This is a genomic window from Pseudomonas sp. S150 (assembly GCF_004526365.1).
In the GTDB taxonomy this organism is placed as follows: Bacteria; Pseudomonadota; Gammaproteobacteria; order Pseudomonadales; family Pseudomonadaceae; genus Aquipseudomonas; species Aquipseudomonas putida_A.
The window spans coordinates 5,090,271-5,203,747 of record NZ_CP038207.1 but is presented as its reverse complement, the minus strand read 5'-3'; the positions used below and the strand labels follow the sequence as shown (position 1 = coordinate 5,203,747).

General features: G+C 59.9%; 97 protein-coding genes, 11 tRNA genes, 5 pseudogenes and 1 riboswitch (2 of these 114 cut by a window edge). Of the genes and pseudogenes, 67 read left to right on the top strand and 46 right to left on the bottom strand.

Going from position 1 to position 113,477, the window contains the following annotated elements:
* On the top strand, positions 1 to 254 hold the 3' end of the coding sequence (astE, locus tag E3Z29_RS24125; RefSeq protein ID WP_027612642.1) for a succinylglutamate desuccinylase. It extends 757 nt beyond the left edge of the window; only the last 254 of its 1,011 coding nucleotides appear in the window; its start codon lies beyond the left edge, outside the window; the stop codon is at positions 252 to 254.
* 67 nt (positions 255 to 321) lie between these two features.
* Here astE and E3Z29_RS24120 read toward each other — a convergent pair whose 3' ends face one another.
* Positions 322 to 831 carry a 6,7-dimethyl-8-ribityllumazine synthase gene (locus tag E3Z29_RS24120; protein ID WP_047295837.1) on the bottom strand — a complete coding sequence of 170 codons (510 nt, stop codon included), beginning with the start codon at positions 829 to 831 and terminating at the stop codon, positions 322 to 324.
* A 101-nt stretch (positions 832 to 932) separates the two neighbouring features.
* Positions 933 to 1,104, bottom strand: a riboswitch (FMN riboswitch).
* 290 nt (positions 1,105 to 1,394) lie between these two features.
* On the opposite strand from E3Z29_RS24120, the gene ltaE reads away from it, so the two are divergent.
* From ltaE to E3Z29_RS24080, 8 genes are all read left to right on the top strand, one after another.
* Positions 1,395 to 2,399, top strand: coding sequence for a low-specificity L-threonine aldolase (gene ltaE / locus E3Z29_RS24115; protein WP_134787123.1), 1,005 nt, complete (start codon positions 1,395 to 1,397; stop codon positions 2,397 to 2,399).
* Between the two features lie 146 nt (positions 2,400 to 2,545).
* Entirely contained in the window at positions 2,546 to 5,164 is a 2,619-nt protein-coding gene (alaS, locus tag E3Z29_RS24110) for an alanine--tRNA ligase (RefSeq protein WP_134787122.1), read from the top strand.
* Between the two features lie 90 nt (positions 5,165 to 5,254).
* Positions 5,255 to 6,496 (top strand): aspartate kinase, encoded by a 1,242-nt coding sequence (locus tag E3Z29_RS24105; protein WP_025112914.1) that lies wholly within the window; start codon positions 5,255 to 5,257, stop codon positions 6,494 to 6,496.
* A gap of 188 nt (positions 6,497 to 6,684) precedes the next feature.
* Positions 6,685 to 6,873 carry a carbon storage regulator CsrA gene (gene csrA / locus E3Z29_RS24100; RefSeq protein ID WP_002554426.1) on the top strand — a complete coding sequence of 63 codons (189 nt, stop codon included), beginning with the start codon at positions 6,685 to 6,687 and terminating at the stop codon, positions 6,871 to 6,873.
* 62 nt (positions 6,874 to 6,935) lie between these two features.
* Positions 6,936 to 7,026, top strand: a tRNA-Ser gene (locus E3Z29_RS24095).
* Positions 7,027 to 7,133: 107 nt separating this feature from the next.
* Positions 7,134 to 7,210, top strand: a tRNA-Arg gene (locus E3Z29_RS24090).
* 71 nt (positions 7,211 to 7,281) lie between these two features.
* Positions 7,282 to 7,358 (top strand) — tRNA-Arg (locus E3Z29_RS24085).
* Between the two features lie 72 nt (positions 7,359 to 7,430).
* Positions 7,431 to 7,507, top strand: a tRNA-Arg gene (locus tag E3Z29_RS24080).
* An 18-nt stretch (positions 7,508 to 7,525) separates the two neighbouring features.
* Here E3Z29_RS24080 and E3Z29_RS24075 read toward each other — a convergent pair.
* On the bottom strand, positions 7,526 to 8,044 hold the full coding sequence (locus E3Z29_RS24075; RefSeq protein ID WP_134787121.1) for a cell envelope protein SmpA: 519 nt from the start codon (positions 8,042 to 8,044) through the stop codon (positions 7,526 to 7,528).
* Positions 8,045 to 8,365: 321 nt separating this feature from the next.
* On the opposite strand from E3Z29_RS24075, the gene mgtE reads away from it, so the two are divergent.
* Positions 8,366 to 9,808 (top strand): magnesium transporter, encoded by a 1,443-nt coding sequence (gene mgtE / locus E3Z29_RS24070; protein WP_027612263.1) that lies wholly within the window; start codon positions 8,366 to 8,368, stop codon positions 9,806 to 9,808.
* 232 nt (positions 9,809 to 10,040) lie between these two features.
* Here the strand turns inward: mgtE and E3Z29_RS24065 are convergent, their stop codons facing one another.
* Positions 10,041 to 10,367, bottom strand: a complete 327-nt coding sequence (locus E3Z29_RS24065; RefSeq protein WP_003178899.1) for an Arc family DNA-binding protein — start codon at positions 10,365 to 10,367, stop codon at positions 10,041 to 10,043.
* Positions 10,368 to 10,755: 388 nt separating this feature from the next.
* Between E3Z29_RS24065 and phnN the strand changes: the two genes are divergently transcribed.
* The gene (phnN, locus tag E3Z29_RS24060; RefSeq protein ID WP_098965153.1) at positions 10,756 to 11,325 is read left to right on the top strand and encodes a phosphonate metabolism protein/1,5-bisphosphokinase (PRPP-forming) PhnN; all 570 of its coding nucleotides are present in this window, start codon (positions 10,756 to 10,758) and stop codon (positions 11,323 to 11,325) included.
* Here the strand turns inward: phnN and E3Z29_RS24055 are convergent.
* Positions 11,300 to 11,479, bottom strand: coding sequence for a PA3371 family protein (locus E3Z29_RS24055; protein ID WP_027612267.1), 180 nt, complete (start codon positions 11,477 to 11,479; stop codon positions 11,300 to 11,302). The two genes, phnN and E3Z29_RS24055, sit on opposite strands and share 26 nt — an antisense overlap.
* Positions 11,480 to 11,499: 20 nt before the next feature.
* Positions 11,500 to 11,730: a hypothetical protein gene (locus E3Z29_RS24050; protein ID WP_027612268.1), complete on the bottom strand. Its 231-nt coding sequence runs from the start codon at positions 11,728 to 11,730 to the stop codon at positions 11,500 to 11,502.
* Between the two features lie 294 nt (positions 11,731 to 12,024).
* Here E3Z29_RS24050 and E3Z29_RS24040 point away from each other — a divergent pair.
* A tRNA-Arg gene (locus tag E3Z29_RS24040) sits at positions 12,025 to 12,101 on the top strand.
* A gap of 238 nt (positions 12,102 to 12,339) precedes the next feature.
* Complete coding sequence (locus E3Z29_RS24035; RefSeq protein WP_134787119.1) at positions 12,340 to 12,819, top strand: hypothetical protein; 480 nt, start codon at positions 12,340 to 12,342, stop codon at positions 12,817 to 12,819.
* 519 nt (positions 12,820 to 13,338) lie between these two features.
* Here the strand turns inward: E3Z29_RS24035 and E3Z29_RS24030 are convergent.
* From E3Z29_RS24030 to E3Z29_RS24015, 4 genes and pseudogenes are all read right to left on the bottom strand, one after another.
* Positions 13,339 to 15,102, bottom strand: a complete 1,764-nt coding sequence (locus E3Z29_RS24030; protein ID WP_134787118.1) for a tetratricopeptide repeat protein — start codon at positions 15,100 to 15,102, stop codon at positions 13,339 to 13,341.
* Between the two features lie 345 nt (positions 15,103 to 15,447).
* Positions 15,448 to 16,110, bottom strand: a complete 663-nt coding sequence (locus E3Z29_RS24025; protein WP_134787117.1) for a DUF4145 domain-containing protein — start codon at positions 16,108 to 16,110, stop codon at positions 15,448 to 15,450.
* A 178-nt stretch (positions 16,111 to 16,288) separates the two neighbouring features.
* A pseudogene (locus tag E3Z29_RS24020) lies at positions 16,289 to 17,026 on the bottom strand (integrase arm-type DNA-binding domain-containing protein); the annotation flags it as partial.
* A gap of 254 nt (positions 17,027 to 17,280) precedes the next feature.
* Complete coding sequence (locus E3Z29_RS24015) at positions 17,281 to 18,648, bottom strand: lysozyme inhibitor LprI family protein (RefSeq protein WP_134787115.1); 1,368 nt, start codon at positions 18,646 to 18,648, stop codon at positions 17,281 to 17,283.
* 212 nt (positions 18,649 to 18,860) lie between these two features.
* Between E3Z29_RS24015 and E3Z29_RS24010 the strand changes: the two genes are divergently transcribed.
* From E3Z29_RS24010 to E3Z29_RS23995, 4 genes are all read left to right on the top strand, one after another.
* Positions 18,861 to 20,465, top strand: coding sequence for a tetratricopeptide repeat-containing response regulator (locus E3Z29_RS24010; RefSeq protein ID WP_047295822.1), 1,605 nt, complete (start codon positions 18,861 to 18,863; stop codon positions 20,463 to 20,465).
* Positions 20,462 to 21,154, top strand: a complete 693-nt coding sequence (locus E3Z29_RS24005) for a sensor histidine kinase KdpD (protein ID WP_134787114.1) — start codon at positions 20,462 to 20,464, stop codon at positions 21,152 to 21,154. Before E3Z29_RS24010 ends, E3Z29_RS24005 begins: the two co-directional genes overlap by 4 nt.
* 200 nt (positions 21,155 to 21,354) lie before the next feature.
* On the top strand, positions 21,355 to 22,596 hold the full coding sequence (locus E3Z29_RS24000; protein ID WP_177416214.1) for a glutamine synthetase family protein: 1,242 nt from the start codon (positions 21,355 to 21,357) through the stop codon (positions 22,594 to 22,596).
* A gap of 69 nt (positions 22,597 to 22,665) precedes the next feature.
* A complete protein-coding gene (locus E3Z29_RS23995) occupies positions 22,666 to 24,042 on the top strand; it encodes an MFS transporter (protein ID WP_134787112.1) in 1,377 nt (458 codons plus the stop codon).
* Positions 24,043 to 24,299: 257 nt separating this feature from the next.
* On the opposite strand, the gene E3Z29_RS23990 is transcribed toward E3Z29_RS23995, so the two are convergent.
* From E3Z29_RS23990 to flgA, 4 genes are all read right to left on the bottom strand, one after another.
* Positions 24,300 to 25,046, bottom strand: coding sequence for a flagellar brake protein (locus tag E3Z29_RS23990; RefSeq protein ID WP_134787111.1), 747 nt, complete (start codon positions 25,044 to 25,046; stop codon positions 24,300 to 24,302).
* Between the two features lie 92 nt (positions 25,047 to 25,138).
* Positions 25,139 to 25,606: a flagella synthesis protein FlgN gene (locus E3Z29_RS23985; RefSeq protein ID WP_007963060.1), complete on the bottom strand. Its 468-nt coding sequence runs from the start codon at positions 25,604 to 25,606 to the stop codon at positions 25,139 to 25,141.
* A gap of 48 nt (positions 25,607 to 25,654) precedes the next feature.
* The gene (gene flgM / locus E3Z29_RS23980) at positions 25,655 to 25,981 is read right to left on the bottom strand and encodes a flagellar biosynthesis anti-sigma factor FlgM (protein WP_007917589.1); all 327 of its coding nucleotides are present in this window, start codon (positions 25,979 to 25,981) and stop codon (positions 25,655 to 25,657) included.
* 160 nt (positions 25,982 to 26,141) lie between these two features.
* Entirely contained in the window at positions 26,142 to 26,903 is a 762-nt protein-coding gene (gene flgA / locus E3Z29_RS23975; protein WP_027612276.1) for a flagellar basal body P-ring formation chaperone FlgA, read from the bottom strand.
* Positions 26,904 to 26,985: 82 nt separating this feature from the next.
* Between flgA and E3Z29_RS23970 the strand changes: the two genes are divergently transcribed.
* The 6 genes from E3Z29_RS23970 (at position 26,986) to flgE (ending at position 32,103) form a co-directional block, all read left to right on the top strand.
* Positions 26,986 to 27,918 carry a chemotaxis protein CheV gene (locus E3Z29_RS23970; RefSeq protein WP_095137138.1) on the top strand — a complete coding sequence of 311 codons (933 nt, stop codon included), beginning with the start codon at positions 26,986 to 26,988 and terminating at the stop codon, positions 27,916 to 27,918.
* 46 nt (positions 27,919 to 27,964) lie between these two features.
* A complete protein-coding gene (gene cheR, locus E3Z29_RS23965) occupies positions 27,965 to 28,792 on the top strand; it encodes a protein-glutamate O-methyltransferase CheR (protein WP_007963053.1) in 828 nt (275 codons plus the stop codon).
* Positions 28,793 to 29,157: 365 nt separating this feature from the next.
* A complete protein-coding gene (flgB, locus tag E3Z29_RS23960) occupies positions 29,158 to 29,565 on the top strand; it encodes a flagellar basal body rod protein FlgB (RefSeq protein ID WP_007917581.1) in 408 nt (135 codons plus the stop codon).
* Between the two features lie 3 nt (positions 29,566 to 29,568).
* Positions 29,569 to 30,012, top strand: a complete 444-nt coding sequence (gene flgC / locus E3Z29_RS23955) for a flagellar basal body rod protein FlgC (RefSeq protein ID WP_007963049.1) — start codon at positions 29,569 to 29,571, stop codon at positions 30,010 to 30,012.
* 15 nt (positions 30,013 to 30,027) lie between these two features.
* Positions 30,028 to 30,756 carry a flagellar hook assembly protein FlgD gene (gene flgD / locus E3Z29_RS23950; protein ID WP_097085799.1) on the top strand — a complete coding sequence of 243 codons (729 nt, stop codon included), beginning with the start codon at positions 30,028 to 30,030 and terminating at the stop codon, positions 30,754 to 30,756.
* Positions 30,757 to 30,786: 30 nt separating this feature from the next.
* Entirely contained in the window at positions 30,787 to 32,103 is a 1,317-nt protein-coding gene (gene flgE, locus E3Z29_RS23945; protein ID WP_098965102.1) for a flagellar hook protein FlgE, read from the top strand.
* Positions 32,104 to 32,865: 762 nt separating this feature from the next.
* On the opposite strand, the gene E3Z29_RS23940 is transcribed toward flgE, so the two are convergent.
* Positions 32,866 to 35,760 (bottom strand): ribonucleoside-diphosphate reductase subunit alpha, encoded by a 2,895-nt coding sequence (locus tag E3Z29_RS23940; RefSeq protein WP_096796807.1) that lies wholly within the window; start codon positions 35,758 to 35,760, stop codon positions 32,866 to 32,868.
* Positions 35,761 to 36,610: 850 nt separating this feature from the next.
* Here E3Z29_RS23940 and E3Z29_RS23935 point away from each other — a divergent pair.
* Positions 36,611 to 37,333, top strand: a complete 723-nt coding sequence (locus E3Z29_RS23935; RefSeq protein ID WP_027612283.1) for a response regulator — start codon at positions 36,611 to 36,613, stop codon at positions 37,331 to 37,333.
* Entirely contained in the window at positions 37,330 to 38,940 is a 1,611-nt protein-coding gene (locus E3Z29_RS23930; RefSeq protein ID WP_096796805.1) for an ATP-binding protein, read from the top strand. The genes E3Z29_RS23935 and E3Z29_RS23930 overlap by 4 nt, the downstream gene beginning before the upstream one ends.
* A gap of 117 nt (positions 38,941 to 39,057) precedes the next feature.
* Here E3Z29_RS23930 and E3Z29_RS23925 read toward each other — a convergent pair whose 3' ends face one another.
* Positions 39,058 to 39,783 (bottom strand): 4'-phosphopantetheinyl transferase, encoded by a 726-nt coding sequence (locus E3Z29_RS23925; protein WP_134787110.1) that lies wholly within the window; start codon positions 39,781 to 39,783, stop codon positions 39,058 to 39,060.
* A 139-nt stretch (positions 39,784 to 39,922) separates the two neighbouring features.
* Positions 39,923 to 40,714, bottom strand: coding sequence for a dienelactone hydrolase family protein (locus tag E3Z29_RS23920; RefSeq protein ID WP_134787109.1), 792 nt, complete (start codon positions 40,712 to 40,714; stop codon positions 39,923 to 39,925).
* Between the two features lie 221 nt (positions 40,715 to 40,935).
* Between E3Z29_RS23920 and E3Z29_RS23915 the strand changes: the two genes are divergently transcribed.
* Both E3Z29_RS23915 and E3Z29_RS23910 read left to right on the top strand, forming a co-directional pair.
* The gene (locus E3Z29_RS23915; protein WP_134787108.1) at positions 40,936 to 41,613 is read left to right on the top strand and encodes a response regulator transcription factor; all 678 of its coding nucleotides are present in this window, start codon (positions 40,936 to 40,938) and stop codon (positions 41,611 to 41,613) included.
* Positions 41,610 to 42,956: an ATP-binding protein gene (locus tag E3Z29_RS23910; RefSeq protein WP_098965094.1), complete on the top strand. Its 1,347-nt coding sequence runs from the start codon at positions 41,610 to 41,612 to the stop codon at positions 42,954 to 42,956. Before E3Z29_RS23915 ends, E3Z29_RS23910 begins: the two co-directional genes overlap by 4 nt.
* Positions 42,957 to 43,161: 205 nt before the next feature.
* On the opposite strand, the gene E3Z29_RS23905 is transcribed toward E3Z29_RS23910, so the two are convergent.
* Complete coding sequence (locus tag E3Z29_RS23905; protein WP_134787107.1) at positions 43,162 to 44,160, bottom strand: AraC family transcriptional regulator; 999 nt, start codon at positions 44,158 to 44,160, stop codon at positions 43,162 to 43,164.
* 350 nt (positions 44,161 to 44,510) lie between these two features.
* On the opposite strand from E3Z29_RS23905, the gene E3Z29_RS23900 reads away from it, so the two are divergent.
* Positions 44,511 to 45,845 carry a dicarboxylate/amino acid:cation symporter gene (locus tag E3Z29_RS23900; protein ID WP_024164441.1) on the top strand — a complete coding sequence of 445 codons (1,335 nt, stop codon included), beginning with the start codon at positions 44,511 to 44,513 and terminating at the stop codon, positions 45,843 to 45,845.
* A gap of 256 nt (positions 45,846 to 46,101) precedes the next feature.
* Positions 46,102 to 47,283 carry a CaiB/BaiF CoA-transferase family protein gene (locus E3Z29_RS23895; RefSeq protein WP_134787106.1) on the top strand — a complete coding sequence of 394 codons (1,182 nt, stop codon included), beginning with the start codon at positions 46,102 to 46,104 and terminating at the stop codon, positions 47,281 to 47,283.
* A gap of 110 nt (positions 47,284 to 47,393) precedes the next feature.
* Here E3Z29_RS23895 and E3Z29_RS23890 read toward each other — a convergent pair whose 3' ends face one another.
* Positions 47,394 to 47,888 (bottom strand): SprT family zinc-dependent metalloprotease, encoded by a 495-nt coding sequence (locus E3Z29_RS23890; protein ID WP_003227192.1) that lies wholly within the window; start codon positions 47,886 to 47,888, stop codon positions 47,394 to 47,396.
* A gap of 148 nt (positions 47,889 to 48,036) precedes the next feature.
* On the bottom strand, positions 48,037 to 48,639 hold the full coding sequence (locus E3Z29_RS23885; protein ID WP_007917515.1) for a Yip1 family protein: 603 nt from the start codon (positions 48,637 to 48,639) through the stop codon (positions 48,037 to 48,039).
* A 444-nt stretch (positions 48,640 to 49,083) separates the two neighbouring features.
* On the opposite strand from E3Z29_RS23885, the gene ttcA reads away from it, so the two are divergent.
* Together ttcA and E3Z29_RS23875 are read left to right on the top strand one after the other, a co-directional pair.
* Positions 49,084 to 49,908 carry a tRNA 2-thiocytidine(32) synthetase TtcA gene (ttcA, locus tag E3Z29_RS23880; protein WP_041067551.1) on the top strand — a complete coding sequence of 275 codons (825 nt, stop codon included), beginning with the start codon at positions 49,084 to 49,086 and terminating at the stop codon, positions 49,906 to 49,908.
* 132 nt (positions 49,909 to 50,040) lie between these two features.
* Entirely contained in the window at positions 50,041 to 50,715 is a 675-nt protein-coding gene (locus E3Z29_RS23875) for a DNA-3-methyladenine glycosylase I (RefSeq protein ID WP_098965089.1), read from the top strand.
* Between the two features lie 113 nt (positions 50,716 to 50,828).
* Here E3Z29_RS23875 and E3Z29_RS23870 read toward each other — a convergent pair whose 3' ends face one another.
* Genes E3Z29_RS23870 through arsC form a run of 3 tightly spaced genes read right to left on the bottom strand, consistent with a single transcriptional unit; the run spans position 50,829 to position 52,203 of the window.
* Complete coding sequence (locus tag E3Z29_RS23870) at positions 50,829 to 51,254, bottom strand: DUF2069 domain-containing protein (RefSeq protein ID WP_098965087.1); 426 nt, start codon at positions 51,252 to 51,254, stop codon at positions 50,829 to 50,831.
* Between the two features lie 2 nt (positions 51,255 to 51,256).
* Positions 51,257 to 51,853 carry an NAD(P)H:quinone oxidoreductase gene (wrbA, locus tag E3Z29_RS23865; protein ID WP_134787105.1) on the bottom strand — a complete coding sequence of 199 codons (597 nt, stop codon included), beginning with the start codon at positions 51,851 to 51,853 and terminating at the stop codon, positions 51,257 to 51,259.
* On the bottom strand, positions 51,850 to 52,203 hold the full coding sequence (gene arsC, locus E3Z29_RS23860) for an arsenate reductase (glutaredoxin) (protein WP_134787104.1): 354 nt from the start codon (positions 52,201 to 52,203) through the stop codon (positions 51,850 to 51,852). The genes wrbA and arsC overlap by 4 nt, the downstream gene beginning before the upstream one ends.
* Before the next feature lie 114 nt (positions 52,204 to 52,317).
* Between arsC and E3Z29_RS23855 the strand changes: the two genes are divergently transcribed.
* Entirely contained in the window at positions 52,318 to 52,785 is a 468-nt protein-coding gene (locus E3Z29_RS23855) for a TlpA disulfide reductase family protein (RefSeq protein ID WP_096796797.1), read from the top strand.
* A gap of 210 nt (positions 52,786 to 52,995) precedes the next feature.
* Here the strand turns inward: E3Z29_RS23855 and E3Z29_RS23850 are convergent, their stop codons facing one another.
* A complete protein-coding gene (locus E3Z29_RS23850) occupies positions 52,996 to 53,400 on the bottom strand; it encodes an META domain-containing protein (protein ID WP_098965082.1) in 405 nt (134 codons plus the stop codon).
* Complete coding sequence (locus tag E3Z29_RS23845; RefSeq protein WP_025112952.1) at positions 53,400 to 53,834, bottom strand: hypothetical protein; 435 nt, start codon at positions 53,832 to 53,834, stop codon at positions 53,400 to 53,402. The genes E3Z29_RS23850 and E3Z29_RS23845 overlap by 1 nt, the downstream gene beginning before the upstream one ends.
* Positions 53,835 to 53,967: 133 nt before the next feature.
* Here E3Z29_RS23845 and E3Z29_RS23840 point away from each other — a divergent pair, with 133 nt between their 5' ends.
* Complete coding sequence (locus E3Z29_RS23840; protein ID WP_098965080.1) at positions 53,968 to 54,408, top strand: hypothetical protein; 441 nt, start codon at positions 53,968 to 53,970, stop codon at positions 54,406 to 54,408.
* Positions 54,409 to 54,420: 12 nt separating this feature from the next.
* Here E3Z29_RS23840 and E3Z29_RS23835 read toward each other — a convergent pair whose 3' ends face one another.
* Complete coding sequence (locus E3Z29_RS23835; protein ID WP_134787103.1) at positions 54,421 to 55,410, bottom strand: 2-hydroxyacid dehydrogenase; 990 nt, start codon at positions 55,408 to 55,410, stop codon at positions 54,421 to 54,423.
* A gap of 83 nt (positions 55,411 to 55,493) precedes the next feature.
* A complete protein-coding gene (locus tag E3Z29_RS23830) occupies positions 55,494 to 58,247 on the bottom strand; it encodes a response regulator (protein WP_098968440.1) in 2,754 nt (917 codons plus the stop codon).
* 217 nt (positions 58,248 to 58,464) lie between these two features.
* Here E3Z29_RS23830 and E3Z29_RS23825 point away from each other — a divergent pair, with 217 nt between their 5' ends.
* The 7 genes and pseudogenes from E3Z29_RS23825 to E3Z29_RS23795 all read left to right on the top strand — a co-directional run bounded on the left by E3Z29_RS23825 (position 58,465) and on the right by E3Z29_RS23795 (position 66,960).
* Positions 58,465 to 59,187: a response regulator transcription factor gene (locus tag E3Z29_RS23825; protein ID WP_134787102.1), complete on the top strand. Its 723-nt coding sequence runs from the start codon at positions 58,465 to 58,467 to the stop codon at positions 59,185 to 59,187.
* Positions 59,174 to 60,598: a sensor histidine kinase gene (locus E3Z29_RS23820; protein ID WP_134787101.1), complete on the top strand. Its 1,425-nt coding sequence runs from the start codon at positions 59,174 to 59,176 to the stop codon at positions 60,596 to 60,598. The genes E3Z29_RS23825 and E3Z29_RS23820 overlap by 14 nt, the downstream gene beginning before the upstream one ends.
* Before the next feature lie 202 nt (positions 60,599 to 60,800).
* Entirely contained in the window at positions 60,801 to 61,703 is a 903-nt protein-coding gene (cysM, locus tag E3Z29_RS23815; RefSeq protein WP_045122014.1) for a cysteine synthase CysM, read from the top strand.
* The gene (rlmD, locus tag E3Z29_RS23810) at positions 61,703 to 63,079 is read left to right on the top strand and encodes a 23S rRNA (uracil(1939)-C(5))-methyltransferase RlmD (RefSeq protein ID WP_134787100.1); all 1,377 of its coding nucleotides are present in this window, start codon (positions 61,703 to 61,705) and stop codon (positions 63,077 to 63,079) included. Before cysM ends, rlmD begins: the two co-directional genes overlap by 1 nt.
* Before the next feature lie 101 nt (positions 63,080 to 63,180).
* Positions 63,181 to 65,425: pseudogene (gene relA, locus E3Z29_RS23805) on the top strand (GTP diphosphokinase).
* Positions 65,426 to 65,557: 132 nt separating this feature from the next.
* Complete coding sequence (mazG, locus tag E3Z29_RS23800) at positions 65,558 to 66,391, top strand: nucleoside triphosphate pyrophosphohydrolase (protein WP_134787099.1); 834 nt, start codon at positions 65,558 to 65,560, stop codon at positions 66,389 to 66,391.
* 26 nt (positions 66,392 to 66,417) lie between these two features.
* Positions 66,418 to 66,960 carry a DUF2058 domain-containing protein gene (locus tag E3Z29_RS23795; RefSeq protein ID WP_007968960.1) on the top strand — a complete coding sequence of 181 codons (543 nt, stop codon included), beginning with the start codon at positions 66,418 to 66,420 and terminating at the stop codon, positions 66,958 to 66,960.
* Between the two features lie 146 nt (positions 66,961 to 67,106).
* On the opposite strand, the gene E3Z29_RS23790 is transcribed toward E3Z29_RS23795, so the two are convergent.
* From E3Z29_RS23790 to E3Z29_RS23765, 6 genes are all read right to left on the bottom strand, one after another.
* Positions 67,107 to 67,295, bottom strand: coding sequence for a hypothetical protein (locus E3Z29_RS23790; protein WP_003227153.1), 189 nt, complete (start codon positions 67,293 to 67,295; stop codon positions 67,107 to 67,109).
* 392 nt (positions 67,296 to 67,687) lie between these two features.
* Positions 67,688 to 68,908: a beta-ketoacyl-ACP synthase I gene (fabB, locus tag E3Z29_RS23785; protein ID WP_007968959.1), complete on the bottom strand. Its 1,221-nt coding sequence runs from the start codon at positions 68,906 to 68,908 to the stop codon at positions 67,688 to 67,690.
* 11 nt (positions 68,909 to 68,919) lie between these two features.
* A complete protein-coding gene (gene fabA / locus E3Z29_RS23780; RefSeq protein WP_003227150.1) occupies positions 68,920 to 69,435 on the bottom strand; it encodes a 3-hydroxyacyl-[acyl-carrier-protein] dehydratase FabA in 516 nt (171 codons plus the stop codon).
* Between the two features lie 247 nt (positions 69,436 to 69,682).
* Positions 69,683 to 71,587, bottom strand: coding sequence for a response regulator (locus E3Z29_RS23775; RefSeq protein WP_134787098.1), 1,905 nt, complete (start codon positions 71,585 to 71,587; stop codon positions 69,683 to 69,685).
* Positions 71,584 to 72,516, bottom strand: coding sequence for an ABC transporter substrate-binding protein (locus E3Z29_RS23770; RefSeq protein WP_134787097.1), 933 nt, complete (start codon positions 72,514 to 72,516; stop codon positions 71,584 to 71,586). The genes E3Z29_RS23775 and E3Z29_RS23770 overlap by 4 nt, the downstream gene beginning before the upstream one ends.
* 1 nt (position 72,517) lies before the next feature.
* A complete protein-coding gene (locus E3Z29_RS23765; RefSeq protein ID WP_134787096.1) occupies positions 72,518 to 74,641 on the bottom strand; it encodes a TonB-dependent siderophore receptor in 2,124 nt (707 codons plus the stop codon).
* A gap of 196 nt (positions 74,642 to 74,837) precedes the next feature.
* Here E3Z29_RS23765 and E3Z29_RS23760 point away from each other — a divergent pair, with 196 nt between their 5' ends.
* From E3Z29_RS23760 to E3Z29_RS23720, 9 genes are all read left to right on the top strand, one after another.
* Complete coding sequence (locus E3Z29_RS23760) at positions 74,838 to 75,863, top strand: NAD(P)H-dependent glycerol-3-phosphate dehydrogenase (RefSeq protein WP_027612311.1); 1,026 nt, start codon at positions 74,838 to 74,840, stop codon at positions 75,861 to 75,863.
* A gap of 18 nt (positions 75,864 to 75,881) precedes the next feature.
* Entirely contained in the window at positions 75,882 to 76,229 is a 348-nt protein-coding gene (locus E3Z29_RS23755; protein WP_007968953.1) for a DUF4389 domain-containing protein, read from the top strand.
* A complete protein-coding gene (gene sixA / locus E3Z29_RS23750) occupies positions 76,226 to 76,678 on the top strand; it encodes a phosphohistidine phosphatase SixA (protein WP_134787095.1) in 453 nt (150 codons plus the stop codon). The genes E3Z29_RS23755 and sixA overlap by 4 nt, the downstream gene beginning before the upstream one ends.
* 202 nt (positions 76,679 to 76,880) lie before the next feature.
* A complete protein-coding gene (locus E3Z29_RS23745; RefSeq protein WP_134787094.1) occupies positions 76,881 to 78,536 on the top strand; it encodes an AMP-binding protein in 1,656 nt (551 codons plus the stop codon).
* Positions 78,537 to 78,567: 31 nt separating this feature from the next.
* On the top strand, positions 78,568 to 79,011 hold the full coding sequence (locus tag E3Z29_RS23740) for a hotdog fold thioesterase (RefSeq protein ID WP_134787093.1): 444 nt from the start codon (positions 78,568 to 78,570) through the stop codon (positions 79,009 to 79,011).
* Between the two features lie 275 nt (positions 79,012 to 79,286).
* Positions 79,287 to 80,093 (top strand): alpha/beta fold hydrolase, encoded by an 807-nt coding sequence (locus E3Z29_RS23735; RefSeq protein ID WP_134787092.1) that lies wholly within the window; start codon positions 79,287 to 79,289, stop codon positions 80,091 to 80,093.
* The gene (locus E3Z29_RS23730) at positions 80,090 to 80,944 is read left to right on the top strand and encodes an alpha/beta hydrolase (protein WP_134787091.1); all 855 of its coding nucleotides are present in this window, start codon (positions 80,090 to 80,092) and stop codon (positions 80,942 to 80,944) included. Before E3Z29_RS23735 ends, E3Z29_RS23730 begins: the two co-directional genes overlap by 4 nt.
* Before the next feature lie 115 nt (positions 80,945 to 81,059).
* On the top strand, positions 81,060 to 81,866 hold the full coding sequence (locus tag E3Z29_RS23725; protein ID WP_103368735.1) for a DUF4892 domain-containing protein: 807 nt from the start codon (positions 81,060 to 81,062) through the stop codon (positions 81,864 to 81,866).
* 69 nt (positions 81,867 to 81,935) lie between these two features.
* Positions 81,936 to 82,976, top strand: coding sequence for an AI-2E family transporter (locus E3Z29_RS23720; RefSeq protein WP_027612318.1), 1,041 nt, complete (start codon positions 81,936 to 81,938; stop codon positions 82,974 to 82,976).
* Positions 82,977 to 83,195: 219 nt separating this feature from the next.
* Here E3Z29_RS23720 and E3Z29_RS23715 read toward each other — a convergent pair whose 3' ends face one another.
* From E3Z29_RS23715 to E3Z29_RS23695, 4 genes are all read right to left on the bottom strand, one after another.
* Positions 83,196 to 84,452, bottom strand: a complete 1,257-nt coding sequence (locus E3Z29_RS23715; protein WP_256662045.1) for an IS256 family transposase — start codon at positions 84,450 to 84,452, stop codon at positions 83,196 to 83,198.
* A 545-nt stretch (positions 84,453 to 84,997) separates the two neighbouring features.
* Positions 84,998 to 85,843 carry an EF-hand domain-containing protein gene (xopAW, locus tag E3Z29_RS23710; RefSeq protein ID WP_134787090.1) on the bottom strand — a complete coding sequence of 282 codons (846 nt, stop codon included), beginning with the start codon at positions 85,841 to 85,843 and terminating at the stop codon, positions 84,998 to 85,000.
* Positions 85,844 to 86,078: 235 nt separating this feature from the next.
* Positions 86,079 to 87,128, bottom strand: coding sequence for a HAMP domain-containing sensor histidine kinase (locus E3Z29_RS23700; protein WP_134787089.1), 1,050 nt, complete (start codon positions 87,126 to 87,128; stop codon positions 86,079 to 86,081).
* Positions 87,128 to 87,889, bottom strand: a complete 762-nt coding sequence (locus tag E3Z29_RS23695) for a response regulator (RefSeq protein ID WP_371260451.1) — start codon at positions 87,887 to 87,889, stop codon at positions 87,128 to 87,130. Before E3Z29_RS23695 ends, E3Z29_RS23700 begins: the two co-directional genes overlap by 1 nt.
* A 247-nt stretch (positions 87,890 to 88,136) precedes the next feature.
* Here E3Z29_RS23695 and pyrF point away from each other — a divergent pair.
* Positions 88,137 to 88,875, top strand: a pseudogene (gene pyrF / locus E3Z29_RS23690) (orotidine-5'-phosphate decarboxylase).
* A 141-nt stretch (positions 88,876 to 89,016) separates the two neighbouring features.
* Here pyrF and E3Z29_RS23680 read toward each other — a convergent pair.
* Positions 89,017 to 90,022: pseudogene (locus tag E3Z29_RS23680) on the bottom strand (NADP-dependent oxidoreductase).
* A 239-nt stretch (positions 90,023 to 90,261) separates the two neighbouring features.
* Here E3Z29_RS23680 and E3Z29_RS23675 point away from each other — a divergent pair.
* The 4 genes and pseudogenes from E3Z29_RS23675 to E3Z29_RS29990 all read left to right on the top strand — a co-directional run bounded on the left by E3Z29_RS23675 (position 90,262) and on the right by E3Z29_RS29990 (position 94,643).
* Positions 90,262 to 91,023 (top strand): SDR family oxidoreductase, encoded by a 762-nt coding sequence (locus tag E3Z29_RS23675; protein WP_027612323.1) that lies wholly within the window; start codon positions 90,262 to 90,264, stop codon positions 91,021 to 91,023.
* Positions 91,024 to 91,214: 191 nt separating this feature from the next.
* Entirely contained in the window at positions 91,215 to 92,567 is a 1,353-nt protein-coding gene (locus E3Z29_RS23670) for a PLP-dependent aminotransferase family protein (RefSeq protein WP_027612324.1), read from the top strand.
* A 108-nt stretch (positions 92,568 to 92,675) separates the two neighbouring features.
* A pseudogene (locus E3Z29_RS29995) lies at positions 92,676 to 93,734 on the top strand (HAMP domain-containing protein); the annotation flags it as partial.
* Between the two features lie 27 nt (positions 93,735 to 93,761).
* Positions 93,762 to 94,643 (top strand): methyl-accepting chemotaxis protein, encoded by an 882-nt coding sequence (locus E3Z29_RS29990; protein ID WP_371917821.1) that lies wholly within the window; start codon positions 93,762 to 93,764, stop codon positions 94,641 to 94,643.
* 80 nt (positions 94,644 to 94,723) lie between these two features.
* On the opposite strand, the gene E3Z29_RS23660 is transcribed toward E3Z29_RS29990, so the two are convergent.
* Together E3Z29_RS23660 and E3Z29_RS23655 are read right to left on the bottom strand one after the other, a co-directional pair.
* Positions 94,724 to 95,983, bottom strand: coding sequence for an IS256 family transposase (locus tag E3Z29_RS23660; RefSeq protein ID WP_134785609.1), 1,260 nt, complete (start codon positions 95,981 to 95,983; stop codon positions 94,724 to 94,726).
* A gap of 704 nt (positions 95,984 to 96,687) precedes the next feature.
* Positions 96,688 to 97,446 carry a hypothetical protein gene (locus tag E3Z29_RS23655; protein ID WP_171061878.1) on the bottom strand — a complete coding sequence of 253 codons (759 nt, stop codon included), beginning with the start codon at positions 97,444 to 97,446 and terminating at the stop codon, positions 96,688 to 96,690.
* 384 nt (positions 97,447 to 97,830) lie between these two features.
* Between E3Z29_RS23655 and E3Z29_RS23650 the strand changes: the two genes are divergently transcribed.
* The 6 genes from E3Z29_RS23650 (at position 97,831) to E3Z29_RS23625 (ending at position 98,452) form a co-directional block, all read left to right on the top strand.
* Positions 97,831 to 97,906: transfer RNA gene (locus tag E3Z29_RS23650), tRNA-Glu, on the top strand.
* Between the two features lie 2 nt (positions 97,907 to 97,908).
* Positions 97,909 to 97,984: transfer RNA gene (locus E3Z29_RS23645), tRNA-Gly, on the top strand.
* Between the two features lie 104 nt (positions 97,985 to 98,088).
* Positions 98,089 to 98,164: transfer RNA gene (locus tag E3Z29_RS23640), tRNA-Glu, on the top strand.
* Between the two features lie 3 nt (positions 98,165 to 98,167).
* A tRNA-Gly gene (locus E3Z29_RS23635) sits at positions 98,168 to 98,243 on the top strand.
* A gap of 55 nt (positions 98,244 to 98,298) precedes the next feature.
* Positions 98,299 to 98,374, top strand: a tRNA-Glu gene (locus E3Z29_RS23630).
* 2 nt (positions 98,375 to 98,376) lie between these two features.
* Positions 98,377 to 98,452, top strand: a tRNA-Gly gene (locus tag E3Z29_RS23625).
* Between the two features lie 130 nt (positions 98,453 to 98,582).
* Here the strand turns inward: E3Z29_RS23625 and E3Z29_RS23620 are convergent.
* The 4 genes from E3Z29_RS23620 to E3Z29_RS23605 form a co-directional block, all read right to left on the bottom strand.
* Positions 98,583 to 100,322 carry a dipeptidase gene (locus E3Z29_RS23620; protein ID WP_098965053.1) on the bottom strand — a complete coding sequence of 580 codons (1,740 nt, stop codon included), beginning with the start codon at positions 100,320 to 100,322 and terminating at the stop codon, positions 98,583 to 98,585.
* A 199-nt stretch (positions 100,323 to 100,521) separates the two neighbouring features.
* Positions 100,522 to 101,160, bottom strand: a complete 639-nt coding sequence (locus E3Z29_RS23615) for a LysE family translocator (protein WP_096797798.1) — start codon at positions 101,158 to 101,160, stop codon at positions 100,522 to 100,524.
* A 1-nt stretch (position 101,161) separates the two neighbouring features.
* Entirely contained in the window at positions 101,162 to 101,932 is a 771-nt protein-coding gene (locus tag E3Z29_RS23610; protein WP_047600411.1) for a 2OG-Fe(II) oxygenase, read from the bottom strand.
* 90 nt (positions 101,933 to 102,022) lie between these two features.
* The gene (locus tag E3Z29_RS23605) at positions 102,023 to 102,649 is read right to left on the bottom strand and encodes a hypothetical protein (protein WP_098965050.1); all 627 of its coding nucleotides are present in this window, start codon (positions 102,647 to 102,649) and stop codon (positions 102,023 to 102,025) included.
* A gap of 90 nt (positions 102,650 to 102,739) precedes the next feature.
* Between E3Z29_RS23605 and E3Z29_RS23600 the strand changes: the two genes are divergently transcribed.
* A complete protein-coding gene (locus E3Z29_RS23600; protein WP_025112989.1) occupies positions 102,740 to 103,738 on the top strand; it encodes a LysR family transcriptional regulator in 999 nt (332 codons plus the stop codon).
* A 64-nt stretch (positions 103,739 to 103,802) separates the two neighbouring features.
* Here the strand turns inward: E3Z29_RS23600 and E3Z29_RS23595 are convergent, their stop codons facing one another.
* Both E3Z29_RS23595 and E3Z29_RS23590 read right to left on the bottom strand, forming a co-directional pair.
* The gene (locus tag E3Z29_RS23595; protein ID WP_007967565.1) at positions 103,803 to 104,210 is read right to left on the bottom strand and encodes a PA2817 family protein; all 408 of its coding nucleotides are present in this window, start codon (positions 104,208 to 104,210) and stop codon (positions 103,803 to 103,805) included.
* Between the two features lie 89 nt (positions 104,211 to 104,299).
* Positions 104,300 to 106,747: an acyl-CoA dehydrogenase gene (locus E3Z29_RS23590; protein WP_134787087.1), complete on the bottom strand. Its 2,448-nt coding sequence runs from the start codon at positions 106,745 to 106,747 to the stop codon at positions 104,300 to 104,302.
* A 248-nt stretch (positions 106,748 to 106,995) separates the two neighbouring features.
* Between E3Z29_RS23590 and E3Z29_RS23585 the strand changes: the two genes are divergently transcribed.
* The 4 genes from E3Z29_RS23585 (at position 106,996) to E3Z29_RS23570 (ending at position 110,164) form a co-directional block, all read left to right on the top strand.
* Positions 106,996 to 107,655: a transglutaminase family protein gene (locus E3Z29_RS23585; RefSeq protein WP_134787086.1), complete on the top strand. Its 660-nt coding sequence runs from the start codon at positions 106,996 to 106,998 to the stop codon at positions 107,653 to 107,655.
* Between the two features lie 43 nt (positions 107,656 to 107,698).
* Positions 107,699 to 108,322: a glutathione S-transferase family protein gene (locus tag E3Z29_RS23580; RefSeq protein WP_134787085.1), complete on the top strand. Its 624-nt coding sequence runs from the start codon at positions 107,699 to 107,701 to the stop codon at positions 108,320 to 108,322.
* Positions 108,323 to 108,455: 133 nt separating this feature from the next.
* Entirely contained in the window at positions 108,456 to 109,388 is a 933-nt protein-coding gene (locus tag E3Z29_RS23575; protein WP_027612335.1) for an ABC transporter ATP-binding protein, read from the top strand.
* Positions 109,385 to 110,164 (top strand): ABC transporter permease, encoded by a 780-nt coding sequence (locus E3Z29_RS23570; RefSeq protein WP_098965044.1) that lies wholly within the window; start codon positions 109,385 to 109,387, stop codon positions 110,162 to 110,164. Before E3Z29_RS23575 ends, E3Z29_RS23570 begins: the two co-directional genes overlap by 4 nt.
* 141 nt (positions 110,165 to 110,305) lie before the next feature.
* Here the strand turns inward: E3Z29_RS23570 and E3Z29_RS23565 are convergent, their stop codons facing one another.
* Complete coding sequence (locus E3Z29_RS23565) at positions 110,306 to 110,824, bottom strand: DUF2062 domain-containing protein (protein WP_098965042.1); 519 nt, start codon at positions 110,822 to 110,824, stop codon at positions 110,306 to 110,308.
* 136 nt (positions 110,825 to 110,960) lie between these two features.
* Between E3Z29_RS23565 and E3Z29_RS23560 the strand changes: the two genes are divergently transcribed.
* Both E3Z29_RS23560 and E3Z29_RS23555 read left to right on the top strand, forming a co-directional pair.
* The gene (locus tag E3Z29_RS23560) at positions 110,961 to 113,174 is read left to right on the top strand and encodes a DNA internalization-related competence protein ComEC/Rec2 (protein WP_134787084.1); all 2,214 of its coding nucleotides are present in this window, start codon (positions 110,961 to 110,963) and stop codon (positions 113,172 to 113,174) included.
* A gap of 111 nt (positions 113,175 to 113,285) precedes the next feature.
* Positions 113,286 to 113,477 carry the beginning of a MotA/TolQ/ExbB proton channel family protein gene (locus E3Z29_RS23555; protein WP_003227083.1) on the top strand. It continues 444 nt past the right edge of the window, so only the first 192 of its 636 coding nucleotides appear in the window; the start codon lies at positions 113,286 to 113,288; its stop codon lies off the right edge, out of view.

The window sequence follows — 113,477 nt, the reverse complement described above, 5'->3', positions numbered from 1 at the left end:
TGGATGGTTTGCAGCTGTTCAGCGTCGCCCGGGAAATCATCAAGCACAGCGATGCGTTCCGCCTGAACCTGCCAGCGGACATCGAGAACTTTTCTGAATTGGATGTGGGTTATGTACTGGCCGAAGATCTGGCCAATACCCGCTGGGTCATCGAGGAAGAGGGCGCGCGAATCATCTTCCCTAATCCCAAGGTCAAGAACGGCTTGCGTGCGGGCATCCTGATCGTGCCGGCCACCGACGAACATCTCGCCTGACGCAATTTTCGGTCTGATATATAACCCTGTGGGAGCGAGTGAGACCAAAAGCCTCACTCATGGTCTATCAGACGGCGACCGCACGCGGCTCACTGCGACGCAACGCACGAACCTTCTGCAGCGTATCCGCGCAAGTCCGCGCCGCTTCCTGACCCTTGTGTACAAAGTGCTCGAAGAAGAATTTCTGATGTTCTTCACCGGCATGGAAGTGGTGCGGGGTCAGGGACACCGAGAACACCGGTACTTCGGTTTCCAGTTGCACCTGCATCAGGCCGCTGACCACTGACTGGGCAACGAACTCGTGACGGTAGATGCCGCCGTCCACGACCAGAGCCGCCGCGACGATGCCGGCATAACGACCGGTCTTGGCCAGCAACTTGGCGTGCAGGGGCATTTCAAAGGCGCCGCCGACTTCGAAGAAGTCGATGTCCGATTCCTGATAACCCTGAGCCAGCATTTCGGCGACGAAGCCCTTACGGCTTTGGTCGACGATTTCCTTGTGCCAGCAGGCCTGGATGAACGCAACGCGCTCGCCGTGAGGGTGTTTGCTTTTGCTGTCGATAGCGGTGGGTTGCATGTTCTGACTCCTGTTTGTGTGAAAAACAGGGCGTTATGAATTGAAAGGGATTCAAGGGTACGCACGAGCACACAAGCGCGCGGGCGGCCCTTTGGTGTCAATCCCGTTCTCTCTTCATCCGGACTATGACCGTCGGCCCCGGAATCACACCGGGTCTGCTGACCTTGCCGCCGATCACAGCAAAAGCCGTGTTCGTCGCCAAGCGCTCGCGGGCTATGCGCATTGCGCGCAATTACCGCCGGTGGGGAATTGCACCCCGCCCTGAGAACGTTTTTGCCGCCCTTTCTCGGGCGGCGCAGCGTTTTTATCACATATTTTCCAGCCGTGCACAGAACCTGTGGGAGCGGGCTTGCTCCGGGCGGCGTTCCGACGAAGGCGGTGTGTCAGTCAGCAAATTGATTGGTTGACACACCGCTTTCGCGAGCAAGCCCGCTCCCACATTGGGTTGCGTCCTTTCAATAAGTAATGTGCTTTTTCTCACTCAAGGGTTGATTAATCGGCGCCATGACCGCAGTAATTCACCTTCGAAAAGGGATTTCCCCTGCTGACCAGAGGCCAGGTTCATGAGCGTTATCGATCTTCGCAGCGACACCGTCACCCAACCGACTCCTGCCATGCTCGACGCGATGACGGCGGCGGCCACGGGTGACGATGTGTACGGCGAAGATCCGACGGTCAATCGTCTGGAGGCGGAACTGGCAAAACGCCTGGGGTTCGCCGCCGCGCTGTTCGTGCCGACCGGCACCATGAGCAATCTGCTGGGCCTGATGGCGCATTGCGAACGTGGCGACGAATACGTCGTCGGCCAGCAGGCGCACACCTATAAGTACGAGGGCGGTGGCGCGGCGGTGCTCGGTTCGATCCAGCCACAGCCGCTGGAAGTGCAGGCCGACGGTTCGCTGGATCTGGCTCACGTAGCGGCAGCGATCAAGCCGGATGACTTCCATTTCGCCCGTACCCGGCTGCTGGCGCTGGAAAACACCATGCAGGGCAAAGTGTTACCGCTGGAGTATCTGGCCCGCGCGCGCCAATTCACGCGGGAGCATGGTCTGGCCCTGCATCTGGACGGCGCGCGGCTGTACAACGCGGCGGTCAAGCTTGGGGTGGATGCCCGCGAGATCACGCAACATTTCGATTCGGTGTCGGTGTGCCTGTCCAAAGGCCTCGGCGCGCCGGTCGGTTCGGTGCTGTGTGGCACTGAGCAGCTGATCGGCAAGGCCCGCCGCCTGCGCAAAATGGTCGGCGGCGGCATGCGTCAGGCCGGGTTGCTGGCAGCGGCGGGGCTGTATGCGCTGGATCACCACGTTGAGCGCCTGGCGGATGACCATGCCAACGCCCGGCTTTTGGCCGAAGGCCTGCGCGCGGCCGGGTTCAGCGTCGAGCCGGTGCAGACCAACATGGTCTACGTGCAAATGGGCGATCAGGCCGAAGCGCTCAAGGTGTTTGCCGCCGAACGCGGGATCAAGTTGAGCGCCGCGGCGCGCTTGCGCATGGTCACGCACATGGACGTCAATCGCTCGCAAATCGAGCAAGTGATCGCGACATTCGTCGAGTTTTCGCGCAAGTGACAGCGTTAGCCGTCCAATTGACCGTTACTATCGTATAAACACGCTGTACCCCGCGCGAAGGGCCGATATAATGCGGCCCTTTGCCGTCGTTTCGTCTGTTGACGTTTCGTACAGGCCTTTGGCCGCAGCCTCCGTGGAAGAACCTAATGAAAAGCGCAGAAATCCGTGAAGCCTTCCTTCGCTTCTTCGAAGAGCAAGGCCACACCCGTGTAGCCTCCAGCTCTTTGATTCCGGGCAACGACCCAACCCTGCTGTTCACCAACGCGGGGATGAACCAGTTCAAGGACTGCTTCCTGGGCCAGGAAAAGCGCGCGTACACCCGCGCAACCAGCAGCCAGAAGTGCGTGCGTGCCGGTGGCAAGAACAGCGACCTGGAAAACGTCGGTTATACCGCTCGTCACCACACCTTCTTCGAAATGCTCGGTAACTTCAGCTTCGGTGATTATTTCAAGCACGACGCGATTACCTTCGCCTGGACCTTCCTGACCGGCGTCCTGAAACTGCCGAAGGAAAAACTCTGGGTCACCGTCTACGCCTCCGATGACGAAGCGTATGACATCTGGACCAAGCAGATCGGCGTGCCGGTCGAGCGCATGATCCGCATCGGCGACAACAAAGGCGCGCCTTACGCCTCCGACAACTTCTGGACCATGGGCGATACCGGCCCGTGCGGCCCATGCACCGAGATTTTCTACGATCACGGCGACCACATCTGGGGCGGCCCACCGGGTTCGCCGGAAGAAGACGGCGACCGTTACATCGAGATCTGGAACAACGTGTTCATGCAGTTCAACCGCACCGCCGATGGTGTGTTGCATCCGTTGCCAGCGCCGTCGGTCGACACCGGCATGGGCCTGGAGCGGATCAGTGCGGTGATGCAGCACGTCAATTCCAACTACGACATCGACCTGTTCAAGAACCTGCTGAAGGCCTCGGCTGAAGCCATCGGCTGCGAAAATGGCGATCAGTCGTCGCTGAAAGTGGTGTCCGACCACATTCGTTCGTGCGGTTTCCTGATCGCCGACGGCGTGCTGCCGTCCAACGAAGGCCGCGGCTACGTGCTGCGCCGGATCATTCGTCGCGCCTGCCGTCACGGCAACAAGCTGGGCGCCACCGGCAGCTTCTTCTACAAGATCGTCGCTGCACTGGTCGCCGAGATGGGCGAAGCCTTCCCGGAACTGAAGAAGCAGCAGAGCAACATCGAGCGCGTACTCAAGGCTGAAGAAGAGCAGTTCTCCAAGACCCTGGAGCACGGCTTGAAGATTCTCGAACAGGATCTGCTGGAACTCAAAGGCACCGTGGTGCCAGGCGACGTGGTGTTCAAACTCTACGACACCTACGGTTTCCCGATGGACCTGACGGCCGACATCGCTCGCGAGCGCGGCCTGACCGTCGACGAAGTCGGCTTCGAGCGTGAAATGGAAGCCCAGCGTGTTCGTGCGCGTTCCGCCAGCTCGTTCGGTCTGGACTACAACACCCTGGTCAAGGTTGATGTGGCCACCGAGTTCACCGGTTACAAAGACACCAGCGGTTCGGCAAAAATCGTCGCTATCTATAAAGATGGTCAGTCGGTCGACGTCTTGAGTGAAGGCGAAGAGGCGGTGATCGTGCTGAACCAGACGCCGTTCTACGCTGAGTCCGGCGGCCAGATTGGCGACTGCGGTTTCCTCCAGGCCGGTAACGCACGTTTCGACGTCCGTGACACCACCAAGACCGGCGGCGCCTTCCTGCACCACGGTGTTCTGGATTCCGGCAGTCTGACCATCGGCGCGCCAGTGGAAACCCATGTCGATGCCGAGGTGCGTCACGCGACTTCGCTAAATCACTCGGCCACCCACTTGCTGCACGCTGCGCTGCGTCAGGTACTGGGCGAGCACGTTCAGCAGAAGGGTTCGTTGGTGGATAGCCAGCGTCTGCGCTTCGACTTCAGCCACTTTGAAGCGATCAAGCCGGAGCAGATCAAAGCGCTGGAAGATATCGTCAACGCCGAGATCCGCAAGAACTCTGCAGTTGAAACCGAAGAAACCGACATCGAAACCGCCAAGCAGAAAGGCGCGATGGCGCTGTTTGGCGAGAAGTACGGCGACAACGTGCGCGTGCTGAGCATGGGCGGCGATTTCTCCGTCGAGCTGTGTGGCGGTATCCACGCCAACCGCACCGGCGACATCGGCCTGCTGAAGATCATCAGCGAAGGCGGTGTGGCATCGGGTGTGCGTCGTATCGAGGCAGTCACCGGTGCTGCGGCACTGGCCTACTTGAACGCTGCAGAAGAACAACTCAAGGAAGCGGCCAACCTGGTCAAGGGCAGCCGCGACAATCTGATCGACAAGCTGTCGGCCGTGCTGGAGCGCAACCGCGTGCTGGAAAAGCAACTCGAGCAGTTGCAGGCCAAGGCTGCCAGCGCCGCGGGCGACGATCTGTCGAACTCGGCAGTCGACGTCAAAGGCGTGAAGGTTCTGGCTGCACGTCTGGATGGTCAGGATGGCAAGGCGCTGCTGGCGCTGGTCGATCAGCTGAAAAACAAACTCGGCCGCGCAGTGATCCTGCTCGGCAGTGTCCATGAGGAAAAGGTCGTACTGGTTGCAGGCGTAACCAAGGACCTGACTGGCCAACTCAAAGCCGGTGATTTGATGAAACAGGCTGCTGCGGCAGTGGGCGGGAAGGGCGGTGGTCGTCCGGACATGGCGCAGGGCGGCGGTGTTGACGCCGGCGCACTGGATGGCGCGCTGGCGCTGACCGTTCCATTCGTCGAGCAGGGTTTATAAGACGGCCCGTCGGGCCCGCAGTCTAGTGGCGGGCCCGGCGGCTGTTCGAGTGATTATTGGGCGCCCTTCATGGGCAGAGGCGGCTTTGAAATGGCTTTGATCGTACAGAAATTTGGAGGCACCTCGGTCGGCACTGTCGAGAGAATCGAGCAGGTCGCCGACAAGGTTAAGAAATTCCGCGATGCCGGCGATGACCTGGTGGTTGTGCTGTCTGCAATGAGCGGCGAAACCAACCGTCTGATCGATCTGGCCAAGCAAATCAGTGGCGACGTGCAACCGGTTCCGCGTGAACTGGACGTGATCGTTTCCACCGGTGAGCAGGTGACGATTGCCCTGTTGGCCATGGCGCTGATCAAGCGCGGTGTGCCGGCGGTGTCGTACACCGGTAATCAGGTGCGGATCCTGACGGACAGTGCGCACAATAAAGCGCGTATCTTGCAGATTGATGACCAGAAGATTCGCGGTGATCTGAAAGCAGGTCGCGTGGTGGTTGTCGCCGGTTTCCAGGGCGTCGACGAGCACGGCAACATTACCACCCTCGGCCGTGGCGGTTCCGACACCACAGGCGTGGCACTGGCGGCTGCCTTGAAGGCTGACGAGTGCCAGATCTACACCGACGTCGATGGTGTCTACACCACTGACCCGCGTGTGGTGCCGGTCGCTCAGCGTCTGGACAAGATCACCTTCGAAGAGATGCTGGAAATGGCCAGCCTCGGTTCCAAGGTGCTGCAGATCCGTGCGGTGGAATTCGCCGGCAAGTACAACGTTCCGCTGCGCGTACTGCACAGCTTCAAGGAGGGTCCGGGCACCCTCATTACTATTGATGAAGAGGAAACCATGGAACAGCCGATCATTTCCGGCATCGCTTTCAACCGCGATGAAGCCAAGCTGACCATCCGTGGCGTGCCAGACACCCCGGGCGTGGCGTTCAAGATTCTCGGCCCGATCAGTGCCGCGAACATCGAAGTCGACATGATCGTGCAGAACGTTGCGCACGATAACACCACTGACTTCACCTTCACCGTGCACCGCAACGACTACCAGGCCGCACAGACCGTGCTGGAAAACACCGCTCGCGAGATCGGTGCCCGGGAAGTGGTGGGCGACACCAAGATTGCCAAGGTCTCGATCGTCGGTGTCGGCATGCGTTCCCACGCAGGCGTGGCCAGCCGCATGTTCGAATCCCTGGCCAAGGAAAGCATCAACATCCAGATGATCTCGACGTCGGAAATCAAGGTTTCCGTGGTGATCGAAGAGAAGTATCTGGAGCTGGCCGTGCGCGCCCTGCACACGGCTTTCGAACTGGATGCGCCGGCCCGTCAGGGCGAGTAAATCCGGTCACCTGAAGGGCGCGGTCTGACCGCGCCCTTTATTTTTTGAATGGCGCGAGCCCTGAACTGTTCTTTTGCTCGCGCTGGTCAATACTCAGGCATGTAGGGCTACGATCGCTCCGGTTGTAGGTCGGGTGCCTTTTTTTTGCAGACTGTTGTCCCTGAAATGAAATGCGTGAGGAGAAAGGTATGCTGATTCTGACTCGTCGGTGCGCAGAAAGCCTGATTATCGGTGATGGCGAAATCACCGTGACCGTGCTCGGCGTCAAAGGAAATCAAGTGCGCATCGGCGTCAACGCCCCGAAAGAGGTTGCCGTGCACCGTGAGGAAATTTACCTGCGTATAAAGAAAGAGAAGGACGAAGAACCAAGCCATTAATTTTTATCGATTTTTATGTTTGCAAACGGGGAAGAAGGTGGTTAATATACGCCCCGTGTTGCGGAGAGCTGGCCGAGTGGCCGAAGGCGCTCCCCTGCTAAGGGAGTACACCTCAAAAGGGTGTCGGGGGTTCGAATCCCCCGTTCTCCGCCATTATTTGCTTAGTACGTTGTAATCTGGCTTTTTCTGTAAGTTCTTGAATTTATTAGAAAAAGTGGTTGGAATAGAGATTAGACGGGCTATAATGCGGCGCAACAAATGCACTCGTAGCTCAGCTGGATAGAGTACTCGGCTACGAACCGAGCGGTCACAGGTTCGAATCCTGTCGAGTGCACCATTTAAGAGTTGTTTATAGCAATATAAAGAACTCGGCTTCAGCCAGTTGTGGTCTGGTTTAAAAACACAAATGCACTCGTAGCTCAGCTGGATAGAGTACTCGGCTACGAACCGAGCGGTCACAGGTTCGAATCCTGTCGAGTGCACCATTTAAGAGTCGTTTGTAGCAATACAGGCAACTCGGCTTCAACCAGTTGTGATCTGGTCTAAAAACACAAAATGCACTCGTAGCTCAGCTGGATAGAGTACTCGGCTACGAACCGAGCGGTCACAGGTTCGAATCCTGTCGAGTGCACCATATTCAAGAAGCCCGCGTTTAACGCGGGCTTTTTGTTGCCTGCGATTTGGCTTTTCCTTTCACGCATCCCTTCTCGTCAAAATCGACTTGAGCACTTCGGCCTTTTTTCAGGTCATAGCGATAGCTCGTCGTCGACGTTCGAATATTCACCTTGTCCGGTTTGCCGAGCGCGCTCTCGACATCCTGTTGGCTCATGCCGGCAATCACTCGTTGATTGATGATTGCTGCGCGGCGCTGCCTGGCATCGATCAGGTTGCCGCATTTGTCCTCCAGGCGGCCAACGATGCCCGGTTCACGTCCCCTGATTGTCATACCGGATATTTCCTCATGGTTGTGTTCCGGCATGATCGGTACGACGGATCCGGGCGAGTAAGGGTGAACCTGTTGCTCTGAAAGCTGCTCGCCGCTCGCACAGCTCAGGGTCGTGAAGGTGATGCCGCCGTCGGCAGCCTCGCAGCGGTGAAGGGTGGTGGCGGCTCCGGCGGGTGGCAGGCAGAGCAGGCTGGCGACTACAAAAAGGGATGTTCTGGATAGCATTCGACGTCCTCCATGACGGTCTACGCTCAAGGGTAGTCGCTACATTTTTCAACGCCGGTGTGTTTTCTTTTCAAGATGAGTCGTCGCATCTGCACGGGTCAGGACAGCGCTCAACTTTGTCGCGCAAGCACTTGTTTCGACCGCGATTTTTTAACGTTTAAAACCGTCAGGCGGTGTATCATTGCGCCCGTCAGCCCCGCCGGGGCTTATGGAAAACCTCCATGGACTTACCCAGTAGTTACTCAGTAGCCCGTTTCACCAATCATGAATTGACTGATTGATCCTTCCGGCGTGCCCCGCTGCTGGGAGTGGAGTTCGCCTATGTCCGAAATCGAAGTAAAGAAAACCCAGGAAAGCCTGCAGGATCGCCTGGCTCAGGTCGTTGAGCTGCTGCAGCGCCAGAAGGTCGTCGAAGACCTGACTCATCGCCAGGAAGGCGCGCACCACGACCGGGTCGAGAACCTGGTTCACCGGCAGAACCTCGTCGAGCTGCAACGCAAACTCGATGATCTGCACTCCGCCGACGTTGCCTACATCCTTGAAGCCTTGCCGCTGGACGACCGTCTGACGCTCTGGCAACTGGTCAAGGCTGATCGCGACGGCGACATTCTTCTCGAAGTATCCGATTCCGTTCGGGAAACGCTGATCGCCGACATGGACGATCACGAGCTCCTGGCTGCGGCCAAGGACATGGACGCCGACGAACTTGCTGACCTGGCCTCCGAGCTGCCGCGAGACGTCGTCCATGAGCTGATGGAGACGCTCGACCAGCAACAACGCGAGCGCGTGCGTTCGGCCCTGTCCTATGACGAGGAGCAGGTCGGTGCGCTGATGGACTTCGAGATGGTGACCATCCGTGAGGATGTCAGTCTCGAAGTGGTTCTGCGTTACCTGCGCCGTCTCAAGGAGCTGCCGGGGCACACCGACAAACTGTTCGTCGTCGATTACGACGGTGTGCTCAAGGGTGTGCTGCCGATCAAGCGTCTGCTGGTCAACGATCCGGAGAAACAGGTTTCTGAAGTCATGGCCAGCGATCCGGTGAGTTTTCATCCGGACGAAGACGCCTATGACGCGGCTCAGGCGTTCGAGCGTTACGACTTGATCTCGGCCCCGGTGGTCGACAAGAACGGCAAGCTGATCGGCCGTCTGACCATCGACGAAATGGTCGACCTGATTCGTGAAGAGAGTGAAAGCGAAGTCCTCAACATGGCGGGTCTGCGCGAAGAGGAAGACATCTTCGCCTCCGTCTGGAAATCCCTGCGTAACCGTTGGGCGTGGCTGGCGATCAACCTCATCACTGCCTTTGTCGCGTCGCGGGTGATCGGTCTGTTCGAAGGTTCGATCGAGAAGCTGGTGGCGCTGGCGGCGCTGATGCCGATCGTGGCGGGTATCGGCGGTAACTCCGGTAACCAGACGATCACCATGATCGTGCGTGCCATGGCGCTCGACCAGGTCAGCACCGGCAACACCTCGCGTCTGATGCGCAAGGAGCTGGCGGTGGCGTTGATCAATGGTCTGGTCTGGGGTGGGGTGATCGGTGTGGTCGCCTACCTGCTTTACGGCAGCTGGTCGCTGGGTGTGGTGATGACGGCGGCGATGACTCTCAACCTGCTGCTCGCGGCGCTGATGGGGGTGTTGATCCCGATGACGCTGGCCAAGATGGGCCGAGACCCGGCGATGGGCGCCAGCGTGATGATCACGGCCATGACCGACAGCGGTGGCTTCTTCATCTTTCTGGGGTTGGCGACGATCTTCCTGCTCTGATTCGCTGCCATACAAAAGCCCGCCGAAATGGCGGGCTTTTTTGTGCCTGTGTAGTTATCTGTAGTGAGGGGATTTATCCCCGATGGGTTGCGCAGCGACCCCGGAAGAGGGCCTGCTGCGCAGTCCGTCGGGGATAAATCCCCTCACCACAAAGTCTGCCTTGGATTGTCGTGATTAAAATCCGGGTAAAAAAAAGCCAGCACTTAGGCTGGCTTGAGATGTTCGGCGCAACTCAGGACGCGTCTGCGGCCATCTCGGCGTCGTGAGCGATCAGCGACACCAGTGCGTTCTGTTGACGGTGCGACAGCTGACGGAAGCGTTGCAGCAGCTCACGCTCATGCAGCGAAAGCTCCGGGCTGTCCAGGCGCATGCTCAACTCTTCGCCCAGTGCACCTTCCTGAATAAGACTCTGCTCAAGGCGCGCAATGATTTCGGAGTTCATGCTGCGATGATGATTGCGAGCCACCTCGGCAATGCGTTCACGCATCCCGTCTGGCAGACGTACGACGAACTTGTCAGCCGTACGGCTGGAATAAATTGCCTGTTTCAATGGGCGCATATATTTAACCGGTTAGTTCAGGGGAGCGGTTCTCGGGATTGGCCGCAGGATGTGTGGTAGGACAAGCATCCGCGCCAAATGGTTCAACCTGAATTGTTAAGAGGCCCGCATCATGCCTCAAAATTGCCAGATCATTGGCGTCAATTCTGTGACAAATATTGAGCTGGGTAAAGGCGTAATGCCAGCACCAATTATCAGAAATGCGGACTGGTTTGAAAACTTTGCCTTGGTCCGCATCAATGACCGCTTCCGGGTGCACATCTGTTGATGTCCGAAGACGTCAGAACGTGCATGCTATGCGGCTTTCAATCCTTGTTCCTTACCTGTACAGGATAGTGGCAATTTGCCGATTTACTAGGGCAAACACCCGTTGGAGGGCGTTTTCAGGATGGATGGCAGGCTTATTTATCTGATGGGACCCTCCGGTTCAGGCAAGGACAGCCTGATCGAGGCCGCGCGTGAGCCTTTGCGTGAGTTGAAATGCGAAATCATCCGCAGAGTGATTACCCGATCAGCGGAATCGGTGGGTGAGGATGCCATCGGCGTGACGCCCGAAGAGTTCGAGCGACGCCAGCAAGCCGGGGATTTCTCGCTGTCCTGGCAGGCCAATGGGCTGGCTTATGGTATCCCGGCAGAAATCGACGAATGGTTGCGCGCTGGACGATCTGTGCTGGTGAACGGCTCACGCGCCAACCTGCGTCAGGCGCTTGAGCGCTATCCGACGCTGCTGCCGGTGCTGCTGACGGTCAAGGATGAGGTCTTGCGTGAACGCCTGCTCAGACGAGGGCGGGAGACGCCTGAGCAGATCGATGCGAGGCTGGCGCGCAATGCGCTGTTCAAGGACAGAAGGGCAACTGACTTGCCCGTGCATCTGATCGACAACTCGGGCGACCTGGCGGACGCCGTCAAGCAACTGCTGGGCTTGATCCGTCTTAACGCAGCACCGGATCAAACTTGATCCTGCGCCCGGCCACCAGGGCCAGCACAAACAACACCGCAAACACGCCGCAGCCAATCAGGGGCAGGGTGACTGAGGTTTCCTCGAACAGCGAAAAATGCACAACGCCACTCAATAAGGCGAGGATCAGAAATCCTGCGGCTGATCTGGACATGCTGTACTCCTGAAGATATTTCAAAAAACCAGACGTTCGGTGTCGCGCGTCGGCATTGCTTGCTCAGGCTCATTGACTGCCTGCGCCGCGTAGTCGCTCTGATCGCTCAGCACCGCCAACTGCGGCGCTTTCTGCACCTGCAAATAATGCGGCATACGCTGAGCCACCGGTTCAGCACTCTCTGGAACAAAATGAAAGCCAACCAAAACCGCCAGTGCGATAGCGTTTGCGAGCAGGAGAGTGCTGTTCATGGGGCGGACTCCGTTTGTGCTGTTATGAGAACAGAGAAAGCAGCCGTCGTGCCAACAGTCTAACCGCTGTGAAGTCCTTTAAAAACAAGGATTTGCAAGGGTTTTTCATAGAGAGAGGGTTGCAATCTGCAATGATGGCTTTTTGAGGTAGTGCAAATTGCACGGTAAATGTTCCCGCAGTATTGCAAGGCGCCTGCCTACACTTAAAAAGCCCACGGACGACATGACAAATCAGGGGCTGGCCGTTAACATGCACGCCGTCCGTCGCGCCGAGTCCGGCCGCGACAACTCAGTGTCTCAGTAGCTCAATTGGATAGAGCATCCCCCTCCTAAGGGGAAGGTTGGCAGTTCGAACCTGCCCTGGGACACCATATAATTCGGGCTTCTCACGCCATTCTCCTGACAGATCGATTACTTCGTGACAGCAGGGTGGCAGCAGTAGGCGAAAAAAAGCCCCGCCGGGTAATGCTCGGACGGGGTTTTTTTGTGTCGATCGCTGTGCGTTTGGAGGGTCAGATTTCAATTAGCCCCGCTCCACTTGAAAAGATGTCACTCAGCCACCATACCTGTGAGGTGTACCTACTTCGGCGTGATAAAAAAATGAGTGAAATGAGCAAGCTGGTAGAGCTGGCACGGCAGAAGCAAGAGAGCGATGTGCGCAGTGGCGAGACTGTTGATCGAGTTATTCAGATTTGGCAGGAGGAACTCCTTGCTCTGGCCAGCACTATTGAGCAATGGGTAGAGCCTCTCCGGCAGGAAGGGATGATCGAGATTACTCGATCCGATATTTCTGTGCGGGAGGAGCCAAATACCGAAATTTCCAGAACTTATGCAGCGCGACAATTGACTCTTAGGATCGCCAATAAAGTGATCGATGTGATTCCGATTGCCCGTTTCTGCATGGGGTCCCACGGGAGAGTAGATCTTGAGGGCTTCAAGGACTGGGAGCGGGTTTATTTGACCAGAACTGCCGAAACGGGTGACGCAAAATGGCAGCTCGTTAAAAAGGAATATCAGGCTATCAAAGGCCCGGAAAGAGAAAACTTCAACGAAGACAGCTTTGCAAAGCTACTCCAATCGCTTTTTTGACCAGTTCGCTCCTTTCATACGTTGCCTACTTCTCTATGAGGTAGGCAGCAAATCAACCTGGTCGCGACTCCGGGCGACGATCTTGTAACAGTGAGCGTGACGTGCTGTTGCACAAGTACCGAAACCTGTACGAACAATTTTCGAATGCGTTCAGGGGATCACGCATTCGTACCCCTAGGATGAAGGTGGTCCAATCGTCACTCTATGTCTTCAATTCCACCGATTGCGCCAACCTGACCTCCCATTTCGGGATGGGAGGTGTCGCGACACGTTTTGCGAATTATGAAAACGTGTCGCGTACTCGATGCGCTCAGTTTTTAGCACATCTTCCCCCAGCGGGGTAATACCCCGGATATGAGGGGGGGCGAACTACCGAGAGCTTCGAGGGGGGCGCGACCAGGAAAGTGAGTAAATCCCACTTTTGTCTGGAAGGCTCTAAGGTGAGTCAGGATCACCATTAGGTGCGCCTGCTCTAACCTGCTGTCAGGAGGGCAGTGAGTTGTTTTTTATACCAAGAATCTATTTTTGGTTTTCATTTTTTGAGGTTGGCTTAGCTGTTCGCTTGATTGGAGGGTGTGCTTTCTTTTTTGTATCTAGAAATAGTCTGTAGTTTTGCTTCGTGGTCAGGTCGTCAGGGTCTGCTTCCAAGGCTTTTTGAAAGAAGATTTTAGCCTCATCTAATCTCTTGACCTGGAAGGCTAGAAAATTAGCGTAGTTGCCTAAGGTAGTGGGGTCGCTGGGAGCTAGTTCAAGAGACTTTTTGTAATACTCATCCGCGAGGTCGTATTTTTGGCGGTGATCGGAAAGGTAATCAGCATACTCGGCTAAGGTGTCGTGATTTTCAGGGTTTAGCTTTAGTGCTTTCCGGAAATAGTTGTCGGCTTCAATTAGGTTGCCTTGTTCGGCTGCAATTGAAGCAAGCATGCAAATGGCATTGATGTTGTTTGGGTCTAAGTTTATTATCTTTAACGCTAGCTCCTTGGCTGCGTTGTGATCTTTTTTATGGTGTTTTAACATCTCTGCGTAGCCATAGATTATATCGGTATCGTATGGCGCAAGTGCTAGTGCTTTTTTGTATGTCTCTTCAGCGCTAGGAATATCGCCTTTAAAGTTTGAGAGGAAGAGTGCGTAATTGTAAAGTAGTTCAGGGCTATCGGGGAATTGCATTAAGCCTTTCTGATATATCTCATTTTGCTTTTCAGGGTCGTTCTGAGCCGAGGCTTCCAGTTCCCAAGCCCACCAGCTTTTTCTAGGGGGAACGGATTGAGCCATAACTTTACGCGTGTTTCTCTGTTCCTTAGTGCCTTGCGCTAAAGCTTTCATTAGTTGATCAGCTTGCTTGCGATAGCGGTCGGCACTTTTTTTACCAAGCTCCTCAGTTCTTTCGGCAATTCTATTTAAGTCAAAGTCTGGTACCAGCTTGGCTGCTAGTTGCAGCATAAATTCATCGAATCCAGGGATTTTAACTTTAATACCATCGTGTTTTATTAAAACTTCTTGTGCTAATGGTGGCGGTGGGGAGCCCTCTCTGTAGCACCAAATTATGCGTCCTGCGATATCGCCTAGGTCAAGGCTGTTAAGTAGTCCCATCAAGCTTCCATCATTACCTCCGTAGCCGACAACTATTGGGGTAAAGTATTGGAATAATTTCTTTAAAGCGTTTTTCCATCCTTCTTCAAGGTTCGAAACGCCGTCTTGGTCATTGATTGGATTGAAGTATAGGTCGCGATGGATTTTAGCAACTAATGGTCGGCGTAATTGGGGGCGTACAAAACCAACGAGGGATTCATGGGCAACTACGAGGGGAGATTGATGAGCGTGCATCGAAAGGGCGTCTGCTACTAAGTTATCAAAGTTAGTAGTGACTACAACCTTATGGCGTGTTTCTTGTATTATTTCAGCAAGAAGCGTGTACCCAAGGCTAGGGCTTTTGCCGTCCATGTGCTTTTCCAGCTCTGCGTATCCAGACTCACGGTCTCCCCGAAATCGACGCTCAAAAATTTGAGGGTAGAACTCTGCTGCAGTCTCATATGTTAAATTTCCACTAACAATGCCACTGCTTTTTACCCAGTCTTCTAGATTCTCATCGCTCCTGCACTCCCGAAGGTGAAGGTCGGTGAGCCAGCGTTGTGCAAGATCTTTTCCGGTAGGAATGTTTGAAGAGAACGAGGCACCTGAGCCGAGGATAAAGGCAAAATGCCTGTCATGCATTGAGCTATCGAGGCGCGCTAATTCATCCAAGACGCCTTCAAGTGTCCATTCTTGCACTTCATTGCTTGACATTATTCATCCATGGGGAGACGGGGACAGAGTGGCATCATAATGCCATTTATGACGTGTTTCCATGGGTAGTAAACGCACTCACCTGCGTCGATCCGCGCCAGGTCATCCGACAGATGCGGCTGTAATCTCCTCAGTGTTGAGGGGATCACACCGGTGGTGGAAACCTCGATGCGCCACCTATGGTGGAACACCCAGACTTCCACCGGCGGTGGAAGTCTCCACGCCTTTTACGACTTTCTCGTAAAAGTGTCGGCGAACCCGGCAGATAGCGGCGAAGCGGGAATTCCCATTTTCAGATCTGTAATCCAGATGTGAGCAAAGGTCCGCGCATCTCTTCAGGGAGTCTCATTGCAAGGTCGAAGCGAGAAAGCGCTCTACGTCATCAATCATGCCTTTGACATCCCCTGCATTGAATTTCTCTGTGTCTCCATGTGCCGCCGCGTTCCGAATGCCTGCCATCGCGGTGATGCGCTTCTGCTGGATGGAGTTGTAAACGCTCGCTTTCGCCAGATCAGCGTTCATTTTATCGAGCTTCCCATGATCAAGGCCGTGATCGGTGCAGAGGTTGCGAACAGTGGTCTCAAGCACAACCCCAGCGATCACCGCGGCTGCCGATGCATATCCTGCTAGAAGCAACTCGCTAGCTTGCTCGAGTTCGCTTCCGAATACTTCCGCCTGGACTAGATTGCGGACTGTGTTGAGGTAGCCGCCCTCAAAATCTTCTTTGGCTGCCAGAAAAACGGCTTTCAACCGTTTGAGCGCGTTGTACTCTGCGCCATAGATCCCAACCTCACCCGCTTCTAAGAAGGCAACCATATGCGGCGACGCCTCACCGCAAGCCTTGCGCATCAACTCTCTTGCCTTCACTTTCCAGTTCAATAGCAAGTTGGAGTCGACTTCCATTACCGATGAGCCGGATAAGGGGAGAGCTTCTAGCCTCTTAGTAGCTTCAATATCCGCCAGCTGAGCTTCAAGTTCACCGAACCGCTTCGCGAACAGTTTCGTCATTCCGAATTCCTTTTTTTATCGTTTGGCTTGGCTTGGCTTGGGAGCAGTGGAAGCGGGCCGCCGATAGACGGCGGCCTATCGTGCCACATTAACCTATAGCGTCGCGCCCTGGCTCATCCTCCGCGACCCTGAAGCGCCAGTAACGATCAGGCTTAACCCACACCACGTTATCTGGTGTCAGCTTTCGAAAGGCCGCCAGCAACCCTTTACCGCGATCCGCTCGCCACTTGTTGGCACTCTCGCGTTCCCTCCTCGCTTCGTCTTGGCGGGCGTCCAGCGCTTCCCGGAGCCGTTTTGTCTCTTCAGCATCCAAGTAGCGGACCAGCCCCATCGAGTGGACTTTTAAGGCTTTGAGCCTGTCCATCGGGTGGGTATCGATGTACTGCCACTCAACGGCTCTACTGAATACGCCGCTGATAGAGCCCATCTTCCGGTTGACCGTCGACGGCTTGTTGCCCGACTGCATCCAGCCGGTGCGGATTTGATTCAGGTCGCGGCCCGTGATGTCGCCTAGGCGCCGTGGCATGATCGCGTCGAAGTTGTTGTTAAGCGTGTGCAGGGTTTTCTCATGCCCTTTGTGGTGCGTCTTGAACCAGGACATATAGGTGTCGTCGATGAACTGGCGCAAGGAGGGCAGTGCAATCCCCTTTCGGCCCTGAGCGACTTCCAGTGGCTCGCCGTGGGCGTGCGCGTCGGCCAGGTACTGAGCGGCCTCGGTTCTGGCTTGATCGAGCGTGAGGACACCAACGCGCCCCAGGGTGGCGTTTTTGTTACGCCCCCATGTGACCATATAGGACTTGTGACCGCTGGGCAGAACGCGGATAAAGAAACCCGGTTGCACGGTGTCATGCACGCGGTATGCTTTCGCCTCGGCGGCCAGGCTGCCAATGAGCTTTTGGGTGATTTTGATTTTCAAGGATCCGACCGTGACAGCAGGGTGGCAGCAAAAAGCACTATGCCGGTCTGTTTCATGGACTCAATGGGACGAATAAGCCCAGTAATATGGGGCTTCTGCCCGATCCTGCTGGATCTGATTTGTCCCTCCTAAGGGGAAGGTTGGCAGTTCGAACCTGCCCTGGGACACCATCATTCAGAGCCTTGCAACGGTTCGAATAAAAAGCCCCGCACAGGATGATCTGGCGGGGCTTTTTCATGCTCGTGATAAGTGGCTCAGTTCAGTGCTCCGCCGTCGGCCTTGCCAATTGAGGTGCTGACTTCGATCACATGCCGGCGCCCGTTGACTTCGTAACTGCGCCCATCTGCATCAACGTCCGGCTTTCGCAGTGACAGTTGTGCAAACAAGCCATGTTTTTCGTCGTAGCTGCCAAACCAGTCAACCAGTTTTCCGATGTAGCAGTCGTTACCGATAATCACCGGCAGGTCGAAAACATCTTCCACCGAGTAATGCACCGGGCCGTAGCTGTAGTAATCGCTCTCGCCTGCACCTGTTGCAGGAATCGGGCAAAGAGGCGTGCGCTGAGTGTCCGGTTTACGGGGGCGTGCTTCGTTCGCCTTGGTGATTGCCTGATTGAGCGTAAGCCGCAGATCAGGTTCCAACTCAAAGGTGCTGGTGCCGTCATCCTTGTGTTGGGTGGTAGGCACGTTCAAGTAGTAGCCATATCGCACCGTTACGGTGGGCACTTCACGGTTGATCTTCAACGGATTGAGCAAGTAGATGTGATCAACGCCGTAGGCACCGTTGCGGTAGGCGAGGTAAATATTACCCCGAGCCTTGATCCAGTACGCCGACTGGTTGGCTCCGCGATCATTGGTATAGAACAGCGCGCTTTCAGGCTCAGGAGACCTTTTGACAAAATGGTCACCGTCTCGGCGCCAGGTTTCCACGTAGGTAAACATGCCGGTGCCACCGGCGTAAGTCTGGACGATCAGGTCTCGTTGCCCGTCGCCGTCCATGTCCAGCAACGAGTAGGAGGTTTGACCGGTTTCTGCTGCTGCATCGATTTCGGTGGCGGTCAATGCCTTCCATTCATCCGGTGTAACGCCTTTGGGGATCGAAGCTGGAAAGTGCGTTTGCTCGCTGGGGTTTTCTTTGTCGGAGTCGCCTGAAAACGATGTCTCTTCAGAGTTGAAAGCCAGTGAAGCGAGCACTCGTTCAACCGCCACCTCGCGATTGCCGCCCTCGCTGGCCGCTTGAATGCTGCGTTGCAGATCTTCCAGAACCTGTTTGTCGATGCCGGTCGGTCTGTGCGCAACGGCATCCATCTGCTGCGCCTGTAATAACTTCAGCCGGTCACGATAACTTTGTTCAAGGCAAGCAATATCCGCTTCGCACTGATTACGTGTCTTGAGCCACAACCGTTGTGTGCGCTTGAGTTCAGATTGCTTATCACCGGAGATCTTCATCAGCTCCCGATAAGCAGCACCCATCTGCGCATCCAGCGCATACAATCCTTTATCCGCACAAACAGCCTTCTCCACGGCACTCGCCGCTTTTGCGCAATCCATTCCGCCCGCCATCGCCTGCTGGAAAAACAGCAGCGCACAGGCGGACACGATGCAACGTCCTTTGATGTACACGAGATAAACCTTGTAGGGGGGAAAGGTGAGTCGGTGCGCAGGTTAATCGCTGCGCCAGGAATCTTGAAGTGTCCGCTTCAGAGAACGTCACTTGTGGCCGATAACCCACTCGGTGACTTAAAAGTCGCGTGAAATCGCTTGATAGCATTTGGCCGGCAGCTATCATCTGCGCGCCTGAAATTGCCCTCACTTCAATTGCCTGGAAATCCTCGATGCTGTCGTATCACCAAAAGAGTTTTCTGATCGTCGATGATTTCTCGGATTTCCGCAGTTCCGTCCGCTCGATGCTGCGCGAACTGGGGGTCAAGGATGTGGATACCGCCGATACCGGCGAGCAGGCGCTGAAGATGTGTGCGCAGAAGTCCTACGATTTCATCCTGCAGGATTTCCATCTCGGCGACGGCAAGAAGAACGGCCAGCAGGTGCTGGAAGATCTGATGTCGGAAAAGCTCATCAGCCATGAAGCGGTATTTGTCATGGTCACGGCCGAGACCAGTCAGGCGATGGTGCTCAGTGCGCTGGAGCATGAGCCGGATGCTTACCTGACCAAGCCGTTCAACCGCTCCGGCCTGGCGCAGCGCCTGGAGCGTCTGGAGCAGCGCAAGACGTTGCTCAAACCGATTCTGCAAGCCCTTGATCGCGGTAAACCGGTCGAGGTGCTCAATGCCTGTATTGCGCTGTGCAAGCAGGACATCCGTTATTCGCCGCTGTGCCTGCGTTATCGCGCCGATGCGCTGCGCGACATGAATCAGAACGAAGCACTTGAACGCCTTTACGACAGCATCATCGCTGACCGGCCGTTGCCGTGGGCGTTCGCCGGGCTGGGCAAGTTGCTGTTCAAGCGTGGGCAAGTGGCGCAGGCCAAAGATGTTTACGAAAAGGCGCTGAAAGTGTTCCCGATGATGCCGGCGCTGTACGACGGCATGGCCGATGTGCTGGTCGCCGAGGGCGATACCAAAGGCGCGCAGCGGGTGCTGGAGGAGGCGATTCGTTTGTCGCCGCTGGCGGTGCGCCGGCAGGCGTTGCTCGGCAAACTGGCGATGGCCAACGAAGACTTCGACACCGCGTCCCGGGCCTATCGTCAGGCGGTGGCGCAGGGTGCGCAGTCGCGTTTCAAGGACCCGGAAAGCAACCTCGGTCTGGCCCATGCCTTGATCAGCAAGGGCAGTGAGCGCGGGCTCGACACGCGCACGCGGCTGGAGATCAACACCACGCTCAGCGCCGTCGCCAAAGAGAACCCGTCTGACCCCGGCCTGCAGATTCGTGCGCGGCTGATGAAGGCCACCAGTCTGCTGCTCAACGATGCCGAGACCGCCGACAAACTCACCGAACAAGCACTGATGCGCCTCGATGGCATGGAACAGTTCATGAGCCCTGAAGCGGCGCTGCTGGTCGCCAAGCAATTGCAGATGCTCGGTCAGGCCGAGGCGGGCACTTCGATGCTCAAGAGCTGTGCGGAGATCTACGGTGACGATCCGGCGGTGATGAAAGACATCGCCAAGCTCACCGACGACCCGACTATTCTCAGTTCGAGCAACGCCGCCGCCGACCTCAACCGTCAGGGCGTGCGCGTGTACAAGACCGGCAATCTGGTGGAGGCCCGCGAGGTGTTCCGCAAGGCGCTGAAGATGCAACCGAAGAACATCAGTATCGCGCTGAACATGGCCCAGTCGCTGCTGCATGGCACCGACACCAGTGTGCCGTCGGCGGAGCTGGAAGAATGTCGGGCCTGCCTGAAAATGGTCGGCCTGATGCCCGACACCGACGCGCGTTATGCGCGTTATCAGAAGCTGAAAAGCAAGGCGTTTGGCGAATGAACCAAGACGAGCAGGTGCTGGATTTCTCCACGGTGATCGCCTCCACCGTTCACGACATGAAGAACTCGCTGGCGATGCTGATGCAAGCCCACAGCCAGTGGCTGGCGCGCTTGCCCGAAGCGCAACGCGGTGGGGCGGAGCAGGGGGTGATCGACTTCGAGTTCGCCCACCTCAACGGCATGCTGGTGCAACTGCTTGGACTGTACAAGCTCGGCGTCAACCAGTTGCCGCTGCAACCGGCGTATCACGAGCTGGATGATTTCATTGAGGCGCAACTGGCCGCGCATCAAGAGGTGTTCGCCAGTCGCGGGATCATTGCTACCTACGAAGTTGATCCGCTGAGCCCGCTGGGTTTCTTCGATCGCGAATTGGTTGCCTCGGTATTGGGCAACTGCATCAACAACGCGATTCGTTATGCCCGCGAGTCGCTGCTGATTACCGTCAGCGACGAGGCTGGGCAACTGGTGTTGAGCATCAACGATGACGGCGACGGTTACCCGGCAGCGATGCTCGAGCGTCAGGCTGATTACGTGCAGGGCATCAATCACGGCAGCGGCAGCACCGGGTTGGGTCTGTATTTCGCCAACCGGATTGCTGCGTTGCATCAGCGCAATGGCGTGGTCGGGCACACCGAGATTCGCAATGGCGGACCGTTGGGTGGCGGGGTGTTCAGCCTTTATCTGCCGTAACCCGGTTTTTTGTTTGACGCTGCTTGATATTCCGAACAGCCGGAGCCTATTTTGTACGGGTCGCCGCTTGCGGCTCGCACAATAACAAGGATTGCGTCATGACAACCGATGGCCAGCGTTCACTCGCGCAGCGACTGACCGGCATTGATGAGATTGAATGTGTCACGCCGGATTTGAACGGCGTGCCGCGCGGCAAGGTGATGACCGCCGAGGGTTTCCTCGAAGGGCGGCGTTTGCAGATGGCGCGGGGAGTGCTGCTGCAATGCATCATGGGCGGTTATCCGCCGGCGCGGTTTTACGGCAGCGATGACGGCGACCTCGCGCTGGTCGCCGAGCCGAGCATGATCCATCCCCTGCCATGGAGCGACGAGCCACGTGCCCTGGCCATCTGCGATGCCGACGAACTGAGCGGCGAAAGCTCCAACCTGTCGACCCGCGGTCAACTCAAGAAAGTCATCGCCCGTTACGCCGCACGCGGTCTGGCGCCGGTAGTGGCGACCGAGCTGGAATTCTTCGTCTTCGCGCCGAACACCGATCCGACTCAGCCGTTCCGTCCGCCAGTCGGCCTCGACGGGCGTCGCGAGGATGGGCAGTCGGCGTTCAGTGTCAGCTCCAACAATGGCCTGCGGCCATTCTTCAGCGAAGTCTATAAATGCATGGCGGCCCTCGGTCTGCCACGCGATACCTTCATGCATGAAATGGGCGTCAGCCAGTTCGAGATCAACTTGCTGCACGGTGATCCGCTGTTGCTGGCCGACCAGACTTTCCTGTTCAAACACCTGCTCAAGGAAGTCGCGCTCAAGCATGGTCTGAGCGTGGTGTGCATGGCCAAACCGCTGGCGCACACACCGGGCAGTTCGATGCACATTCACCAGAGCCTGGTCGAGATCGCCACTGGCAACAACGTGTTCAGCGACGAGAACGGCCAGCCGACCGCAATGTTCCGCCATTTCATCGGCGGGCAGCAGGCGGGCATGGCTGATTTCACAGCGCTGTTTGCGCCGAACGTAAACTCCTATCAGCGTCTGTGTCACCCGTATGCGTCGCCGAACAATGCCTGCTGGTCCCATGACAACCGCGCTGCAGGGCTGCGGATTCCGGCCAGTTCGCCGGTGGCTCGACGCGTGGAAAACCGTTTGCCTGGCGCCGATGCCAACCCGTATCTGGCGATTGCCGCGAGCCTGGCCGCCGGCTTGCATGGGATCGAGCATGCGCTGGAGCCGAGTGCGGCGATTCAGGGCGAATTCGAAGTGCCGGACAATCTTTCGTTGCCGTGTACCTTGCATGCCGCGCTCGAGCGTCTGAAACGTAGCCAATTGGCCAGGGAACTGTTCGGACAGGAGTTCATCGAAGGCTACATCGCTTCGAAGACCATGGAGTTGACCAGCTTCTTTGATGAAATCACTCCCTGGGAACGGCGTGTTCTAGCAGCCCAGGCCTGACTAACTGTCGCCGTCGGGCTATCGTCTTGATAGTCCGATACTCACTGCAAGGAGCCGCTCGGAACGCCGATGCGCCAAATCTGGAAATCCTTTCGAGCGCTGTATTTCGCCTCGCTGATGATGTTGATCGGCTCGGGCCTTCTATCTACTTATCTGGCATTGCGCCTGGCTGCTGACCATGTCGACGGACTGTGGGTCGGTGCGCTGATGGCGGCCAACTATTTCGGCCTGGTACTGGGCGGCAAGATCGGTCACCGCTTGATTGCCCGGGTCGGCCACATTCGCGCTTATTCGGCGTGTGCCGGGATCGTCGGCGCGGCGGTGCTCGGGCATGGCCTGGTCGACTGGCTGCCGGCGTGGCTGGTGCTGCGGACCATCGTCGGTCTGGGCATGATGTGCCAATACATGGTGATCGAGAGCTGGCTCAACGAGCAGGCCGACGCCAACCAGCGCGGGCTGGTGTTCAGCGGCTACATGATCGCTTCGTATCTGGGGCTGGTGCTCGGTCAGTTGATTCTGGTCATGCATCCGGGCCTCGGCCTGGAGCTGCTGATGCTGGTCGCGCTGTGTTTTGCCCTGTGTCTGGTGCCGGTGGCGCTGACCCGGCGAATTCACCCGGCGCCACTGCATCCGGCACCGATGGAGCCGCGCTTCTTTATCAAGCGCGTGCCGCAGTCGTTGAGCACGGTGCTGGGGGCCGGTCTGATCATCGGCTCGTTCTACGGTCTGGCACCGCTGTATGCCTCGCAGCAGGGGCTGTCGACCGAGCAGGTCGGTCTGTTCATGGGTAGCTGCATTTTTGCCGGGCTGCTGGTGCAGTGGCCGTTGGGCTGGTTGTCCGACCGTTATGACCGGGCGCTGCTGATTCGCTGTTTTGCCGGGTTCCTGGCGGTGGCGGCGTTGCCGTTGGCGATCCTGCCGCAGGTGCCGCTGGAAGTTCTGTTTGTCGTCGGGTTCATGTGTTCGCTGGTGCAGTTCTGCCTGTACCCGCTGGCGGTGGCGTTTTCCAACGACCACGTCGAGGGCGATCGCCGGGTGTCGCTGACGGCGATGCTGCTGGTGACCTACGGTGTCGGTGCGAGCATCGGCCCGCTGCTGGCAGGTGTGCTGATGAAGCTGTTTGGCAGTCAGAGCCTGTACGCGTTTTTCAGTTTCTTCGCGCTGGTGCTGGTGTGGCGCATTCGCCCGAAAGCGGTGACCAATCTTCATCAGGTCGACGACGCACCGCTGCATCACGTTGCGATGCCGGACAGCATGTCCAGCTCGCCGTTGGTGGCAGCACTCGATCCGCGAGTGGATGAGCAGGTGGTGCAGGAGCAGATGCAGACCACGGTTACGCCAGAACCGGAGCCGGAACCCGAAGTGCAGCCTGAAGCGGCGGTGGAAGCTGATCCGGCTGATGAGGGCGATAAACCGACGCCGGACATCAGTGGGGCCAGACCCTGAATCGGGTGAGGGTAAGGCTGTTCAAAGAATGATGCTTTAACTGTGGTGAGGGGATTTATCCCCGACCGGCTGCGAAGCAGTCGCAAAATCAACGCATGCGAAGTATCTGATACTGCGCATCGGCAGGTTTTGGGGGCGCTACGCGACCCATCGGGGATAAATCCCCTCGCCACAGGGATCTCCAGGCCAGGACTGGACAATGGAAATAGAAAAGGGCAGTCCCGCGAGGGGCTGCCCTTTCTATTTGCCTGTACGAATCACAGATCGTCTTTATCGAACCGACGTGCTTCACGCTGCAACTGATAGACGAAGCGTTCGACGTTGCGCGCCGCCTGGCCGCTGATGTTGTGGAAACGCAGACCAGCGAAGGTGATGTTGAGCTTTTCTTCGAAGTGCAGATAGCGCAGTTCGACCGAGATGGGTTGATTGCCAAACAGCGGGGTGGCGATCATGCGGTCATAGACCTGGCCCAGTTGCAGGCGGTCGGTGATGTCGCCTTCAAAGCGCAGCTTGCAACCGGTGGCGGAAATATCCAGCAGTTTGCCGTTGATTGGCGCCTTGAGCTTTTCGCCGCCGAGTTCGACGCTGACCAGATCGGTCAGCTTGAGGGCTGCGCGAAAGGCGTTGCGGCGCTGGTGGTAAACGACTTCGGTCGGCAGTTCGCCGGTATAGAAGCGATCGCCCTCGGACTCTTCAATGTTCAGCTTACCGGTGCATTCCCAGGCGATGCGCACGCCCTCGTGGAAGCCTTCGACCTTGAACGGTTCGCCCGCCAGCAGAAAACGCTCGCCATCGCGCGGGATCATTTCGTCCAGGGCAATCGTTGCGGTTTCGCGGTCGACCTTGATCAGGTAGCTCTGGAAACGCTGGCTGCGCTCGTGGAACGTGATGATCAGTGGATCGTGGCTTTCTTGCAGCTGGCGCAGGTTGCTGGAGATTTCCAGGGGCGTGGTCAGCACCTTTGGTGGCTGCGGACTATCATCCGCGCTTAGGGCGTTTGGCACGTTTTCTCAATCTCCAGACAAAATTTGACTACGACTAGCCAGCATTTTGCCAGCATGTTTCGCGGGTTGATAGTGCAGGCACATCGAATGGCTCACGCCTGGCTGAGCGTACGCGGCTTGGTGGGTTTGGCGAAAGTGCCCGAGGCGTCATACAACGCTGGCGGCTCGCCCCCGGTGAGGATTTTCAGCTGATTGGCCGTGGCGGCCTGCTGAATCTGGATCGACTGGCCGTTCTTGACGTTGGCCGCCTGGCACTGGGCAATCAGGTCGGTCAACACGTCGCTCTGGGCCAGCAACTGGTCGCCAATGCTCGAGTGGCTGGCCAGTTGCTCCAGGCCCTGACGGTCGAGCGGCAGGTTGAGGCTGGCGAGGATTTCGCTGCGCTTGCGGCCATGCTGTTCAAGCAAAATGATCAATGCCTGTTTGCGCGCCAGAATGTCTTCGAGCAAAGGCATGTCACGACCGTGCAAAGCGAGGGACTCGGTTTGCAGTAACTCCAGCAATTGTTGAGCTGGAGCAAAGTCGTCGGTGATCAGTTGCAATAAATTAGTGTCGTGCATGGCTGGCCTTGGGTTTTAAGCGTCCAAAAGCCTGGCGCCGGCAAAAGCCTAGCGCTGGGCTTCGAAGTTGAGCAGTTTGCTGGCTACACGGTTGCTGTCGACTTTATAGCTGCCATCGGCAATCGCTGCTTTCAACTCGGCCACCCGGGCTTTGTCGACGGCAGGCTGATCGCGCAGCTTGTCAGTGACCTTCTGCAACTGTTGAGCCTCATTGCTGAGGTGTACCGATTCCCCGCTTTTTGCGGTACTGGCCGTTTCGGCCTGGGTATTCAGCGGCGCGGAGGTGCCGGATTCGGCGGTTTCCTTGGCGTTGCTGGTACGTGTACTGCCCGTAAGTGACGAGGAGCTGTTCAAACGGCTGAAATCGATGACCATGTTAAAAACCTCTGGGAATTTGGACGCTTGCCATGTTCTCGGCCATTCCCTGGAAAACTTTAGGCTCACTTTGCAATGAGCTGCATGTGCCGAAGCGTGTTCTGCTGCGGCACAGTTTAGGGAAGCATCGAGGCCGGCGCCAGTTTTCTGCCTGAGCGTTTTACATGGCCACTTCCACCTGACCCGGCGCGATGACCTGCGCCTTGATCACCCGGTTGGAATTGAGGTTTTTCACCCGGATCTGTTCTTTCAAACCGCCATTGGCCAGGGCTTCGCCGGGCATGCGCACAGCGAGCGTACCGCTGCGGGCGATGATGACCACCTGATCACCCTTGCGCACCACTTCAGCCTGTTCCAGATGCACCAGGGTAATCACCTGATCGGCGACCGTTGGTCGGGTCAATTTCTGCCCGATGGCTTCATCCACCGACGTCAGGAAACCCTGATTGATCTGGCTGATGTCGCGTTCACGCAAGGTCACATCCTGCGGCTCGATAATTCCGGCGCGTTTCAGCGGGCGGGTGGTGGTGACAATCTCGCGAAACAGGCGGACTTGAGCGGGCACGAACACCGTCCACGGCGAGCTTCCCTCGCACCGGACCTTGACCGTTACCCGGCCCAGCGGACGGGCCGGACTCTCCAGCGACGCTGTCAATTCCTTGTCGCACATAGGCATGCGCATACGCGGGTCGAGCTGGTTGACCTCGATTTCGTAGCGGCCTTCCGTTTGACTGGTAGCCAGATAGTCTTCTACGGTGAACTCAAGAAAGCCTTGGGTGACGCCGATAAGCATGTCAGGCAAGGTAACCGTATCAGCACCGGCAGGGCTGCCAGCGAAGAAGAAGCAGACGGCAGACACCGCGCACAGCGCTTTGCGGGTGCGGGAGGTCAGGCGTCGGAAAAATGTCGTTTGAGCGTTCATACGAGTTAAAAAGCAAGCGCCGTGCCGTTTAGCAATGAATGTGCGTCGCAACAACACTTGGCGTTGGTGTAGGAGTCTGGGCATGGCTGGTGTAATGGATTCGGTGAACCAGCGCACGCAACTGGTAGGGCAGAATCGCCTGGAGCTGTTGTTGTTCCGTCTTGACGGTCAGCAGCTCTACGGCATCAACGTGTTCAAGGTGCGGGAAGTGCTGCAATGCCCGTCGCTGACGTTGATGCCCAAGTCCAGTCCTGTCGTGTGCGGGGTGGCGAATATCCGGGGGGCGACCATTCCGATCCTTGATCTGGCAATGGCGACCGGTTCCGGGGCGTTGAAAGACAAGAACAGTCCGTTCGTGATCATCACGGAGTACAACACCAAGACCCAGGGTTTCCTGGTTCGCTCGGTGGAGCGCATCGTCAACATGAACTGGGAAGAGATCCATCCGCCGCCCAAGGGCACGGGGCGCGATCACTACCTGACGGCTGTGACTCGGGTCGACAATCAGTTAGTCGAAATCATCGATGTCGAGAAGGTGCTGGCGGAAGTGGCGCCGACGCCCGAGGCGATTTCGGTCGGTGTGGTCGATGTTGAGACCCAGAGCAAGGCGTTGTCGCTGCGGGTGCTGACGGTCGATGACTCGTCGGTGGCGCGCAAGCAGGTCACGCGTTGCCTGCAGACGATCGGGGTTGAAGTGGTGGCGCTGAACGACGGCAAGCAGGCGCTGGATTACCTGCGCAAGCTGGTCGAAGAGGGCAAGAAGCCGGAAGAAGAGTTCCTGATGATGATTTCCGACATCGAGATGCCGGAGATGGACGGGTACACCCTGACGGCGGAGATCCGCAGCGACCCGCGCATGCAAAAGCTTCATATCATCCTGCATACTTCGTTGTCGGGGGTATTCAATCAGGCGATGGTCAAGAAAGTCGGTGCCGATGACTTCCTGGCCAAATTCCGTCCTGATGACCTGGCATCCCGGGTAGTCGACCGGATCAAAGCAGCAGATATCAGCTAGGGACCTTTTGTCCCTGGCGGTCAACACGATTTAAGAGGCGGCATCATTGTCTACGGGTAATTTGGATTTCGAACAATTCCGGGTCTTCCTGGAAAAAGCCTGTGGCATTTTGCTCGGTGAAAACAAGCAGTACCTGGTCTCGAGCCGTCTCAACAAACTGATGGAGCAGCAAGGCATCAAGTCCCTGGGTGAGCTGGTACAGCGCATCCAGACCCAGCCGCGCAGCGGTTTGCGCGAGCAGGTGGTCGATGCCATGACGACCAACGAAACCCTGTGGTTTCGGGACACCTATCCGTTTGAAGTCTTGAAGAACAAGGTGCTGCCCGAGGCAATCAAGGCCAGTCCCAACCAGCGTCTGCGGATCTGGTCGGCGGCGTGCTCGTCGGGTCAGGAACCGTATTCGCTGTCGATGTCGATCGACGAGTTCGAGCGCAGCAACCTCGGTCAGTTGAAGATGGGCGTGCAGATCGTTGCCACGGACTTGTCCGGCAGCATGCTGACCAACTGCAAGACCGGCGAGTACGACAGCCTGGCGATCGGTCGCGGTTTGTCCGCCGATCGTCTGCAGCGCTACTTCGACCCGAAAGGGCCGGGGCGCTGGGTGATCAAGGCGCCGATCAAGAACCGGGTGGAATTCCGTTCGTTCAACCTGCTCGACAGCTACGCCAGTCTGGGCAAGTTCGACATCGTGTTTTGCCGCAACGTGCTGATCTACTTCTCCGCCGAGGTGAAGAAAGACATCCTGTTGCGCATTCACAGCACGCTGAAGCCGGGCGGCTATCTGTTCCTTGGCGCTTCCGAAGCGCTGAACGGTCTGCCGGATCATTACCAGATGGTCCAGTGCAGCCCGGGGATCATTTACCAGGCGAAGTGATTGCATCGGCAACACGAGAAACGGGAGTCCTTGGGGGCTCCCGTTTTTTTGTGCCTGAATTATCTCCTTCACACACCACAAAATCCCCTGTGGGAGCGGGCTTGCTCGCGAAGGCGGTGTGTCAGGAAAACAAATACTGACTTAGATGACGCTTTCGCGAGCAAGCCCGCTCCCACAGTTGTCCGGTGTTGGCGAGAGCACGCAAGCGGCAGAAAAGCGGCAGCCAGCGGAAACCGGTTGCCGCTTTTCTGGCATTGCCGCTTTGCCGACTCCTCGCAAAGCCCCGGTTTACGGGGGTTGTTCTGTTTGGCACGGCGCTTGCTAAAGCTCAGGTACGAAAAACCGGTCACCCGAAGGTTCCCGACATGAGCATCAGCTTCGATAAAGCGCTCGGCATTCACGAAAAGGCACTGGGCTTCCGCGCCCAGCGTGCCGAAGTCCTGGCCAACAACATCGCCAACGCCGATACCCCGAACTACAAGGCTCGGGATCTGGACTTCTCCAAAGTGCTTGAAGCACAGACCCAGAAGAACGCCAACGGCACCATCGCCCTGAACATGACCAACAGCCGTCACATCGAAGCTGAAGGCCTGGGCAATGGCGACGAGTCGCTGATGTATCGCACGCCGATGCAGCCTTCGATCGACCAGAACACCGTGGACGCTCAGCTCGAGCAGTCGAATTACGCGGAAAACGCGGTCGGCTTCCAGGCCAGCTTCACCCTGCTCAACAGCAAATTCAAAGGGCTGGTGTCAGCCCTGCGCGGAGAGTAATCCATGTCCCTGTCCAGCGTTTTCAACATTGCCGGCAGCGGCATGAGCGCACAAACCACGCGTCTGAACACCGTGGCTTCGAACATCGCCAACGCCGAAACCGTTTCGTCGAGCATCGATCAGACCTACCGCGCCCGTCACCCGGTGTTCGCCACCATGTTCCAGGGCGGCCAGAACACTGGCAGCAACTCGCTGTTCCAGAGCCAGGACGCCGCAGGGCAGGGCGTGCAGGTACTCGGCGTGGTCGAAGACCAGAGCAACCTCGAAGCGCGCTACGAGCCGAACCATCCGGCCGCTGACGCCAAGGGCTACGTCTACTACCCGAACGTCAACGTGGTGGAAGAAATGGCTGACATGATTTCCGCGAGCCGTTCGTTCCAGACCAACGCCGAAATGATGAACACCGCCAAAACCATGATGCAGAAGGTACTGACCCTCGGTCAGTAATAAGGGGCGACGGCCATGAGTGTTTCCGATACCACCAGCAGCCTGAGCATGAATGACATCCTGGCGAACTCCTCGAAGAAAACGAGCAGTTCGACCACCGGTGGCATTGCTTCGGCCACCAACAGCGCCACTGGCGGCAAAGCCCTGGGCAAGGATGCGTTCCTGCAACTGCTGGTCACCCAGCTGAAAAACCAGAACCCGCTTGATCCGCAGGACAACAGCGCTTTCGTAGCGCAGTTGGCGCAGTTCAGCAGCCTTGAGGGCATCACCACCCTCAACAGCACCGTCAGTTCGCTGGCCGGCAACTACAGCTCCTCGCAAGCCCTGCAGGCGTCGTCGCTGGTTGGCCGTAACGTGATCGTGCAGACCAACACCGTGCAATTGGACGACCCAAGCAAAGGCATGACCGGTTCGGTCACCGTGCCGTCGTCGATTGCCGGTGGCACCGTCAGCATTACCGACAGCAGCGGCACGGTGGTTCGCACCATCGATCTGGGCAGTCGCGCCGCAGGCAGCGCGAGCTTCACCTGGGACGGCAAGGACAAGGACGGCAATCTGGTGAAGACCGGTACCTATACCGTCAAAGCCAACGCCTCGATCAATGGCACCGCGACCGATATGGCGACCTACCTGCCAGCCACGGTCAACAGCGTGACCATCAGCCAGACCGGTGGCGAGCTGATGCTCAACCTGTCCGGCAAGGGCACCGTCGCCCTGTCCAAAGTACAAACCATTGGTATATAGAGCCGACTAACCGGCACAAAGGAGTGGAATATGTCTTTCAATATCGGCCTTAGCGGTCTCTATGCAGCCAACAAACAACTGGACGTGACCGGCAACAACATCGCCAACGTCGCGACCGCCGGTTTCAAATCGTCCCGTGCAGAATTCGAAGACGTTTACTCGTCGACCCGTCTGGGCAGTGGCAGCAAGGTCATCGGTAACGGTGTACGCCTGGCCAACGTTTCTCAGCAGTTCACCCAGGGTGACATCAACAACACCGGTAACGTGCTGGACATGGGTATCAACGGTTCCGGTTTCTTCACCATGAGCAACAACGGTTCGGTTTCCTATACCCGTGCCGGTACCTTCAAGGTCGACAACGCTGGTTACATCACCAACACCGACTACACCTCGCGCCTGCAGGGTTACGGTGTGGATGCCAACGGCAAGATCATCAATGGTGTGCTGACTGACCTGAAGATCGACACTTCCAACCTGGCGCCGAAGTCCACCTCGCTGGTGACCTCGACCATCAACCTGGACTCGACCGCTCCAGTAATCGACGACACAGTGCCCGCCGGCAAGTTCGATCCGAACAACCTCGCGACCTACACCAAATCGTTCAGCACGCCGATCTATGACAGTCAGGGCAACATGCACCCGATGGATCAGTACGTGGTCAAGACCGGTGCCAACACCTGGAAGGTCTACACCCTGGTAGACGGTCGTAATCCGGACGCTACCGGTAGCGATCCGAAGGTCACCGCGCCGACACCTTCGACCATGACGTTTGACTCCGCTGGCAAGCTGACTCAGGTCAGCACTCTGCCGGGTCCGGTGATCAGCAGTGACCTCAAGCTCAGTGGCTGGGTCCCGGGTAATGTGATCAACGGTACATTCAAGCCTAATGGTGCAGCCGCGAACCCGGCAGGCATCACCATTTCGATGGCTCAGACCACCCAGTACAACGCCGATACCGCCCGTTCGATCCCGACTCAGGATGGTTACGCCACTGGCCAGATCACCAACCTGACCATTGATGGCACCGGTACCCTGTTCGCCAACTTCAGCAACAACCAGAGCAAGGCCATCGGCCAGGTTGCGCTGGCCAGCTTCACCAACGAACAGGGCCTGCAGGCTATCGGTGGTACCAGCTGGAAAGAGACCTTCGCTTCCGGTATTCCGGGCTACGACGCGCCGAAAACCGGGACCTTGGGTGAGGTGGTATCCAACTCGCTGGAAGAGTCGAACGTTAACCTGACCAACGAGCTGGTGGACCTGATCAAGGGCCAGAGCAACTATCAGGCGAACGCCAAGACCATTTCGACCCAGAGCACCATCATGCAAACCATCATTCAGATGACCTGATTGCGGTTTCTGGTTGTGCAAGGGAGCCCCTCTTTTTGAGGGGCTTTTTTGTGGGCTATTGTTTTGTGGGCTTATCCGTTGCTGCGGTAACGGCTACTTAGGGTTTCGCCCTTACGGCGAGTCACTTTTGCAGACGCCCAAAAGTAACCAAAACGCTTCAGCCCCAACGTTCGGCCCTCGCCGTGGCTCGGGTTCCTTCGCTCCGGGATCGATCCGGGCGCATCGCCTCCGGTTTGCTTCGCTGCACCTCCTCTCGATGTGTTTGGCTTCGCCAAACGGTCGCTACGCTCCCGCCCCCCGGATCAATCCCTCCACTCAGCCTGCCGACGGGCTTTGAAGATCAAAAGCTGCAGCCGAGCTTGCGCTCATCCTGTTGAGTGGGGCGGCTTTGCCGCATGGGCTGTACGCTTTCTGAATTGTAGGAGCCAGCCTGCGGGCGATCGCGGCCTGACAGCCGACCAATCTCTTGCCGGTGTACTCAATCCCTGTGGGAGCGGGCTTGCTCGCGAAGGCGGTCTGACAGCCGACCAATCTCTTGCCGGTGTACTCAATCCCTGTGGGAGCGGGCTTGCCAGCGATAGCGGCCTGTGAGCCGACCAATCTCCGCCAGATTCACATAATCACTTCAGCAGTCTCGTTTCACTCGACAGCTCCTGCACATAAATGGCAGACAAAAGAAAACCCCCGACAAACCAGAAGTCTGTCGGGGGTTTCTTTTGTCTGGAAGAATCAGGCGTCTCGCGACGCCTGACCCGGCTCAGCTTATTGGCAAGCTTCGCAATCCGGCTCGTCGATCGCGCAAGCCTTTGGCACTGGCGCTGGGCCGGCCGGAGCTGCCAGAACCGAATCGTCGCCGTGGTTGCCGCCGCTGGAAACAGCGTTCAGCTTGCCGGTGTTGATGGTCGACTTCTCGGTGCTGGTCGCAGCCAGGGCACGGAGGTAGTAAGTGGTTTTCAGACCACGGTACCAGGCCATGCGGTAGGTCACGTCGAGCTTCTTGCCCGAGGCACCGGCGATGTACAGGTTCAGCGACTGGGCCTGGTCGATCCACTTCTGACGACGGCTTGCCGCGTCAACGATCCACTTGGTGTCCACTTCGAACGCGGTCGCGTAGAGCTCTTTGAGTTCTTGCGGGATGCGCTCGATCTGCTGAACCGAACCGTCGTAGTACTTCAGGTCGTTGATCATGACCGAGTCCCACAGACCGCGAGCCTTGAGGTCGCGAACCAGGTACGGGTTGATCACGGTGAATTCGCCCGACAGGTTCGATTTCACATACAGGTTCTGGTAGGTCGGTTCGATCGACTGCGATACGCCGGTGATGTTGGCGATGGTTGCGGTCGGTGCGATGGCCATGATGTTGGAGTTACGAATGCCTTTCTGTACACGGGCGCGAACCGGTGCCCAGTCCAGGGTTTCGTTCAGGTCAACGTCGATGTACTTCTGGCCACGTTGCTCGATCAGGATCTGTTGCGAATCCAGTGGCAGGATGCCTTTGGACCACAGCGAACCGTTGAAGGTCTCGTAAGCACCACGCTCGTCGGCCAGGTCGCAGGACGCCTGGATCGCGTAGTAGCTGACCGCTTCCATCGACTTGTCGGCGAACTCGACGGCAGCGTCGGAACCGTAAGGGATGTGCTGCAGGTACAGCGCGTCCTGGAAGCCCATGATGCCCAGACCGACCGGACGGTGGCGGAAGTTGGAGTTCTTCGCTTGCGGCACCGAGTAGTAGTTGATGTCGATCACGTTGTCGAGCATGCGCACGGCGGTGTTCACGGTGCGTTGCAGCTTGGCGGTGTCCAGCTTGCCGTCGACGATGTGGTTCGGCAGGTTGATCGAGCCCAGGTTGCAAACGGCGATCTCGTCCTTGTTGGTGTTCAAGGTGATCTCGGTGCACAGGTTCGAGCTGTGAACCACGCCGACGTGCTGCTGCGGGCTACGCAGGTTGCACGGATCCTTGAAAGTCAGCCATGGGTGGCCGGTTTCGAACAGCATGGAGAGCATTTTGCGCCACAGGTCTTTGGCCTGGATGGTCTTGAACAGCTTGACCTTGCCCGGGTACTCGGTCAGGGCTTCGTAGTACTCGTAGCGCTCTTCGAAGGCTTTGCCGGTCAGGTCGTGCAGGTCCGGTACTTCGGATGGCGAGAACAGGGTCCACTTGCCGTCATCGAAGACACGCTTCATGAACAGGTCAGGGATCCAGTTGGCGGTGTTCATGTCGTGGGTACGACGACGATCATCACCGGTGTTCTTGCGCAGTTCGATGAACTCTTCGATGTCCATGTGCCAGGTTTCCAGGTAGGCACACACAGCGCCTTTGCGCTTGCCACCCTGGTTAACGGCTACGGCGGTGTCGTTCACTACTTTCAGGAACGGAACCACGCCTTGCGACTTGCCGTTGGTGCCTTTGATGTACGAACCCAGTGCACGCACAGGGGTCCAGTCGTTGCCCAGGCCGCCAGCGAATTTCGACAACATGGCGTTGTCGTGAATCGCGTGGTAGATGCCCGACAGGTCGTCCGGAACGGTGGTCAGGTAGCAGCTCGACAGCTGTGGACGCAGGGTACCGGCGTTGAACAGGGTCGGAGTCGAAGCCATGTAGTCAAAGGACGACAGCAGGTTGTAGAACTCGATCGCACGGTCTTCTTTCTGCTTCTCTTCGATTGCCAGGCCCATGGCCACGCGCATGAAGAAGATCTGCGGCAGTTCGAAACGCACGCCATCCTTGTGGATGAAGTAACGGTCGTACAGGGTCTGCAGGCCCAGGTAGGTGAATTGCTGATCGCGCTCGTGGTTGATCGCCTTGCCCAGTTTTTCCAGGTCGAAGGTGGCCAGCACAGGGTTCAGCAGTTCGAACTCGATACCTTTGGCGATGTAAGCCGGCAGTGCCTTGGCGTACAGGTCGGCCATCTCGTGGTGAGTGGCGCTTTCGGCCACTTCGAGGAAGCCCAGGCCTTCGGCACGCAGGGTGTCCATCAGCAGGCGGGCGGTGACGAACGAGTAGTTCGGCTCGCGCTCGACCAGGGTACGCGCGGTCATTACCAGTGCGGTGTTGACGTCGTTCAGGGCCACGCCGTCGTACAGGTTCTTCAGGGTTTCGCGCTGGATCAGGTCGCCGTCGACTTCAGCCAGGCCTTCGCAGGCTTCGGTGACGATGGTGTTCAGGCGGCCCATGTCCAGCGGCGCGAGGCTGCCATCGGCACGGGTGATGCGGATCGACGGGTGCGCGTCGACCGCAGCTTCTACCGGCGCATGGGCTGCGCGTTCTTTCGAGCGGCCGTCACGGTAGATCACGTAGTCACGAGCGACTTTCTGCTCGCCGGCACGCATCAGGGCCAGTTCGACCTGGTCCTGGATCTCTTCGATGTGGATGGTGCCGCCCGACGGCATGCGACGCTTGAAGGTCGCGGTGACCTGTTCGGTCAGGCGCGCAACGGTGTCGTGGATTCGCGACGAAGCGGCAGCGGTGCCGCCCTCAACTGCGAGAAACGCTTTGGTGATAGCGACGGTGATCTTGTCATCGGTGTAAGGAACGACAGTGCCATTGCGCTTGATCACGCGCAGTTGACCAGGCGCGGTGGCGGCCAGATCCGAATTCGAATCGGCGGCCTGCGGCAAGGTGCCCTGCGGGTTCTCGCGAGTTGTGTCGGTTTGCATGGGTGTCTCCACGTTCTCTATGTTTGTTTGGGCACCATCAAGGTGCCCACCGTTCCGTCCTGAAGCACTACAACCGGCACGCGCCGGGCATAACGACTTCGGGACAGTTCAGGAAGGGGGCCTTGTGAGCGCCGCTTCCATGCCGAAGTCTTCGGTTCGCGCGATACGCGTGAGACCGCATTCCTTTCGGGGAGCAGATTCGTCACTGCAACACCCGTACCGTTATCGTCGTGGTCGACTGAAAAACGGTAGCCATCCGCAGGCGCGGTTTGGGCTTTCGAAAATACGTTTGGTTCAACCCGACAATGGCAATAAAAAGCCTTGAATTCACTGTCCGGTTTGTGTTTGGTTTTTTGCGAAAAACCCTACATGTAGGGTTTTTTTACGCACGGGCTACAAGATAATGCGTTTTGGGGGAGTATTGCAACGTATAGCCTGTGGATAAACCTGTGCGTAAATTGTGTGCGAAAGGGCTGATTCCCGTGTAGGCCGCGAACCTGCTGAGTTAGACCGTTTGTCACTGTTTTTCACCCGGGAAAAACGCTTCAGCGGATTTTTAAGGGCGCGAACCCTATCACAAAAAACCGCCTTGTCCGAACGCATTTGCCGACTTGTGTTCTGGCTGTACGCCGTTTATACAATCGAGCGGTGTTTACCCATTCTTATCCTCCCGAAAGATGACAAAAAGACGGGAAAAATGTGGGAGCGGGCTTGCTCGCGAAAGCGGTGGGTCAGGCAATTTCCATGTTGACCATGCCGCCGTCTTCGCGAGCAAGCCCGCTCCCACAGGGGAATTGAGTCAGGCCGAGCATTCTTCCTTATTAATAACAACAGCAAGCAGAGGTCACCGGTGGAGCAAGAAGCCTGGCAGGTATTGATAGTTGAGGATGACCAGCGTCTGGCCGAACTCACCCGCGAATACCTGCAAGCCAATGGATTGCGCGTGGAGATCGAAGGCAACGGCGCGCTGGCGGCGGCGCGGATCATCAAGGAGCAGCCGGACCTGGTGATCCTCGACCTGATGCTGCCCGGTGAAGACGGCCTGAGCATTTGCCGCAAGGTGCGCGATCGTTACGACGGGCCGATCCTGATGCTCACCGCACGCACCGACGATGCTGACCAGATTCAGGGTCTCGACCTCGGCGCTGATGATTACGTATGCAAACCGGTGCGCCCACGGCTGTTGCTCGCGCGCATTCAGGCTTTGCTGCGACGCAGCGACACAGCCGAGCCAATCGTGGAAAAAAGCCGTCGCCTGCAATTCGGCCCCCTGGTGGTGGACAACGCCTTGCGCGAAGCCTGGCTCAGCGACAGCGGCATCGAACTGACCAGTGCCGAATTCGACCTGCTCTGGCTGTTGGTGTCGAACGCCGGGCGAATCCTCTCTCGCGAAGAAATCTTCACTGCGTTGCGCGGCATCGGCTATGACGGTCAGGACCGCTCGATCGATGTGCGCATCTCGCGCATTCGCCCGAAGATTGGCGATGACCCCGACCATCCGCGCCTGATCAAGACCATCCGTAGCAAAGGCTACCTGTTCGTCCCTGAAGCCTGTGTGGATCTGGCGCTGTGAACTCGATCTTCCTGCGCATCTATGGCGGCATGTGCGCGGCGCTGATTCTGGTGGCGGTGCTTGGTGTGCTGGCGCTGCACCTGCTCAATCAGGTGCGCAGCGAGCAATACCGCGAGCGCCTGGCCCACGGCACGTTCTCGCTGATGGCCGACAACCTGCAACCGATGAACGAAACCGAGCGCCACCGGGCGTTGTTGGTCTGGGAGCGTCTGCTGGGGATTCCGCTGGCGCTGAAGAAGTTTTCCGAGACCGATCTGGATCTCTCTCAGCGCGCCCGGGTGCAGCGCGGTCAGGCCTTGGTAGAGCAGACCGGCCCGCATGCGGCGCGGGTCTATCGACTGGTCAGCGACAAGGAACAGCTGCTGCTGACCGGTGACGTACAACAGATCAGCGAGCAATTGGCCCGCGCGACTATTTATCTGTTGGCCGATGAACTGGTACGGGTGCCGGTCGGCGAACAGCCCAAACGACTGGCGCAGTTAAAGGAAGAGAAAGGCTTCGGTTTTGATCTGCGACTGGTCACGGTCAACGAGGCCGACATGGACGAAGACCAGAGCCGCCGAGTGTCCGAGGGCGATACGGTGATGGCGCTGGGCAAGGGCGGGGATTCGATCCGGGTGTTTGCCGGCATGGTCGGTACGCCGTGGGTGCTGGAGATCGGCCCGCTGTATCAGATGAATCCGTATCCGCCGCAATGGCTGGTGCTGATTGCGGCCCTCGGCCTGAGCCTGATCGGTCTGATCGTGTATCTGCTGGTGCGTCAGCTCGAACGACGTCTGCGCGGACTTGAAGCCGCGGCCACGCGCATCGCCAAGGGCAGCCTGGAAACCCGCGTGCCGGCCCGCGGAGCTGACTCGGTCGGGCGACTGGCAGCAGCGTTCAACGGCATGGCCGAGCACTTGCAGCAGTTGCTGGCGATCCAGCGCGAGCTGGTGCGTGCGGTGTCCCACGAACTGCGCACACCGGTGGCGCGCCTGCGTTTCGGGCTGGAGATGATCGGCTCGGCCACCACTCCGCAAGCGCTGGAAAAATACCGCGAGGGCATGGATCACGACATCGAGGATCTCGATAAGCTGGTCGACGAAATGCTCACTTACGCGCGGCTGGAGCAGGGTTCGCCGGCACTGACCTTTCAGCGCATTGACCTCGATGCGCTGGTCAATCAGGTGATCGCAGAACTGGCGCCGTTGCGTGCCGAGGTCACGGTGCAGCGCGGGTTGTGCCTGTCAGCGGCGGACAACGATGGCGCCTGGGTCGAAGCCGAGCCGCGCTTCCTGCATCGGGCGTTGCAGAATCTGGTGAGCAACGCGATGCGCCATGCGCGCTCGAATGTCACGGTGAGTTATCAGGTCGGGCAGTTGCGCTGCCGGGTCGATGTCGAGGATGACGGGCCGGGTGTGCCGGAGTCGGCGTGGGAACGGATCTTCACGCCGTTCCTGCGTCTGGATGACAGCCGCACCCGGGCCTCTGGTGGGCATGGGCTGGGGCTGTCGATTGTGCGGCGGATCATTCACTGGCATGACGGTCGGGCGCTGATCAACAAGAGCAAGAGTCTGGGTGGGGCTTGTTTCAGTCTGAGTTGGCCGAGGAATCAGGAGCGCCGCTGAGTTTTGCGTTAGCAGAAATGGCGCCTTCGCGAGCAAGCCCGCTCCCACAGGGGAATGTATTTCAAGGGTGGGAGCGGGCTTGCTCGCGAAGGCGGTGCAACAGTCGCCGAAAAATCCTCAGGCCGGAATGCTGACCAGACTCAACAACTGCCCATCCTGCACACCAAATTGCGCTTCCAGCTCGGTGCCATGACGCCATTCGCCAGACAAGTCAGTCAGCAAACGCAACCGGACCTGACCCTGCTCCGTCCACTCCAGCACCTCGGCGTGCTCGAAGTAGAAACGCTTCTGCACAATCGGGTACAGCGCCTTGAACAGGCTCTCTTTCACCGAAAACGTCAGGGTCACGCACAACGGCAGTTGTTCCCGCGCACCGGCGGCCATGCGTTGCAGCTCCGGCGGCGTCAGAATCTCCCCGGCCAGGCGTTCGGCGCGCTCGGTCTCGAGCAGGTTTTCCAGATCCATGCCCAAGCCGCGCCAGTGCTGCTTGTTGGCGACTATTGCCGCCGCGTGTCCGGTGCTGTGAGTGATCGAGCCGCAGATGTGCGCCGGCCACACCGGTGCGCGGTCTTCGCCAATCGCCGGAATCACGCTTGAGCCTTCCAGTTGCTGCAGCGCGGCCCGGGCGCAAATTCGCCCGGCAAGAAACTCTGCCTGGCGCTTGGCAACCGAACGCTGAATGCTCGGCGGCGGCTCGATGGCGCTGCGCTGGAAGTCATCGCCGAGCAGTTGCTTCGGGTCGAAACGGGTACTGAGCAGCACGGTCTCGGGCAGCACGCTGGGCAACGGCCAATGGGCGTCGAGCGGGGTGCAGCAGGCGGGGAGGGGCGGGCTGGAATTCATGGCGGGCATTTTGCCGATTCGCAGGGGCAAGGTCGAGCTCGGCGGTGCGGCTTTCGCGAGCAGGCTCGCTCCCACATTTGGAACGCATTCCCATGTGGGAGCGAGCCTGCTCGCGAAGGCCGCGCTGCAATCTATCTGATCAGCCAAAGATTTTCTGGAAGAACGCCTTCATGTCCGCCCAGGATTTTTCATCAGCCGCCTTGTTGTAACCGATATCCGGGCCACCGTGTTCACCGTGGCTCAAACGATCGGCATCCGGATTGGTGAAGCCATGCTTGGCGCCGTCGAGGCTGACGAATGTGTAGTCGGCGCCGGCCTTGTCCATCTCGGATTTGAATGCGGTGACGTTGTCTGGAGTGACCATGCTGTCCAGCGCACCGTGCTCGACCAGAATCTTCGCCTTCACACTGCCGGGCGTCGCCGGGGTGGTGGTCGCCAGCGCACCGTGGAAACTCACCACGCCCGCCAGCGGCTCGCCCTGACGCGCGGCGTTGAGCACCACGCCACCGCCGAAGCAGTAACCGATGGCGGCGATTTTATTGACGTCGGTCTGCGGCTGCTTTTTCAGCAGGTTCAACCCGGCCTCGAAACGTTTGCTGGAGGCCGCAGCATCCTGGGTCGCGGCCTGCATGAACGCCATCGCATCTTTCGGGTGCTCAGTGTTCTTGCCTTCGCCGTACATGTCGATCGCCAGCGCGCTGTAGCCCAGTTCGGCGAGATCGTGGGCGCGACGTTTAGCGTAATCGTTAAGGCCCCACCATTCATGCACCACGACGACTCCAGGGCGTTTGCCCTTGATCGCGTCGTCGTAGGCGTAGTAGCCGATCAGTTTGGTGCCGTCGGCACTCTGGTAGGGAATCTCCTGGGTCTTGATCGCGGCGTTGGCCAGACTGCTGGCAGCGAGCAAGGCGAGGGCGAGGAACAGGCGCATGGTCGGTCTCCTTATCGAAAGTGGTCAGGACAGCCTAGTCGATTTGATTCAGTGCAGGTTCACCGAGTGTTCAGGGCAGGTACAGGGGCGGCTTGCTAACCTTGCAGCCTATCGAACAGCAATGAGAAAGTTGTCGCCTGTGCCGTCGCCTTCGCGAGCAGACTCGCCCTCACAAGTATGCTGTTGACGTTGGAGCTTTTTGATTTGCCCGGGAGAGCGTTATGAAACTGTTGGTCGTCGAAGATGAAGCGCTGTTGCGCCATCACCTGCAAACCCGCCTGACGGAGAGCGGTCACGTGGTCGAGTCCGTGGCCAATGCCGAAGAGGCGCTGTACCAGACCGGACAGTTCAACTTCGATCTGGCGGTCATCGACCTCGGGCTGCCAGGCATGGGCGGTCTGGACTTGATCCGGCAGTTGCGCTCGACCGGCAAGACCTTTCCGATCCTGATCCTCACCGCGCGCGGCAACTGGCAAGACAAGGTCGAAGGCCTGGCGGCCGGTGCCGACGACTACGTGGTCAAGCCGTTCCAGTTCGAAGAACTCGAGGCGCGACTCAACGCCTTGCTGCGTCGCTCCAGCGGCTTCACCCAGTCCACCATCGTCGCCGGACCGCTGTTGCTGGACCTCAATCGCAAGCAGGCATCGCTGGATGCAGAGCCGCTGGCGCTGACTGCCTACGAATACCGCATCCTCGAATACCTCATGCGCCACCACCAGCAAGTGGTGCCCAAGGATCGCCTGATGGAGCAGCTCTATCCGGATGACGACGAGCGTGATCCGAACGTGATCGAAGTGCTGGTCGGCCGTCTGCGCCGCAAGCTCGAAGGACCGGGCGGGTTCAAGCCGATCGACACCGTGCGCGGTCTTGGCTACCTGTTCAATGAGCGCTGCACTTGATTCGTTCTCTACGCGTTCGCTTGATGCTCGCCGCCACCACGTTGGCGGTGTTGTTCATGCTTGGCTTGCTGCCGGCCATGCAAGGCGCGTTCAGCCTGGCATTGCAGGACTCGATCGAGCAGCGCCTGGCCTCGGATGTGACCACGCTGATTTCGGCGGCACGTATCGAGAACGGTCGCCTGCAGATGCCGGCGCAGTTGCCTGACGAGCGATTCAACCTTACTGACGGGCGTCTGCTGGGCTACATCTATGATCGCGAGGGGCATCTGGTCTGGCGCTCCAAGGGCACAGAAGAAGGGCAGATCAACTACAAGCCGCGTTACGACGGCATGGGCAATGAGTTCGCGCGGATTCGCCAGGCCAGCGGTCAGGAATTTTTTGTCTACGACGTCGAAGTCAAGTTGCTCGGGGGCAAGAGTGCGGCATTCAGCTTTGTGACCCTGCAACCGGTGCACGAGTACGAATCGACGCTCGAAGGCCTGCGCGACAACCTTTATCTGGGCTTTGGTGCTGCACTGTTTGTCTTGCTTGCGCTGTTGTGGATTGGCCTGACCTGGAGTTTGAAAGCCTTGCGCCGGTTGAGTCAGGAGCTCGACGAAATCGAAAGCGGCACTCGCGAAAGCCTCAGCGAACAACACCCGCGCGAACTGCTGCGCCTGACCGGCTCGCTCAACCGTTTGCTGCACAGTGAGCGCCAGCAGCGCAGCCGCTACCGTGACTCCCTCGATGATCTGGCGCACAGCCTGAAAACCCCGTTGGCGGTACTGCAAGGCGTCAGTGAAGACATGGCCCAACGCCCGGAAGATCGCGATCAAGCCTGGGTGCTGCAAACCCAGATCGAGCGCATGAGTCAGCAGATCAGCTATCAACTGCAACGCGCCAGCTTGCGCAAAAGTGGTCTGGTGCGCCATCAAGTGCGACTGCAACCGGTACTCAAAAGCCTGTGCGACACGCTGGACAAGGTCTACCGCGACAAACACGTGCGGGTGGCGTTTGATCTGCCGGAGCACTGTTACGTGCCGATCGAGCAGGGCGCGCTGCTGGAGATGATGGGCAACCTGCTGGAAAACGCCTATCGCCTGTGCCTGGGTGAAGTGCGCATCAGCGTGCGCGAGAGCCTCACCGGCATCGAGCTGTGCATTGAGGACGACGGCCCCGGTGTGCCGCCGAATCAGCGCGCGCGGATCCTCGAGCGTGGTGAGCGTCTGGATCGTCAGCATCCGGGGCAGGGCATCGGGCTGGCGGTGGTCAAGGACATCATCGAAAGCTACAACGCCAAGCTGATGCTCGGGGATTCGCCGATGGGCGGGGCGGCGTTCAGGATTCAGTTTCCTGCGGTTTAATTGGAAGTTGCCCTCACCCTAGCCCTCTCCCAGAGGTAGAGGGAACTGACCTAAGTGTCTCCAGAAAATGATCGACCTGAGTGATTTGCCTCGAATATGGATTCAGCAGAGAGCTTTCAGGTCGGCGTATTTATCGAGCTTCCCCCATCCAGTCCCCTCTCCCTCCGGGAGAGGGTTAGGGTGAGGGGCTTTTGACGTTAAAGCCTCACTGCTCCTGCGCCCGATAAGCCCCCGGTGTCAGCCCGGTCCATTTCTTGAACGCCCGGTGAAACGCCGACGGTTCGGAAAACCCCAACTGCTCGGCAATCTGTTGCAACGACAGATCCGCCCGTCCCAGATGATAGATCGCGATGTCCCGGCGCAACTGATCCTTCAATTCCTGAAAACTGCTGCCTTCCTCACGCAAATGCCGACGCAGGGTTTGCGGGCTGATGTGCAGCTGCGCGGCCACCGCTTCGAGGTCCGGCCACTGCGCACTGTCGCGGCTGAGCAAGCGGCGCAGGCGACTGCTGAGGCTGTCGCCGTCGTCCGGGCGCGATAGCAGGTCGGCGGGTGAGCGTTCGAGAAAGTGCTTGAGGGTGCGTTCGTCCTGCAACAGCGGCATCGACAGATAGCGACTGTGGAACAACAGGCTGCTTTGCTGGGCGCAAAACACCAGCGGGCAAGGGAACAGCAGGTCGTACTCGGCAGCGTGCGCCGGTTTCGGATAACTGAAGGTGGCCTGCTCCAGACGAATCCGCTGGCCGATCAGCCAACTGCCGAGGCGATGCCAGATCACCAGCAGGCTCTCGCTGAGAAAGTGATCCGGGTCCCATAACTGCGAGTCATCAAGGCTCAGGCGCACCCATTCGTCTTCGCGGCTCAGGCTCAGGCGCGGAGCCTCGGGGAATAGGCTATAAAACAATAAACCGCGTTGCAGTGCCTTCTCCAGATTGCGGCAGTGGATCAGCGCGTGGCACATCATCGCGAAGCTGCCGGGTTTGCTTGGCGCGTTGCCAAAGCCCAGGTATTCGTCATCCAGCGCCAGCCACAGACTCTGGATCAACTGGGTGAATTGCTCCGGGGCGATGCGCGCCCGAGGTTCATCGAGCAACTCGGGGCTGATGCCCAGTTGCTGCAGCAGCGGCGAATAGTCGAAGCCCGAACGGCGTGCGCCACCGAGGGCGGCACGGGCGAAATGACTGTCGATGGTGCGTTCGCGCATAAGCGGCAGATCCTTCCTCAAGCGCCGGATGGTAGCCGGGGCATGCGCAGGGCAACAAGGCGGATTTCCGCCAAATTGTAGGACGAGATCCGCTGACTTGGCGGAAATCCGCCACACTGGCGTCACCGGGCAGTGACAAAAAATACTCTGCATCCCCTGATATCAAAAGGCTTGCAGCGAATTGCACCAAAGTGGCACGGCGTTTGCGATAAGAGCGACAGAAGTGTGCGTCTATTCCGCGGGAATAGCGCCGCTCGAACAACAAATCCCTCCAGTGCAGGAGGGTTCGCAATTCAGGTTCTGCGCCCAACAGATGGATGTTGCCCGCGGGACGCTTGAGGACACTTGCAATGACGACTCGTCAGCCACTGTACAAATCCCTGTATTTCCAGGTGATCGTCGCGATCATCATCGGTATTGCCCTTGGTCACTACTACCCGCAGTTCGGTGTGGCGGTAAAGCCACTGGGTGACGGGTTCATCAAGCTGATCAAAATGATCATCGCCCCGATCATCTTCTGCACCGTGGTCAGCGGCATCGCTGGCATGCAAAGCATGAAGTCGGTCGGCAAGACCGGCGGTTATGCACTCCTGTACTTCGAAATCGTTTCGACCATCGCCCTGCTGGTCGGCCTGATCGTGGTCAACATCGTGCAGCCGGGCAACGGCATGCACATCGACGTCAGCACCCTGGACGCCTCGAAAGTCGCGACCTACGTGCAGCAAGGTGCAGACCAGAGCGTAGTCGGCTTCCTGCTCAACGTGATCCCGACCACCATCGTCGGCGCGTTCGCCACTGGTGACATCCTGCAAGTGCTGATGTTCTCGGTGATCTTCGGTTTCGCCCTGCATCGCCTGGGTGACTATGGCCGTCCGATCCTCGACTTCATCGATCGCTTCGCCCACGTGATGTTCAACATCATCAACATGATCATGAAGCTCGCGCCAATCGGTGCCTTCGGCGCGATGGCGTTCACCATCGGTGCTTACGGTGTCGGCTCGCTGGTGCAGTTGGGTCAACTGATGGCCTGCTTCTACATCACCTGCCTGGCCTTCATCCTGATCGTGCTGGGTGCCATCGCCCGCATGCACGGCTTCAGCGTGCTGAAGATGATTCGCTACATCCGTGAAGAGCTGCTGATCGTACTCGGTACTTCGTCTTCGGAATCGGTACTGCCACGCATGCTGATCAAGATGGAGCGTCTGGGCGCGAAGAAATCCGTCGTGGGTCTGGTGATCCCGACCGGTTACTCGTTCAACCTCGACGGTACCGCGATCTACCTGACCATGGCTGCAGTGTTCATTGCTCAGGCCACCGACACGCACATGGACATCACCCATCAGATCACCCTGCTGGTGGTGTTGCTGCTGTCCTCCAAAGGCGCCGCCGGTGTGACCGGTTCGGGCTTCATCGTGCTGGCCGCCACCCTGTCGGCAGTCGGTCACTTGCCGGTGGCCGGTCTGGCGCTGATCCTCGGTATCGACCGCTTCATGTCCGAAGCCCGCGCCCTGACCAACCTGGTCGGCAACGCCGTGGCGACCATCGTGGTTGCCAAGTGGGTGAAAGAGCTGGACACCGACGTGCTGCAATCCGAGCTGGCTTCGGGCGGTCGCGGTATCGTTGATACTCGTCCGGAAGATGACCTGGGTGTGGCTGAAGGTGCTACTCCGAGCAACGTCAAGTAATCTGAATTGGCTCCAGTGTAATGCTGGAGTCTGAGAGCCCTTGTGGTGAGGGGATTCATCCCCGATGGGTCGCGAAGCGGCCCCTTCTTAGATAGAAGGGGACTGCTGCGCAGTCCATCGGGGATGAATCCCCTCGCTACAGGGGTTTTTTATTGCCTGCGATTTGAGCATTACGGTCACTGCCGCTGATGCATCCGGTGATTGCCGTGCGCGGCATCGCTGCCTAGGCTGGGTGCATCGCCCAAGGAGTTCGCCCATGTCCGCGCCGCTGGCCTCACTGAAGATTCTGGATTTCTCGACCCTGCTGCCAGGGCCATTCGCCTCGCTGTTGCTAGCGGACATGGGCGCCGAAGTGCTGCGCATCGAGTCGCCGACGCGCATGGACCTGCTGCGGGTGTTGCCGCCGCATGATCAAGGTGTGTCCGCCAGCCACGCTTACCTCAACCGCAACAAGCGCAGTCTGGCGCTGGATCTCAAACAGCCTGAGGCGCTGGAGGTGGTCAGGCAGTTGCTGGCCGACTACGACATTGTCCTCGAGCAGTTCCGCCCCGGTGTAATGGAGCGTCTGGGTCTGGGTTATGAGGCGCTGAAGGCGATCAACCCGAAGCTGATTTACGTGTCGATCACCGGCTACGGCCAGACCGGGCCGTACAAGGATCGCGCCGGACATGACATCAACTACCTCGCCCTGGCCGGTCTGTCCAGTTACACCGGCCGCGCCGACAGCGGGCCGTTGCCGCTGGGCGTGCAGGTGGCGGATATCGCGGGTGGTTCGCTGCATGGGGTGATCGGCCTGCTGGCGGCGGTCATCGCCCGGCAGCAGACCGGGCAGGGCACGCATCTGGACGTGAGCATGACCGATTGCGCCTTCAGCCTGAACGCCATGGCCGGTGCCGGCTATCTGGCCTGTGGCGACGAACCGCATTGGGAAGAGCAGATGCTCAATGGCGGCAGCTTCTACGACTACTACCGCTCGCGCGACGGGCGCTGGCTGTCGGTGGGCAGTCTGGAACCGGGGTTCATGCAGCAGCTGTGTACGGCGTTGGGCCGGCCGGAGCTGGCGGCGCAGGGCTTGTCGCCGAAACCCGAGCAGCAACGGTTATTGAAGGATGCGTTGAAAGTCGAATTCGAGAAGCACGACTTTGCCGAGCTGCGCGCGTTGTTTGCCGAGGTCGATGCCTGTGTCGAACCGGTCTTGAACCTGAGCGAGGCGGTGCAGCATCCGCAGTTGCAGGCGCGTGAACTGGTGACCCAGGTGCCGCGTGGCGATGGCACGACCCAGGCGCAGATCGCCTGTCCGCTGAAGTTCTCCGAAGCGCTGCCGGCGCCGCGGCATGTCGGCGCAGGGTTGGGACAGCATACTGAGCAGGTGTTGGGGGAGTTGGGGTTTGATGCTGAGCAGATTGCCCAGTTGCGGCGTGCCAAGGTGATTCTCTAGCGTCTGTGCCGGCCCTTTCGCGAGCAAGCCCGCTCCCACAGGGGAATGCATTTCAAAATGTGGGAGCGGGCTTGCTCGCGAAGGCGTCGGCGGCGACAACACCAAACCGGCTATTCCACCCGCATCTCACCACTGAACACCAAAGTGTTGCGGCATCTACGGCATAAATACCGTCGCCCTTGGCGCACCAGACTATGACGCTGCGCCGAAAACGGAAAATCACTGTCGGCGCACGGGCATTTGTAGATGTAGCGGGTCACGCTGCGGCGTTTGATTGCGTAGGTGTGGCAGCGATCCGGCGGCAGTTCGTAAACCCCGCGCATGATCAGTTGCCACTCCTCGCCGTGCGGCTGGATGCGGTCGCCGAACAGTTGATGGGCGATCAGGTGCGCGACTTCGTGGGCCACGGTCTGCTTGAGGAAGTGTTCGGTGTTTTCCCGGTACAGCTGCGGGTTGAAGCGCAGCAGGTTCTCGTGCAGATGCGCGACACCGGCTTTTTGCCCGCGCAGCTTGAGGCTGACGACCGGGCGTTGGAAATGACGTTTGAAAAAGGCTTCAGCGAGTTGGTAACAGTCTTCGACGCGGGTATTGAGTTGCTCGGGCATGCTTGATGGATCTCCAGAGGCGTCGAGTATGCCGCAACGTTCCTGACTTGCGAATCGCTGACCTGCCGAATGGTCATCCGCTAAACGAGAAGGCCGCCTTGCGGCGGCCTGTATTGGCAGATCTTGTTGTTCTCGGGGGTAAAACCTGTCAGTTGGTGTACACCGGCCCCACGCCGAGGCCCCAGACAATCACGGTGAACGCCATGATGGCCACCAGCACCACCAGACCCACCGCCAGCACTGAGCTGGAAAACAGGAAGCCTTCATCCGATGGAATGTTCATGAACGTCGGCAGCCCCACGTACAGCAGATACACCGTGTAGCAGATGGCCGCCGTGCCGACGATCATTCCCAGCCACATGTGTGGATACAGCGCCGCCAGCCCGCCGACGAACAACGGTGTCGCGGTGTAGGTGGCGAATGCCACGCAACGGGCCAGACTCGGGTTGGCGTCATAGGTGCGGGCCATCCAGTGCACGAACGCGCCCATCACCGCGACCCCGCCGAGCATCGCCAGGTACGACATCACGGTCATCCAGATCGCACTTTCCACGGTGAGCATCACCGGTGCGCGATTGCCGATCACCCAGCCGACCTGAGTGGTGCCGATAAACGCCGAAACCGCCGGAATCGCCGCCAGGATCAGCGTGTGCGTCAGGTACATGTGGCTGATGCTTTCCTCTTGGTCGCCACGGATTTCCTTCCATTCCTGATCGGGGTGGGTAAAAAGTCCCACTACGTGATGGATCATGCCAGTCACTCCTCTTGTTATTGCCATCGCCCCCCAGCGGAGCGCCTACGGGCCAAAGGTGGCCGAGCAAATTCAGGTCTTCAGATGTGTGCGACCTTATGTCGCAGTATAGAAAGGACTTAACCGCACAGGGACTAGGGGCTTAGAGCAAATCGCGCTGTAAACCGGCGGGGTAATCGCGGCAGGGTCTTGCACATTTGAGGCCGGATCGACTCTGTGGCGAGGGAGCTTGCTCCCGCTCGGCTGCGCAGCAGTCGCCAATCCTTGCGGTTCGGTGAGTCAGGAAAATAACGGCTGCAGGTTTGGGGGCGCTTCGCACCCCAGCGGGAGCAAGCTCCCTCACCACAGGGGATCGGTTGAAAGTGACAGACCCACGGCCCTTCGTGCTCCCCGGGTTTTTGCGTAAAATGCCCGCCTTTCGTCACACCTCACGGATTTCGCGTCATGGGCACTCTTACGGTCAACCAGAACAAACTGCAAAAGCGCCTGCGCCGCCTGGCCGGCGAAGCGGTCGCCGATTTCAACATGATCGAAGACGGCGACAAGGTCATGGTCTGCCTGTCCGGGGGCAAGGACAGCTACACCATGCTCGACGTGCTGCTGCACCTGCAGAAGGTTGCACCGATCAAGTTCGAGATCGTCGCAGTGAACATGGACCAGAAGCAGCCGGGTTTCCCCGAGCACGTACTGCCGGCCTACCTGAAAGAGCTGGGCGTCGAGTACCACATCGTCGAGAAGGACACCTACTCGGTGGTCAAGGAACTGATCCCGGAAGGCAAGACCACTTGCTCGCTGTGCTCGCGCCTGCGTCGCGGCACGCTGTACACCTTTGCTGACGAAATCGGCGCGACCAAAATGGCCCTCGGTCACCACCGCGATGACATCGTCGAGACGTTCTTCCTCAACATGTTCTTCAACGGCACCCTCAAGGCGATGCCGCCCAAGCTGCGCGCCGACGACGGGCGCAACGTGGTGATCCGTCCGCTGGCCTACTGCAACGAGAAAGACATCCAGGCCTACTCGGACTTCAAGGAATTCCCGATCATCCCGTGCAACCTCTGCGGTTCGCAGGAAAACCTGCAGCGTCAGGTGGTCAAGGAAATGCTTCAGGACTGGGAGCGCAAGACTCCGGGCCGAACTGAAAGCATCTTCCGCAGTCTGCAGAACGTGGTGCCGTCGCAACTGGCCGACCGCAACCTGTTCGACTTCACCAGCCTGAAGATCGACGAAACGGCGGCTTCGCGCTTCGTCAACGTGGTCAATCTGTAAACACTGTCCCTGTGGGAGCGGGCTTGCTCGCGAAGGCGGTGTATCAGTCGCTATATGCGCCGACTGACACTCAGTCTTCGCGAGCAAGCCCGCTCCCACATTGGTTTTTTGTTTCATTCAATAGGAGAGGGCATGCGCGATTACAAGTGGCTGCACGAATACTGTCTGAACCGCTTCGGTTCGGCGGCTGAACTGGAAGCCCATCTGCCCGTTCCCAAGACTCCCGCGCAATTGCGCAAGATCAGCGACGATCGTTACCTCTCGACCATGGCCCTGCGCGTGTTTCGCGCTGGTCTGAAGCACAGCCTGGTGGACGCCAAGTGGCCGGCCTTCGAAGAAGTGTTCTTCAGGTTCGACCCGGAAAAAGTCGTGCTGATGAGCGCCGAACACCTCGAACGCCTGATGCAGGACGCGCGAATCATTCGCCACCTGGGCAAGCTCAAGAGCGTGCCGCGCAATGCCCAGTTCATCCTCGATGTGGAAAAGGACAAGGGCAGTTTCGGCGCGCTGATCGCCGACTGGCCGGTGACCGATATCGTCGGTCTGTGGACCTACCTGAAAAAGCACGGGAGTCAGTTGGGCGGGCTGTCGGCGCCGCGCTTCCTGCGCATGGTCGGCAAGGACACGTTCGTGCCGAGCTACGACGTGGTCGCGGCGCTGAATGCACAGAAGATCGTCGACAAGGCGCCGACCAGTCTGCGCGATCTGGCGATTGTGCAGAACGCGTTCAATCAGTGGCATGAACAGAGTGGCGGGCGGCCGATGAGCCAGATTTCGATGATGCTGGCGTACACCGTCAACCATTAAGACCGCATCGCCCCATTCGCGAGCAAGCCCGCTCCCACAGGATTCTTGTTGAAACACAATATTGTGATCGACACAAAAACTGTGGGAGCGAGCTTGCTCGCGAAGGCGTCAGCTCAGGCGGCGGAAATCTCGCCCTCGCCAGCCAGCTTGCGATTCAACTGATACCGCCACCGCACATACAGCAGCGCCGAGCAGAACAGCGCCAGGCTCGCGGCCATCTCCAGCACGCCAAACAGTTGCCGGTTCGGGTCATACGCTGCCAGTGCGCCCTTGATGAAATACAGATTCACCACAAAGCACATCCACGAGTGCGCACGCGCGTTGCCCATCAGCATCCCCGGCGCAAGGATCAGCCACGGGATCAGCTCGACCAGCAGGATCACCCACGGTCGGGCGCCGTGCAGGTCGGCGAACACCAGGTAGTAAGCGGCAAGCAGCCCGGCGAGGCCGAAGAAGCACAACAGGCTGACGATCCGCATCGCCTTGACGCGGGGTTCGAGCCACTCGACGGAGGGCAGGACTTTCGGCTTCTTCGCCACCCTTAGCCCTCCAGTTTTTGCGCGGTCTTGGCCAGGCGTGCGCCGAGTGCGCGACACAGCGCCATCTCGTGCTGATCGAGACCTTTTTTGCCATCGGCCCCGGCGTGATGACTGGCGCCATACGGCGTACCGCCGCCCTGGGTTTCCAGCAGCGCCGACTCGCTATACGGCAGGCCGGTGATCAGCATGCCGTGGTGCAACAGCGGCAGCATCATCGACAGCAGGGTGGTTTCCTGGCCGCCGTGCAGGCTGGCGGTGGAGGTGAAGACGCCGGCCGGTTTACCGACCAGTGCACCGGTCAGCCACAGGTTACTGGTGCCGTCGAGGAAGTACTTGAGCGGCGCGGCCATGTTGCCAAAGCGCGTTGGGCTGCCGAGAGCCAGACCCGCGCAATTCTTCAGGTCATCGAGCGTGGCATACAGCGCGCCTTCGTCGGGAATGTCAGCGGCCACCGCTTCGCACTCGGTGGAAATTGCCGGCACGGTACGCAGGCGCGCTTCGAGACCGGCCTGTTCGACACCGCGGGCGATCTGCCGGGCCATCTCGTTGGTCGAGCCGTTGCGGCTGTAATACAGAACCAGAATGTACGGCGCGCTCACGGCAGCAGCTCCAGCACATTTTCCGGCGGACGACCGATCACAGCCTTGTCGCCGACTTCGAGAATCGGTCGTTCCATCAGTTTTGGATGCTGGGCGATGGCGTCGATCAATTGCGCTTCGCTGAGGCTTTCGTCAGCCAGCTGAAGCATTTTGTATTCATCTTCTCCGTTGCGCAGCAACTGACGCGCGCTGATCCCGAGCTTGCCGAGCAGTGCCTTGATTTGCACCGCATTCAGCGGGGTTTCGAGGTAACGCACCACGTTCGGGGTCAGGCCACGGGCCTCGAGAAGTTCCAGCGCGCCGCGGGATTTCGAGCAGCGCGGATTGTGATAAAGCGTCAGATCGGTCATGGCGGGTCGCTTCTGGCGTAAAGTGGCGGCTATTCTAACTGTGCAGCGCGCAATCCAGAACCTTCAGAGGCGATGGGTCGCAGGCGCATTCAATTTTTGACCAGGGAACATGACATGACACGGCGATTGGCAGCGGCATTGACGATAATCGGGGCGTTGATGCTGGGGGGCTGCGGCAATGACTACGGCATTGACCAGAATGGTCAGAAGGTTGCGTCCGAGCGTCTGGACAAACAATGGGTAGTCATCAATTACTGGGCCGAATGGTGTGGCCCGTGCCGCACGGAAATTCCTGAGCTCAATCATTTGGCTGACGAACTCAAGAGCAAGAACATCGGCGTGTTCGGGGTCAACTTCGACAACGTCCAGGGTGAAGACCTGAAGAGCGCCAGCGAGAAGCTGGGCATCAAGTTCACCGTGCTGGCGCAGGATCCGGCGGACCTGTTCGACCTGCCGCGCAGTGAGGCCTTGCCGGTGACCTACATCATCGACAACAAGGGCAAGGTGCGTGAGCAGTTGATGGGCGAGCAGACGGCGGCGGGGGTGATGGCCAAGCTGGAGGCGTTGCAGGCGACAAAGTGAGCTGCCTCTAAAGAGCAACCCTCACCCCAGCCCTCTCCCAGAAGGAGAGGGAGCTGACCGAGGTGTCTGGCGCTTCCATCGACCTGGAAGATCGTGTCGATTATGGATTCAGCGAAGATCCTTCAAGTCGGCGCACACTTTCAGAACCCCCCAATCAGTTCCCTCTCCCTTTGGGAGAGGGTTAGGGTGAGGGTTTGGCGTTCTTGAGGGTTAACCCTCTTCCAGCCACCAACGCAACGGCTTGCCTTCGGCCGGCCAGAAGCGCATCTGCTCGATCGGCGAGATATCCCAGCGCTCAACGCCTTGCAGCGCCTGCAGGAAGCGTTGTTCCTGCTCCATCAGCGCCGGGGCGCAGAGTTTGCGGGTCTTGCCGATCGGGCCGAAGCTCAGCTTGTCACCCTCGAGGGTGTACGGTGCGAACCAGTGGTTGCAGCCGCCATTGCCATACGCGCGGCCATCGTCACCGAGGGTCACGGTCAGATGGCTGTAATCCATCAATGGCCGCTCGCCGATCCACTCCAGAATGTAGCTGCGATTTTGCTGCAATTGCACAGGCTCTGCGGCGCAGCCCACCAGAGCGGCACCGACCAGCAGCGGCAGGGCAAGGCGTTTCATCACGCAGGCTCCTGGCATTTCGGGCACAGGTGCTTGTCGCCGACGGCTTTCCAGCCCAGCTCGGCGATGCGCGCCGTGGCGGCCGGTTTCTCGGCGGTCTTGCCCAGCTTGGCGTCCACCGCGAACTCGAAGTTCAGCTCTTTGGCGCAGCTGTCGCAGTTGACCTGCCAGGTGTGGATCGCCAGTTCGCCGAATACCGGGCCGGTGGTCATCGCGGTCCATTGGCCCGGCGGATTGATCAGGTGGCGCACGGTGTCGACGGTCAGGCGCATGGACAAGTCCTTGCTGCCTTTGAGGGTGACCAACAGGACGTCACCGTTGCGGATCGAGCCACCGTTGCCGGTGACCTGATAGCGGCCCGGTACGAGGGCGCGGCATTCGGTGAGGGTGTGTTGCGGGTTCATCAGGGTGTAGCGGAAATCGTGTTCGACCATGGGTCCTCCAAATCTGCGCGACATGCTAGCACGGGCTGGATTGCAGGATGGCGTACACGTGCGACCTTCGATCCGGTTCAAATCGTCCGGCGCTCATGGCAAACTGCCGCCCTTCACTCTGAGGGAACGGAACATGGCGCTGATCGAATGTTATGAATGCAAGCGGAGCATCAGCTCGGAAGCAAAGGCGTGCATTCATTGTGGTGCTCCGATGGCGCAGCAGCATGAGCACACACCGGCGCAAGCCGCCGCCGCGACGATTTCATTTGGCAGCCTGCCGCGCAATAAATCCGTGCCCGAGGCGTTTATCCCGCCACCAGCCCCTGAGCCCGCGCCGCGCGTTTCACCGGCGGCGGTCGGTCGCCGCCGCCGGCAACCGGAACCCGCACCTCAACTTCAGCCCAACGCCGACGGTTCGCGTCCGGTGGAAGGCTGGTTGAAGATCATGGTGTTCCTGCTGCCGATGGTCTTTGTCTGGTTCCTGCTGCGTAACGGTCATTCGATGAAGCAGCGCTTTTTCGGTTTTGGCTGGCTGGCGTTGCTGATCCTGGCCTCGTCGCTGTCGCCGAAGTAAACCGGCAAGCCTTCAACCCTCGACCTGGTTCTGCGGTGCACCTGCAGCCCAGGTCGCGATGTTGTGCAGGGTGGTCGCGGCAATCGCGCCCAGCGCTTCATGGGTCAGAAACGCCTGATGCGCGGTGATGATCACGTTCGGGAAGGTCAGCAGCCGCGCCAATACGTCGTCCTGCAACGGCAAGTCGCTGCGATCCTCGAAAAACAGCTGCGCCTCTTCTTCATACACATCCAGTCCCAGATAGCCCAATTGACCGTCCTTCAGGGCGTCGATCAGCGCCGGCGTGTCGACCAGGCCGCCGCGTCCGGTGTTGATCAACATCGCCCCCGGTTGCAGGTGTGCCAGTGACTCGCGGTTGATCAAGTGTTTGCTCTGGGCGTTGAGCGGGCAGTGCAGGCTGATGATCCGCGACCGCGCGAGCAGCTCCGGCAGACTCAGGTAACGGGCGCCCAGCGCCACGATCTCAGGGTTTGGGTACGGGTCGTAGGCCAGCAATTGGCAACCGAAACCGTGCATGATTTTCGCGAACGTCGCGCCGATCTGCCCGGTGCCGACGATGCCCACGGTCTTGCCCACCAGATCGAAACCCGTCAGGCCGTGCAGCGTGAAATCGCCTTCGCGGGTGCGGTTGTAGGCGCGGTGCAGGCGTCGGTTGAGTGCCAGAATCAGCGCCACCGCGTGTTCGGCCACCGCATGTGGCGAGTAGGCCGGTACCCGCACCACGGCCAGCCCGAGGCGTTTTGCCGCGAGCAGATCAACATGGTTGTAGCCCGCCGAGCGCAGGGCGATCAGCCGTGTGCCACCGGCGGCGAGGCGCTCCAGCACCGGCGCACTGAGGTCGTCATTGATGAAGGCGCAGACCACCTCGTGCTGCTCGGCCAGGGCGGCGGTGTCGAGATTGAGCCGGGCCGGTTGAAAGTGCAGTTCTATCCCGGTCGGGCATTCGGCGCCGAGGAAGCTGTCGCGGTCATAGGTCTGGCTGCTGAAAACGAGCGTGCGCATGAATTCCTCCTGGAACGGGGTGGCGAGTCAGCGTTGACGGCCACCACTTTAACGGCGGATGCCGCTGCCGGCATTGCCGTGGATCAGGCGCTGATCCTGGCCTGGGTCGCGAGTCGATTGATCGCCCGCTCCAGTTCTTCCAGCGCCACCACTGCCTTCGGATCGCCCTGTTTGAGCAGGGTTTCACTGCGCTGACAGGCCGCGCGTAACTGCGGCACGCCACAATATCGGGTCGCACCGTGCAGGCGATGCACGCGCTCGATCAGTGCATTCTGATCGCGGGCTTCACTGGCGGCACGAATGGCTTCGCGGTCAGCCTCCAGTGAGGCAAGCAGCATCGCCAGCATGTCGGCTGCCAGATCGGCCTTGCCGGCGGCCAGACGCAAGCCTTCTTCGTGGTCGAGCACCGGCAACTCACTGCCACCCGCCGCGCTGTCGCTGGCCCGTTCCGTTCCTTGATTGCGCAAGGCCAGACCGGTCCACTTCAGCACCACTTGCGCCAGTTGCCGCTCGCTGATCGGCTTGGTCAGATAGTCATCCATGCCGCTTTGCAGCAAGGCGCGTTTTTCGTTGGCCATGGCGTGGGCGGTGAGGGCGACGATCGGCAGCGGTGTGCTATGCCGTTCGCTTTCCCACTGGCGAATGGTTTCGGTGGTCTGGCGTCCGTCCATGCCCGGCATCTGTACGTCCATCAGCACCAGATCGAAGGATTCGCTCTGCACCGCTTTGACTGCTGCGTAGCCGCTTTCCACGGCCAGAACCTTGGCGCCCATGTCTTCGAGCAGAGTCTGCACCAGCAACAGGTTGGCCGGGTTGTCGTCGACGCACAGCACTTTCGGTGCACGGCTCGACAGCGGTTCACCCGGCTCGTTGCGCGGCTGGCGTGGATTGGCCAGATCGGCCAACGCCCGACGCAGTTTGCGCGTGCAGGCCGGTTTCGCCTGGAGCTGGCTGTGCGGGTTGGGCACCGAGAGATGGAACAGCGTCTGTTCGGTGGTCGGGCACAGCACCAACACTTTGCAACCGAGGTGTTCGAGATCCCAGATGTGCTGGTTCAGGCGCTCCGGGAGCATGTCGTTGCTGGTGATGCCGAGCACCGCAAGGTCGATCGCCTGATCGGTCTGATGCGCGCCAGTGACGCCGTTGGTCAGGCTCTCCAGCGTATTGAACGGCGTGACGTCGAGGCCGCAGTCTTCCAGTTGATGCTGCAGCGCCTGACGTGCCAGTTCGTGATTTTCCAGCACCGCCACGCGACGCCCGAGCAGCGGCGGGCCCGGCAGGTCTTCGCTGTCGTCGCGGGTTTTCGGCAGGCTCAGGCTGATCCAGAATTCCGAGCCTTCGCCCGGGGTGCTGTCGACGCCGATTTCGCCACCCATCTGTTCGATCAGACGCTTGGAGATCACCAGACCCAGACCGGTACCGCCGGGTTGGCGCGACAGCGAGTTGTCGGCCTGACTGAACGCTTGGAACAACGCGCGCACGTCCTGACTCGACAGGCCGATGCCGGTGTCCTGAATGCTGATGCGCAACTGCACGCTGTCTTCGTGTTCTTCTTCAAGCATGGCGCGGGCGACGATGGTGCCTTCGCGGGTGAATTTGATCGCGTTGCTGACCAGGTTGGTGAGGATCTGCTTGAGGCGCAGCGGGTCGCCGACCAGTGACAGCGGCGTGTCGCGATAGACCAGACTCACCAGCTCCAACTGCTTTGCGTGGGCGGCCGGGGCCAGGATGGTCAGGGTGTCCTGCAGCAGATCGCGCAGGTTGAACGGGATGTGGTCGAGCACCAGTTTGCCGGCCTCGATCTTCGAGAAATCGAGAATCTCGTTGATGATCCCCAGCAGGCTGTCGGCGGACTTTTCGATGGTGCCCAGATAGTCGAGCTGGCGCGGCGTCAGTTCGCTTTTCTGCAACAGATGCGTGAAACCGAGAATGCCGTTGAGCGGCGTGCGGATCTCATGGCTCATGTTGGCGAGGAACTCGGATTTGATCCGGCTCGCCTCCAGCGCCTCTTTGCGTGCCAGATCCAGTTCGATGTTCTGGATCTCGATGGTTTCCAGATTCTGCCGCACGTCTTCGGTGGCCTGATCGACGCTGTGCTGCAGTTCTTCGCGAGCGTTCTGCAGGGTGCCGGCCATGCGGTTGATGCCCGAGGCGAGCTCGTCCAGTTCCTGACTGCCGAGCGGTGGCAGGCGGGTTTCCAGATGACCGTCCTTGAGCTGGGCAACTGCCTGTTTGATCTGGCTCAGCGGGCGGTTGATGGTGCGGCCCATGCGCAACGCGAGCAGGGCCGCGCCCGCCAGACCGGCGGCAATCAGCAGCAGGCTGGCAAACAGGCTGCGATAACCGCGCAGCAGCATGCCGTTGTGCGACAGCTCCAGTTCGACCCAGCCGAGCAGACGGTCGGATTCTTCGGGGATCAGATCACCAGCGAGGTTGCGATGCTTGCCGAACACCGGCATCAGGTAACGGGTGGCGTCATTGCCGCTGCGCCGTTGCAGTTGTGCACTGTCACCGCTGGGCGCCTGATTGAGCATGGTCGGGCCGGCGTGCGCCAGCGGTGTGCGGTCGGGGGCGAGGAAGGTGACGGCGCGCACGTCAGGTTGTTCGAGGGACTGGGTGGCGATGCGTTCGAGCAGATCGGTGTTGCCGTGGCCCATGGCGGGCGCCACCAGCGGCGCCAGTTGTTCGGCGATCATTTCACCGCGCTGCATCAATTGGGTCTGCAAATCGGACTGTTGCATCCAGGTGAAATAGCCACCGAGCACCAACGCCATCAGGCTGGTGGGCAACAGGGTCAGCAACAACACGCGACCTTTGATTCCCAGTTTCTTGAGCACACCCATCTCCTGCATCCCGCTGAACTGTTGACTCGCACGTGCGTCCGGCACGCGACATTGGCGCAGTGTAGCGATTTGCAGGCGGGCAATCTTCGGAAAAATCATGTCGCCATTGGTCGGCGCGGCCTGGCGCGTTTGTCCGGCCGGTCAAGCTTGGGTTGCCCGATGGCGGGCAATCTTGAATAATCGGCCAACTGAGAATTATTAGCAGATACTCATGACTCCTGTTTCCACCGACCTGCCACGCATTCTCGCCATTGAGGACGACCCGGTGCTGGGCGCCTATGTTCACGAGCATCTGGGCCGCAGCGGCTTTGCGGTGACCTGGTGCCAGAACGGTCAGGAAGGGCTGAACATTGCGCGTCACCAGCCGTTCGACGTGGTGCTGATGGACATTCTGCTGCCGGGGCTCGACGGCCTGAAGGTGCTGACGCAATTGCGCCAGAGCCATTCGACGCCGGTGCTGCTGATGTCGGCGCTGGGCGCCGAGGCCGATCGCATCAGCGGTTTTCGCCTGGGCGCCGATGATTACCTGCCCAAGCCGTTCAGCATGGCCGAGTTGCATGTGCGGATCGAAGCGATCCTGCGCCGGGTGGCGCTGGATCGACGTCCGGCAGCGATTGCCCCGGCTACGATCCACGGCGCGCTGCGCTTCGACGACGAACAATGCGAAGTCTTCTATAACGCAAAAGCCGCCGGTCTGACTCGCAGCGAATACCGTCTGCTGGAAACCCTCAATCGCAACGACGAAGAAGTGCTGAGCAAGGCCTTCCTTTATCAGCATGTGCTGCAACGTGGCTATGCGGCCCACGACCGCAGCCTCGACATGCACATCAGCCAGATCCGCCGCAAACTCAAGGCCATCGGTTACACCGAACGGGAAGTGCGCACGGTGTGGGGCAAGGGTTATGTGCTGAGTGCCACCGATGAAAATCTCTGACCTGCCGGGGCGGCATTCGCTGTTCTGGAAACTGGCGTGTCTGCTGGTAGCGTTCTGTCTGTTGATGATCTGGCTGAGCTGGTCCTGGGGCCGCTACATGGAAGAGCGCAACCAGTATCTCTCCGACGAGGCGCGCGGCACCCTCAGCCGCTATGCCGGCGAAGCCGAGCGGGCGTGGCAGCGCGGTGAGCGTGACGGGGTCGATAACTGGTTGCAGAGCATGGAGCTGCGTGAGGCCGCCTGGGTCGGGGTGATCGACCGCAATCTGCAGTCGTTGAGCAGCGATCCGCTGAATGAACAGGAAATCCAGCACCTGACCTTTTTACGCGGCCTCGACTGGCCGATCCACAAGCAAGGCCGGCCATGGCTGCGCGTACCATTTCCGCAGAATCCGTCCGCCGGCAGTCTGGTAATCGAGTTGCCCGAGCGCTTCCTGCCGGGGAAATACCGGGTGTTCTGGCGGGTGATTACCAATGGTTTGATTCCGGGGCTGTTCACTCTGTTGCTGTGTGTCGGCCTGTATCGCTTGCTGGTGGTGCCGCTGAACAATCTACGCAAGCAGGCCAATGCGTGGCGTGCCGACCAATTGAATGTGCGTCTGTCGAGCGGCATTACCCAGCGCCCGGACGAACTCGGTGAACTGGCGCGGGCCTTCGATTCAATGTCCGAACGCCTGCAATCCACCGTCGCCTTGCAACAGCAATTGCTGCGCGACCTGTCCCATGAACTGCGCACGCCGCTGAGCCGGCTGCGCGTGGCCAGTGAAAGCGAACAGGATCTACGGCAACTGCGCGAGCGCATCGGCCGTGAAGTCGACGGCATGCAACGACTGGTCGAAGACACCCTGCAACTGGCGTGGCTCGACACCGAGCGTGCGCCGCTGCCGGACGAGGCGATCCAGATTCAGGCGCTGTGGGAAATGCTCACCGACAACGCCTGTTATGAAAGCGGCTGGCTGAGCCTGCAATTGCAGTGCGCGGTGCCGGCGTCGTGCTGGGTGCGCGGCAACCTCAATACTTTGGCGCAGGCGCTGGAGAACATTCTGCGCAACGCCATTCGGCATTCGCCCGAGGGCGGCATCGTGCGCCTCGATGGACGGCGTGACGGCGATTACTGGCATTTATGGCTGGAGGATCAGGGCGGCGGGGTGGCCGAGGGCGATCTGCAACGGATCTTCTCGCCCTTCACCCGCCTCGACGGCTCGCGCCCGGGGGATGGCGGGTTTGGGCTGGGGTTGAGCATTGCGAGGAATGCGGTGCAGCGCCAGGGCGGGATGGTGTGGGCGGAGAATGGTGGGGCAGGGTTGCGCTTGAATTTTCGGCTGATTGCCGATGACGGCGGCGTGACGGCTGACGCCTTCGCGAGCAAGCCCGCTCCCACTTTGGATGTGTGTCGTCCGCAGATTGTATAACCAACACCGTCACCCTCCTGTGGGAGCGGGCTTGCTCGCGAAGGGGCCCTTCGATTCACCGCTGAACTCAAAAGTCGCACCACCGGTGCGACATTCATCTGCTTATTCCCAGAAACCATAAGCACCGCACTTTGCGTGATATGGCCTGCGAACGTTTGCCGGTATGATAGGCGCCCCCGCACGTCTGGATTGCGAATACGCCATGACCCTGCAGTACCCAACCATCGCCGATTGCGTCGGCAACACTCCGCTGGTGCGTTTGCAGCGCCTGCCCGGTGCCACCAGCAACACCCTGTTGCTCAAGCTCGAAGGGAACAACCCGGCGGGTTCGGTCAAGGACCGTCCGGCGCTGTCGATGATCACCCGTGCCGAACTGCGCGGGCAGATCCACGCCGGTGACACGCTGATCGAAGCGACCTCGGGCAACACCGGGATTGCGCTGGCCATGGCCGCCGCGATCAAGGGTTACAAGATGATCCTGATCATGCCTGACAACTCCAGCGCCGAGCGCAAGGCGGCGATGACCGCTTACGGTGCCGAGCTGATTCTGGTCAGCCAGGAAGAGGGCATGGAAGGCGCTCGCGATCTCGCCCAGCGGATGGAAGCCGAAGGCCGTGGCAAAGTGCTTGATCAGTTCGCCAACGGCGATAATCCGGAGGCGCACTACACCACCACCGGCCCGGAAATCTGGCGTCAGACCCAGGGCTCCATCACCCATTTCGTCAGTTCGATGGGCACCACCGGCACCATCATGGGTGTCTCGCGCTACTTGAAAGAGCAGAGCGACAGCGTGCAGATCATCGGGCTGCAACCGATGGAAGGCTCGGCCATTCCCGGCATCCGTCGCTGGCCGCAGGAATACCTGCCGAAGATCTATCAGGCTGATCGCGTTGACCGCATCGTCGACATGGCGCAAAGCGAGGCCGAAGACGTCACCCGGCGTCTGGCCCGCGAAGAAGGCATCTTCTGTGGCGTGTCCTCGGGTGGTGCGGTGGCAGCGATGCTGCGCCTGTCCAAAGAAGTTGAAAACGCGGTGATCGTCGCGATCATCTGCGACCGTGGCGACCGTTATCTGTCGACCGGCATTTTCGACGCGCCCAACTGATGGCCAAGCACGAGAGAGGCCTGCGCTTCCAGCCCACCGGCGGCGGCAAGGCCGCGCAAATTCCGACCGGCAAAAAACAGCGCTTGAACATCGAGCGCCTGGCCAATGACGGTCGCGGCATCGCGTTTTTCGAAGGCAAAACCTGGTTCGTCCTCGGCGCCCTTGCCGGTGAAGAGGTCGAGGCGCGGGTACTTGGCGCCCACGGAAAAGTGGTCGAGGCGCGCACCGAGCGCGTGTTCAAGGCCAGCGAATTGCGTCGCCCGGCAGCCTGTCAGCATGCCGGCCGCTGCGGCGGGTGCAGCGTGCAGCATTTGCCCCACACCGAACAGCTTGCCCTGAAACAGCGCATGCTCGCCGAGCAGCTGTCGAAGGTCGCCGGGGTCGCGCCTGACGAATGGGCTGCGCCGTTGACTGGCCCGGAATTCGGCTATCGCCGCCGCGCGCGGATCGCCGTGCGCTGGGACATGAAAGCCAAGCAGCTTGAAGTCGGTTTCCGCGCTGCCGGCAGTCAGGACATCGTCGCCATCAACGAATGCCCGGTGCTGGTACAGCCCTTGCAACCGATCATGACCCGTTTGCCGGAGATGCTCCGTCGTTTGAGCAAACCGCAGGCGCTGGGGCATGTCGAGTTGTTCAGTGGTTCATCGCTGGCGGTGTTGTTGCGACACATGGCGCCACTGTCCGAAGCCGACCTGACGATCCTCAAGGATTTCTGCCAGTTCCATGCAGCGCAACTGTGGTTGCATGGCGAAGGCCAGCCGCAACCGGTGGATGCCACGCAGGCGCTGGGCTATCGCCTGGAGCAGTGGGATCTGGATCTGGCCTGGCGGCCAGGGGATTTCATCCAGGTCAACGCCGGGGTCAACGAGGCGATGGTCGCGCAGGCGCTGGACTGGCTGAAGCCGACCGGTGACGAGCGCGTACTCGACCTGTTCTGCGGTCTGGGCAACTTCGCCTTGCCGCTGGCCAAAAGCGTGCGTGAAGTGGTGGCGGTAGAGGGCGTGCAGACCATGGTCGACCGTGCCGCTGCCAATGCTGCTAGCAACAATTTGCATAACACAAAGTTTTTTCAAGCCGATTTATCCCAGCCTTTGACCGATGCCCAGTGGATCGGAAACGGCTTTTCTGCGGTACTCTTGGACCCACCGCGTGACGGTGCTTTCGAGGTGGTGCGCAAGCTCGCGACCCTGGGTGCCAAACGGTTGGTGTATGTATCGTGCAACCCTGCAACTCTGGCGCGCGATACGGTCGAATTGATCAAGCAGGGCTACCGGTTAAAACGTGCCGGGATTCTCGATATGTTTCCTCAGACGGCACATGTCGAGGCCATGGCGTTATTTGAAGCGAGCCAGGATGGCTCGTCTGAATCCGTCTGACCTGTCCGGGCGGCGCTCGCTTTAGCCCCGCGAGCGCATACGGGCGTTGAGGGTCAGCGATTTGACGCATTGAATCTGCGTCGTAGGGAAGGTAAAGCAGCATGGTACAGGTGAGAGCACACCAGCCGATCAACACTGACGGCAGTATCAATCTCGAGGCTTGGCTCGATCACGCGGTCAGTGTCGACATGGCACTGGATCGCGAAGCCTTGAAAGAAGCCTGCGAGTTCGCTCGCGAGGCCGAACAGCAGTCCAATGCCAAGAAGAATCTGTGGGCCGAAGGCTCCGGCAGTTTCAGCACGGGACTGGAGATCGCCGAGATCCTCGCCGACCTCAAACTCGATCAGGATTCGCTGGTCGCGGCGGTGCTGTATCGCGGCGTCCGCGAAGGTCAGATCGAACTCGCGGCGGTCAGCCAGCGCTTCGGTCCCGTCGTGGCCAAACTGATCGACGGCGTGCAGCGCATGGCGGCAATCAGTGCCAGCCTCAGCCCGCGCCAGTCGATGGTGATGGGCACTCAGGGCCAGGTGGAAAACCTGCGCAAGATGCTGGTGGCGATGGTCGACGACGTTCGTGTCGCGCTGATCAAACTGGCCGAACGTACCTGCGCCATTCGCGCGGTGAAAACCGCTGACGACGAGAAGCGCAACCGCGTCGCCCGGGAAGTCTTCGACATCTATGCGCCGCTCGCGCACCGACTCGGCATCGGTCATATCAAGTGGGAGCTGGAGGACTTGTCCTTCCGTTACCTGGAACCCGATCAATACAAACAGATCGCCAAGCTGCTCCATGAGCGGCGGCTGGACCGTGAGCGGTTCATCAGCGATGTGATGACCCAGCTCAAGGACGAATTGCAGGCCACCGGCGTCGACGCCGACATCAGCGGCCGGGCGAAACACATCTATTCGATCTGGCGCAAAATGCAGCGCAAGGGTCTGGAGTTCAGCCAGATCTACGACGTGCGCGCCGTGCGCGTGCTGGTGCCGGAAATGCGCGACTGCTACACCGCGCTCGGCATCGTCCACACCCTGTGGCGGCACATCCCGAAGGAATTCGACGACTACATCGCCAACCCGAAAGAGAACGGCTACCGCTCGCTGCACACCGCGGTAATCGGTCCGGAAGGCAAGGGTGCTGGAAGTACAGATCCGTACGCACTCGATGCACGAGGAGGCCGAGCTCGGCGTCTGCGCGCACTGGCGCTACAAGGGCACCGACGTCAAATCCGGCTCGAACCACTACGAAGAGAAAATCTCCTGGCTGCGGCAGGTGCTCGAATGGCACGAAGAGCTGGGCGACATCGGTGGTCTGGCCGAACAGCTGCGGGTCGATATCGAACCGGACCGGGTGTACATCTTCACCCCCGACGGCCACGCCATCGATTTGCCGAAGGGGGCGACGCCGCTGGACTTCGCCTACCGCGTGCACACCGAAATCGGGCACAACTGCCGTGGCGCGAAGATCAACGGGCGGATCGTGCCGCTCAACTACAGCCTGCAGACCGGTGAGCAGGTCGAGATCATCACCAGCAAACACGGTACGCCGAGCCGTGACTGGCTGAACCCGAACCTGGGTTACGTCACCACCTCGCGGGCGCGGGCGAAGATCGTTCACTGGTTCAAGTTGCAGGCCCGTGACCAGAACGTCGCGGCCGGTAAAACCCTGATCGAGCGCGAACTCAATCGCCTCGGTCTGCCGGCGGTGGATTTCGACAAGCTGGCCGAAAAGGCCAACATGAAAACCGCCGAAGACATGTTCGCCGCCCTCGGTGCCGGCGACCTGCGTCTGGCGCAACTGGTCAACCTGGCGCAGCAATTGGTCGAGCCGGAGCGTGGCAACGAACAGCTGGAGCTGATTCCGCGCAAGGCCACTGGCTACAAGCCGGGCAAGCGCGGCGACATTCAGATCCAGGGTGTCGGCAACCTGATGACGCAGATGGCCGGCTGCTGCCAGCCGCTGCCGGGCGACGCGATCGTCGGCTACATCACTCAGGGCCGCGGCGTGAGCATTCACCGGCAGGACTGCGCCTCGGTGCTGCAACTGGCCGGGCGCGAGCCGGAGCGGATCATCCAGGTCAGTTGGGGCCCGGTGCCGGTGCTCACCTATCCGGTGGACATCGTCATCCGCGCCTACGACCGTTCCGGTCTGCTGCGTGACGTCTCGCAGGTGCTGCTCAATGAGCGGATCAACGTGCTGGCGGTCAATACCCGCTCGAACAAGGAAGACAACACCGCGCTGATGTCGCTGACCATCGAGATTCCCGGGCTGGATGCGCTGGGGCGCTTGCTGGGGCGGATTTCGCAGTTGCCGAACATCATCGAGACGCGGCGTAACCGTACTCCGTGAAGATGGCTTCGTTCGAAGGTGGGAGCGGGCTTGCTCGCGAAGAGGGCGTGTCAGTCGATATTTGCGCTGAATGACACACCGCATTCGCGAGCAAGCCCGCTCCCACATTGGTTTTGTGTAGAGGCATGACAGATGTATTCACTTGAAGACCTGCTCCACCTGATGAGCCGCCTGCGCGATCCGCAGTTCGGTTGCCCGTGGGACATCAAGCAAACCTACGCGACCATCGTCCCGCATACCCTCGAAGAAGCCTATGAAGTGGCTGACGCCATTGAACGCGGCGACTTCGATCACTTGCAGGGCGAGCTGGGTGATCTGTTGTTTCAGGTGGTCTATTACAGCCAGTTGGCCCGGGAAGAAGGGCGCTTCGAATTTGCCGGAGTGATCGACAGCATCACGCGCAAGCTGATCCGTCGTCATCCGCACGTGTTCCCCACCGGCGATCTGTACGCGCCGCTGGATGTGCCACGGCTGAATGAAGAACAGGTCAAGCAGCGTTGGGAAGAGATCAAGGCCGAAGAACGCGCGGAGAAATCCGCCGTGCCCGAGCAGCTGTCACTGCTCGATGACGTGCCCGCCGCGTTGCCGGCACTGTCGCGTTCGGCCAAGTTGCAAAAGCGCGCCGGGCAGGTCGGCTTCGACTGGCCGGATGCACTGCCGGTGCTGGACAAGGTGCGCGAAGAGCTCGATGAAGTGCTCGAAGCCATGTCCGAAAACGATCCCGACGCGGTGGCTGACGAGATCGGTGATCTGCTGTTTTCCGTGGTCAATCTGGCCCGGCACCTGAAGGTCGATCCGGAAACCGCGCTGCGTGGCGCCAACGCCAAGTTTGAAAGACGTTTCCGTTTTATCGAACAGGCATTGCGCGACACCCGTCGTCCCATGGAAGATTGCACCCTCGAAGAGTTGGACGCCCTGTGGGGTGAAGCCAAACGTCAGGAAAAGAATTTGCCCAGCTGCGGCTGAGCCGTTGCCCAAGTGAGTAAGCATTAATGAGCCTTTCCCTTCGCGACCAGTTGCTCAAAGCAGGTCTGGTCAACCAAAAGCAGGCCAAGCAGGTCAGCAAAGACAAGCAGAAGCAACAGCGTCTGGCCCACAAAGGGCAGGCCGAGCTGGATGATTCGCAGCAGCGCGCCGCTCAGGAAGCCATGGCCGAGAAGGTCAAGCGCGACCAGGAGTTGAACCGTCAGCAGCAGGAGAAAGCCGAGGCCAAGGCCCGTGCCGCGCAGGTCAAGCAGTTGATCGAAGTCTCGCGTCTGCCGAAGCTGACCACCGAGGACTACTACAACTTCGTCGACGACAAGAAGGTCAAGCGCATCTCGGTCAATACGCTGATGCGCAACAAGCTCAGCAGCGGCTCGCTGGCCATCGTGCACCATGCCGGCGGCTACGAAGTGATCCCTCGTGAAGCGGCCCTGAAGATCCAGGAGCGCGACCCGCAACGTATCGTGCAGCTCAACGTGCAGACCGAAGAGGTCAATGCCGAGGACGATCCGTACGCGGCCTATCAGATCCCTGATGACCTGATGTGGTAAACCGATAAAGCTGTAACAACCCAAACTGTGGCGAGGGAGCTTGCTCCCGCTGGACTGCGTAGCAGGCCTCTGCTCTTGAGTTGAAGAGCAGGGCCGCTTCGCGCCCCAGCGGGAGCAAGCTCCCTCGCCACAGGTTCAATATTCGCCTAAGCGGATTTCAGATCCCGTTGCTGTTCTTGCAGTTCGAGTTCGGCCTTGTAGTTGTGGGCATCGATCTCGTTGTGGAACATGCCGACCAGCAAGTCTTGTTGATGCACATCCCAGATCCGTACACCGGCGGCTACGCCTTCGTGGGACATGTGTGAATCGTCGCGTTCAGTTACTTTTACAGTCATCTGCTAGCTCCAAATCTCAAGTTATCTGCAGCAAGGCGTGTGCAGGACTCTTTTATATGATTTGTTAGCTTGCTAAGTAAACGTTTGATTTGCGCAAGGTGTTGTTGCGGTTTTTGCAACAGTGCTGCAGCCCGCGTAATCCGCGACATTCGGTCGCAGGGTGCAAGGTTTCATGACAGAAGTTTCATTTTCAGGCGCACTGATATCCCCTGTGGGAGCAGGCTTGCTCGCGAAAGCGGAGTGTCAGTCGCCACCTTCATACCTGAGCCAGCGCTTTCGCGAGCAAGCCCACTCCCACAAGGGAAAGCGGAGTGCCTGGCGACTTTCTCCAGACGAAAAAAAACGCCCCGAACCAGTCGGGGCGTTTTCATGTGTGGCTCAGCAGCGGGGGCTTATTTGCCTTCCCAGCGCTTCAGCACCAGCGTGGCGTTGGTGCCGCCGAAGCCGAAGCTGTTGCTCATCACGGTGTTGATGGTGGCGTTCTCGCGGGTCTTGGTCAGCACCGGCAGATCGGCCACTTCAGGGTCTAGCTCGTCGATGTTGGCGGAACCGGCGATGAAGTTGCCTTCCATCATCAGCATGCAGTAGATCGCTTCGTGAACGCCGGCGGCGCCCAGGGAGTGACCGGACAGGCTCTTGGTCGAGCTGATCGCTGGAGCCTTGTCGCCGAACACTTCACGCACACCTTTCATTTCCGCGACGTCGCCGACCGGAGTCGAGGTGCCGTGGGTGTTCAGGTAGTCGATTGGGGTGTCGACGGTGGACATTGCCATCTGCATGCAGCGGATCGCGCCTTCGCCACTTGGGGCAACCATGTCGTAGCCGTCGGACGTTGCGCCGTAGCCAACGATTTCAGCGTAGATCTTGGCGCCACGGGCTAGAGCGTGTTCCAGCTCTTCAACCACGACCATGCCGCCACCGCCAGCGATGACGAAACCGTCACGGTCGGCGTCGTAGGCGCGGGAGGCTTGTTCCGGGGTGTCGTTACGCTTGCTGGACAGGGCGCCCATCGCGTCGAACAGGAACGACTGGCTCCAGTGCTCTTCTTCACCGCCACCGGCGAAGACGATGTCCTGCTTGCCCATCTGGATCTGTTCCATGGCGGTACCGATGCAGTGAGCACTGGTGGCGCAGGCAGAAGCGATGGAGTAGTTCAGGCCCTTGATCTTGAACGGCGTGGCCAGGCACGCGGAAACGGTGCTGCTCATGGTCCGCGTTACACGGTATGGGCCAACGCGTTTCACGCCTTTCTCGCGCAGGATGTCCAGCGCTTCCATCTGGTTCAGAGTCGACGCGCCGCCCGAGCCGGCGATCAGGCCGGTACGCGGGTTGGACACTTGCTCTTCGGTCAGGCCGGAGTCAGTGATCGCGTCTTTCATGGCCAGGTAGGCGTAAGCCGCTGCGTGGCCGACGAAACGATAGATCTTGCGATCGATCAGTTCTTCAAGGTTGAGGTCGATGGAGCCGGAAACCTGGCTACGCAGACCCATTTCAGCATATTCCGGGTTGAACCGGATGCCAGGGCGGCTTGCACGCAGGTTAGCGGAGACGGTCTCTTTGTCATTGCCCAGGCACGAAACAATGCCCAGACCAGTGATAACGACGCGGCGCATGCGAATAACCCTTAGAAGTTGTCAGTGGAGGTGAACACGCCGACGCGAAGGCCTTCGGCGGTGTAGATTTCGCGACCGTCGACAGTCACCGAACCGTCGGCGATGGCCAGGTTCAGCTTGCCCTTGAGGACGCGTTTGATATGAATGTTGTAGGTGACTTTCTTGGCGGTCGGCAGGACCTGGCCGAAGAATTTCACTTCGCCCGAACCCAGCGCACGGCCACGGCCCGGCAGGCCTTGCCAGCCCAGGAAGAAGCCGACCAGTTGCCACATGGCGTCCAGACCCAGGCAGCCCGGCATCACCGGATCGCCCTCGAAGTGGCACGCGAAGAACCACAGGTCAGGGTTGATATCCAGCTCGGCGACCAATTCACCTTTGCCGTACTTGCCGCCTTCTTCGCTGATCAGGGTGATGCGATCCACCATCAGCATGTTCGGGGCGGGCAGTTGCGCGTTACCTGGGCCGAACAGCTCACCGCGACTGCAGCGCAGCAGGTCTTCCCGAGTAAAGGCGTTTTGTTTGGTCATGCGAGCTCCTCAATAATCCCATGCGGCAGGTGGGGCAAATCTTCCCGGCCGATCGACGCGTTCATGCCTCGTACCGGCAGCCTACTCATAGACTATTGCGTTGTGGTGAAAGTCACAGCACCAAGGACATGAATGTACACTTGTGCACTGAAATTTTTATTCAAGCCTCTTTTGAGGCTCGTTCGGGTGCCTAAGACTGCCGCACTTTCGCTTTTCACGCCAGTCGCAGATGGTCGAAAAACCGTCACTACTGCACCCAGCGCTGCAGAATCTGTTGTAGGTCATTGCGTTTGAACGGCTTGGCCAGATAATCGTTCATGCCCGCCGAAAGGCAAGTTTCGCGGTCGCCCTGCAACGCGTTGGCGGTCAGCGCGATGATCGGTACCTCGCGGCGTCCGGGCAGTTGGCGGATCTGCCGGGTCGCCTCGTAGCCGTCGATGATCGGCAGGCGGCAGTCCATCAGAATCACTTCGAAATCATTGCCTTCGGCGCTGCGCACCGCTTGCGCGCCATCGGTAGCGACGCTGACAGTAAAGCCGAGGCTGCGCAGCATGGCTTCGATGACCGTCTGGTTGACCGGGTTGTCCTCCACCAGCAACACATTGCGCCCCTCACCATGCCCGTTGCCATTGGCTGCACGCGGTGCCGCCAGTTGCGGCAACGTCTGCTTATATAAGGCCAGCGGGATTTCCAGGGTGAACACCGACCCCAGGCCTTCTTCGCTTTGGGCGCGCAACGTCCCGCCCATGCGTTCGGCCAGGGTGCGGGCGATCGGCAAGCCGAGGCCGGTGCCGCCATAGCGCCGGGAAATCGAACTGTCGGCCTGCTGGAACGCATTGAACATCAACTCCAGGCTTTCCGAGGAGATACCGATGCCACTGTCGCGCACCGAACAGGTGAACCACAGCAACTCGTGATCCAGCGACTGCCACTGTGCCTCGATGCTGACCCGGCCACGCTCGGTGAACTTCAACGCGTTGCCCACCAGATTGACCAGAATCTGCCGGATCCGCGTCGGGTCGCCCTGCACCTGCAAGGCGCGCATGTCCTCGGGGATCCGCAGATTCAGGTCCAGGCCACGCTGCACCGCGCTGTGCTGGAACGACTGGGCGCAAGCGCCGATCAGGTCGGCGAGGTTGAATGGAATGTGCTCAAGCTCCAGTTCCGAGCGTTCGATCCGCGAGAAGTCGAGAATGTCGTTGATGACTTTCAGCAGGTGTTCGGTGGACTCGGAAGCCAGCGCCGCGTACTCGATCTGCTCCTCGGTCATGTCGGTGGTTTCCAGCAACTGCAACATGCCCAGCACTCCGTTCATCGGGGTGCGCAATTCATGGCTCATCATCGCCAGAAAATCGGATTTGGCGTTGTTGGCCTTTTCCGCTTCTTCACGGGTCTGGATCAGTTGCGCCATCGCTTGATGCTGTTCGCGGCTGGCCTGCTCCAGTGCCTGGGCGAGGTTGTTGATGTGCTGCGACAGGGCGCCCAACTCGGTGTCATCGACGATCGGCAGTGGGGTCTTGTAATCGCCTTGCTGAATCGCCTTGACCGCGTTGCCGATATCGCGGATCGGCGCCGACAGACTGCCGGCCAGACGCCGCGCCAGAACAAAGGTGAAGAGCAGGGCGAACAACGCCAGAATCCCGGCCTTGAGCAGAATTTCCTGTTGGCGCTGACTGAAGGCATCGTTGGACAGACCGACAATCACCCGGCCCAGATAGTCCTCGCTGGTCACATTGTTGCTGGCTTTGGCGTCGTGGAAAAAATCGCTGTTGAGGGCGATCCGTTGCAGGCGCACCGGGGCCTGGAACACCTCCACCTGATGCGGGCGGTTGTGCGCGTCGGCGGCTTGTTCAACGTAGGCAAGAATCCGGTTGGCGCTGTCCTGCACTTCCAGAAAGCGCACGTTCGGTGTGGCCAGGGTCGCTTTGAGCAGGCTTTCCAGCACTTCGTTGTTGCCGGAAATCACCCCGTACTCGGTGGCGGGCGCCAGTTGGTTGGCGATCAGTTGCCCGGTGTGATTGAGCTCCTGCCGTAAATCCTGAATCCGCACGAAGGTAAAGAAACTGATCAGCAGCAGCGTGAGCAGCAGGGCCGGGCCGAGGCTGATCAATTGCGTGCGGGTGTTGATGTCCCAGCGGCGACGCAGATTCATGGGTGGCTTTCTCCTTCAGCCAACTGGCGGGCAACAGACGCTTCATCGATTGGCTCGATACCGAGGGAACGAGCGACCTGCACATTACTTGAGACCTTGAAACGATCGGGGTAGAGCGTGCGCGGCCACGTCGCCGGCGGGCGATCAAGTAACCGGTCAAGGATCGCCAGCCAGTCGGGCTGATCGCTGTAAGTGCTGGCGAGGCTGCCGGCCCGCACGAACGCCGCGTTCGGCCCGACCAGCGCCACTTGCCGGGAGTAACTGCTGAGCAACAGGTTTTTCGCGGTTTTCGGGTTGTACAGATCGGGATCGTCGAGGCCCAGCAGCACGTCACTGTTTCTCAGCACGCTTTGTAACGGGCGACTGTCCTGGGTGTTGTCCCAACGCTGGCTGACGATTTGCAGATTCAGCGGCGCTGCTGCCTGGTGCAGCTCCTTGAGCAGGAATTCGCTGTGCTGGTCGAACAGCACGCCGACCCGCCGCACCTGCGGCAGAATCCGTCGAATCAGTTGCAGTTGCCGCCCCAGCGGTGGATCGCTCCATAGCAGACTCAAGTGCGGCGGTTGTGCGCCACCCAAGCGTTGCCGCGCTTGCAATCGGCTGATGCGCAACACCAGCGTCGCCGGGCCCTGGGGCTCCTGCAGGCGCCAGTCGAGGCTGGGCAGGTCGAGCAGAATCATCCGCAGATTGCTCGGCAACTTGCCCGGCGCCGGCAGGCTGGCCAGCGGCTGGAACCGCACGTTGTCGGTAGGACGCAGCTCGCTCAGGGCCTGGACGAAGGCTTGCACCCCGGGGCTTTCTTCGGCGCCGGTCAACAGAATATCGGCGGCTTGCACCGCCACGCCGTGTAGCCACGCGGTCAAAAACAGACAGACACCCGCCAGCCAGTGGCCAAGGGTTGGCGTCTTGTTTGCCGTGGCGTAGCGCACCCTAGAACTCCAGCTCGGCGCTGAAGTACAGCACCCGGCGTTCGTCGTAATTGTTGTCGACGAAAGTGGTCGGTTCATTGTCGAGCCGCTGCTGCAGCACGCCGGCCAGTTGCAGTTGTGCCTTGCCCAGCGGGATGCGTTTGGCGATGCGCGTGTCGACGCGCTCGAAGCGGTAGCCGTTGAGCGCGTTGTCGCCGTAATAGAACAGCGCGCTGTTCCAGCCGTGGCCCCAATCACGCAGCCAGCCGGCAGAACCGCTGTTGCGCGAGGTGAATTGCTGATCCAGCGGATTGCTCGCTTCGGCGTCGACGAAAGCGTAAGTGAAGCGCAGGCGATCGATCATGCTCAGGCGCCAGTCGAGCTGGGTTTCGGTGCCGCGAAAGCGTGAGCTGTTGGCGTTGCTGGCGATGTACTGGTTGTTGCGCAGCGGCTCGCTGATCATCCCGGTGATTTCGTCGTAGAACAGCTTCACGTCCACGGCCAGCCCTAGCTCGGCGAAATAGCCGTTGTAGCCCAGTTCGCGCGAGCGCATGTGTTCCTGATCGAGATTGCCCGGGCCACGGGTCTTGACGAAGTAGCGCGCCGAGGACTGACCGTAGGCCGAGGGCCGCAGGTTGCTCACCTGATAGCTCCAGTTGACGTTGTTCTCGAACATGTCCGGCGAACGGATCGCCTCCGAATACACCGCGCGCAGGCCATGGCGCGGGTTGATCAGGTAGTTGACGGCGAATAGCGGCGTCAGCGAACTGCCGATCAATTGGGTGTTTTCGAACATGGCGCCACCCTGCAACAGCCAGTGTTCACTGGCGCGCCACTCCAGTTGGCCGAACGCGCGCCAGGTGGTGTCGTCCAGCGTGCCGTTGAAGTAGGTCTCGGAGTCGGCCCGGTCGTAACGATAGTTCAGGCCGCTGACCAGCCGCAGACTGTCGGACAGGCTGAGGGTGTCCTGCAATTCGAGATCGTAGCGCGACTCGCGGGCGCTTTGATCGATGTCTCCGCACAAGGTCTGGCTGGCACCGTTGCGCCACTGATCCAGCACCTGATTGGCCAGGGCCATTTCCTGCGGGGTACCCGGCGCGGCGCCAGGGCCGGTGAAGCGGGTGATATTGCGTGCGAGGCGTTCGGTGTAGTTCGGGTTGAGCTGCCACAGCTGGGTCAGTTGCGGGCTGAACGACACTTCGGCATCGCAAGCGCGCCACACTTGCTGGCGATCCCAGTGCTGGGCCGAACCCTGTATATAAAGGCTGTGTTCGGGATTGATGTCGAGATTCCAGCGCACCGAGCCGGCGTAATCCTTGGCGATCACGTCGGAATTGTTCCCGGCAGCGGTAATCCCCGAGAACACCGGGCGGTAGGTGTAGGGCCGCTGGTTGCTGCCGTCCTTCGCGTTGATCTGCCAGTCGAGGCTCTGATTGTCGCTCAGGGTCTGGCTGACGGCGAGGCTGAAGCGGTTCAAGCGGCGGCTGTCACGGTAATCGGCGCCGGTACGGTCGCTGTCGAAGCCATCGTCTTCCTGGCCGGACAGCGACAAACGCAGGTCGCCGCCATTCCACCCCGTGCCCTGGCTGGCATAGAAGTCGTTGATGCCGCGCTGGCCTCGGGTGACCTTCAGGCGCGTGCCGTGGCTGTCCGCCGGGTTGCGGGTGATGATGTTGACCACCGCCATCAGCGCGTTGGCGCCGTAGCTGACGGTGTTCGGCCCACGGAAAACCTCGATGCGCTCGATGTCTTCCATGGCCACCGGAATGTCACTCCAGTCCACCGTGGCCAGGCCTGCGCGGTACACCGAGCGGCCATCGATCAGCACCTGCATGCGCCGCGCTTCGCTGGCGTTGGTTCCGTGATAGTTGACCGCCGCCTGATTGCCGCTGATGTTGCCGACCATCATCCCCGGCACCAGTCGCAGCAACTCGCTGATGTCCCGCGCGCCACTGGCACTGATCAGCTCACTGTCGATGACGGTCATGCTCCCCGGCACTTCCGCCGGCGTCTGTTTCAGGCGCGTGGCCGTCAGCACCTGCGGCAGCGTTTCGCTGTCGACAAACAGGTCGTCCGCCTGCAACACCGGGCTGAACAGCAGCGCCAGCAGCAGTGACGAACGCGAGGGGGGAGAGCCAAAAGACACGGCACGGCCTTGATCGCAAAGAATTGGCGCGCATGTTAACCGAGGACAGTGACTTTTCCAGTCACGATGCGGGCATTTTCCTCGGCTTTATTGGTCTTCTTCCTACAAGTGTCGGTAATTGACGCAGGGGCTGGCCGCGCTCCGGTCGCCCCGTATAATGCCGGCATCGCCACTGGTATGGATTAACGGATTGCATATGACTGAACAGCGCCCGATTGCGGTCCTGGGAGGCGGAAGTTTTGGTACCGCCGTGGCCAATCTATTGGCCGAGAACGGCCATCAAGTCCGGCAGTGGATGCGTGACCCCGAGCAGGCCGAGGCCATCCGGGTCAACCGCGAGAATCCGCGTTACCTCAAAGGCATCAAGATTCTGCCGGGAGTGACTGCGGTCACTGACCTGCAGGCCACCCTCGACGCCTGCGAGCTGTGCTTCGTCGCGCTGCCCTCGAGCGCATTGCGCACGGTGCTGGCCGCCCACGCCGAGCGCCTGAGCGGCAAGATGCTGGTCAGCCTGACCAAGGGCATCGAAGCCCACACCTTCAAACTGATGAGCCAGATCCTCGAAGAGATCGCCCCGCAGGCGCGCATCGGCGTGCTGTCCGGGCCGAACCTTGCGCGGGAGATCGCTGAACACGCGCTGACCGCCACCGTGGTCGCCAGCGAAGACGAAGAACTCTGCAAAGCGGTACAGGCTGCGTTGCATGGTCGCACCTTCCGCGTTTACGCCAGTGCTGACCGTTTCGGCGTCGAGCTGGGTGGGGCGTTGAAAAACGTTTACGCGATCATCGCCGGCATGGCGGTGGCGCTGGAGATGGGCGAGAACACCAAGAGCATGCTGATCACTCGCGCCCTGGCCGAGATGACCCGGTTCGCGGTGAACCAGGGTGCCAACCCGATGACCTTCCTCGGTCTGGCCGGGGTCGGTGATCTGATCGTCACCTGCTCGTCGCCGAAGAGCCGCAACTACCAGGTCGGGTTTGCTCTCGGTCAGGGCTTGAGCCTTGATGAAGCGGTGTCGCGTCTGGGCGAAGTCGCCGAAGGCGTGAACACCCTGAAGGTGCTCAAGGCCAAGTCCCAGGAGGTTGGCGTGTACATGCCGCTGGTCGCCGGGCTGCATGCGATTCTGTTTGAAGGACGCACGCTGGAGCAGGTGATCGGTCTACTGATGCGTGCCGAACCGAAAACCGACGTCGACTTTATTTCCACCAGCGGTTTCAACTGATTCAACAGGAAGCGAGCCATGAACGATCCGAAAACCGAAGCCAAGTACGAATCCATTCTCCTGCGGGTGCTGTGGATGATCGTCTACGTGCTGGTCTGGCAAGTGGCGCAGTTCATCCTCGGCGCCGTGGTGCTGGTGCAACTGATCTATCGTTTGATTTACGGCGCGCCGAGCGCCAGCCTGATGAATTTCGGCGACAGCCTGAGCCAGTTCCTCGCGCAGATCGGCCGCTTCGGCAGCTTTCACAGCGACCAGAAACCCTGGCCGTTTGCCGACTGGCCAACCCCGCGTGCCCCGGAAGGCGAAGCACCGCACGCCGTGCCGCCAGCGCCGCATCCGGCCCGCGATGAGGAACCCAAGCTATGAAACTCTGGGTGTTGCGTCACGGCGAGGCGGTGCCTTACGGCTCGTGCCCTGACTCCGAGCGGGCGTTGACCGAACACGGTCGCAAAGAAGCGTTGAGCAGCGCCGCGCAATTGATCGGCCAGCCACTGACGGCGATCTACGCCAGCCCTTATCTGCGCGCGCAACAGACCGCACAGATTGTCCGCGAGGCGCTGGGGTTCGAGCCGGAGATCCGCACGGTCGGCTGGCTGACGCCGGAGAGCGATCCGGACAAGGTAGCCGATCAACTGGTGTCGGTGAGCGATGTGCTGCTGGTCAGTCACAACCCGTTGGTGGGCAATCTGCTGAGCTATCTGCAGCATGGCGCCGGATATCCGCCGGAGAAGGTCGGTACGGCGGGGTTGGCCGAGCTGGAAAGCCCTGAGCTGCTGATCGGCTCGATGACCCTCAACAGTCTCAAGCACCCCTGACGCTGATTCCTTGTGGGAGCGGGCTTGCTCGCGAATGCGCTGTGTCAGTCACTGTAAATGTCACTGATAGACCGCATTCGCGAGCAAGCCCGCTCCCACAGGGCCCTCATTTTCAGTTGAAATTATTTGTTTGAATTTTCCAACCAAGCACTTGCTTGGTTGACTACGCTTGCTCCAGACCCAAAAAACAGGAGCGAGTCGCATGTCTGCCGCCTTCCGTTTGCCGCTGGATATGTTTTACGAGCGTGAGGCCCGGCACCCGCGCCAGCGTTTTCTGGTGCAGCCCATCGGTGGCGGGCAGGTCGAGACCCTGACCTGGGCCGACGTCGGTCATCAAGCGCGTTGTGCCGCGCATTGGCTGCGCGCGCGGGAATTACCGCAGGGCAGCCACATCGCGCTGATCTCGAAAAACTGCGCGCACTGGATCATTGCCGATCTGGCGATCTGGATGGCCGGGCACGTCTCGGTGCCGCTGTATCCCAACCTGACCGCCGACTCGGTGAATCAGGTGCTGACGCATTCGGAAAGTGTGCTGGCGTTCATCGGCAAGCTTGATGACTGGCCGGGCATGTCGGTCGGTGTACCGGCGGATTTGCCGACCATCAGCCTGCCGCTGCACCCGCCCGGCGAGTTCGATTTTAGTTGGGATGACCTGCAAAAAAGCTCGCCGATCCAGGACAACCCGCGTCCTGCTGCCGAGCAACTGGCAACCATCATCTACACCTCCGGCACCACCGGGTTGCCCAAAGGCGTGATGCACAGTTTTGCCAATCTGGGGTTCGCCACGACTCGCGGCACGCAACTGTTCGGGCTTAACGAGCAAGACCGGCTGCTGTCGTACCTGCCGCTGTGCCATGTCGCCGAACGCATGTTCGTTGAGCTGGCCTCGATCTACACCGGGCAAACCGTGTTCTTTGCCGAAAGCCTCGACACCTTCATCACCGATCTGCAGCGGGCGCGGCCCACGGCGATGTTCGGCGTGCCGCGGATCTGGACCAAATTCCAGATGGGCGTGTACGGCAAGATTCCGGCTAAACGCCTGGATTTCCTGCTCGGCCTGCCGTTCCTTGGCAAGCGGGTCGGGCACAAGGTGCTGGCCGGCCTGGGTCTTGATGCCTTGCGCGTCGCCCTGTCCGGCGCGGCACCGGTGCCGCAGACCTTGCTCAGTTGGTATCAGAAACTCGGCCTCGATGTGCTGGAGGTCTATGGCATGACCGAGAGTTGCGGCTATTCGCACATCTGCCTGCCGGGCCAATACAAACAGGGCTGGATCGGCAAACCGTGCCCGGAGGTTGAGGTGCGGATCGACGAGTCCGGCGAGGTGCAGGTGCGCAGTCAGGCGAACATGCTCGGCTATTTCAAGGAGCCGCAGAAAACCGCCGAGACCCTCACCGAGGACGGCTTCCTGCGTACCGGCGACAAGGGCGAGCAGGATGCCGAGGGGCGCTTGCGCCTGACCGGCCGGCTCAAGGAAATCTTCAAGACCAGTAAAGGCAAATACGTCGCCCCGGCGCCGATTGAAAACCGGCTGGCGGTGCACTCGCGGATCGAACAGGTCTGTGTTGTCGGCGATGGCCTGAGTGCGCCGCTGGGCTTGTGCGTGCTCTCGACGGTCAATCAGGACGAAGGGCGGGCCAGTCTGCATTCGAGCCTGGAAAAACTGCTCGAAGAGGTCAACGCCGTGCTCGACAAACACGAGCGCCTGCGCCGGCTGGTGGTGGTCAAGGACAGCTGGGCGGTGGAAAACGGTTTTCTCACGCCGACCTTGAAGATCAAGCGCAACGTCATTGAAGACACCTACGGCGCGCGGTTTGAAGAATGGAGCGCGCGCAGCGAGGCGGTGCTGTGGCAGGATTGAGTGACCACCAAAACAACAAAGGAAGCCAGCGATGAGCTTGTGGCGCACCACTCCGAACATCGAGCAGTTGAACGCAATCCAGAAAAACACCATCGGCGAAGTGCTGGATATCCGTTTCGAGTCCTTCGACGAGGAATCGCTGACGGCGAGCATGGTCATCGACCACCGCACCCACCAGCCTTACGGTCTGCTGCACGGCGGCGCCTCGGTGGTGCTGGCGGAAACCGTCGGTTCGATGGCCAGTTATCTGTGCATCGATGCCAGCAAGTTCTACTGCGTGGGGCTGGAGATCAATGCCAACCATTTGCGCGGTTTGCGCAGCGGGCGGGTGACCGCGGTGGCCAAACCGATTCACATCGGTCGCACCACGCATGTCTGGGACATCCGCCTGACCAGCGATGAAGGCAAGGCCAGTTGTGTGTCGCGTTTGACCATGGCGGTGGTGCCATTGGGCGAGCAGCCGCCCTCACCCTAACCCTCTCCCGGGGGGAGAGGGGACTGATCGGGCTGGATGTTCGAGTTGCGCCGACCTGAGCTATCGAGCCGAGTTCAGGTTTTGAAATTCATGCAGATCAGCTCCCTTTCCCCCTCGCCCCCTTGGGGGAGAGGGTTGGGGTGAGGGGGAAGCGATCTCCCTGAAACACCATCATGCTGTCCGGACTGTCATCATTCCTGGCAGTTACGGTCATTGCTGCGGGGCGCGGTCTTGCGGACAATCAGCGGCATGTTTCCGCTCATGGATAAACCTGCATGTCGCAACCGATCTTTTTCGCCCACGCCAACGGGTTTCCTTCGGGCACCTATGGCAAGTTGTTCGCGGCGCTGGCGCCCGAGTATCGGGTCGCGCATCTGGAGCAGCATGCCCATGACCCGCGTTTCCCGGCGGACGACAACTGGTACAACCTGGTCGACGAACTGATCCACCATTTACAGCAGCAGGATCAACCGGTGTGGGGCGTCGGCCATTCGTTTGGCGGTGTGTTGCACCTGCACGCGGCGTTGCGTTGCCCTGAGCTGTATCGCGGCGTGGTCATGCTCGACTCGCCGGTGCTGACTCGCACAGACCAGTGGGTGATCCGCGCGGCCAAGCGCTTCGGCTTCATCGACAAACTGACCCCGGCCGGACGTACGTTGGGGCGGCGCGAAGAGTTCGCCGATCTCGACACGGCGCGCAGCTATTTTGCCGGCAAGACCCTGTTTCGCGGTTTCGATCCGGAATGTTTCGATGCCTACCTGCAACACGGGCTGCATGCGGTCGGCGACAAGCTGCGTCTGCGCTTCGACCCCGCCACCGAAATCAGTATCTATCGCGGCGTGCCGCACACCAGTCCGGGCCGCACGCGCCAATTGCAGGTGCCGCTGGCCGTGGTGCGTGGCCACAAGAGCCGCGTGGTCATGCGTCATCACAGCCGATTCGTCGGGCGCCTGCCGCAGGGTGAAGCGCTGAGCATGCCCGGCGGGCACATGTTCCCGCTCGAGCGTCCGCAAGACACGGCGCGCCTGCTCAAAGAGCTGTTTACGCGCTGGGAGCGCCGCCAACAGAAGGATTGCGCATGAACCCGACCTTCGAAGAAGTGCGCCTGAGCCTGCCGCATATCGAACTGGCGGCGCACTTGTTCGGTCCCGAGGACGGTCTGCCGGTGATTGCCCTGCATGGCTGGCTCGACAACGCCAACAGCTTTGCGCGCCTGGCACCCAAGCTCAAAGGTTTGCGCATCATCGCCCTGGACATGGCCGGGCATGGGCATTCCGGGCATCGACCGAATGGCGCCGGTTATGCGCTGTGGGACTACGCCCATGACGTATTGCAGGTCGCCGAGCAACTGGGCTGGAAACGCTTCGGTCTGCTCGGGCATTCGATGGGCGCGATCGTTTCGCTGGTGCTGGCCGGCTCGTTGCCAGAGCGCATCACTCATCTGGCATTGATCGACGGGGTGATTCCTCCTACGGACAAAGGCGAAAATGCTGCCGAGCGCATGGGCATGGCCCTGCAGGCGCAACTGGATCTGCGCGAAAAGCGCAAGCCGGTCTACAACACCCTCGACCGCGCTATCGAAGCACGGATGAAGGGCTTGGTGGCGGTCAGTCGCGAAGCCGCCGAACTGCTGGCGCAACGCGGCCTGATGCCGGTGCCCGGCGGTTATACCTGGCGCACCGACAATCGCCTGACCCTGCCGTCGCCGTTGCGCCTGACGCAGGAGCAGGCGATGGCTTTCGTCCAGCGCATCACCTGTCCGGCGCAACTGGTGGTGGCCGCCGACGGCATGCTGGCCAAACATCCGGAGTTGCTGGAGCGGCTACCCTTTAGCCAGGAACAGCTGGCGGGCGGGCATCATTTGCACCTGAACGATGAGTCCGGTGCCGACCTTGTCGCAGACTGTTTCAATCGCTTCTTCGCCATTCCTTGACTTGCACCGGGCAACTGTCGAGGCTGGGCGGGTTGAAATGGGAGACAAACACGATGGATTTCTATACCGCTGCGCCCCCGACCCGCCAAGCCATGCCGATCCGATGAGCCTGACTATGCGGTCACTCAGTCTGTTGGCGCTGTGCTGTTTCAGTTCCGTTTCGTTCGCCGCCGACGTGCCCGGCAGCCAGGATTTGCAGATCGTGCCGCGTCTGGCCGATGCGCAGATCGTCGACTATCGCCCTCCTGTGGAGCTTGAGCGGATCTATCCGCTGGGCTCGATCCGCAAGATCAGCGGCCAGTTGCGCTTTGACGGTCAGGTCACGGCGCGCGGCCAGACCACTTCGGTCACCTACGAGTTGCCGCCTGAGCATTCCGCCACCGAAGCCTTCACCGCCGCCCGCGAAGCCCTGCAAAAGCAGGACGCCGAGTTGCTGTTCTGGTGTCAGGCCCGTGATTGTGGCGAAAGCAGCCTGTGGGCCAATGAAGTGTTCGGCAACTCCAAGCTGTACGGTGCCGATGAGCAACAGGCCTATCTGCTGTTGCGTCTGGCCGCACCGAAGGACAACACCCTGGTCGCGCTCTACAGCATCACCCGCGGCAATCGCAAAGCCTACCTGCATGTCGAACAGTTCGAAGCGGGCGCGCCGCTGGGCGTGTTGCTGCCGACCTCGGCCACGCTGTTGCGACAGCTCAAAAGTACCGGTGAACTGGACTTCCCCAAGCTGACCGGCGATCCGGATGACACCTGGTTACGACTGATTTCCCGTGGCTTGAACCTCGACACCACCCAACGCGTGACGATTGCCGGACCCAAGGCCGAGGCCTGGCGTCAGGCGCTGATCGGTCAGGGGGTACGGGCGGCACGGATGGAGGCGGGGAGCGCCGACGGCTCTGGCCTGCGCATCGATCTGTTGCGGTAAGCTGCATCGGGCGTGCACGCGCGGCGTGTTCGCCTACTCTTTGACCGACTGACTTCTTCGAGACTGTACATGCTCAATAACGATCGGCTGTTGGTGCAAATCCTCCTGCTGGTGCTGTTCGGTGCCAGCCTGTGGGTGATGGCGCCGTTCTGGTCGGCGCTGTTCTGGGGCGCGGTGCTGGCGTTCGCCAGTTGGCCGCTGATGCGGCTGCTGACCCGCTGGCTCAATGGCCGCGAATCACTCGCCGCAGCTATTCTGACCCTGGGCTGGATGTTGCTGGTGGCGGCGCCACTGGTGTGGCTCGGGTTCAACCTGGCCGATCACGTGCGCGATGCCACGGCGTTCATCAAGGATGTGCAGGTCGATGGTCTGCCGGAGGCGCCGGTCTGGCTCGGCAGCGTGCCGTTGGTGGGCGAGCGGCTGGTGGGTATCTGGAACAGCATTGATCAGCAGGGCGCAGCGCTGATGGTGTCGATCAAGCCGTATCTGGGGCAGGTGGGTAACTGGCTGTTGGCACGCAGTGCGCAGATCGGCGGCGGGATTCTCGAGCTGACCTTGAGCATTGTCTTCGTGTTCTTTTTCTATCGCGACGGGCCGCGCTTGGCGGCGTTTGTTCACGGTCTGCTGCAGCGGCTGATCGGCGAGCGTGCCGGGTATTACATCGAGCTGGTGGCCGGCACCGTGCAGCGGGTGGTCAACGGGGTGATCGGTACGGCGGCGGCGCAGGCGGTTCTGGCGTTGGTCGGGTTTTTGATTGCCGGGGTTCCGGGGGCGCTGGTGCTGGGGATCGTGACCTTCCTGTTGAGTCTGATTCCGATGGGGCCACCGTTGGTGTGGATTCCGGCCACGGCCTGGCTGGCCTGGAAAGGTGAATACGGGATGGCGGTGTTTCTCGGGATCTGGGGGACGTTCATCATCAGTGGCGTGGATAACGTGTTGAAGCCTTATCTGATCAGCCGCGGGGGGAATCTGCCGTTGGTGATTGTGTTGCTTGGGGTGTTTGGCGGGTTGATCGCTTTTGGGTTTATCGGGTTGTTTATCGGGCCTACGTTGTTGGCGGTGGCCTATAGTTTGTTGACGGATTGGAGTAAGAGTCAGGCTCGGGTTTAGGCGCCTTGGCTTTTTTGGGGTTGTGGGCATATCCGTTGGTTTGGGTGTGGCGGCTGGCGGTTTCGCCCTTACGGCGAGTCACTTTTTACAAACGCCTAAAAAGTAACCCAAAACGCTTGCTCCTACGTTCGGCCCGCTCGCTGGGGCTCGGGGTCCCTGAGAGTGTCAGATTTTTTGTGTGCGGGCCGGTAATGGCCTGCCGTCAGGCAGGCCTTCATTTCACCAGTTCGGCCTGATGAATCGGTCTCCATATAAAACCGCAAACTGATTCATGGCGCTTTTCCAGTCATGGGCGGCGCTGCCCCAGTTGGCGGTGATGTTTTTCAGCGCCAGCCAGATCAGTTTTGTCGCCGCCTCATCGGTTGGAAAGTGGCCTCTTGTCTTGATGATCTTGCGTAACTGCGAATTGATGCTTTCGATCGCGTTGGTGGTGTAGATCACTTTGCGTATCGCGGGGGGAACACGAAAAATGGGATAACCCGCTCCCAGGCGCGTCTCCAAGCCGCCGCTATCGTCGGATACTGCTTGCCCCACGGCCCCGCTTCGAAGGCGTCCAGAGCCTGTTCGGCGACATCGGCATTGAGAGCTTGAAATCGGCTTAAGGGCCTTGGCCAGTTCACGGCGCTTGTCCCACGCCGCGTAATCAAGGCTGTTGCGGATCAAATGGACGATGCATGTCTGCAGCGTTGTCTCTGGAAACACCGCACTCAAAGCCTCCGGCATACCTTTGAGCCCGTCAGTTACCGCGATCAGCACGTCTTCGACGCCCCGGGTTTTGAGGTCATTGAAGACCTTCATCCAGAACTTGGCACCTTCAGTGTTCTCGATCCAGATCCCCAAAATATCTCGGGTCCCATCCGGCAGCACGCCCAGAGCCAAGTAGATGGCCTTATTGCGAACCACGCCTTCGTCACGGATCTTGACCCGCAGAGCATCGAAGAAAATGACCGGATACATGGGCTCAAGCGGGCGTTGCTGCCAGGTACTGACTTCCTCCAGAACCGCATCGGTGACGGAGCTGATGAAGTCATGAGAGACATCTGTGCCGTACTGTTCCGAGAGGAAAGCACGAATCTCGCGAACGCTCATGCCACGGGCATACATGGCGATGATTTTGTCGTCGAAACCCGTGAAACGGCGCTCGTGCTTGGGGATCAGGATCGGGGCGAAACTGCCGTCGCGGTCTCTGGGAATATCCAGACGCAACGGGCCGTCTTCGGTCAGCACGGTCTTGCTGCTTCTGCCATTACGCTGATTACTCGAATCCTCAGGGCGCTCCGCGCCCTGAGGATAACCAAGGTGGTGCCCCATCTCGGCGCCAAGGGCTCGCTCGATCAGCGCTTTCTTAAACGCCATCGCGGCATCCTGAATAGCGTCGGCACTCATCGGGCCGCTGACGAACTGGTCGATCAGCTCTTGGGGAATGGAAGGAAGGTCACGCTGGGCCTCTCGGGCCGGTCTCTTTTTGGTCGGCATACATGCACCTCTGCGACATGTTATGCCCGAACACAAAATTTATGACACTCCCGGGTCCCTTCGCTCCGGGATTGATCCGGGCGCAGCGCCTACGGTTTGCTTCGCTGCACCTCCTCTCGCTGTGTTTGGCTTCGCCAAACGGTCGCTGCGCTCCCACCCCCGGATCAATCCCTCCACTCAGCCTTCCGATGTCGCCCGTAGGTCAAGATCAAGAGCTTTCGGCGAGCTGACACTCGGCCATTGAGTGGGGCGGCTTCGCCGCGTGCGGTGCATACAGTTAAAAATTGTGGGAGCCAGCCTGCTGGCGATGGCGGCCTGACAGCCGACCAATTTCCAACTGACCACCCCCAATCCAACTGTGGGAGCGGGCTTGCTCGCGAAGGCGGCCTTATAGCCGAACAATCTCCAACTGAATGCACTCCATCCAATTGTAGGAGTGAGCCTGCTCGCGAAGAGGCATATCAGGCAACCAGCTTCTCACGGCCACACCCAAATGACCGTTCCCACACCACTGCATGGAAACGATCACTCATCACCCCATCAACTCAAGTCGCCACATTCAGGTATTTGCCCACCGGCGCAGCATTGTCCAGCGAGTACTGCTTGCTCAAGTTGGCAATCATCCGGTTCAGCGCTTCGCTGGTGGTCTGGGTACTGGTGGTCTGATCTTCGGGCGGGCGTTCCCGACCTGCCTGTAGCGCCGCTTTCAGTTCGTCGCTGCTCACGCCGCCACTGCTGTCGCTGTCCAGTACCTTGAGCAATGCAGCGCTGGTATCAGTGCTACTCATCGAGGCGCTGTCGCTGCTTTGCAACGCGCTGCTCAGTTCGGTCTCGCTGATGCTGCCGTCACCATCGGCATCCAGTTGGCTGAACAGTTCGTCGCTGGAGGCTTGTTGCGGGGGCGGAGGTGGTGGGGTGAGGCTGGCGGTGAGTTCGTCCTGGCTGACGGTGCCGTCCTTGTTCTTGTCCAGGGCCGAGAAGATTTGGTTGCTGTCGGCGCTGCTGCCGGCGCTGGTCAGGCCGTTGCGCAGTTCGTCGCTGCTGATGGCGCCGCCGCCATCGGCGTCGAGGGCGCTGATCAGGGCGTCGGCGAGGTCGGTGTTCGGTGCTTGATCCTGCGGAGGCGGCGGAGGCGCCATCGCGGTCATTTCTTCGGCGCTGAGGCTGCCGCTGGCGTCGCTGTCCAGATCACCGAATTGCTTGCTCAGGTTGACCAGCAGGCCATCGTCGGATTTCTGCGACAGGGCACTTTTCAGTTCGTCCTGATCCACCGCGCCGTCGCCGTTGCTGTCGAGTTTGGCGAACAGCTGCTTTTGCAGTTGTTGGCTGCGGGCGTTCTGGGTGCTGCTGGTGCTGGTATAGCTCGTGTAGTTGCTGACGCTACCGATCATGGGCTCACTCCTTGGACTGTAAAGCCGGTGGGTGTACCGGCTTGTGCAGACTCAATGGGCAAGATGTCCTGGGTGTTTTGGCTTTGTACCGGTGGGTATACACGATGGAGTGAACACCACTGAAACCTGTGGGAGCGGGCTTGCTCGCGAAGGCGGCCGATCATTCAACACAGAAGTCGACTGACACACCGCTTTCGCGAGCAAGCCCGCTCCCACAGGGGGATAGGTGTGTTTCTCAGGAGCGCGGTAGGCGGATGATTGCGGTCAGGCCGCCGCCCGGGGTTTCTTCCAGATTCAACTGACCACCCAGACGCTGCGCCGCTTCACGGGCGATGGTCATGCCCAGGCCGACGCCGCCGGAGTTGCGGTTGCGCGAGCCTTCCAGGCGAAAGAACGGTTCGAACACCGCCTCGCGCTTGTCTTCGGCAATGCCCGGGCCGTGGTCGATCACGCGGATCAGCAGTTGCTCGCGTTGATCCTGCAGTTCGATGCGTGCCTGTCCGGCGTAGCGCAGTGCGTTGTCCATCAGGTTGTTGATGCACGAGCGCAGCGCCATCGGCTGCACCTGCAGCGGTGCGCAATGGCCGCTGACTTCAACGTCTGCACCTTGATCCTGAGCGTTCTCGCACAACGATTCGACCAGCGCCTGCACATCCATCAACTGCAACGCTTCGCTGGTGCGCTGTTCGTGCAGGTAGGTGAGAGTGGCGTCGAGCATGCCGATCATGTCGTTAAGGTCCTGGCGCATCTGACCTTGCAGTTTTTCGTCGTCGATCTGTTCCAGGCGCAGCTTCAACCGCGACAGCGGAGTGCGCAGGTCGTGGGAGACGGCGCCGAGCATGCGTGCTCGCTGCTGCACCTGTTCACGAATGCGTTGTTGCATCAGGTTGAAGGTGTTCGCGGCTTGTCGGGCTTCACGCGGGCCGGACTCGTCCAGCGGCGGGCTGTCGAGGTTTTCGCTGAGGCGTTCGGCAGCATCGCTCAGGCGCTGGATCGGCCGGCTGAGCAGTTTGGCGCCGTACCACGCAGCGATCATCAGCGAGATGAACTGGAAGGTCAGCGGCACCAGCGGCCCGCCGAACCACGGACGCGGCGGGCGATGGGCGAAACGCGGATCCGGCGGTGGCCGTTGGCCGTCGACGCCCTCGGCAAATTCCGGCGGGGGCGGCGGTGGGGGTGGCCCATAGTGATGAAACCAGGCAAAGGCCAGCAGGTGCGCCAGGACGATCGCCACGAACAGCATGCCAAACAGGCGGCCGAACAGCGTGTCGAAGCGCGCTCGCATCAGCCGATGTCTCGCGCGTCGAACAGGTAACCTTCACCGCGCACGGTTTTGATCAACTGCGGGGCTTTCGGGTCGTCACCAAGTTTTTGCCGCAGGCGCGACACCAGCAAATCGATACTGCGGTCGAACGCCTCGATCGAACGGCCACGGGCGGCATCCAGCAGTTGTTCGCGGCTGAGTACGCGGCGCGGGCGTTCGATAAAGACCCAGAGCAAGCGGAATTCGGCGTTGGACAGCGGCACTACCAGGCCATCGTCGGCGATCAACTGCCGCAGCACGCTGTTCAGGCGCCAGTTGTCGAAGCGAATGTTGGCGCGCTGTTCGGTACGGTCATCGCGTACCCGACGCAGGATAGTCTGAATCCGCGCCACCAGTTCCCGAGGTTCGAACGGTTTGGCCATGTAGTCATCGGCGCCCAGTTCCAGGCCGATGATGCGGTCGGTGGGTTCGCAGCGGGCGGTGAGCATCAGGATCGGGATGTCCGATTCGGCGCGCAGCCAGCGGCACAGCGACAGGCCGTCTTCGCCGGGCAGCATCAGGTCGAGCACCACCACGTCGAAATGCTCGGCCTGCATCGCCTGACGCATGGCTGCGCCGTCGGTGACGCCGCTGGCGTGGATGTTGAAACGCGCGAGGTAGTCGATCATCAGCTCGCGGATCGGCACATCGTCATCGACGATCAGCGCGCGGATGCTCCAGCGCTTGTCGTCTTTCTGCTCATCAGTCACGGTGGTCTGGGTGTTGTGCATGGGGCTGTTCATCTGCCAGTAGGCCGCCAACCACAAAGATGGGCTGCGAGGTGGTGGTTTCAGCATAGGCGTCCTGCCGTGAGGCGGGAAGTGCTGATGTAAGGACGTGTTGCGGCTGGCGAGGCTAGCGCGGGCGCTTGTTGGCGGCGTGTCGGTTGTGTATCGGGTTCGACACAATAGCCGCGAGCGCTATGCTGATCACGTTTGCGGCGACGATTTACCGATCATCGGGTGCCGCGCTGGCGCCGCTTCCGCTACAATGCGCGCCGATTTCGACTTGCCTGAGAGCCCATCCATGTCCGCCTGCCAGACTCCTATCATCGTCGCCCTGGATTTCCCCACCCGTGACGCCGCACTGAAGCTGGCCGACCAGTTGGACCCGAAACTGTGCCGGGTCAAAGTGGGCAAGGAACTGTTCACCAGTTGCGCCGCGGAAATCGTCGGCACCCTGCGTGACAAAGGCTTCGAGGTGTTCCTCGACCTGAAATTCCACGACATTCCCAACACCACCGCGATGGCCGTGAAAGCCGCTGCCGAGATGGGCGTGTGGATGGTCAATGTGCATTGCTCCGGTGGCCTGCGCATGATGGCCGCCTGCCGTGAAGAGCTTTCCAAGCGCAGCGGCCCGCAGCCGTTGCTGATCGGTGTGACCGTGCTGACCAGCATGGAGCGCGAGGATCTGGCCGGTATCGGCCTGGATATCGAACCGCAGGAGCAGGTGCTGCGTCTGCTGGCTGCGCTGGCCCGAGAAGGCCGGGATGGACGGTCTGGTGTGCTCGGCGCTGGAAGCCACTGCACTGAAGTCGGCGCACCCGTCGCTGCAACTGGTGACCCCGGGGATTCGCCCGGCGGGCAGTGCGCAAGATGACCAGCGCCGTATCCTGACCCCGCGTCAGGCGCTGGATGCCGGTTCCGATTACCTGGTGATCGGCCGTCCGATCAGCCAGGCGGCGGATCCGGCCAAGGCACTGGCGTCGGTCGTGGCCGAACTGGCCTGATCAAACACGCAAGATCCAATAATGTGGGAGCGGGCTTGCTCGCGAATGCGGTGGATCAGTCGAAATTGATATCGACTGATCCACCGCATTCGCGAGCAAGCCCGCTCCCACAGTGCTTTTGGTGTGTTGTCGCGTTAAGTTTCAGACCTTCAGCACCAACTTGCCGAAATTCTCCCCGCTGAACAATTTCATCAGCGTCTCCGGAAAGGTCTGCAGACCTTCAACGATGTCTTCCTTGCTCTTGAGCTGCCCTTTGGCCATCCAGCCGGCCATTTCCTGCGCGGCACCGGCGTACTGCGCGGCATAGTCCATCACCACAAAGCCTTCCATGCGCGCACGATTGACCAGCAGTGACAGGTAGTTGGCCGGGCCTTTGACCGCTTCCTTGTTGTTGTACTGGGCTGATGGCGCCGCAGATCACCACCCGGGCTTTCGGCGCCAGACGGCTGAGCACAGCGTCGAGGATCTCGCCGCCGACGTTATCGAAATACACATCAACGCCTTTCGGGCACTCACGCTTGAGTCCGGCCAGCACGTCTTCGTGCTTGTAATCGATAGCGCCGTCGAAGCCCAGTTCATCGATCAGGTATTTGCACTTGTCGGCACCACCAGCGATGCCGACGACCCGGCAGCCTTTGATCTTGGCGATCTGTCCGGCAATGCTGCCCACTGCCCCGGCAGCTCCCGACAACACCACGGTGTCGCCAGCCTTCGGTGCGCCCACGTCGAGCAGGGCGAAGTAGGCGGTCATGCCGGTCATGCCAAGGGCGGACAGATACACCGGCAGCGGCGCCAGTTTCGGATCGACTTTGTAGAAACCTCTGGGTTCGCCAAGGAAATAATCCTGCACGCCGAGGGCGCCGTTGACGTAGTCGCCGACGGCAAAGCCCGGGTTGTTCGAAGCGATGACCTGGCCCACGCCCAAGGCGCGCATGACTTCACCGATTTCTACCGGCGGGATATAGGACTTGCCCTCGTTCATCCAGCCGCGCATGGCCGGGTCGAGGGACAGGTATTGGTTTTTCACCAGTATCTGACCAGCGCCCGGTTCGCCGACCGGGACTTCCTGGTAGGTGAAGGTCTCACGGGTCGCAGCCCCCACCGGGCGTTTGGCGAGGAGGAACTGGCGATTGGTCTGACTGGTCATGGCAGGCACTCGAACTGAATGAAGCCTTGTTGATAGACCCTCGAGGCCAATGCTGCAAGGTCGGCTGATGTGGCGAATGCGCAATGATCCAGTGCAGTGATAGTGGCCCACAGGCTTTTATCACTGCGACGGATGAAGGCATAAACAGCCTTCTGATAGTGCTGACTCGGGACGGGCCCCGGTGACTATGCTGCGAGTCTGCAAATCCCTCCTGCATCTCTCCCTTCGAGGACATAACAATGAGCATGACGTTTTCCGGCCAAGTGGTCGTAGTCACCGGAGCGGCCAACGGTATCGGCCGGGCGACCGCCCAGGCGTTCGCCGCCGAAGGTTTGAAAGTGGTGGTGGCCGACCTGGACACGGCAGGGGGCGAAGGCACCGTGGCGCTGATTCGTACAGCCGGCGGCGAAGCGACCTTCGTACGCTGCAACGTTACCGTCGAAAGCGAAGTGAAGAATCTGATGGACGAGGTGATCAATACCTACGGTCGCCTGGACTACGCCTTCAACAATGCCGGGATCGAAATCGAGCAAGGCAAACTGGCCGACGGCTCGATGGACGAGTTCGACGCGATCATGGGCGTCAACGTCAAAGGTGTGTGGTTGTGCATGAAGTACCAGTTGCCGTTGTTGCTCGCTCAGGGCGGCGGGGCGATCGTCAACACCGCGTCGGTGGCGGGCCTTGGCGCGGCGCCGAAGATGAGCATTTATGCAGCGTCGAAACACGCGGTGATCGGTCTGACCAAATCGGCGGCGATCGAATATGCGAAGAAGAAAATCCGCGTCAACGCCGTGTGCCCGGCGGTGATCGACACCGACATGTTCCGTCGCGCTTACGAGGCTGACCCGAAGAAAGGCGAGTTCGCCAACGCGATGCACCCGGTGGGGCGCATCGGCAAGGTCGAGGAAATTGCCAGCGCCGTGCTGTATCTGTGCAGCGATGGCGCGGCGTTTACCACCGGTCATTCCTTGGCCGTGGATGGCGGCGTCACGGCTTTCTGACGCCGAGTGGCAATACTCTGGAACCCGCCTCAGTGCGGGTTTTCCTGTTGCTGGGCGCCCGTTCCGTTAAACCGCTAAACAATGTGTATCAAACGGTTAGAACGGCTGCTTTTGACGGCGTTGTCGCACAGCCTGAGCGACGCGGCTGTGATTTACTGCCGCCAGCAAAATGGACAGGAGTTTGCGTGCTCATGGAATTGAGAATTGACCGACAGGCAATGGTGCCGGTCGTACAGCAGATTGTTGATGGCATGACTGAGTGGATCTCGCGAAGCGGTGTGGCGCCGAGCACGCGCTTGCCCTCCGTCAGGCAGATTGCGCGCTCCAATCTGCTGAGTCAGTCGTGTGTGGCCGAAGCCTGCGAACGGCTGGTGGCGCAAGGCGTTCTGGCCCCGCGTCAGGGCGCCGGGTTCATGGTGGCCGCGCAGGGCCGTGGGGTGATCGGGATTGACTGCGGGCAGGCACACAGCGGGTTGAAACTCGGCGAGGGAGGCTTGCCGCAGAGCTGGCGTGAATCCGACGACCTGAGTTATGCGATCCGTCAGGTGGCCCGTACCGACATGGCGAGTCTGTTCAATTACAGCAGCCCGCTGGGGCTGCCGGCGTTACGCGAGCAGATCGTCAAACGCCTCAGGCTGATCGGCGTCGAGGCTCTGGATGAACAGGTGCTGACGACCTCCGGTGCGAGCCAGGCGCTTGATCTGCTCGCGCGCACATTGTTGAAGGCCGGTGACTGCGTTGTCGTCGAAACCCCGGGCTATGCGCCGCTGTTCGAGCTGTTGCGCCTGTACGGCGTGCAGTTGCTGGAAGTGCGCCGCACGCCGAGCGGGCCGGATCCCCAGGCGCTGGAAGCACTGTTGCGGCAGTTCCGGCCGGTCGCGATGTTCATCAACAGTCACCACCACAATCCCACCGGCTCTTGCCTGACCCTTGGCGTTGCCCAACAGATCCTGCGGTTGTGCAACGCTCACGATGTGCGAGTGATCGAGGACGATGTCTACGCCGACCTGCACAATGGCAATGGCACACGCCTGGCGGCACTCGATGAGCGAGTGATCTATGTCGGCAGCTTTTCCAAGACACTGAGCAGCTCGCTGCGCGTCGGGTTTGTGTACGCCGAGCCAGCGCTGATAGCGCGGCTGGGGCGAATCAAGATGATCAGTAGCATGGGCGCTTCGAGTTTCAATGAGGCGGTGCTGACCAGTCTTCTGGCCAATGGCGCCTATCGCAAAATGGTCCAGCGCCAGCGTCAACGGTTGAATACCGATCGGGTCGCCGCGTTGCAGGCGCTGGAAGACGCCGACTGGGAGGTTTTCGGTAAGCCGTGTGGCGGCCTGTTCATCTGGGCCCGTGCCCCGCTGGGCGATACTGGCCGCTTGCACAGTCAGGCGCAGTGCAATGGTGTCAGCCTTTGCGACCCGGGGGCCTTCAGTCCGAGTGGCGAACCCAGTGAGTGGCAGCGGATCAACGTGGCCTATGCCTGTGATCCGAGGGCCCGGCAGTTTTTTCGCAGTACCGGTGTGAATCGACCTCAAGCGTTCTGAAAACGACGCGTGCGTAGCTTTTTGCCATTATTCCGACGCCAGAGACTTGTGCTGCTCCATGGCCGTTGCGAATCTTCGGCAACAGACTTTGGCAGGGGACTACGCGCAATGATTTCCGCCGTGCAAGGACGTTTTGCCAACCTCGGTATGGCGAAGAAACTGGGTATCGGGTTCGTGCTGGTGCTGCTGTTGACTGCGCTGGTGGCTGCCATTGGTGTCTGGTCCCTGCAGACCATCAGTCAGCGCTTCGATGGGCTGAAGCAGATGTCGTCGCTCAACAGTGCACTGCTCAAGGTGCGGCTGCTGGAGCAGGACTATGCGCTGCACAGCAACCCGAAAACCGTCGATGCCTTGCACGAAGGCGTAGACGGTTTGCTGGCTCAGGCCGCGCAACTCAAGGCGCAGTCCCCGGCCAACGTGGCGGTGATGAGCGATGTCGAACAGGCACTGGGCGCTTATCGCAAGGCTTTCGATGGGTTTGTCTCGCTGACCCAGGCCAAGGATCTGGCGCTGGAAATGGCCAGTTGGTCGGTGTCCAGCGTGGCCAATAACCTGGACGTACTGCAGGCCGGTCTGGCCGATGATGGCGCGTATACCTTGAAGGACACCGAAGGCAAGGACGGCGCACAGTTCATCGAACAGGCCAGCCAGGTCAGCCAGGTGTCGCGGCTGATGTTGCAGGCGATGAACGAGGCGCGGGTTCGTCTGGATCAGAGCCGCAAGGGCGATGCCGACAGTGCCGGCAAGGGCAATATCGAGCAGGCCGCCCAGGCGCAGGCTCAGGCCGAGCAGTTGAAGACCACGGTCAAGGATGAGGGCTACCTGACGGTACTCAATGAAGTGTCCGGGCACATCGCCGGTTTCAACGACAAGCTCGCCGAGTACACCGGCCTGCTGGCCCAGGAAAAAACCGTCTACGAACAGTTGCACCAGCGTGCGGCGCAGGTGATGGAGCGCGTGGATCAGGCGTATGGCGCCGAGGACGGCGCGATGCAGGCGGAATTGAAGAAGAACTCGGCGTTGATCATCGGTTCTTCGGCGCTGGCGTTGCTGGTCGGGCTGATTGCCGCGTGGGTCATTACCCGCTTGATCGTCGCGCCGTTGCGCAGTGTGATGCGGGTGGCACAGCAGATTGCGGCCGGGGATTTGAGTGCGAGGGTGGAGGTCACCCGGCGTGATGAGATCGGGCAACTGATGCTGGCGATGCAGCAGATGGGCACTGGGCTGAGCACGATCGTCAGCGGTTTGCAGGCGGGCATCGAGCAGTTGGCCAGTTCCGCGCAATCGCTGTCGGCGGTCACCGAGCAGACCAACCTTGAGGTCAACAGCCAGAAGGAAGAGACCGAGCAAGTGGCCACGGCCATGAACCAGATGACCGCCACCGTGCATGACGTGGCGCGCAATGCCGAGGAAGCCGCGCTGGCCGCACAAACGGCGGATGCCAAGGTCGAGAGCGGGCAGCAGGTGGTGCGCCAGAGCATGGTGCGGATCGAGCAACTGGCGGATTCGGCGACATCAGCCAGTTCGAGCATCGAAAGCCTCAGTGCGCAGATCCAGAACATCGGTACGGTGCTGGATGTGATCAAGAGCGTTGCCGAGCAGACCAATCTGCTGGCGCTCAACGCCGCGATCGAGGCGGCGCGGGCCGGGGAACAGGGCAGGGGCTTTGCGGTGGTGGCTGATGAGGTTCGCGCGTTGGCGCGGCGTACACAACAATCCACCGAGGAGATCGAGCGTCTGGTCAGTGCGTTGCGTTCGGCGGCGCATTCGTCGGTGCAGCAGATTCAGAGCAGTGGTGACTTGGTGAAGCTGGCGGTCAGTGATGCGCTGCAGACTGAAAGTGCGCTGGGCAGTATTGCGGCGGCGGTTTCGTTGATTCAGCAGATGAATCAGCAGATTGCGGCGGCGGCGGAGGAGCAGAGCTCGGTGGCTGAGGAGATCAATCGCAGTGTGACGAGTATTCGTGCGAGTGCGGATCAGTCTTCGATGGCGATGCGGGGGAATGCGGTTTCGAGTGTTGAGCTGGCGCGGTTGGGGGGGGAGCTCAAGGGGATGGTTGGGCATTTTCGGCTTTGACTTGGCGGCCTCTGGGCCGGAGAGTGTCAGATTTTTTGTGTGCGGGCCGGTAATGGCCTGCCGTCAGGCAGGCCTTCATTTCACCAGTTCGGCCTGATGAATCGGTCTCCATATAAAACCGCAAACTGATTCATGGCGCTTTTCCAGTCATGGGCGGCGCTGCCCCAGTTGGCGGTGATGTTTTTCAGCGCCAGCCAGATCAGTTTTGTCGCCGCCTCATCGGTTGGAAAGTGGCCTCTTGTCTTGATGATCTTGCGTAACTGCGAATTGATGCTTTCGATCGCGTTGGTGGTGTAGATCACTTTGCGTATCGCGGGTGGGAACACGAAAAATGGGATAACCCGCTCCCAGGCGCGTCTCCAAGCCGCCGCTATCGTCGGATACTGCTTGCCCCACGGCCCCGCTTCGAAGGCGTCCAGAGCCTGTTCGGCGACATCGGCATTGAGAGCTTGATAAATCGGCTTAAGGGCCTTGGCCAGTTCACGGCGCTTGTCCCACGCCGCGTAATCAAGGCTGTTGCGGATCAAATGGACGATGCATGTCTGCAGCGTTGTCTCTGGAAACACCGCACTCAAAGCCTCCGGCATACCTTTGAGCCCGTCAGTTACCGCGATCAGCACGTCTTCGACGCCCCGGGTTTTGAGGTCATTGAAGACCTTCATCCAGAACTTGGCACCTTCAGTGTTCTCGATCCAGATCCCCAAAATATCTCGGGTCCCATCCGGCAGCACGCCCAGAGCCAAGTAGATGGCCTTATTGCGAACCACGCCTTCGTCACGGATCTTGACCCGCAGAGCATCGAAGAAAATGACCGGATACATGGGCTCAAGCGGGCGTTGCTGCCAGGTACTGACTTCCTCCAGAACCGCATCGGTGACGGAGCTGATGAAGTCATGAGAGACATCTGTGCCGTACTGTTCCGAGAGGAAAGCACGAATCTCGCGAACGCTCATGCCACGGGCATACATGGCGATGATTTTGTCGTCGAAACCCGTGAAACGGCGCTCGTGCTTGGGGATCAGGATCGGGGCGAAACTGCCGTCGCGGTCTCTGGGAATATCCAGACGCAACGGGCCGTCTTCGGTCAGCACGGTCTTGCTGCTTCTGCCATTACGCTGATTACTCGAATCCTCAGGGCGCTCCGCGCCCTGAGGATAACCAAGGTGGTGCCCCATCTCGGCGCCAAGGGCTCGCTCGATCAGCGCTTTCTTAAACGCCATCGCGGCATCCTGAATAGCGTCGGCACTCATCGGGCCGCTGACGAACTGGTCGATCAGCTCTTGGGGAATGGAAGGAAGGTCACGCTGGGCCTCTCGGGCCGGTCTCTTTTTGGTCGGCATACATGCACCTCTGCGACATGTTATGCCCGAACACAAAATTTATGACACTCCCCTGGGCCGACCAGGTTCTTGGGGTTTTGGGTGAATATCCGTTGCTGCGGTAACGGCTTCTTATGGTTCCGCTCTTACAGCGGCTCACTTTTCCAGACGCCGAAAAGTAAGCAAAAGGCTTGGCCCCGGCGTTCGGCCCTCGCTTAGGCTCGGGTTCCTTCGCTCCGGGATTCATCCGGGCGCATCGCCTCCGGTTTGCTTCGCTGCACCTCCTCTCGATGTGTTTGGCTGCGCCAAACGGTCGCTGCGCTCCCACCCCCGGATAAACCCCTCCACTCAGCCTGCCGAAGGGGCCGGCACGGCAAGATCAAGAGCTTTCGGCGAGCTGACACTCGGCCATTTGAGTGGTGAAGAGCGAGGCGGTGCACTATCTCGCTCTTCTGTAGGAGTGAGCCTGCTCGCGATGGCGGCCTGACAGCCGACCAGTCTCCAACTGAGCGCCCCCATTCCAACTGTGGGAGCTGGCTTTCCAGCGATGGCGGCCTGACAGCCGACCAGTCTCCAACTGAATAAACTCATGCCCACTGTGGGAGCGGGCTTGCTCGCGAAGAGGCCTGACTGCCAACCAATCTCTAACTGAATGTTCTCAATGGCAGTCAGCCCATCACCCACAAAAAAGCCACCTCCCGGTGGCTTCTCTCAACTCTCGACCATCAGTCGTAAATCACTTTCTTCTTCCAGTCCGCATCGGCTTCGACTTCTTTGAGGCCTTCGGTCAACTGGTTCACTTCGCCTTCAACCGGGGCAATCTTGTCCATGACCTGGGCATTGGCGCGGGCCAGGAGTTTTTCCAGGTATTGCAGTTGTTCCGAGTACATCTGCGGGTCTTGCTGTTTGCGCAGGTATTGCACGCCGCGTTCGAAGGCGAGGCGGGCCTGGCCGGGTTGGTTTTGTTGCAGGGATTGTTGGCCGAGGTTGTTGAAGAATTCGATGTGCAGCAGGACCAGGATGTGGCGGACTTCCTTGATCCAGTGTTTGGCTTCGTTCGGTGGCAGGAAGCCGTCGTGGGCGGCGCGGGTGATCTGGCCGTGCAGGGCTTCGAGCAGGAAACGGACGTCCTTGGCTTTGGCTTCGGTCAGGATCGGTGCCGGCGGGTTGTTGACCGGGATCGATTCGCCTTGGGCCACCAGTGCGCTGAGTTCGGTGATCCGTGCCTTGGTCGTGGCGCTGGTTTTTTCCAGATTCAGCAGGCGCTGGCAGACGTTCAGCTCCAGACGGGTCAGCAGCAGCTTGAGTGCCGGGGTCATGAACTGGCCGGGGAAGGTTTCGGTCAGTTCGCCGCAGCGGCGCAGGCGGTCGTTGAGTTCGACTTTGGTGCGGGCCTTCTCCAGTTTGTTGTTTTCCACCACATGGTTCATGTAGCCAATGGCGATCAGAATTGCGATCCCGGCTATGACTAGCAGGGTGATCATGAGTGGTGTCACCGGTAAGACCTCTTTATAGGGTTCGCATGCGAGTGTAGTGGCTGGACATTCAGGCGCCCAGCGCCGCTCGACGAGTTGATTCAGCAGCTTCTGTCTATATCGGCTGCACACTGCTTATATGAATGCTGGCGCAAGGTGCGCAGATTGCCATCATTGTGTTGCGGACTATAACGCCTTGGCGAGTGGCGGAATATAGGCGTCAATCGTCGGGCGACGGAAAAGCCCGAATGCTCCCGTAAAGCAGGTCGAAGTCATTGATTTAAATAAATTTATATTCGGGGGTTGACGACCTCTCAAACCATCCATAGAATGCGCGCCACTTGCAGCGTAAAGCACACAGCGAAACGCGGCAGGGAGTGAATGTTGTAGCGTGTCCCCTTCGTCTAGTGGCCTAGGACACCGCCCTTTCACGGCGGTAACAGGGGTTCGAGTCCCCTAGGGGACGCCAATGCGGGAATAGCTCAGTTGGTAGAGCACGACCTTGCCAAGGTCGGGGTCGCGAGTTCGAGTCTCGTTTCCCGCTCCAATTTTAAACAGCACTGCTTTCGGGCGGGGCTGAGTGAAACCAGAACCAAGTCTTCGGATGCGGGTCTGGACACCGAAACACACACCATGTGTTCCGGGTAGCGTGTCCCCTTCGTCTAGTGGCCTAGGACACCGCCCTTTCACGGCGGTAACAGGGGTTCGAGTCCCCTAGGGGACGCCATTTGCGGGAATAGCTCAGTTGGTAGAGCACGACCTTGCCAAGGTCGGGGTCGCGAGTTCGAGTCTCGTTTCCCGCTCCAAATTCTAAAAGCGCCGCTCAGTGAGCGGCGTTTTTATTAGTGAAAGTTGTAGCCTGTCCCCTTCGTCTAGTGGCCTAGGACACCGCCCTTTCACGGCGGTAACAGGGGTTCGAGTCCCCTAGGGGACGCCATTGCGGGAATAGCTCAGTTGGTAGAGCACGACCTTGCCAAGGTCGGGGTCGCGAGTTCGAGTCTCGTTTCCCGCTCCAATTTCACAAAAACGCCGATCAGTGATGATCGGCGTTTTTGTTTGTGCAGCATTCAGCACGCAACAAAAAAGGACCTTCGGGTCCTTTTTTGTTTTCACTCCGGCCCGCTGAATCACGGGCCAGTGCCTTATCAGAGCTTCGGTAGCTGGCCGACACGGCCCATCATCTCAGTGACGATCTGCAGATCCAGCAGGAACTGGTCAACCGTCTTGAACTCGCCATCGGTATGCCCGGTGTATTTGACTTCAGGCCGGGCCAGGCCGAATTGCACGCCGTTCGGCAATTCATGCACCGAGGTCGCGCCGGCAGACGTGCCGAACTCGTGCTTCATGCCGAGGTTTTCAGTGGCAACCGCCAGCAGTGCCTTGACCCATTCGCCTTCCGGATTGCGGTACATCGGTTCGGCGATCGAGTAAGTGAAGTCCACGGCAACGTGGGATTTCTTGCTCCAGGCCGCCAGTTTGTCAGCGATTTGCTTCTTCAGCACTTCTGGCGATTTACCCTTCGGCACGCGCAGGTTGACTGCCAGTTTGAAGGCTTTGTCGTCCACGCCGACGTAGGTCAGCGAGGTGGTCAGCGGACCCATGAACGAATCGGAGAAGCCCACGCCGAGTTTTTTACCCAGATAATCCAAGCCCCAGTTGGTGGACGCATAGCGTGCAGCGTCGGTGATCTGGTTGTGCTTGAGCGCCACCTTGCCGTCGAGGCTGTTGATGAAGTCGAGCATCCGTGCGACCGGGTTGACGCCAGACTCGGGCTCGGAGGAGTGCGCGGACACACCGGTGACGCTCAGCTTGACGTCTTTGCCGTCAACCTTGGCCGCGACTTCGAAGTCACCACCGTGTTTTTTCGCGTATTCGCTGCCGGCTTTCTGCAGACTCGCAGCCAGTTGCTCAGGCTTGTCGGTGACGAGTGTCGCCACCGAAACCGATGGAATCTGGTTGGTTGCCAGGCCGCCGGTCATCGAGATGATTTCTGCGCCGCTGCCTTCAGCCTTGCGCAGCGGGAAATTGGCCATGACCGTGCCGTAGCCTTTCTCGGCAATGACCACCGGGTAGCCACCGTCCAGCGCCATGTTGTAGTTCGGCGTCGGGTTGTGTTCGAAGTAATACGGGATCGCGTCGCCGGTGGTTTCTTCGGTGGTGTCCACCAGCAGTTTGAAGTTGCGTGCCAGCGGCAGCTTTTCTTCCTTGATCACTTTCATCGCGTACATCGCGACGACGATGCCGTTCTTGTCGTCCTCGGTGCCGCGACCGTACATGCGGTCGCCGATCAGCGTGACTTTGAACGGGTCGAGTTTGGTGCCGTCCTTCAGCACCCAGTTTTCCGGGGTGACCGGCACCACGTCGGCATGCGCGTGAATGCCCACGACTTCGTCGCCGCTGCCGTCGAGGGAGATTTCATAGACGCGGTTGTCGACGTTGCGGAACTTCAGGTTGAACGATTCGGCGAGGTTCTTGATCTTTTCGGCGATCTTGATGAACTCCGGATTGTCGTGCTGGGCCACGCCTTCTTTCTGGAAGGTCGGGATTTCCACCAGTTCGCGCAGGGTTTCCAGGGCGGCTTTGCCGTACTTGGCGCGGGTGTAAATGCCCAGCAGGCGGTAGATCTCGTTCTGCTGTTCCGCGCTCGGGGTCTTGTTGTCGAGAAAGGCGTTGATCGCCGGGCCGAGGTTGTCGGTTTTACCCAGGTCGCTCTTGCCTACGGCACCCAGAAACTGGCGGAAGTCGGTGAGGCTCGCCTCATCGAAACTCTTGAGAATGGCTGCGCTCTGTTGCGGAGTGATGTTGGCCTGCGCGGGCAGGGTGAACGCAGAAAAGCTGGCCAGGATCAGGCTGGCAGCGGCCAGGCGCTTGAGAGAAAAATTCATTGCGGTGGGCATTCCTTTGCAGGCAGTTGAGTGGAAGTGTTTGAAAGTTGAAACAAATCTTTTCCAAACTAACACCGCGAAGGTGTTGAAGGGGAGCCCCTGAAGTGGGATCCGTCGCACAGAAATGCAAAAGCGGCGCACAAACGAAAAAGGCCCGAGCAGTGTGCAACTGACCGGGCCTTGTCTTTGGGTGTCGTTTTTACATCGACAGCACCAGCCTGCCGGCGAACAGAATCAGGATCACGCCCATGCTGCGCTCGAACCAATGGCCCATGCGCATGAACAGGGTGCGTACCCGGCTGCTGGAGAAAAACAGCGCGACGATCACGAACCACAGCGCATTGACGAAGCACATCCACACCCCGTACAGCGCCTGAATATTCAGCGGGGTGCTGGCGCTGATGATCGTGGTGAAGATCGCCAGGAAGAACAGCGTGGCCTTGGGGTTGGTGGCATTGGTCAGAAAACCGGTGCTGAACGCCTTGAACAGCGACTGCTCGACCAGCGGTTCGTCAGCGCTTTTTTCGCCTTCGAGCGTGGTCTTCGGTTTACTGCGGATCAGGCTGATGCCGAGGTAAAAGATGTATGCGCCACCGATCACCTTGGCCACCGTCAGCAACCACGGCGTGGTGTGCATCAGGGCGCCAACGCCGAGCAAGGTGTAGAGAACGTGCACCGAAATGCCGGCGCCGATGCCCAGTGCGGTGCAGATGCCCACCAGTCGGCCGAAGCGCACGCTTTGGCGAATGGTCACGGCAAAGTCCGGGCCGGGAGCGACCACGGCCAGAAAGTGAATGGTGGCCAGCGCCAGAAACTCGCCCAGGTAGTTCGATAACATCTCAGCTCCAGAAGGTCAGGGGTGAAGCATTGCCGCGATAGCCGACAAAGAACGAAAGGCTCAGACGCGGATCCGCCACGCCCGGGGTCACCGAGTGCATGCAGCGCGAATTGAACATGATGAAATCGCCCGGCTCCGGCCGCACTTCCAGGGTCGGTGGGCCGAGCAGCGCCGGGTCGATGCCGTAACTGTCGCCGCGCATCTGGTCGAACTGATCCGGGGTGATGTCGTCGTCCCACATTTGCAACGCGCCGCCCTCGGTCGGCATGTTCAGGTAGACGTTGCAGGCGAACTGCGCCTCCAGGCTGCGGGCCTGAAAGCTGTCCGGGGCGTCCTTGGCGAAAATGTCGTGGTGGGCGAGGAAGCACACGCCGGGTTTGACCACCCTCGACAGGCCGACATACATCTTGCGGCCATAGAGGTTTTCCAGATGCGCGCCGGCCGGCCACGACTCGTCGAGCATGCAGCGCAGGGTGTCGACCGGCGAGGAATAGGGCGCACAGCGCTCGCGCAGTTCGGCGATGTTGCGGGTGGCGCGCTCGAAGTAGTCCTCGATCAGCAGCGGCTGGTTTTCCGCCTCGTAAAACGCCATGCCGATGCGGCCGATGCTCGGCGCGTTGATGTAACCCTCGAAGCCCGGAGCAAGAATCTTGTCGCCAATCTCGATCGCCAGCGGCTCGGGCAAGAAGCCTTTGACGCGGATGGCGAGGACTTCTTCGTTGGCCAGTTTTTTTATGCACGTCTCATCGAGACGCTCGACGTCTAGCATCATTGTTTTTAGGTCCATCTATCGATAGTCAACGGAACCGGCGAGTGCGGTTCCCCCGGCGTCGGACGCTGCGCGGAGCAGCGCCCGAGAAGCTTAATCCACGCTGTAGTGGACGGATAACGTGCCTTTCTTCTGCGAAAGCGAGGCGATCGTGACTGTGCCCAAATCCTTCAGGCTGCGTACATGGGTGCCACCGCAGCCATAGGCCGGCAGCTCGCCAAAACCGATTTCCCGCGCGCCTTCGCGCAGTGAGGTCAGGCGCGGCAGATCGTGTTCGATCCACTGACGGATACCGTATTGAACGGTAGGTGCGTCGACTTCCTGCGCGGCATCACCCGGTTTGAACTGCACCCGGCCTTCGTCTGGCCAGTGGTGTGCCTTGATCGGCGTCCAGCCCATGGCCTGCACGAAATGCCCGATCAGGTGCCCGGCCGAATGCATGCGGGTGTTGTAGCGGCGACGTTGTTCATCCACATGAATACAGGTCATGCCGGGTTTTACCGGACGATCGACGTAATGCACTATCCGGTCAGGTTCCTGCACCACGCGCAGCACCTGGCTTTCGCCGATCATGCCGGTGTCACAAGGCTGACCACCGCCTTGCGGATGAAACAACGTGGCGCGCAGCACCACGGCAAATTCGTTCTCGTGGGGCGTGCAGTCGAGGACTTCCACATTAGCCTTGAGGTCATCACTATGGAAAAAGAGGCGAAGCGTCATATTCCATGCCCTTATTAAAGTGTCTGTTTTTATTATATGAATCGTGCAATAACGTGATAATCCGTTCAAACATCAAAGGACTTGTGCGCTGTGAGCATCAATCTTCCGCTGCCACTGCTCGGTGAAATGGCGATCTTCGTCAAGGTCGTGGAGACCGGCAGTTTTTCCGAGGCGGCCCGCCAGTTGGGCTCGTCGCCGTCGGCGATCAGTCGCAGCATTTCCCGCCTGGAAAAGGCCCTGGCTACGCGTTTGCTGCAGCGCACCACGCGCAAACTGCGCTTGAGTGATGGTGGCGAGGAAGTGTTCAAGCGCTGTCAGGAGATGGTCAGCGCCGCCAAATCGGTGATGGAGATCAGTGGGCAGTTCACCCACGAGGCGGAAGGGCTGGTGCGGGTCAGTGTGCCGAAAGCGGTCGGGCGTTTCGTGATTCATCCGCACATGCCTGAGTTTCTGCGGCGTTATCCGAAAGTCGATGTCGAGTTGCTGCTGGAAGACCGCCAGGTTGATTTGATTGACGATCATGTCGACCTGGCGATTCGTATAACTGATCGACCGCCGGCCGGGCTGGTCGGACGGCAGTTGCTGACCATCGACCATTTGCTCTGCGCCACCCCGCAATACCTGGCCGAACATGGCACGCCGACTCACCCTCACGATCTGCTCAATCACAGTTGCATCTATCTGGGGGAAACCCCGAGCGATGCGCGCTGGAAATTCAAGAAGGGCAGCAAAGCGGTGACCGTCGGCGTACGTGGCCGCTATGCCGCCAACCATACCGGCGTGCGGCTCGGGGCAGTGTTGCAGCACATTGGTATTGGCAGCCTGCCGTACTTCACCGCGCGCTATGCGCTTGAGCAGAAGTTGATTGTGCAGGTGTTGCCGGAGTGGACGTTCCTTGCTTCTTACCACGGTGGTCTGTGGTTGCTGCATTCGCCCACGCGCTACCTGCCGCCGAAGCTGCGGGTATTCATCGATTATCTGGTGGAGTGCCTGGAGAAGGAGCCGACGTTGAGCAAGCCGGGCAAGGCGGGGGCGCCGAATAATCTGGCGATGGCCTACGAGCTGCCCGAAAGCGAAGGATTGTTGTAAACGCCGAACAATAAAAAGGCCCGCATGAATCACCATGCGGGCCTTTTCTTAACCGGGCAGAAAATCAGTGCTTGCTGTCCTGAGCAGACATCGCCAGCAACTGTTTTTCCTGATTCCAGTCGAACGGTTCATCGTTCTGTTCGGCTTCGTAGCGACGTTCTTCCAGTGCCTGATACAGATCGATTTCTTCATCGGACAGGTAGTGCAGGCAGTCACCAGCGAAGAACCACAGCAGATCCCGCGGGATCAGGTGGGCTATTTGCGGATAACGGGTAATCACTTGGGTCAGGATGTCCTGGCCCAGGTACTGGCTTTCGATCGGATCGATCGGCAGGGACGCCAGCAGTTCGTCAAAGCGCTCCAGGAACAAGGCATGGCTTTCTTCGGGAACCTGTTCGGCCTCACCTACGGCGACCAGGATACTGCGCAGATGGTCGAGCAAAACCAGATGATCGGCAACGACGTTGGACACGAGATAAGTCCTCAAGAGCAAAACGGGCGCGGGAGTATAAAGCTCTCGTGCCCGTTTTTCACAAATAAACAGCTACACGGTCGTCGGCATCAGCGGACTTTGCCTTCTGCCTGTTTCAGCTCTTCCTTGTCGAAATCATCGACGTCGATCACCTTGCGCCGTGCTGCTTCGGCATCGCGCAGGGTCTGTGCTTCCTGCGGTTGCAACACCCCGGCCTCCAGTGCAGCGTCGATGGCGTGTTCGCCAGCCACCGGTTTGACCTGACCGCTCTTGAGCGAGGTGTGCAGTTTTTTGTGCAGCGGTTGGGCGGCATTCAGCAGATCGCTGGCGTGTTGCAGGGCACCGACGGCATCGTCGACGGACTGCGGGCGATAGCAACCGGCGAGCAGTTCTTCGAGGGTCGGATCGCCTTTGGCACGACCGATCACCGCTGCCACTTCGGCGCCGAGCTTGTCCGACGGGCCTTTATGGCGACGGCCGAACGGGAACACGATCACCCGCAGCAGGCAGCCAAACACTTTGTTCGGGAAGTTGCTCAGCAGCTCATCCAGTGCCCGTTCCGACTGGCCGAGGCTTTCTTCCATGGCCCAACGGAACAGCGGCTCCATATGCGCCGGCGAATCCAGGTCGTGATAACGCTTGAGCGCAGCGGAGGCCAGATACAGGTTGCTCAACACATCGCCAAGACGTGCGGACAGGCGTTCCCGGCGCTTCAGTTCGCCACCCAGCAACATCATGCTGAAGTCCGCCAGCATGGCGAAAGCCGCTGCCTGACGGTTGAGTGCACGGAAGTAGCCCTGACTGATCCTGTCCCCGGGTGCATGTTCGAAGTGGCCGAAGCCCAGGTTCAGCACCAGGGTGCTGGCGGCGTTGCCGACGGCAAAACCGATGTGCTTGAGCAGCAGGCCATCGAATTCTTTCAGTGCCTGTTCTTTGTCTTCGCGGCCAGCGAGGGCCATTTCCTTGAGCACGAACGGATGGCAGCGAATGGCGCCCTGACCGAAAATCATCAGGTTGCGCGAGAGGATGTTCGCGCCTTCCACGGTGATGAAGATCGGTGCGCCGTTCCAGCTGCGTCCGAGGTAGTTGTTCGGACCCATGATGATTGCCTTGCCGCCGTGCACGTCCATGGCGTGGGTGATGCACTCGCGGCCGCGTTCGGTCAGGTGATACTTGAGGATCGCCGACAGTACCGACGGTTTCTCGCCCAGATCCACCGCGTTGGCGGTGAGCATGCGCGCGGCGTCCATCATCCAGGCGTTGCCGCCGATGCGTGCCATGGCTTCCTGAATGCCTTCGAAGGCCGACAACGGGACGTTGAACTGCTCACGAATCTGCGCGTATTGACCGGTCACCAGGCTGGTGAATTTGGCCGCGCCAGTGCCGACTGCCGGCAGCGAGATCGAACGCCCGACCGACAGGCAGTTCATCAGCATCATCCAGCCCTTGCCGAGCATTTCCTGGCCACCGATGAGGTAGTCCAGCGGGATGAACACGTCTTTGCCCGAGTTCGGGCCGTTCATGAACGCTGCACCCAGTGGCAGGTGACGACGGCCGATTTCCACACCCGGTGTATCGGTAGGAATCAGCGCCAGACTGATGCCGAGATCTTCCTTGTCGCCCAGCAGATGCTCCGGGTCATAGGCCTTGAAGGCCAGACCGAGCAGGGTCGCCACCGGACCGAGGGTGATGTAGCGTTTTTCCCAGTTCAGGCGCAGGCCGATGACTTCCTGGCCCTCCCATTCACCTTTGCAGATGATCCCGGTGTCCGGCATGGCGCCGGCATCGGAGCCGGCCAGCGGGCCGGTGAGGGCGAAGCACGGAATGTCATCGCCACGGGCCAGCCGCGGCAGATAGTGATTGCGTTGTTCGTCGGTGCCGTAATGCAGCAGCAGTTCGGCCGGGCCGAGGGAGTTGGGCACCATCACCGTGGAGGCGAGGTCGCCGCTGCGGGTCGCGAGTTTCATCGCCACTTGCGAGTGGGCGTAGGCGGAAAAGCCCTTGCCGCCGAACTCCTTGGGAATGATCAGGGCGAAGAAACCGTGCTCCTTGATGTGGCTCCAGGCTTCGGGTGGCAGATCCATCGACTGGCCGATCTGCCAGTCAGTGACCATTGCGCAGAGTTCTTCGGTCGGACCGTCGATGAAGGCTTGTTCCTCTTCGCTCAGTTGCGCTTTTGGATAGGACAGCAGTTTGTCCCAGTCCGGACGCCCGCTGAACAGTTCACCGTCCCACCACACGGTACCGGCATCGATCGCGTCGCGTTCGGTCTGCGACATCGGCGGCAGGGTTTTCTGGAACCAGTTGAACAGCGGCGCGGTGAAGTGTTTGCGGCGCAGGTCAGGCAGCATCAACGGCGCGGCCACCACAGCAAGCACGATCCAGAACAGCAGCAGCAACCAGCCCGGGGCATGGCTGAAAATGCCCATCGCCAGCAGGTAAATGGCGACGATACCCAACGCGGGCAAGGGGGCGATGCGGCGGTGGGCGAGATACGCCACACCGACGATCAGAACCAGTATCCACAACAACAGCATATGTAATCCTCCGTGAACCAAGGCAAACCGACCCTCCAGAGCTTAGACGGCATCTGTAAAACGGGGTGGTCAGAACATGGTGATTGAACTCGTGGGAAACCCCGGATGGTTTTCGTAGGTTCGGTGGGCAACATCCGTGGGAAATCGTTCGCCGTTCCCGCGTCTTTGCGTGCATGTTTGGCCGAAACGTCGTTATCTCTGTGCTTGAGCTGTCGCTAGACTCGGGGCTCACCCAGGAGAACATCGTCATGCGCGAGTATCTGAGCCCCGGCCGCTTCATCGATAGTGACCACCCGGCGGTGGTGGAGTTCGCCGAACAACACCGCGGTGCCAGCCGCGACCCGCTCGCGCAGGCGATCAGTCTCTATCACGCCGTGCGCGATGCGGTGCGCTACAACCCGTATACCTTCAGCCTCGACCCGCAAACCCTGTGCGGCAGCTATGCGCTGGCCACCGGGGAAAGCTATTGCGTGCCCAAGGCCACATTGCTGGCCGGGTGCGCACGGCATTGCGGCATTCCCGCACGCATCGGTCTGGCCGACGTAAAGAATCACCTGTCGACCCCGCGTCTGCTGGAACTGCTGCGCAGCGATGTGTTTGCCATGCACGGCTACACCGAGCTGTTCCTCAATGACCGTTGGGTCAAGGCCACGCCGGCCTTCAATCAGCAACTTTGCGAGCTGTTCAACGTCGCACCGTTGGAATTTGACGGCATCAGTGACAGCGTTTTCCACCCATACAACCGTGACGGCGCGCTGTTGATGGAGTATCTGGTCGATCATGGTCAGTTCGTCGATGTGCCGGAGCGGTTCTTCTTCGAGCACTTGAAAAAGTGCTACCCGCATCTGTTCGGCGAACATCAGGCGAAGGTCTTGGGTGATATGCAGAGTGATTTGAGTCGGGTCTGATCCGGCGTATGCTGCCTGCCCACGCATTGGAAAAGAGGCGGTCATGCTGAAGATCTGGGGACGTAAAAACTCATCGAATGTCAGGAAGCCACTGTGGGCCGCCGAGGAGCTGGGCCTGGCCTACGAGGCGATTGACGCCGGTGGCGCGTTCGGTGTGGTCGACACGCCTGAATACCGCGCGATGAACCCGAACGGCCGGGTACCGGTGATCGAGGATGACGGCTTCGTGCTATGGGAATCGAATGCCATCGTGCGATACCTGCTGGCCAAGCATGCACCGAACAGCGCCTGGTATCCGGCAGACCTGCAAGCCCGGGCCGTCGCTGACAAGTGGATGGACTGGACCACCTCGAGTTTTGCCGGGCCGTTCCGCACCGTGTTCTGGGGCGTGTTGCGTACGCCAGCGGACCAGCAGGACTGGCCGGCGATCAACGCCGCAATCAAGGAATGCACCGCGCTGCTGGCCATGGCCGATCAGGCCCTCGCCAGCCAGCCATATCTGTCCGGCAGCGAAATCGGCATGGGCGATATTCCGCTGGGCAGTTTCATTTATGCCTGGTTCGAGATGCCCATCGAACGTGCCGCGCAGCCGCATCTGCAGGCTTGGTACGCACGGCTGAAGCAGCGTCCGGCCTATCAGAAAGCAGTCATGACCGCGTTGACTTGATAATAACTATCGACACTCTTGACTGTACTTGTGTGGCGGCGGCAAGCACCATTGCGCTCATGCGCCGTGGTTGTTTTGTTCGCCGCCCGGCCCAATCTTTCCTTTTCTTCCCTTCTTGGTGCGTAAATCCGATATGAGTTCCGCTCTGTCCATCCGGCAGCTAACCAAAACCTACGGCAACGGGTTCCAGGCCTTGAGTGGTATCGATCTGGACGTCGCCGAAGGTGACTTTTTCGCCTTGCTCGGCCCCAACGGCGCCGGCAAATCCACGACCATCGGCATTCTCTCGACCCTGGTCAACAAGACCAGCGGCACGGTGAATATCTTCGGTCATGACCTGGACAAGAACCCCGCCGCGCTCAAGCGCTCGATCGGTGTGGTGCCCCAGGAATTCAACTTCAACCAGTTCGAAAAGACTTTCGACATCGTCGTGACCCAGGCCGGTTACTACGGCATCCCGGCGAAGATCGCCAAGGAACGCGCCGAGCAGTACCTGACCCAGCTCGGCCTGTGGGACAAGCGCGATGTGCCGTCGCGTTCGCTGTCCGGCGGCATGAAACGCCGACTGATGATTGCCCGCGCCCTGGTGCATGAGCCGCGCCTGCTGATCCTCGATGAGCCGACCGCAGGCGTCGACATCGAACTGCGTCGCTCGATGTGGACGTTCCTCACCGAGCTGAACCAGAAAGGCATCACCATCATCCTCACCACGCACTATCTGGAAGAGGCTGAGCAGCTGTGCCGCAACATCGGCATCATCGACCACGGCACCATTGTCGAGAACACCAGCATGAAACAGCTGCTGGGCCAGCTGCACGTCGAAACCTTCCTGCTCGACCTGAAAAACGACTTGCACGCCGCGCCGCAACTGATCGGCTATCCCGCTCGGTTGCTCGACGGCCATACCCTGGAAGTCCAGGTCGACAAATCCATGGGCATCACCGCGCTGTTCACTCAATTGGCGCAGCAGAATATTGAAGTGCTGAGCCTGCGTAACAAAACCAATCGCCTCGAGGAGCTGTTCGTGTCTCTGGTAGAGAAGAATCTGTCGAAGGTGGCGGTATGAGTTCCGAGTTCCGCCCCAACCTCGTCGCCCTCCAGACCATCGTTTATCGCGAGGTCAAACGCTTCACGCGGATCTGGCCGCAGACCCTGCTGCCGCCGGCGATCACCATGGTTCTGTACTTCGTGATCTTCGGTAACCTGATCGGCAAGCAGATTGGCGGCATGGGTGGCTTCAGTTACATGGAGTACATCGTGCCGGGGCTGATCATGATGTCGGTGATCACCAACTCCTACGGCAACGTGGTCTCGAGTTTCTTCGGCAGCAAGTTTCAGCGTTCCATCGAGGAACTGATGGTTTCGCCAGTGTCGCCGCACACGATTCTGATCGGCTTTACCATTGGCGGCGTGTTGCGTGGCTTGATGGTCGGGGTGATCGTGACCATTCTGTCGCTGTTCTTCACCCATCTGCAGGTGCATCACCTCGGCGTGACCTTGCTGGTGGTGATCTTGACCGCGACGATCTTCTCGCTGCTGGGCTTCATCAACGCGGTGTTTGCGCGCAACTTCGATGACATTTCGATCATCCCGACGTTTGTGCTGACGCCGCTGACTTACCTCGGTGGCGTGTTTTACTCGATCACCTTGCTGCCGCCGTTCTGGCAGACCGTGTCGCTGGCCAACCCGGTGCTGCATATGGTCAATGCCTTCCGTTACGGCATTCTCGGGGTGTCGGATATCCGCATCGGCATCGCGATCACCTTCATGCTGGTGGCGACGGTGGTGTTGTACCTCGGTTGCGCGCGGCTGCTGGTGAGTGGGCGCGGGATGCGGACCTGATCCGAAAACGCGTCGCTGCCATCGCGAGCAGGCTCACTCCTACAGAAGGGCGCGTTCCAATGTAGGAGTGAGCCTGCTCGCGATGGGGCCTATTCAGACGCTACAAAAAAACGGCCTCCCACTGCGGAGGCCGTTTTGCATTCAAGATTTGCGGCTTTTCTTGCGCCGCGCCCATTGCCGCGCCACCCACCAACGCCAATACAGCATCACCGTGAAGTAAGCGAGGATGCCAAGTATCAATCCACACACTACCGACCCCAGCAAAAACGGTTGCCACATGGTCGACAACTCTCCGCTGATCCATTCCCAGGTCAACGAATCGGGTAGGGTGCGGGCGGGCACATTCATCAACCAGGCTCCGGCCTGATAAGTACAGAAAAACACCGCCGGCATGGTGATCGGGTTGGTCAGCCACACGAGGCTGACGGCAATCGGCATGTTGCCGCGCACGGTGATCGCCAGTGCCGCCGCCACCAGCATCTGCGCCGGAATCGGCAGGAACGCGGCGAACAGGCCGACGGCCATCGCCCGGGCCACCGAGTGCCGATTGAGGTGCCAGAGGTTCGGGTCATGCAGCAACTTGCCGAGAAAGCGTAAGGATTTGTGTTCCCTGATGCTCGTCGGGTCGGGCATGTAACGTTTGAATAAGCGCCGGGGCATAAGGCTTCTCGGTCGGTTAAGGCGGCAAGTATGTCTGGATTCTACGAAGCGCCCATTCAGACTTTGTGACAATTGTTGACGACGACCCGCCCTCATACCAGCTACCCCTAATGCACGAACTCTCAAGGACGGGCTTATGCGCACAGGGATGATGGCGCTGGCAGTCGGTCTGCTGGTTCCGGTTTTTTTGCCGGTTTTACCGCCGGTCGGGTTGATGATGTTGTTGCCGTTGGTGGGACTGATGTTGTTGCCGTTTCGCAGCTATCCCCTGGCGTTTCTGCTATTCGGTTTCACCTGGGCGTGCGTCAGTGCGCAATGGGCGTTGAATGATCGCCTGCCGGAAGCGCTTGACGGCGAAACCCGTTGGGTCGAAGGGCGGGTGGTCGGTTTGCCGCAAACCAGCGAGGGCGTGGTGCGGTTCGAGTTGGCCGATGCCCGCTCGCGACACGAAAAATTGCCGTCGTTGATGCGTCTGGCGTGGTACGCCGGGCCGCCGCTCAACAGCGGTGAGCGCTGGCGGCTGGCGGTGAAGCTCAGGCGCCCCGGTGGTTTGCTCAATCCCGACGCCTTTGATTACGAAGCCTGGCTGTTGGCGCAACGCATCGGCGCGACCGGCACGATCAAGGATGGTCAGCGCCTGGCCGAGGCAAACTGGGCATGGCGCGACAGCATTCGTCAGCGCTTGATGGCAGTCGATGCCCAAGGCCGGGGCGGTGCATTGGCGGCGCTGGTGCTCGGCGACGGCTCCGGGCTCAGCCGCGAGGATTGGCAGATCCTGCAGGACACCGGCACCGTGCATCTGCTGGTGATTTCCGGTCAGCACATCGGGATGTTGGCGGCGGTCATCTATCTATTGGTCGCCGGGCTGGCGCGCTACGGCTGGTGGCCGCTGCGCTGGCCATGGCTGCCATGGGCCTGCGGGCTGGCGTTTGCCGCGGCGCTCGGTTACGGCTTGCTCGCCGGGTTTGATGTGCCGGTGCAACGGGCCTGCGTGATGGTCGGGCTGGTGTTGTTGTGGCGCCTGCGCTTTCGCCATCTCGGCGCGTGGTGGCCGCTGTTGCTGGCATTCGATGCGTTGCTGTTGCTCGACCCGTTAGCCAGTTTGCGTCCGGGTTTGTGGCTGTCGTTCGCCGCGGTGGGGATTTTGATTTTCACCTTCGGCGGGCGACTCGGTGCGTGGAAATGGTGGCAGACCTGGACCCGCGCGCAATGGCTGATTGCGCTGGGTCTGTGCCCGGTGTTGCTGGCGCTGAACCTGCCGATCAGCCTCAGCGGGCCATTGGCAAATCTGCTCGCGGTGCCATGGGTCAGTCTGCTGGTGCTGCCACCGGCACTGCTCGGCACGCTGTTGTTGCCGGTGCCTTACGTCGGTGCAGGCTTGTTGTGGCTGGCCGGTGGTTTGATCGACTGGCTGTTTCGCGGCTTGTCGCTGATCGCCGGGGCCTGGCCGGCGTGGATCTCGCCGTCGTTGCCGTGGTGGGTTTTGCTGCTCGGCAGTCTCGGCGCCTTGCTGTTGCTGTTGCCGCGCGGGGTGCCTTTGCGACCGTTGGGCTGGCCGTTGCTGTTGATTCTGCTGGCGCCGCCGCGCGAGCGAGTGGCCGATGGACTGGCCGATGTCTGGCAGCTCGATGTCGGTCAGGGCCTGGCGATCCTGATCCGCACGCGTCATCACGCGTTGCTCTACGACGCCGGTCCACGCTTTGGCGATTTCGATCTGGGGGAGCGAGTGGTGCTGCCGGCGCTGCACAAACTGAGGGTCGAGCGCATTGATTTGATGCTGCTCAGTCATGCCGACGCCGACCACGCCGGTGGTGCGCTGGCAGTATCGCGGGGCTTGAAAGTGACGCGGGTGATCAGCGGCGATCCGCCGGGGCTGCCCGCCATCCTGCGGGCCGAGGCCTGTGAAAGTGGACGTCAATGGCAGTGGGACGGGGTCAGTTTTCAGCTGTGGCAATGGTCGGCGGCCCATGACAGCAATCAGCGCTCCTGTGTGTTGCAGATCGAGGCCAATGGCGAGCGGCTGCTGCTGACCGGCGATGTCGACACGGCTGCCGAACGGGTTTTGCTGGAAAGTCCGTTGGCGCTGCCGACGCACTGGCTGCAAGCGCCGCACCATGGCAGCCGCAGTTCCTCTTCGATGGCTTTGCTGCGGGCATTACGTCCGCATTCGGTGCTGATCTCCCGGGGCCAGGGCAATTCGTTCGGTCATCCGCACCCGCTGGTGCTCGCGCGTTATCGCCAGCAAGGGCTGCGCATCTACGACAGCGCGCAGCACGGCGCCATTCAACTGCGCCTGGGCAGCTTTCAGGCACCGAGGCTGATGCGTCAACAACGGCGTTTCTGGCGTTGAAACACCATTGATCGCGGGATCGCCGAATGTGGCATCAGGTCGTCGGGGCAGCGGGTCTTAATCGCCAACCGGTATGGTAAAGTGGCGCACTTTTTCGAGGGGACTGTCACTGTGTGGGAATTGGTCAAATCCGGCGGCTGGATGATGTTGCCGATCATTCTGAGTTCCATCGCGGCCATGGCGATTGTCGCCGAGCGCCTGTGGACCCTGCGCGCCAGCCGCGTCACCCCCGAGCATCTGCTGGGTCAGGTCTGGGTCTGGATCAAGGACAAGCAGCTCAATAAAGAAAAGCTCAAGGAATTG

Bases quoted from the DNA above. Each gene is read 5' to 3' on its own strand.
- E3Z29_RS23940 (WP_096796807.1), bottom strand. From the start codon at position 35,760: ATGCAAACCGACACAACTCGCGAGAACCCGCAGGGCACCTTGCCGCAG.
- E3Z29_RS23795 (WP_007968960.1), top strand. From the start codon at position 66,418: ATGAGCCTTTCCCTTCGCGACCAGTTGCTCAAAGCAGGTCTGGTCAAC.
- E3Z29_RS24010 (WP_047295822.1), top strand. From the start codon at position 18,861: ATGCTGTCGTATCACCAAAAGAGTTTTCTGATCGTCGATGATTTCTCG.
- flgA (WP_027612276.1), bottom strand. From the start codon at position 26,903: ATGAACGCTCAAACGACATTTTTCCGACGCCTGACCTCCCGCACCCGC.
- E3Z29_RS24005 (WP_134787114.1), top strand. From the start codon at position 20,462: ATGAACCAAGACGAGCAGGTGCTGGATTTCTCCACGGTGATCGCCTCC.
- E3Z29_RS23875 (WP_098965089.1), top strand. From the start codon at position 50,041: ATGCGCGATTACAAGTGGCTGCACGAATACTGTCTGAACCGCTTCGGT.
- E3Z29_RS24025 (WP_134787117.1), bottom strand. From the start codon at position 16,110: ATGACGAAACTGTTCGCGAAGCGGTTCGGTGAACTTGAAGCTCAGCTG.
- E3Z29_RS23675 (WP_027612323.1), top strand. From the start codon at position 90,262: ATGAGCATGACGTTTTCCGGCCAAGTGGTCGTAGTCACCGGAGCGGCC.
- E3Z29_RS23740 (WP_134787093.1), top strand. From the start codon at position 78,568: ATGAGCTTGTGGCGCACCACTCCGAACATCGAGCAGTTGAACGCAATC.
- flgM (WP_007917589.1), bottom strand. From the start codon at position 25,981: ATGGTCATCGATTTCAGCCGTTTGAACAGCTCCTCGTCACTTACGGGC.
- E3Z29_RS23835 (WP_134787103.1), bottom strand. From the start codon at position 55,410: ATGCGCACGCTCGTTTTCAGCAGCCAGACCTATGACCGCGACAGCTTC.
- E3Z29_RS23790 (WP_003227153.1), bottom strand. From the start codon at position 67,295: ATGACTGTAAAAGTAACTGAACGCGACGATTCACACATGTCCCACGAA.
- flgC (WP_007963049.1), top strand. From the start codon at position 29,569: ATGTCCCTGTCCAGCGTTTTCAACATTGCCGGCAGCGGCATGAGCGCA.
- E3Z29_RS23615 (WP_096797798.1), bottom strand. From the start codon at position 101,160: ATGTTATCGAACTACCTGGGCGAGTTTCTGGCGCTGGCCACCATTCAC.
- E3Z29_RS23610 (WP_047600411.1), bottom strand. From the start codon at position 101,932: ATGATGCTAGACGTCGAGCGTCTCGATGAGACGTGCATAAAAAAACTG.
- E3Z29_RS23670 (WP_027612324.1), top strand. From the start codon at position 91,215: ATGGAATTGAGAATTGACCGACAGGCAATGGTGCCGGTCGTACAGCAG.
- E3Z29_RS23895 (WP_134787106.1), top strand. From the start codon at position 46,102: ATGTCCGCGCCGCTGGCCTCACTGAAGATTCTGGATTTCTCGACCCTG.
- E3Z29_RS24120 (WP_047295837.1), bottom strand. From the start codon at position 831: ATGCAACCCACCGCTATCGACAGCAAAAGCAAACACCCTCACGGCGAG.
- E3Z29_RS24075 (WP_134787121.1), bottom strand. From the start codon at position 8,044: ATGCTATCCAGAACATCCCTTTTTGTAGTCGCCAGCCTGCTCTGCCTG.
- mgtE (WP_027612263.1), top strand. From the start codon at position 8,366: ATGTCCGAAATCGAAGTAAAGAAAACCCAGGAAAGCCTGCAGGATCGC.
- E3Z29_RS24035 (WP_134787119.1), top strand. From the start codon at position 12,340: ATGAGCAAGCTGGTAGAGCTGGCACGGCAGAAGCAAGAGAGCGATGTG.
- E3Z29_RS23575 (WP_027612335.1), top strand. From the start codon at position 108,456: ATGAGTTCCGCTCTGTCCATCCGGCAGCTAACCAAAACCTACGGCAAC.
- E3Z29_RS23565 (WP_098965042.1), bottom strand. From the start codon at position 110,824: ATGCCCCGGCGCTTATTCAAACGTTACATGCCCGACCCGACGAGCATC.
- alaS (WP_134787122.1), top strand. From the start codon at position 2,546: ATGAAAAGCGCAGAAATCCGTGAAGCCTTCCTTCGCTTCTTCGAAGAG.
- E3Z29_RS24055 (WP_027612267.1), bottom strand. From the start codon at position 11,479: ATGTCCAGATCAGCCGCAGGATTTCTGATCCTCGCCTTATTGAGTGGC.
- E3Z29_RS24000 (WP_177416214.1), top strand. From the start codon at position 21,355: ATGACCGCCGAGGGTTTCCTCGAAGGGCGGCGTTTGCAGATGGCGCGG.
- E3Z29_RS23825 (WP_134787102.1), top strand. From the start codon at position 58,465: ATGACTCCTGTTTCCACCGACCTGCCACGCATTCTCGCCATTGAGGAC.
- E3Z29_RS23570 (WP_098965044.1), top strand. From the start codon at position 109,385: ATGAGTTCCGAGTTCCGCCCCAACCTCGTCGCCCTCCAGACCATCGTT.
- fabA (WP_003227150.1), bottom strand. From the start codon at position 69,435: ATGACCAAACAAAACGCCTTTACTCGGGAAGACCTGCTGCGCTGCAGT.
- rlmD (WP_134787100.1), top strand. From the start codon at position 61,703: ATGGCCAAGCACGAGAGAGGCCTGCGCTTCCAGCCCACCGGCGGCGGC.
- E3Z29_RS23560 (WP_134787084.1), top strand. From the start codon at position 110,961: ATGCGCACAGGGATGATGGCGCTGGCAGTCGGTCTGCTGGTTCCGGTT.
- E3Z29_RS23985 (WP_007963060.1), bottom strand. From the start codon at position 25,606: ATGCACGACACTAATTTATTGCAACTGATCACCGACGACTTTGCTCCA.
- E3Z29_RS24050 (WP_027612268.1), bottom strand. From the start codon at position 11,730: ATGAACAGCACTCTCCTGCTCGCAAACGCTATCGCACTGGCGGTTTTG.
- E3Z29_RS29990 (WP_371917821.1), top strand. From the start codon at position 93,762: ATGCTGGCGATGCAGCAGATGGGCACTGGGCTGAGCACGATCGTCAGC.
- E3Z29_RS23700 (WP_134787089.1), bottom strand. From the start codon at position 87,128: ATGCGAGCGCGCTTCGACACGCTGTTCGGCCGCCTGTTTGGCATGCTG.
- flgB (WP_007917581.1), top strand. From the start codon at position 29,158: ATGAGCATCAGCTTCGATAAAGCGCTCGGCATTCACGAAAAGGCACTG.
- E3Z29_RS23845 (WP_025112952.1), bottom strand. From the start codon at position 53,834: ATGGTCGAACACGATTTCCGCTACACCCTGATGAACCCGCAACACACC.
- E3Z29_RS23605 (WP_098965050.1), bottom strand. From the start codon at position 102,649: ATGACGCTTCGCCTCTTTTTCCATAGTGATGACCTCAAGGCTAATGTG.
- E3Z29_RS23890 (WP_003227192.1), bottom strand. From the start codon at position 47,888: ATGCCCGAGCAACTCAATACCCGCGTCGAAGACTGTTACCAACTCGCT.
- E3Z29_RS23590 (WP_134787087.1), bottom strand. From the start codon at position 106,747: ATGCTGTTGTTGTGGATACTGGTTCTGATCGTCGGTGTGGCGTATCTC.
- E3Z29_RS23915 (WP_134787108.1), top strand. From the start codon at position 40,936: ATGAAACTGTTGGTCGTCGAAGATGAAGCGCTGTTGCGCCATCACCTG.
- E3Z29_RS23775 (WP_134787098.1), bottom strand. From the start codon at position 71,587: ATGAATCTGCGTCGCCGCTGGGACATCAACACCCGCACGCAATTGATC.
- E3Z29_RS23920 (WP_134787109.1), bottom strand. From the start codon at position 40,714: ATGCGCCTGTTCCTCGCCCTCGCCTTGCTCGCTGCCAGCAGTCTGGCC.
- E3Z29_RS23925 (WP_134787110.1), bottom strand. From the start codon at position 39,783: ATGAATTCCAGCCCGCCCCTCCCCGCCTGCTGCACCCCGCTCGACGCC.
- E3Z29_RS23760 (WP_027612311.1), top strand. From the start codon at position 74,838: ATGACTGAACAGCGCCCGATTGCGGTCCTGGGAGGCGGAAGTTTTGGT.
- E3Z29_RS24030 (WP_134787118.1), bottom strand. From the start codon at position 15,102: ATGTCAAGCAATGAAGTGCAAGAATGGACACTTGAAGGCGTCTTGGAT.
- E3Z29_RS23970 (WP_095137138.1), top strand. From the start codon at position 26,986: ATGGCTGGTGTAATGGATTCGGTGAACCAGCGCACGCAACTGGTAGGG.
- E3Z29_RS23585 (WP_134787086.1), top strand. From the start codon at position 106,996: ATGCGCGAGTATCTGAGCCCCGGCCGCTTCATCGATAGTGACCACCCG.
- E3Z29_RS23720 (WP_027612318.1), top strand. From the start codon at position 81,936: ATGCTCAATAACGATCGGCTGTTGGTGCAAATCCTCCTGCTGGTGCTG.
- phnN (WP_098965153.1), top strand. From the start codon at position 10,756: ATGGATGGCAGGCTTATTTATCTGATGGGACCCTCCGGTTCAGGCAAG.
- E3Z29_RS23995 (WP_134787112.1), top strand. From the start codon at position 22,666: ATGCGCCAAATCTGGAAATCCTTTCGAGCGCTGTATTTCGCCTCGCTG.
- cysM (WP_045122014.1), top strand. From the start codon at position 60,801: ATGACCCTGCAGTACCCAACCATCGCCGATTGCGTCGGCAACACTCCG.
- E3Z29_RS23730 (WP_134787091.1), top strand. From the start codon at position 80,090: ATGAACCCGACCTTCGAAGAAGTGCGCCTGAGCCTGCCGCATATCGAA.
- E3Z29_RS23660 (WP_134785609.1), bottom strand. From the start codon at position 95,983: ATGCCGACCAAAAAGAGACCGGCCCGAGAGGCCCAGCGTGACCTTCCT.
- ttcA (WP_041067551.1), top strand. From the start codon at position 49,084: ATGGGCACTCTTACGGTCAACCAGAACAAACTGCAAAAGCGCCTGCGC.
- E3Z29_RS23695 (WP_371260451.1), bottom strand. From the start codon at position 87,889: ATGAACAGCCCCATGCACAACACCCAGACCACCGTGACTGATGAGCAG.
- E3Z29_RS24065 (WP_003178899.1), bottom strand. From the start codon at position 10,367: ATGCGCCCATTGAAACAGGCAATTTATTCCAGCCGTACGGCTGACAAG.
- flgD (WP_097085799.1), top strand. From the start codon at position 30,028: ATGAGTGTTTCCGATACCACCAGCAGCCTGAGCATGAATGACATCCTG.
- E3Z29_RS23755 (WP_007968953.1), top strand. From the start codon at position 75,882: ATGAACGATCCGAAAACCGAAGCCAAGTACGAATCCATTCTCCTGCGG.
- E3Z29_RS23905 (WP_134787107.1), bottom strand. From the start codon at position 44,160: ATGCGCGAACGCACCATCGACAGTCATTTCGCCCGTGCCGCCCTCGGT.
- E3Z29_RS24105 (WP_025112914.1), top strand. From the start codon at position 5,255: ATGGCTTTGATCGTACAGAAATTTGGAGGCACCTCGGTCGGCACTGTC.
- sixA (WP_134787095.1), top strand. From the start codon at position 76,226: ATGAAACTCTGGGTGTTGCGTCACGGCGAGGCGGTGCCTTACGGCTCG.
- mazG (WP_134787099.1), top strand. From the start codon at position 65,558: ATGTATTCACTTGAAGACCTGCTCCACCTGATGAGCCGCCTGCGCGAT.
- E3Z29_RS23620 (WP_098965053.1), bottom strand. From the start codon at position 100,322: ATGAATTTTTCTCTCAAGCGCCTGGCCGCTGCCAGCCTGATCCTGGCC.
- E3Z29_RS23715 (WP_256662045.1), bottom strand. From the start codon at position 84,452: ATGCCGACCAAAAAGAGACCGGCCCGAGAGGCCCAGCGTGACCTTCCT.
- E3Z29_RS23580 (WP_134787085.1), top strand. From the start codon at position 107,699: ATGCTGAAGATCTGGGGACGTAAAAACTCATCGAATGTCAGGAAGCCA.
- ltaE (WP_134787123.1), top strand. From the start codon at position 1,395: ATGAGCGTTATCGATCTTCGCAGCGACACCGTCACCCAACCGACTCCT.
- E3Z29_RS23725 (WP_103368735.1), top strand. From the start codon at position 81,060: ATGCGGTCACTCAGTCTGTTGGCGCTGTGCTGTTTCAGTTCCGTTTCG.
- E3Z29_RS23820 (WP_134787101.1), top strand. From the start codon at position 59,174: ATGAAAATCTCTGACCTGCCGGGGCGGCATTCGCTGTTCTGGAAACTG.
- E3Z29_RS23745 (WP_134787094.1), top strand. From the start codon at position 76,881: ATGTCTGCCGCCTTCCGTTTGCCGCTGGATATGTTTTACGAGCGTGAG.
- csrA (WP_002554426.1), top strand. From the start codon at position 6,685: ATGCTGATTCTGACTCGTCGGTGCGCAGAAAGCCTGATTATCGGTGAT.
- E3Z29_RS23885 (WP_007917515.1), bottom strand. From the start codon at position 48,639: ATGATCCATCACGTAGTGGGACTTTTTACCCACCCCGATCAGGAATGG.
- arsC (WP_134787104.1), bottom strand. From the start codon at position 52,203: ATGACCGATCTGACGCTTTATCACAATCCGCGCTGCTCGAAATCCCGC.
- xopAW (WP_134787090.1), bottom strand. From the start codon at position 85,843: ATGATCGGTAGCGTCAGCAACTACACGAGCTATACCAGCACCAGCAGC.
- E3Z29_RS23840 (WP_098965080.1), top strand. From the start codon at position 53,968: ATGGCGCTGATCGAATGTTATGAATGCAAGCGGAGCATCAGCTCGGAA.
- flgE (WP_098965102.1), top strand. From the start codon at position 30,787: ATGTCTTTCAATATCGGCCTTAGCGGTCTCTATGCAGCCAACAAACAA.
- E3Z29_RS23900 (WP_024164441.1), top strand. From the start codon at position 44,511: ATGACGACTCGTCAGCCACTGTACAAATCCCTGTATTTCCAGGTGATC.
- E3Z29_RS23655 (WP_171061878.1), bottom strand. From the start codon at position 97,446: ATGATCACCCTGCTAGTCATAGCCGGGATCGCAATTCTGATCGCCATT.
- E3Z29_RS23850 (WP_098965082.1), bottom strand. From the start codon at position 53,400: ATGAAACGCCTTGCCCTGCCGCTGCTGGTCGGTGCCGCTCTGGTGGGC.
- E3Z29_RS23855 (WP_096796797.1), top strand. From the start codon at position 52,318: ATGACACGGCGATTGGCAGCGGCATTGACGATAATCGGGGCGTTGATG.
- E3Z29_RS23735 (WP_134787092.1), top strand. From the start codon at position 79,287: ATGTCGCAACCGATCTTTTTCGCCCACGCCAACGGGTTTCCTTCGGGC.
- fabB (WP_007968959.1), bottom strand. From the start codon at position 68,908: ATGCGCCGCGTCGTTATCACTGGTCTGGGCATTGTTTCGTGCCTGGGC.